Genomic DNA, 100,222 nt, shown 5'->3' on the forward strand with positions numbered 1-100,222 from the left:
TCTCGTTAAACAAATTACTCAACATGGCAAAATTGTATGGTATGTACGTATTGGTCATGGACCACGTATTAGAATCCGCGGTACCTATGGAACGCAAGAGTTTGTTGATAACTACAAAAGCGCACTTGCCGAGTTACAAGGGCTTATACTTCCTAAATCAAAAACCGGTAAACTTGTTGAAGGGTCATTTGCATGGCTGCTTAAACAATACTTTAACAGCTCTAATTGGCNTAAATCAAAAACCGGTAAACTTGTTGAAGGGTCATTTGCATGGCTGCTTAAACAATACTTTAACAGCTCTAATTGGCATAGCTACTCTAATACTACAAAGAAACAAAAAGAATACATTCTTATGAAGATATGCGACTCCATAGGAAATATTCCATACCAAGCAATTGAAAAGAAACATATCATAGCCGGTGTTGAACGGCGCAAAGAAACACCAGCAATGGCTAGAAACTTTCTGAAAGCCCTTAATGGGCTTTTTAATTGGGCAATTGATCAAGGTCTTTTGGAAAACAATCCGACTTTAGGGGTCAAAAAACCTCCTCTTAAAAATAAAAGCGGCTTTCCTGTTTGGACAGAAGAAGATGTTGAGAAATATTATCAAAGATGGTCCCATGGTACCCATGAACGCGTTTGGATTGATGTCCTTTTGTATACGGGCTTACGTCGTGGTGATGCGGTTCGCATTGGCTGGAAAGATGTCAAAGACAATATTATTCATCTCAAAACAGAGAAAAGTAAATTCCAAACAGATGTCTTTCTACCTATTTTACCGGAATTAGCCAAAACGCTTGAAACTGGTCCTATTGGAGTAGAAACATTCATCTGTAGTAAAACTAATCAAAAACTCTCCAAAGAAAGCTTTGGCGATACATTTAGAGACGCTTGTAATGCTGCTGGAATCAAAAAATCAGCACATGGCTTAAGAAAATTAGCAGCAACACGCGCAGCTAACTCTGGTGCAACAGTATCACAACTCAAAGCAATTTTTGGATGGACCGACGACAACATGGCATCTCTTTACACAAAGAGCGCAGATCGCAAAAGGTTAGCTATAGAGGCGATAAAAAAGCTTCAAAAAGATGAGGGATAATGCTATAAAAAACATTAATGGAATCAATAATGATAAATTTCCCCCATATCGCAATAACTCATTTATTTTATTTAAAATTATTGAATTCTGGGTTTAGCAATATCTGTAAATCAAATCGCAATTATTACTGCTCCACCATTATTTGGATTAATCTAAGATTTTACAGAAACTTATTTACTAACATGCTGATTTTAATTATTGTTTTTTCACTTTTCTTAATAAAAAAGTAGGGAAATATAATTGGGGAAAATTATAATGATAAATGGAAAATACTTTTTAGTTGAGCAATGTCGAAAGAGACAAACTTTGAGAGGCTTTAGACCATGTTATTTATGATCCATACGGTGGTATTGAATATTCGGTTGAGTTAAAAAAATAGCATTTTCGCTGCTACCACATAGAATATTGACAATTCTTATGAACCAAAAGGTGTCTATTACCCCTAGACCATATTTAATCTTTGAAAACCTTCCTGTTGATAGACAAATTAATATGTCACCTAATCCTTACAATTTAGATGCGTCTTGTAAAAGTGGCTATATTAGCGAAAATTTAATTATGATGTTTTCTTTATTGATCCGAGAGCCTTATTCAATTAAGTTTGAAGGCGAATATATAGTAAATAACCTAGTTCCTTTAGAGGATAATAAAAAAGATTATACAGAATTAGGATCTGAAGTTGAGTTAGATTTTCATATGAAAATGCTGCACTAAAATTTATAACGGATTTAAATTTATCTCCTAAAGGTGATACTTTTATCTGGTATTCGCAATGGCGTTGATGGCCCGTTAACGAGAATATCTGATGCACGTCTAGCCTTAAAACTTTTAAGTGAGGAGGATTTGAGGAGCTTAAGGGATAATTTATATATAATTAATGTTCCCTATAGATGGAGAAAAAATGGGGTAACTTCTACAAGTAAAGTGCCCCTCGTTCAAGGGGACGGTGAATTCCCAGATATCAGCGCTGTTTTTTATCCAGGCATGTTAGAGCCACAGTCAAAAAAAGCCAAGAAAGCTTCAGATCATTTTTATGAAGCTATTAAGGCTGTATCTTTTGGAATTGATGTACAACCAGGAAGATTATTATACATTGATAACAGAAGGGCCCTACACTCTAGAGATAAATTTTTTGGATCATTTGATCGTTATAAAAATCCAATGCGGTGGATTCAAAGAGTGTTTATGTCTGCAGATTTATGGAATCATAGATATATAGAACAAATAAAAGAAAGAGTATTTAATTTTCAATGTTAATATCCTGATAATGATATGATGTTGAGTATTATTCTGGTTTATATATTGACGATACATCTCATATGTATAGGTTTCTCCCGCATAATCATACCTGATTATAAGCTATGGTGACCTATTGGTTTTCTATGGCTGCATTTGATTTTTGTTATTTTTTCCCTTCCTTTTAAACCGCTAGGGGGATTTTCCTATCAAGCCCCTGAAAGAGCTATTTGGAGTAATTTCATAATGCAAAACCAAAACATAGTAACAAACTTTTCTATTGTTTTCATAGGCATAACGGCTTGCATGGTTGCACCCTTCAAGCACTGTGGCTTTTTTTCTTGCACGATGAAATCATTCATATATGAGACAACATAATTAATTTATAACAGATAATTCAATGTATTATCTAAAAAATGCAACGAAATAGCTATTAATGTGAACATATGAATTAAAAAAACAAACATCGCGTACAAATAAATTCAAACATAATTGTGCACACGACTTATAACATTTTTTAGATGAAAAAATAATAATACACCCCATGTCTTTAAACAAAGAATGAAAATCATAAAATGAGCTCTAAGGATAATAGGAACTCTCCACAAAGAAGAGACAGAGATGAAGACTCCAAAGACTTCATCATCACCATCCTTCACCATTTTGTTAACATATTCATTTTATACAAGAATCTTTCCCTCGGAAGAAATAGCATTTGCAATAGCTTCTTCGCTTGCCTCATCGGGTAATAACATCTCATTATGAGCACATCCCGATGGGATCATAGGAAAACAGTTTTCTAAATGATAAACACGACAATCAAAAAGAACAGGCTTATCACAGTCAATCATCTGCTGAATTTTATCATCAAGTTCATCGGGTTTTGAACAATGAATTCCCACGGCTCCATAAGCTTGTGCCAATTTCACAAAGTCAGGCATAGATTCCGTATAAGAATGAGAAAGACGATTACCATGCAGCAATTGCTGCCACTGGCGGACCATTCCCATATACTGATTATTTAAAATAAAAATTTTCACCGGTGCGTCATGCTGAATAGCTGTTGCAAGCTCTTGAATATTCATCTGAATGGAGGCATCACCAGAAATACACACAACAAGCGCATCAGGATGCGCTATTTGAACACCTATAGCAGCAGGTAAACCATACCCCATCGTTCCAAGACCACCAGAAGTCATCCAATGTTTTGGTTCATCAAAATGATAATACTGCGCTGCCCACATCTGATGCTGCCCGACATCCGTTGTAATATAAGCATTCGCATCTTTGGTAAAAGCATACAGCCGTTCAAGAGCATATTGCGGCATAATGACATCTTTTTTCTCCGCATATGCCAATGAATTACGAGCTTTCCAACGGTTAATTTGCGTCCACCACGCCTCACGGACTTCACTATTAAACGCTGGTTGCTGTATCTTTAAGAGTTGCGTCATATCTCCTAAAACACAAGCCACATCACCAATAATTGGAACTTCTGCTTTTACAATTTTATTGATAGAAGAAGGGTCAATATCAATATGAATAATACGCGCATGAGGTGCAAATGCATCAAGGCGCCCGGTGATACGATCATCAAATCGTGCTCCAACAGCTAACATGACATCACAATCATGCATGGCCATATTAGCCTCATAGGTTCCATGCATTCCAAGCATTCCAAGCCAATTTTTACCGGAAGCAGGATAAGCACCAAGTCCCATTAATGTTGAAGTAATCGGAAAATCCCCCAATTGAACCAAATTACGTAAAAGCTGTATAGCTTTCATCCCCGATGAAATAACACCACCACCAGAATAAATAATAGGGCGTTTTGCCTCAACTAAAAGAGAAACGGCAGATTCAATAGCCTTAGTATTCCCTTTCAACGATGGAAAAGAATGTAAAGACTCCTGAACTTGAGGTGCTCTATAAAATCCTGAAGCAAATTGAACATCCTTAGGAATATCAATCAAAACCGGCCCAGGACGACCTGATTGAGCAAGAAAAAAAGCTTCATGAATAATAGCCGCAAGATCATTGACATTTTTAACCAGCCAATTACGCTTCGTACAAGGCTTTGTAATTCCAACTGTATCAGCCTCTTGAAAAGCATTTGTTCCAATCACCGTTGTTGACACCTGCCCAGAAAAACAAATAAGAGGTATCGAATCCATAAGAGCATCTTGCAAAGGTGTAACAGCATTCGTTGCCCCTGGACCAGAAGTCACAAGCATAACCCCTACCTTCCCTGTGCTGCGTGCATAGCCTTCAGCTGCATGCCCTGCGGCTTGTTCATGGCGCACCAAAATATGCTGGAGTGTATCTTGGTGATAAAGAACATCAAAAATAGGCAAAACAGCCCCACCAGGATAACCAAAAATATGTTCAACGCCTTGATCTATAAGAGCTTGAACCACTATTTCAGCGCCCGACATTATTTTTCCATCTGCACTCTCTTGCTTTCTTGGATCATTTCTCATTTTTCCCACTCACCTACTTTATAGGACAATAAAAAAGCCCCTAACGGAGCCCATAAAAAAAGCCCCCAAAGGAGCCCATTACACAACACATACTGTATGATTACCCCCATTATTCCAACGTATAAAATATATAAAAAATTCCTTGTAGAAAGATTTCTAATTCCATTGATACCATTCGTCAATAAAAAATTATATTTTCTAAAAAATTTCTTTTTCACGAATTATCTTTTATCTTTCGATAAGTTTCTTTGCAAAGCTCTAACTCTTGTATCAAAAAGTAAGCATCCATTCTTCATCAAATTGATTACGAAACCATGTCATTTGTCTTTTTGCATATCTCCTCGTTTGTATTTTTACCGCTTCAAGAGCATTCTCAAAGCTTCTATATCCATCCAAATAAGCCATAAATTCAGGTATACCAATAGCCTTCATTGCTGGTAAAGAAGGGGAAAGTTTAAGTTTTTTCATAGCCACCACTTCTTCTAAAGCTCCTCTTTCAATCATAGAATCCAAGCGTTTATGAATACGTTCATAAAGCAGAGAACGTGGTGGTATGAGAAGAATTTTTTCGGTCAAATTCGGCGCAATGATAGGTGTTGTTTTTTGTTTCTGCCACCAACTGAGCGTCTTACCGGTTGCATCATAAACTTCCAAAGCACGTACAATACGCTGTCTATCGTGCGAAGAAATTTTTTCAGCAACAACAGCATCAATCTGCAACAACTGGCGATAAAGACTTTCAGGTCCCTCTTGATCAAGCAGCAAACGCCACTTCTGCCGCACAACATTTGGAACATGAGGGATTTCCGAAATCCCCTCTAAAAGAGCACGAAAATAAAGTCCTGTCCCACCAACAAAAATAACTGATCTTAAAGAAAAAGTAGCCAATAGCTTCTCGACATCACACAACCATTGCCCTACTGAATAATTCAAAGTAGGACTCACATGACCATAAAGATAATGGGGAACAATCGCGGTATCAGCCTCCCCCGGCCGTGCCGTTAAAATATTTAAAACATCATAAACCTGCATTGAATCAGTATTAATAATGAGAGCATTCTTTTCTTGAGCCATTTGCAAGGCAAGTTCTGACTTCCCACTTGCCGTTGGCCCCGCTATTAATGTAACTGTTCTTTGTGCCATGAATAGCAATTTCTCCCAATCAATAACTTATTGCAACATGCAGACACCCCCAAAGCCTTCCTGTATTTTCTCTCCATTATCATAGAGTAAATACTTCAAACAAAAATACGAACACAAATTCTCTTCAATACAAAGAAAATCCTATGAAACTTATAAAAAAGAAAAAATAGACTTAATAACAACACCAAAGGAATTTCCAAGCATTTTTTGCTATCATAATTCAATAACAAACCACAGCTATAATAATTCTGTCCGTTAAGGCCATTAAAAACATACTCTTTGTCATCATTTATAAAAATAATACTGAACTTAACCTATACAATCAAACAGCTTTATTTTTTCCTATAAAAATAGCATGCTACGCCGGTTTATAATAAGAGCCTCATAAAGCATCATATCAATACCATTTACTTGCGCATCACAAGCAGAGATAAAAATAGACTTAAGAAAGGTGTACCAATATCTCTTATGCAGCATTTCAAAGTCTAGACTGTTACAATATTGAGAACTGAAAAATACTATGATGGCACCAATTTATACTTTGATATCCAGCATAAAGATATGACGATTTCCAATAGATTTTATATTGCACACCCCATGCTCTCTATCATGAAATGAGCTTGAGAAACATTGGACATCACATGCCTGACTTGCAAAATATCCCATTACTAAGGCTAATAAAAAACAAAAAAATAATTTTTTAAGGATCAATCCATTAGGAGCGTTACGAACCGTAACTCTCCATCTGGACGCGCTACAATAAATAGAGCATTTTTGCGTCCAGCTTCACGTAATTTATGAATACGTTTTTTAGCCTCATCAATTGTTGTGATAGAACTCTGATTGATATCAACAATCACTTCACCAACGCGAATACGCTTTTTATCCGCTGCACTATTTTGTGCAACAGATGTCACCACTAGTCCTCGAAGTTTGTCTGAAATTGAATAACGATGACGCAAATCCTCTGTCAGTTCAGATAACGTCATTCCCATAAATTGCATTGTCACGTTTTTCGACAGATCTTGATTTTTTTTATCATCAACTTCTTCTGTATCTTCATTTGGATCTGTTTCAATCAAACGTCCAAGCTTAACTTTTACTGTTGCTTCTTGCCCATTGCGTAAAATAGTAACGTCCACCACTTTTCCTTCTGAACTTTCTGCAACTAAACGCGGCAAATCACGTGCATGCTTAATTTTGGAATTACCAAAGGAAAGAATAACATCTCCAGTTTGTAACTGGCTATTATCTACATTATTTTCTTCCGTCTGTTCTATTTTACCAGCCACCAATGCTCCCACAGCATTGTCCAATTTTAAACTTTTTGCAATATCCTCTGTTACCGGCTGAATACGAATAGCCAACCAACCACGCCTTATTTCTCCAAAATCACGCAATTGATTAATAACAGAAAGAGCCATATCCGATGGAATAGCAAATCCAATACCGATAGATCCTCCCGAAGGTGAAACAATTGCTGTATTAATGCCAATGACTTCACCATTTCTATCAAATAACGGCCCACCAGAATTTCCCCGATTAATTGCTGCATCTGTTTGAATAAAATTATCATAGGGACCAGCATTAAGATCACGGTTACGTGCAGAAATAATACCAACCGTCACACTTCCACCAAAACCATAAGGATTACCAATAGCCATAACCCAGTCACCAATACGTGCTTTTTCTGAGTCACCAAAACGCACAGCTTTTAATTTTTTACTTCCTGCATCGACTTGAAGCAACGCCAAATCAGTTTTGCTATCCTTTCCAAGAAGCTTTGCCTTTAATTTTGTACCATCCGTAAAATTAACTTCAATATCATCAGCATCTACAATAACATGATAATTTGTAACAATAATCCCTTTTTGCGCATCAATCACAAAACCAGACCCTAAAGAACGCACCTTTTGAAATTGACTATCTTTTTGACCATCCTTGGGTGTAAAAAAATCACTGAAATATTCCTCCAGCAATGAATCTTTTGGGATAACGGGTACCGAGGTGTTTGCATCCTGTTCTGTTCCTTCAACAGTCTGCGCCGTGGAAATATTCACAACTGTTTCCAAAAGCTCAGAAGCTAAATCAGGAATAGAAAGCAATGCCTTGCTTGTCTCGGCTCCCCAAGACAAACTCACTGATCCTGATAGAAACAAAGTCACACAAAAAACAACTCTTGTGATAAAAAACTTTAAAAACGTATTTTTACTCACGACACTTCTATCCATGACATGCCTTTAATCAAAGATGCAAAGAGCCCCACTAAATTTATCTACGTAAAACCAGCACGGCTCGATACTCTCTACCACTTTTACCATAAAAGAAAATGGTCACAGATCATTCTTTTCATGCAAAATCTCGTATCTGCAATCCATTATTTTATCTATTCTCTCCCGATTTTGGATCAGTTTTACTGAGGCCAGTATTCATTGTCGGTAAGAATGCTTTATTTGCCTGCGGCGGATTACGAAAATAGAAAAAGAAATCCTCATTTGGAGAAATCACCATCGGTGTTTTCTCTAAATTCTTGTATTGTTCCATCGCCAACCAAAAATCGTAAAAAGACGGATTAGCCTCCCTCGCATTCAATAAAAGACGAATACTTTCAGCTTGACCTTCACCACGGGTAATTTCAGCATCACGCTTTGCAGCTGCTACAATTTCTTCATATTCACGATTAGCTTCTGCCACAATACGATCTCGCTCCTGCTGACCACGAGCCCGGATATTTTCCGCAGCAGCTTCACGTTCAGCTGCCATTTGCCGATAGACATCTTCTGAAACAGCATCAGTCAAATCGGTTTTACGAATACGCACATCAACAATGGCAATACCCAACGAACCTGCATCTACAGAAAATTGCTTCTGTACTTCAGCCATCATCGCGCCTCGTTCATCCGATAAGGCTGCTTTAAATTCTCGCTTACCATAAACAGCACGCAAAGCGTCAATAAACCGTGGTGCAAGGTTTTCACGTGCCGCAATTTGTGGACGCCCAGAAGCAATGCGCTGTAAAAACAACTTAGGATCTGTAATACGGTAAATAAAGAACGCATCCACCTCATAATACGCACCACCACGAACCTGTACAGATTGTGTAGGAACATCGTAACGCAATAACCGATTATCAACAATGATCATCTTATCGATAAAGGGCGCCTTGAAATAGATTCCAGGATTAGATTCTACCTGAACAATTTGTCCAAAACGCTTAATTGCTACTTGTTGACGAGGATAGACGATAAATACGGACATCCACAAAATCATCAAAACAAACACTATAGCACTAAAAACAAACAAAAAGCGAGATTGCTGCATAATTAATCTCCTCCAGAAATACGAGAATCTAAGAGTAACGCAGGACGCGCTGCTGTTGCCTTTACTTTTTCCGATGACTTGCTACGCAACAATTCATTCAAAGGTAAATAAGGCACCGCTGGAGAATTTACCTGATCAAGAACCAGCTTATTTGGTGAAGAAAGAATCCGCCCCATCGTCTCCATATAGAGACGGTAGCGAGCAGCTTCTGGTGAAATCGCAGCCTCTCGAGCTATCGCCTGAAAACGTTCAGCACGCCCTGTTGCCTCTTCAACCATTTGTGCCTTTTCACCTTTTGCGATTTCCCGTGTGCGTGAAGCTTCACCATTTGCTAAACCAATTTTCGTAAAACGCACACGATTCCCCTCTTCAATCATTCTTCCACGTTCCTGCTCCGCCTGCTGAACAGAATTAAACGCAGCAGCAACCTTTGTCGGAGGAGCAGCTTCACTGATAGAAACACGGCTTATTTCGACACCAAGTTGATATTTATCCACAGTCAACTGGATAATCTTTCTAACGTCATTAGCAACTTCTTCTTTCTTGTCACGTAAAACATCATCAACCGGCCGCGAACCAATGACCTCACGCATTGCACTCTCAGCAACTTGGCGGACAGTTCCCTCTTGATCATTCACATTGAATAAAAACTGACTAGGGTATGAAATCCGATAATAAACGGAAAAATTAACATTAACGATATTTTGATCACTCGAAAGCATTAAACCATCACTTTGTTGCGCCTGACCGGGCTTCCCACCAATCGCGATTGTTTTTTCCGTTAAAGGTACTTTCATATAGGTCTCAATTGGCCAAAAATGAAAATGCAACCCATCACCAATAATGCCTTCTTTAGGGATGCCAAAGCGCAACTCTACCGCTTGTTCATTTTGCTGAACAATATAAATTGACTGGTATAGCCAAAAAAACACAATAAGCAGAAGGAATAAAACAGAAAAACTGCTTCTCCCGAATTGTTTAAACTGATCCTGCCCTTTGCGCAAAATTTCATTAAGATTAGGACCATTTTCGCCACCATTACCGCCACCAGAACCAAAGAGATTCTTAGCTGGTGTTTTTTTGTCACCACTGTTTTTATCGCCACTCCACGGGCCACCACCATTTTGATTTGTCCAGGGCATTATCACCTCTTTAACTGATTACCACTACTCGAACACCAACCATTTGCTTGATCTTATAGGGTGTCTCTTACCTCATTACAATACAACTGATAAACCCTTCCACTTCATATTACAAAAAATTATTTCCGCTCATAAACAACAAAACGTGTCGGATGACTATCTTTATCCCCTTTTGGAATATCTTGTGTTTGCACAATAGTCCACTTTTCTTTATCAAAAACAGGAAAAAAACTATCACCTTCTATAGAAGCTAAAACTTCTGTAAGAAATATTTTATCAGCCATATGCAACCCTTGTTGAAAAATTGCACCACCACCAATAATAAAAATTTCCTCTACATCATTTTGAGAAGCAACGCTTGTTGCAAGAGAACAAGCTTGCGATAAAGAGTGAGCAACAACAGCCCCCTCAGCACAAAAGGTACAATCACGCGTAATGACGATATTTGTACGCCCTGGTAAAGGTCTCCTAATAGAATCCCAAGTTTTTCTTCCCATAATAATGGGCTTACGCAACGTCAAAGCTTTAAAGCGTTGCAAATCCGTCGATAAATGCCACGGCATGGCACCTTCACGACCGATAACACCATTTTCTGCAACAGCAGCAATTAAACAAATGGAAATCGTCATATTGCTACCGGCGCTTTAATATGGGGTTGTGCTTCATAATTAAGCAACTCAAAATCCTCAAATTGAAAAGAAAAAAGATCTGTTACCGCTGGATTTATGCGCATACATGGCAAAGCATTTGGTATACGAGACAATTGATATTTTGCCTGTTCAAAATGATTAGAATAAAGATGAGCATCTCCCAGAGTATGAATAAAATCGCCTACTTTAAGACCGCTTACTTGCGCAATCATCATCGTTAGCAATGCGTAGGATGCAATATTGAATGGAACACCTAAGAAAATATCCGCCGAACGCTGATAAAGTTGACAAGATAATTTCCCCTCCGCAATGTAAAATTGAAAAAGACAATGACACGGAGGCAACGCCATTTCCTCTATTAATGCAGGATTCCAAGCTGATACAATCAAGCGACGAGAATCTGGCGTTTCCTTAATCATCGTTAAAAGATTGTTAATTTGATCAATATGGCGTCCATCAGGAGCGGGCCAAGAACGCCACTGATAACCATAAACAGGACCAAGATTTCCCTTTTCATCAGCCCACTCGTCCCAAATTGACACACCATGCTCTTTCAACCAAGCGATATTTGTATCGCCTTTAAGAAACCACAAAAGTTCATAAATAATTGAACGTAAGTGTAGTTTCTTTGTTGTCAACAACGGAAATCCTGCTTGTAAATCAAAACGCATCTGATACCCAAAGATAGATCGCGTTCCAACACCCGTTCGATCTGTCCGATCAATACCCTGATTTAAAACATGAGATAAAAGAGCAAGATATGATTTCATGAGGGTATTATGTCCGATTCTTCTTATTATAGAAAATAAAAACTGTAAAATCCGTACAAACATAATTCAAATCTTTTTCCAAAAACATCTTACACAAGAAATTATCATGATCTAACTAAATTTTTGATGCAAAAGATAAAATACTATAGACAGCTTCTAAAAAAATGACATAAATGAACAAAGATGGATGAACATCAAATAAAGGGATCGACTATGGAAAAACAAGAAGCTTTAAAACCACATGATACAAGAAAACGTATCTGGGCTATCGTGTCCAGTGCATCAGGTAATCTAGTAGAATGGTATGACTTTTATGTTTATTCCTTTACATCTATTTATTTTGCATCACAATTCTTTCCCTCAGATGGCAATGACGTTACGCAACTTTTAAAAGCGGCGGGTGTTTTTGCTATTGGTTTTCTTATGCGCCCAATCGGCGGATGGCTTTTTGGCTTCATTGCCGATCGTTACGGACGCAAACGCTCAATGCTTATCTCTGTTTTTATGATGTGTGGTGGTTCGTTCTTAATCGCCCTACTTCCTACCTATGAAACCATTGGAATGGCAGCAGGAATTCTTTTACTTTTACTCAGAATGCTTCAGGGGCTTTCTGTCGGTGGTGAATATGGTACAACAGCAACTTATATGAGCGAAATCGCCCTCAAAAATCGCCGCGGATTTTTTAGCTCTTTCCAATATACCACACTGATTGGTGGTCAACTTCTCGCCAGTCTCGTTATATTCATTTTAGCGCTTTATCTCACCGAAGATCAGCTAAAAGCGTGGGGCTGGCGTATTCCATTTGCCATTGGTGGATGCGGCGCAATTGTTGCGATTTATCTACGCCGCACACTCCATGAGACAACGACCAAAGAAAGTCGTTCTAGTGCACAAGCTGGTAGTATTAGGGGACTTCTGAGTAACCACCGAAAAGCTTTCTTTCTGGTTATTGGCTTTACAGCTGGAGGATCGCTCACATTCTACACCTATACGACTTACATGCAGAAATATCTGATCACAACCACTGGCTTTGATAAACATACAGCCACAACAATCATGACAGCTGCACTCTTTGTTTTCATGTTACTCCAACCCCTCTTTGGTGCTCTTGCAGATAAAATTGGAACAAGAACTTCACTCCTTATTTGGAGTGTCTTATCTATTATCTTTACCATTCCTGGACTTAATATGATTGGTAGTACCGATAGTACATGGATTGCTTTATCAGTCATTACTGGAATGCTCTGCATTATGAGCTTTTATACATCTATCTCTGGCATTGTAAAATCAGAAATGTTTCCTGCTTCAGTACGAGCAATAGGAGTTGGGCTCTCTTATGCTATTGCCAACGCACTGTTTGGCGGTTCTGCTGAATATGTCGCACTTGGATTAAAAGATCTTGGATATGAATCTGTCTTCTATTTTTATATAACCGGCATGATGATTATTGCATTCATTGCTGTTTTCTTAATGCCAGATGCTCGCAAAAAAGGGTATTTACAAGGAGACGATATTCATTAACCTTTAATGTTAACAAACAAGAATTTTAACAAAAAAGCCCAGAGTACTGGGCTTTTTTTATATTCTTTCCGATAGAAGTTTAAAGCTCACAATTTTTTATCCCTTCAAACACTCTAAAGAAGCAATGTTCCCTCCTGCACACGCCGCTTATAAAAATAAATGGCTTCATATTATTATGTAATAAATACTTCTTTAGCTGAATTTAATTCACTGAAGATAAAAAACGTTTGATTTATTTTAATATTCCCATGCCCACTCAAAATCGAAGAAAAGTGATTATCTTTCAAGATAATTTTATCAATAATAAAGATTACACTCATGATTTTGTTTAATACATTCTTAATGGTACCCCTCATGCAAAACAAATTCTTTCATGAAAATAGAAAATACCATTATATTATGAATTCGCACACTTTTTTGAGAAACATTTCTCAATGCATCCAACTCCATTTCACAACGGCACCCGTGAATGACATAACGTAAAAGCCCCGTAAAATATAAACATGAACATTACTCTCTTTACACTTAATAAAAGTGCAAGCCGCTATCATTATACTTTTGACGAACTCTTAATATTGTACTCCCCCTTAACACTTAAGCTCATTCATAAAAAGTATTTTAACAGATACACCAACCTCGCATGAAATAGTCAATAACATCATTTTACGAAACAACATCAAGCATATAAACTAAAGAGTATCATATCTTCATAAACACTCTGCATATGCAAATAATTCACAATCAAACAAAAAATAATATTTCCTTAAGGATAGTAAAAAGCGTATGATTTACGCAATGTAACAACACCATGAGCCCAAAACACCACTGATAGCTCTAGAAAAAATCTTTATGTTTCCCTAAAAAATTATCATGATACAATGGCGTTTTTATAATGCACATCGTAAATAGCTTTAAAAAGAAGAAAAGTTATAAATCTAAAAGGGGAATACTTCATGAATAATCAAACAACTTTAGATCCACATGATACAAGGAAACGTATTTTTGCTATCATATCCAGCGCATCAGGAAATCTGGTAGAATGGTACGACTTTTATGCTTACTCCTTTGCATCGGTTTATTTTGCATCACAATTTTTTCCTGAAGATGAAGATATTGTTACACAACTGTTAAAAACGGCAGGAATCTTTTTTATTGGCTTTCTTATGCGTCCAATTGGAGCATGGCTCTTTGGATACATTGCGGATCGTTATGGACGTAAACGCTCAATGCTTATTTCTGTTTTTATGATGTGTGGTGGCTCTTTTCTCATTGCCATACTTCCCACTTATAAAACCTTGGGAATAACAGCAGCGTTTCTTCTCCTTTTAGTCCGTATGTTTCAAGGACTTTCCGTTGGCGGTGAATATGGTACAGCAGCAACTTATATGAGCGAAGTTGCACCCAAAAATCGTCGCGGGCTCTTTGCTTCTTTTCAATATGCAACAACGATCTCAGGTCAACTTCTCGCAAGTTTTATAATATTTATTTTAGCCATTTACCTTAACGAGGATCAGTTAAAAGCATGGGGATGGCGTATTCCCTTTGTCATTGGTGGCTTTGGAGCAATCGTTGCAATTTATCTGCGTAGTTTGCTCCATGAAACAACAACCCACAAAAGCCGCTCTGAACAACACGCTGGTAGTCTTAAAGAACTTTTTCGCAATCATAAAAAAGCTTTCTTTTTGGTTGTTGGCTTTACAGCTGGTGGATCTCTCACATTTTATACATACACCACTTATATGCAAAAATATCTGATCACAACCACGGGCTTTGATAAACAAACCGCAACAACGATAATGACTGCCGCCCTCTTTGTTTTTGTGCTACTCCAACCTCTTTTTGGTTCCCTAGCCGATAAAATTGGAGCAAGAGCTTCACTCATTAGTTGGGGGGCATTATCCATTATCTGCACCATTCCTGTACTTAAAATGATCGGTAATGCCCATAATCCATGGACAGCACTCTTAATTATTATTGGAATACTCTGTGTTATGAGTTTTTATACGTCCATTGCTGGTATCATAAAAGCAGAATTGTTCCCTGCTTCAATCCGAGCAATTGGTGTTGGATTTGCTTTTGCCATTGGCAACGCACTCTTTGGCGGTTCTGCTGAATATGTAGCGCTTGGATTAAAAAATATGGGATACGAATCTGTTTTCTTTTTTTACATCGTTGGTATGATGGTCATTGCACTCATCTCTATTCTTCTTATGCCCGATATAGATAAAGGAGGATATCTCAATAAAGACGATAGACTTCATTAAACTTATTTTCTGGATAAAAAAAGCCCAAGAAATTGGGTTTTTTTGATCTCCTCTCCACCCTAATAAAGAACGAAAAGCCCGCCCCGCATTCGTCTTACAAACAACTCAGTTTCTCTTAAATTGTCTATAGTTACTGCCCTCTTTATGTAATTTACTTGATAAGATTCTATAGGCAAGCCCTACCCTAAATATTTATCATGATATCTGAAAAATACCTCATACAGAAAACCTTATCTGAGCCTTACCTCCCCCTCCTAAATAATGATGTGTGGTGATACAACAAGATAAGCAAGGACACAAAAATCCCCTTTTACATTACTTAAGCTTTTTGAAATATTTTCAGTTTTTGGGCTTTCTGCTCATAAAGACCATCTCTTCTATGATCTTCCGGTATGATTCCAATAATTGCATTCTTCTCATAAAGTTTAAGTATCTTGATCTACTTTTCAATGTTCTCTCCCTTTAAATGCAACGTAATAACTTTTTATTCTATAACACAAGTAAAAATCTTAAAACGAATAACAACATAACTCTAATAAATCATCTTAAAGAGTTTCCCTAAGAAATTGTTATAATACCATTGAATTTTTCTGGAAATCATAAACAATTATGTTTAGAAAATATGAACTACAAATCCAAAAGGGGAACAATTCATGAAAAATGAAACAACTTCAGCATCACAGGATGCAAGAAAACGTGTTTTTGCTATTATAGCAAGCGCATCAGGAAATCTCGTAGAATGGTATGATTTTTACGTGTACTCATTTGCATCAATTTATTTTGCATCACAATTCTTTCCCTCCGATGGTGATACGATTACGCCACTGTTAAAAACCGCAGGTGTGTTTTTTATTGGCTTTCTTATGCGCCCTATTGGAGCTTGGTTTTTAGGGTTTGTCGCCGATCGTTATGGACGTAAACGCTCGATGCTTATATCCATTTTTATGATGTGTGGTGGCTCTTTTTTCATCGCCATACTTCCCACCTATGAAACCTTAGGAGTAACATCAGCAATCCTTTTACTTTTAGCTCGGATGATGCAAGGACTTTCAGCAGGTGGTGAATATGGTACAGCAGCCACTTATATGAGCGAAGTTGCCCTCAAAAAACATCGTGGGCTTTTTGCTTCTTTCCAATCTGCCACCCTTATTACAGGTCAACTTCTTGCCAGCTTCATTATATTTATTCTAGCATCTTATCTCTCTGAAGATCAGTTAAAAGCATGGGGATGGCGCATTCCTTTTGTAATTGGTGGTTTCGGGGCAGTGATTGCGATTTATCTGCGTCGTTCTCTCCACGAAACAACCACGAAAGAAAGCCGCTCTCACAAACACTCTGGCAGTCTTAAGGAACTTCTCACCAAGCATACAAAAGCCGTTGTCGTAATTGCATGCTTTGCATCAGGAGGATCACTCACATTTTACACCTTTACGACTTATATGCAAAAATATCTGATCACAACCACCGGCTTTGATAAACATACCGCAACAACGATTATGACAGCTGTACTATTTATTTTCATCCTATTCCAACCCATAGCTGGTATCATAGCCGATAAAATTGGAACAAAAACTTTACTTATCATTTGGAGTGTACTCTCTGTCATCTTTACATTTCCTGGACTCTGGATAATCGGTAATACGCATAGTATATGGGTTGCCTTTTCCGTCATTATTGGCTTGCTCTTCATTATGAGCATGTATACATCCATCTCTGGTGTCGTCAAATCAGCAATGTTTCCCTCTTCAATACGCGCATTAGGCGTTAGCATCTCTCATGCCATTGGCAACGCCTTATTTGGTGGTTCTGCTGAATACGTTGCGCTTGGATTAAAAAAGTACGGTCATGAATCTCTCTTTTATTTTTATATAACCGTCGTGATGATCATGGCATTCATTGCTCTTCTCTTTGTCCCGAGTATGCGTAAAGGAGGCTACCTCCAAGAGGATGAAAAACATTAACCCTTTTTATCAACGAAAAAGCCCAAGAAATTGGGCTTTTTTTATCATTATCACAAATTTAATATTGTTTAAATTTTATGAAGTGCATTAAGTTGCTTAGCAACTAGATAATAAAAAGTCATACGACTTTTTCTACGCTCTCCAGACATCATCTCAGCCACTTTTGAAACAGCCATTTTAGCACTCTTCTCATCGGCTTCTAAAACATCTTGAACCCATTTTTCAACACGTTCTAACTCTTTTGGATCCGATGTAGCAACAAGCGCTGCATCCTGCTTTTTCATCACTAAAGCTAAACGACGGCTAAGTCGTTCTACTGCTGCTTCATCGGGATTTGAATCATATAGTTTAATATCTGCTAAATTATTTGTCATTTTGCATCATCTCCTCTCCAAAAATGAGCGGACTATACTTTACAGCCGCATCATATAGCTCCATAAATAATTAGAGGATTAAAAATATTAACAACCCCCCCTTTTCCTAAGACTGTTCTTCATCTATATTTGGAGGGCTGGTTTACCAGCTATGGTAATAAATGGACGGTGAAATAAACCTATTGGACCCGGGGGCGGTACCCGGCGCCTCCACCAAAATATAAGAAACCAAAATTATATTTTGGTGGGGGCGAAATAGGATCGACAAGGGTGTAAAGATCGCTCTTTTACTCGGCATTGTACCACCGTTATCGGGCTAAATGAGTAGTTGCAAATGACAACTATGCGGAAGCACGTCTCGCCGCTTAAGGTGGTGTGAATGTTTCAATTTAAGTCTTAAACCGTCGCAGGTTTAAGCGGGGTTCGGAGGCACCTGGCAACAGAAGCCTTCACTTTTTTAAATGTTGTTGATTGATCTTTCAGACATTATCAGACATTATTTACCATAGAGTTTCGTATTTATTCGATTTATTGAGGTGCATCGTAGAAAAAATCTGCTAATTTAAAATATATTCTGTCACACAATATCAATACGCCCCATTCTGCTACGTGAAATAAAAGGAATAAACTTCGATGGTTAAAGATCAAATCCGTTACGATATTCTCGTTCAGGATGCGCTTCGTGGAGTTATCCGTAAAGTTTTATCGGAAGTTGCCAAAGCAGGTCTTCCGGGAAATCATCATTTTTTTATAACTTTTTTGACAAATGCCCCAGGCGTTAAAATTTCTCCTCGGCTAAAAAATCGCTATCCCGAGCAAATGACAATCGTCTTACAACATCAATTTAGAGATCTCAGTGTTTCAGAAACAGCTTTCGAAGTAACCCTCTCTTTCAGGGAAATAACCGAAAAGCTCGTGATTCCTTTTACTTCCATTCAGGTCTTTTATGATCCTGTAGCAGCATTTGAAGCAGCATTTGATCTGCCCTCAAATCTGACCTCTGGAGAAAGTGAAAATTCAGAAAATACCTCAACTACGCCTATTACCTTATCAAACAAACAAAAAAAAGAAAATACGCTTACAAAAGAACAAAATCTCAGTACAAATAAAGAACCTTCAAATAACGATGCAAAACAAAATCAAAGTGCTGATGTTGTCTCTTTAGATTCCTTTCGGAAAAAATAATTTTTCTCATGACTGAATTGATTAATCTTCGCCAATTTCGAAAACAAAAAAAACGTACAGAAAAATCTCTTTGTGCTGAGCAAAATCGTTATCGTTTTGGACGAACAAAAACTGAAAAAAATTTTGAGCAGCAAAAATCTTTAAAAATGCAAAAATTTCTTGATCAAAATCGTTTGCGAAACGACGAATAAAGGTGGAAAAATGCACGAAAATAATTCTATCGATTGGTCAAAAGTCATTCCACGAAAGATATCTGTTCGCGTTGATGGACACGCAACAAGCGTCTCTTTAGAACCACCATTTTTAGATATTCTAAAAGATATAGCCCGCAAAAAAGGACAATCTTTAGCCTTTATTATTACCGATATTGATAGCAAAAGACCACAACAAGTAAATCTTTCGGCTTCGTTACGCGTTTATGCCCTTCAAAGCGTTCTCACCCAAAGCCTTTAATGTTTGTGCTTATTTTTTTACGTTCTCTTTCTGTCTGTTCAACTGAAACTGTTGTGACTTTTTAAGAGAAGTTTTTTTAATCTAGAACTTCAATAAAAAAAAGACTACAAAAGAGAGATAATGAGTAATTTTTCTGATCATACCATACCTTTCTTTGAAGAAGATTCCCCTCCAGACCATGATAAGAAGAGCTCTGGTTTTTTCTCCCATACTCTAAAAGAACAAAAATCATATAACACAGACTATTTAGAACAACTCAATCCAGAACAGCAACAAGCTGTTATGAATACTGAGGGACCTCTTTTAGTTCTTGCAGGTGCTGGTACAGGAAAAACACGCGTTTTAACAACCCGTATTTCTCACATTTTACGCTCTGGACTTGCCTCTCCTCAGCAAATACTTGCTGTCACTTTCACCAACAAAGCAGCACGTGAAATGAAAATACGTATTGGTGAACTTATTGGAGAAGTTGTTGAAGGTATGCCTTGGCTTGGAACCTTTCATTCCACTGGAGCTAAAATTTTACGCCGTCACGCAGAGCTTGTTGATTTAAAAAGAAACTTTACTATTCTCGATAGCGATGATGTTCTTCGACTTTTAAAACAACTTATTCAAGCTGAAGGATTAGACGATAAGCGTTGGCCCGCACGAAACCTTGCCATGATGATTGATTCTTGGAAAAATCAAGGACTCTCACCAACACATATCTCAAAAAGTGATGCTCATTCCTTTGGTAATGGCATGGGACGTGAACTTTATCACAGTTATCAAAATCGATTAAAAGATCTTAATGCTTGTGATTTTGGTGACCTTCTACTTCATTCTATCTCTATCTTCCAACATAATCCAGATATCCTTCGCGAATATCATTCTCAATTTCGTTATATTCTCGTCGATGAATATCAAGATACAAATACAGCACAATATCTTTGGCTTCGCCTTTTGGCCCAACATCCTCAAGGTCAACATGTTAATCTTTGTTGTGTTGGCGATGATGATCAATCCATTTATGGATGGCGTGGTGCAAAAGTCGAAAACATATTACGTTTTGAAAAAGATTTTCCTTCTGCTAAAATTATTCGTCTAGAACGCAATTATCGCTCAACATCTCATATTCTCAAAACCGCCTCCCATCTCATTGCGCATAATGAAGAAAGACTGGGAAAAGTCCTTTTTTCTGCTCAAATAAAGAGCGAGGAAGAAAAGGTAAAAATTCATTCAGCATGGGATTCGGCAGAAGAAGCACGAGCAATTGGAGAAGAAATCGAACGCGCACAACAAACCGGTCATGCATTAAATCATATGGCTATATTGGTACGCGCATCATTTCAAATGCGTGAATTTGAAGATCGCTTTGTAACGCTTGGCCTTAATTATCGCGTCATTGGTGGTCCTCGTTTTTATGAGCGAATGGAAATACGTGATGCCATGGCTTATTTACGCGTTGTTGTTCAACCCACTGATGATTTAGCTTTTGAGCGTGTTATTAATACACCGAAACGCGGCATAGGAGATGCAACCCTGCGCATTCTTTATGAGAGTGCACGTGCACGTGCTGTTCCTCTCTTTTCTGCTGCCGCTGACATCATTGAAACAGATGAATTAAAGCCTAAGGCACGCAGTGCGTTACGAAGCCTTATTGAAAACTTCCGCCGCTGGCAAAATATGCTTCAAGACACTCCTCATAGAGAACTTGCCGAGATCGTCCTTGATGATTCTGGTTATACAACCATGTGGTTAGAAGATCGTTCACCAGAGGCTCCTACAAGACTAGAAAATCTTAAAGAAATGATTCGTTCCATGGAACAATTTGAAAATCTTCAAAGTTTTTTGGAACATGTTGCACTCGTTATGGAAACGGAAAATAATGAAAATATGGATGCAGTCAACATCATGACACTTCATTCAGCCAAAGGGCTTGAATTTGAAACAATTTTTCTTCCAGGTTGGGAAGAAGGACTCTTTCCCCACCAGCGCTCATTAGATGAAGGTGGACGTTCAGGATTAGAAGAAGAACGGCGTCTTGCTTACGTAGGTCTAACAAGAGCAAAAAAACATTTGCATATATGGTTTGTATCGAATCGAAGAATTCATGGACTTTGGCAACCTGCTCTTCCCTCCCGTTTTCTAGATGAATTACCAGAAGAACATATAGAAGTTGTAGAAATGGAAACATCCTATGGTGGTTATGGAAAATCTTCCTTTCAACATCACGATTCCTTTTATAGTGACTATGCAACAGCAAGACAAAAGCGTGCACAAAAAAACAAGAATATTGAAGGGAAAGTTATCTCTCAATCGATCTCTCATGCACCTTCAGATTTTTCTGTCAATGATCGGATTTTTCACATAAAATTTGGTTATGGTCATATTACAGCAATAGACGATCATAAATTGACAATAATGTTCGAAAAAGCCGGAGAAAAGCGTGTACTAGACAATTTTGTAAACAAAGCTTAATTACAAGTAAACCACGATCAGTTTTTTCAAGAAACCACTTTATTTTATTCTGAATGTCATTTCCATTTACGAACAAAGGCTTCAATGGGCAAATTTTGCATATCAGGCAATGCGTTGTGAATTTTATCAAGCGGCCAATCCCACCAAGCCATATCTAAAAGGCATTCTATCACATGATTGGGAAAACGCATCCGCAACAGTTTAGCAGGCACCCCAACGACAATCGTATATGGCAAAACATCTTTCGTTATAACAGCGTTCGCGCCAATGATAGCGCCATGACCAATTGTCACCCCAGGCATAATAACCGCACCATATCCAATCCACACATCATGCCCAATAATAACACGTTTTGCACAACGCCTTTCACGAAAACCACTATCTAATGCCATATAACGAAAATATTCGTTTGGACGATAGGTTATTTTATGCGTTGAAACGCGCTCCATAGGATGCTCCAACGCATTCATCCGTACATGAGATGCAATAGAACAAAAACGCCCAATATCGCTATAAATAGCCTCACTATTACGCTCTAAATAAGAAAAATCTCCAACGGTTACATCCCGTAAAATCACCCGCTCATTAATTTCCACATAGCGCCCTAATTTACAACCATGCAGCCGCGCTGTCGTATGGATACGAGGTTTACTTTCATGAAATCGAAGATCTTTCTCAATATTCATACATCTTTCACCAATGTTTCATCAATAGATATGGAAAGACATACCAACCAAACCAATAAAATCAACCGTGAAACAAACATTGCAAAACAAACCTGCCAATGTTACAATTTCTCGATCTATCTAAGAGAGTCAAACTATGAAAAATGTAATACGCATCTTGGGGCTGACAATCATATTTCTTGCAGGTGTTTTTGGTTATGATACGCTGACAAATAAGCCTTTAGGTGATAACTTTACTCTCACTGATTCTAATGGAAAAAATATTACTGAGGCTGATGTTCGAAGCAAGCCTTCAATAATTTTTTTCGGCTTCACTATGTGTCCTGAAAGCTGCCCTACCACACTGATGAATCTTGATCGATGGCTTACAGCCCTTGGTCCTGAAGCTGATAAATTAGGTATATGGTTTGTGACTGTTGATCCTGAACGTGACACACCAAAAGTACTCCATGATTATCTCAGTAATTTTAACAATAAAATTGTTGGCATTAGTGGAGATCCTGATAAAGTTCATAAAATGGTCAATTCTTTCAACATCGTTGCTGAAAAAGTCCCTGAAACAGATGGAAACTATACATATAACCATACAGCAGCAATTTTTTTACTCAAAAAAGGTGGAAAATTAGCTGGCGTTATCCGTTATGACACGAAAGAAAGCGATAACGAATTAAAAGATGAAATCGCCATTGAACGGTTAAAAAAACTCATCTTAAACTAAAAAAAGCCGATCAAAAGAAAGAACAGCATGTCGCAACAAATTCGCCTCTATTATACTGCTTCTAAAAATGAAGCAGAACGGTTCTATACCCTTATAGAAACAGCCTTTGACGAAGAAGGTTATCCTCTTGCTCTTACAGAGATAGATGAACAAAATGCTGTATATGAGCTTTCTCTATATGTCGATCAAGACAATCAAGAGAACGCATTGAAACGTTTTGCCAAAATTCTTTCTATAGATTTTGATAAAATTAATATGGAAGTTTTACCCAACATTGATTGGGTACAAAAAAGCCTAGAAGGACTAAAACCTGTGCAAGCCGGTCCTTTTTTCCTTCATGGAAGTCACAACCGAAACGCCATTCCAGCAAATGTTCTCCCTATTGAAATTGAAGCTAATCAAGCTTTTGGCACCGGACATCATGGAACAACAGCCGGTTGTTTAGAAATGATTGCCAAAGTCATGAAACACGAAAATCCAAAAAATGCCCTTGATCTTGGTACTGGGAGCGGTGTACTAGCCATTGGCATAGCAATGCTCAAACCAATTACTGTGCTTGCATCCGATATTGACCCAATTGCTGTTCAAGTTGCACAACACAATATCGAATTCAATGGTGTCAAGGAATATATTACAGCTATTACAGCAACAGATTTTTCCCATGATGCAATTGCATCACGAACCCCTTTTGATCTCATCGTTGCCAATATCCTTGCTAATCCGCTTATTGAACTTGCGCAAGAAGTGGTAACGGCACTTCAAAAAGGGGGATCACTTATACTCTCTGGAATTCTTGAAGAACAACATGCCCATGTTTTGGAGACTTATATAAAACAAGGACTGAAGCATATCGAAACATACCACCGGCAAGGATGGGTTACGATACACCTGAAATAAAATAAAAGAAAAGGACGTCGTTATGTATCAATCTTTTGAGGCGACAACAAATCCTGCTTATGCAGCAGAACGCATTTCTTGCCTTCGTAAAGAACTCGATCACCTTGGACTCGATGGTTTTCTTGTTCCGCGGTGCGATGAACACCAAGGAGAGTATGTCCCTCCTCATGCTCAACGCCTTAGCTGGTTAACCGGCTTTACTGGATCAGCTGGGATTGCACTGATTTTAAAAAACAAAGCCATCATATTTACAGATGGGCGATATAAGCTCCAAGTTCGCCAACAAACTGATCCTGATATTTTTAATTATGAAGATCTCATAACTTGTCCTCCCTCACAATGGCTTGAAAAAAATGGTCAAAAACTTTCTATTGGCTTTGATCCATGGCTCCACACGATTGCTGCCACCGATGCATTAAAAAACGCATTAGAAATGAAAGCAGGTGGAAAACTTGTAGAAGTTCAACATAATCCCATTGATCTGCTCTGGCATGATCAACCAAAATTACCACAATCTGCCTTATCAATTCACCCTCTCAAATATGCTGGGTGCGATACAGATGAAAAACTCGCTTTGATTTACAAAGATATACAGCAAACTCATGCAAATGCTTTTATTTTTACAGACCCCTCTTCCATTGCATGGACATTCAATATACGGGGCAATGATGTTTCCAACACGCCTTTTTCCCTTTGTTTTGCTCTCATTCCACTTAACAAAACACCAGCTTTATTCATTGACAGCAAAAAACTTGGTGTAGAACAGAAACAATATCTAGAACGTTATGCAAAATTATATGAACCAGAACAGCTTATTCCCAAGATCAAAGAGTATGTTCAAAAAGGGACAGTGTTTGCCTTAGATCCACAGCTAACATGCGAAAAATTACGAACTGTTATTGAAGAAAAAAATAGCTTTTTTATCACACTTACCGATCCTGCTGCTCTACCACGTGCCATTAAAAATGACACAGAACTCAATGGCGCACGCAAAGCGCATCTACGCGATGGTGTTGCCCTAACCCGTTTTTTTTCTTGGTTAGATAAACAAATACCAGGGTCAATAAGTGAAATTTCTGCTGCTCAAAAATTAGAAGAATTTCGCATAAATACAGCAAAAGAAATGGGAGAAAAACTTAAAGATCTTTCTTTTGATACAATTTCAGCAGCAGGAGAAAATGGTGCCATTATTCATTATCGTGTAACAACGCAAACAAATAAACAACTCAAAGCCGGTGAACTTTACCTCGTTGATTCAGGTGGACAATATCGTGATGGCACGACTGATGTCACACGCACCGTAGCAATTGGGAATATTGGAGAAGAAGAAAAACGCTGTTTTACGCTTGTCCTCAAAGGCATGATTGCTCTTTCAACTATCAGATTTCCAAAAGGCACACGAGGACAAGACCTTGATGCTCTTGCACGCATTGCATTGTGGAAAGCTGGTTTTGATTATGCCCATGGCACCGGTCATGGTGTTGGATCTTATCTTTCTGTCCATGAAGGACCGCAAAATATTTCTCGCAAAGGGTGCCAAGAACTCATCTCCGGTATGATTCTTTCAAACGAGCCAGGCTATTACCGCGAAGGCGCTTTTGGTATCCGTCTTGAAAATTTGATGATTGTGAAGCCAGCACAAAAAATTGATGGCGGAGATATAGAAATGCTCTCGTTCGAAACACTCACACATTGCCCCATTGATCGACGGTTAATCCTTCCAGAGCTTTTGACACAAGAAGAACGACAATGGCTCAATGATTACCATGCGCGCGTTTATCAGATGAATGCACCTTACTTAAATGAAGAAGATAAAAAATGGGCAAAAGAAGCAACAATGCCCCTTTAAATGAAGCAACCTATAACTTTTACCCTTTCTACAAAACACTACACCCTTCTCTTTTAAAGAGAGAAGTGCGAATTTACCATCAGCAAACACCAAAAATGCTTCTATGAAATACTTCAAGTTTTTTTGCCGATACGGCAAAAGCCTTCCAAAATTGAAACAGAACGGGATACACTCGCAAAAGATCATGCTTATCAATTATCCTCCACCATCTCCACATGAGTTATAGCCTTATTCTGCTATATAGAAATTTTCATTATATTTTGTAACCCTCCGCGTCGCATTTCTAAAACGCCCATTATAACCAACTTATTACGCCGTTTAGATTCAAAAATTCTGCATATTTATTTACAATTTTTACCTTGCTTCACAATGATAATTTATAAATTTTACTAATAATAACCTTGTATATTCTTCATCATAATAGTTTAAGTTTAATATTTAAGTTCAACGTTAATTATTTTAAATAACGTAATAAATATTAAAATATATGGCGCTCTGTTTTTGCAAAAAACAGCCCCTATTATCCCCCTTTTTGATTTCATCCCCCAAAAAATGTAAGAGAGATAATCATACAAACAGCATACGATCTTCTAGAAAACATCCTCTAAACATTATGTTTCTCAATTAGCTGTAGCCAAGCCTCTTCATCAATAACCTCAACACCTAATTCCTCAGCTTTAGCCAATTTGGAGCCCGCTCCAGGTCCTGCAACAAGAAGATCTGTTTTTTTAGAAAGTGAACCAGATGTTTTAGCCCCTAATCGCTCTGCCAATGCTTTTGCTTCATCGCGTGACATATGCGCCAAAGTTCCTGTAAAAACAATGATCTTCTCCGCTATAGGTGAAGAATCTGCTATGATAGGCTCTTCATCAAGAGGAGTTACTTCTTCAAGCAAAACAGATAAAATCTCACGGTTATGCTCTTCTTGATAAAAATCAACAATTGCGCTCCCTACCTGTGGTCCAATTCCTTCGATATTGGTAAGCTCTATCCAAGCCTCATTTCCTTCTTCATTTTCCTTATCACATGGCATAAATGCTTCCATAGCCGCAGTCTCAAAAGCTGTATAATTTTTATAAGCACGTGCAAGGCGACGTGCATTCACTTCGCCAACATGACGAATCCCCAATGCAAACAAAAAACGGCTCAAAGGAATTTCTCGACGCGCATTAATGGCATCATACAATTTTCGCACTGAAACAGTACCAAAACCTTCCATATTTTCCAAACGTATCAAAGACTTTTCTTGGCGCCGTTGTAAAGTAAAAATATCGGCTGGTGTATGAATACAAAGCGCCTCATCTTGAACATGGAAAAAGAATTCCACTTGTTTTTTCCCAAGTCCTTCAATATCAAAGGCATTGCGTGAAACAAAATGACGAATACGTTCAATCGCTTGTGCAGGACAAATAAGCCCACCGGTGCATCGACGCACGGCTTCTCCCACTTCACGAACAGCATGACTCCCACAAGCTGGACAAAAATGAGGAAAAATAAAAACAGCAGCATCTTTCGGGCGTTTTTCAATGACAATATCAACAATTTGAGGGATCACATCACCAGCGCGTTGTACAATCACGGTATCGCCTACACGGATATCACGCCCTTCACGAATGGGCTCTCCTTTATGACCAATTCCCTTAATATAATCCTCATTATGCAAACTGGCATTGGTCACCACCACCCCACCAACAGTAACAGGTGTAAGGCGTGCAACAGGCGTCAAAGCTCCCGTACGACCGACCTGAATGTCAATATCTTCCAAAAGCGCCATTGCTTTTTCTGCTGGAAATTTATGCGCTATTGCCCAACGCGGCGAACGAGCAACAAACCCCAAACGCTTTTGGAGCATCAAATCATTAACCTTATAAACAATACCATCAATATCATAGCTTAAAGAATGACGGCATTCTTCGATATCGTGATAATAGCAAATAATGTCTTCTACTGTCTTAAAGACTTTTGTTAATGGATTGATAACAAAGCCATACTCTTTTAGCTTTTTCATCATCTCCATTTGACTTTCTGCCAATATTTCACTCACCTCACCACAAGCATAAGCAAAAAATTGAAGTTTTCTGCTAGCAGTTATCCGTGAATCAAGCTGACGGAGAGAACCAGCCGCCGCATTTCGAGGATTGGCAAAGGTTAACTTGCCCTTCTCTTGTTGGCTGATATTTAGTGCTTGGAAATCCTCCCGCCCCATATAAACTTCACCACGCACCTCAATAATATCAGGAAAATCACCTTGCAAAACTTGTGGAATATCAGCAATTGTTCGGGCATTTGCCGTCACATTTTCACCGACAGTTCCATCCCCACGCGTTGCCGCACGCACAAGCTGCCCCTTTTCGTAGCGCAAAGACAAAGATAAACCATCAATTTTTGGCTCCGCTGTTATTTCCAACACTTGTGTTTCTGGAAGCCGTAAAAAACGACGAATACGCTCAACAAATTCAGTAACATCTTCAGAGCTAAACGCATTATCAAGTGAAAGCATAGGCTGTGCATGAACAGATTTTTCAAATTTTTCAGAAATTGGTGCTCCAATTTTATGTGAAGGAGAATCAATACGTATAAGTTCTGGAAAAAGAGCTTCAATTTCTGCATTACGACGACGTAAAGCATCATATTCTGCATCAGAAATTTCAGGCTGATCATCACGATTATAAAGCACATCATGACGTGCAATCTCTTTTGCCAACCACTCTAATTCACGTTCTGCTTCAACAGCTGTGAGATTTTTATCTGCATCTTTGTTCATAAAATCTATTCCAAATTACAAGCGCTGTCACAAGGGCCTCCCACGCCTCCTTATCAAGTGAATCTCAATAAATATAAGCTTTCCAGTATTTTTATCGCTGACTAATTACCTTTATGCGAGAAGCTTTTGAGCCGCTGCACGCGCTTCTTCAGTAATCTGTTCTCCAGCCAACATACGGGCAATTTCTTCTGCACGCTCATGTTCTTTCATTTTATGAATCGCAGTAACAAAGCGTCCTTTATCATGACTCTCAATTTTTGAAATAAGAAAATGACCATGCGCTTTCGATGCAACCTGTGGAGCATGCGTAATAGCGAAAACTTGGACATGTTCTGATAAGCGTTGCAACCGTTGCCCAATAGCCGCTGCAACAGCCCCCCCAACGCCTGTATCAACTTCATCAAAAATCAGCGTCGGTGCTGATCCTCGATCAGATAAAACAACTTTTAATGCCAGCAAAAAACGGGATAATTCACCGCCAGAAGCCACACTAAGCATCGGCCCAGCACGTGTTCCAGGATTTGTCCGCACCCAATATTCAATACGATCACATCCCTCTGCACTCCGCTTTTCCATATCACTTTGCATTTCAACAATAAATTCAGCCCTCTCTAACTTCAATGCCGGCAACTCAGCCATAACACTTTCAGATAAATGCTTTGCTGTCTCCCGACGCTTTATTGTTAAGGCTTGCGCCAATGTATCATAATTTTTCTTTGCCTGCTCTGCCTCATCTTCAAAACGTGTCAATATGGTCTGAGCCTCTTCAAAGTCAGCCAGTTCAGCATCCATTTTATCGCGTAACTGAACCAATTCATCCGCAGAAACTTGATATTTACGAGCAAAACCCCGAAGAGCAAAAAGACGCTCTTCTATCCGTTCCAATTCATCAGGTTCAAAATCTAATGCTCGTATTGCCGTCTCAATACCTTCTTGTGCTGTTGCAAGTGCATGCAATGCCTCATCAATAGATTTCACCACTGGTGCAATAAGTTCTTGCGCCTCAGGAATTTTCCGCTCCAAACGCCTCACCAAATTAGAAAGTACTGGGATTGGTGATTTTTGACCCGTTAAAAGATCATCCGCTTCTTTAATATCTGTCGCTATTTTTTCTAATTTAAGCATATCAGCACGACGAAGAGAAAGAGCTTCCTCTTCACCAACTTTAAAATCAAGCTTTTCAAGCTCTTCTACACACGCACGAAGATAATCAACCTCCCGTACAGCACTCTCTACTTTAAGACGCTGCCGTTGCAAACGCTCCTCAAATTCACGCCATGTGTGATAACACTGACGCAAATTTTCCACTTCATCTTCAAGACCACCAAAGGCATCTAATAATTGGCGATGTGTAGCAACATCAACAAGCGCACGATCATCATGTTGTCCATGGATTTCAACCAGCAAACGGCCAACACTCCGCATCAATGCAACACTAGACACCTGATCATTGATAAAAACACGGCTACGTCCATCACTTGATTGCACACGTCGTAAAATAATATCACCCTCATCATCAAGACCATTCTCACGAATAAGTTGACGTGCAGGATGTGAAACAGACACATCAAAAACAGCTGTGACCTGCCCGCGGTCAGCCCCATGACGCACAAGCGAAGCATCACCCCGCCCCCCTAGAGCAAGTGATAAAGCATCAAGGAGAATAGACTTCCCCGCACCCGTTTCTCCAGTTAAAACCGTCAACCCCGCTGTAAAATGAATATCGAGCGTTTCGATCAAAACAATATTATGAATCGAAAGCTGTACCAACATAGAGAATCAACGTACCCTCTTCTTGTCACCACCTAAAGCATTTGAGATCCAAGAAGATTTATGCTCACGTGGTGATATTTTATTCTTCTGCAAGAGATTATAAGAAAATTTATACCACTCACTTTTGGGATAATTACGTCCTAAAATAGCTGCTGCCGTCTGTGCTTCCGCCGTTAAGCCGAGAGCAAGATTAACCTCAGTCAAGCGGAAAAGCGCTTCTTCAATTTGATTTGTATCAGAATACTCTTCAACCACGGTACGAAACCGTCTACTTGCCGCAAGGTAACGCCGCCCCTCTTCATAATAACGGCCAATCTGCATTTCTTTACCAGCCAGCTGTTCGCGACCAAAACGGATTTTATCCTTAGCATCCTTGACATACTCAGAATTAGGATAACGCTCTATAAGAAGCTGCATAGCAGCAATAGCACGTTTCGTATCACGTTGATCACGTGTAACATCAGGAATCCGACGGAAAGAAGAAAGACCAATAATATAGTACGCATAAGCCGAGTCAGTCGACCCTGGATAAAGAGTAATATAGCGTTGAGCCATACTAATTGAATCATCATACTTTCCGAGTCGATAATTAGTAAAAGCACCCATGACCAAAGATTTACGCCCCCAGTCTGTATAAGCGTACTGTTTTTCAATCTTCAAAAACTTCTTCGATGCATCCCCAAGACGCCCACTTTCAAGGCTAGCAAGCGCCTGATTATAGAGAACATCTGGTGGCTCTATTTTCAAAACATAAGCAGATGGATCAAGGGTATTTTTCTCTTTAAAGAGACATCCCGCTAACATACAGGTGCTTCCTAAAAGTACCACCCCCAATATCTTGCGTACAATGTTAGATTTTCTATATGTCATATTTCCAATGCACACATGAGATTTTTTCATAGTTTTTCCGGCCTCCAGAGAATATCACCTTGTAGCAAAAACAATTTATTAAAGTTTTTATACCATATCACTTTAAAATCCACATAACCAATTTAGCAGTTTAGGTCAATCATCCCCTTAAAAATCAAATAAACGATAAAAAAATCTTGCCAATTTTTTTACTTTTTCTCTAAAAAGCTCTTTTCATAATATGATTCGTCTGCCAAAACAGCCTTCACCAATTGCGCATTAATTCTATGCCCACTACAATAAGAACGAAATAATCCAATAAAAGGTGCCCCAAGCAAAGCAGTATCACCAATCGCATCAAGCATCTTGTGCCGAACACATTCATTCTCCCAATAAGGACCATCGGGATTTAAAATTTTATCATTAAGGTCGATAACAAGAGAATTTTCCAAAGAAGCGCCTCTCGCCTTTCCAGAAAGCCTTAATTCTTCCACGTCTTTGATAAAACCAAAAGTGCGCGCACGTGACAAATCATCCCTAAACCCTCGTGTGGTAAGATCAAAACTGAAATGTTGCTTACCAATAGCAGAAGAAGGAAAAGAGATCGTTATATCAAAACGACGTCCATCGAATGGCAAAAGCTCTGCAACACCATGAGCTCCTTCAACTCGCACCGGCTTTTTTATAATGAAATAAGAACGCAACGCATTTTGCTGTACAATACCAACATCTTCAAAAGCTTGGCAATATAGCCACGCTGAACCATCCAAAATAGGAATCTCATTATGTGACACTTCAATAATAAGATTATCCAAATTATAAGCAGCAATTGCCGCCATCAAATGTTCAATTGTTTCAACCCTTACATCTCCATCTCCAAGTACTGTCGATAATTCAGTTTCTCCTGTTTGCGATGCATGGGCTTGAAATATTTTCTCTGTTCCGTCTAATCCACAACGCTTAAAAACAATACCACACCCAACATCCGCTGGACAAACCTTTACCACTGACAAACAGCCACTATGAACGCCAATCCCCTTAAATGTTACTGCTTTTTTAAGAGTAGACTGATATTTTGGTACTAAATTCATCATATCATTTTATTAAATTGCTTGTACATCTTTTAACAAAATTTATAAAACTATAAAAAATATTCATAGTAAATAATAAAAAAACCGCTTATTGTAAGCGGTTTTTTTTAAAACAAAGTATTTTATCCAAAAAACAGTAATATATTTTACTGTATAATTTTTGTCTGATCATTAAAGAAATAATAAAATTTCTTACTTTACCTCATTTTTCATCAATTAATTTGCCTGACGACGTAAAAATGCTGGTATTTCCAACTGATCTTCTTCACTTATAAAAGTACGCTGATCTTGTGGTACCTGAGGATGCAGCTCACCAGAACGACGTGGAACATAAACAGAAGCATCTTGAGAAAGCGCCTGAGAGTTTTTATTGTAAACATGAGACTCTTTCTGCTGAGACGAGCTAACAGCAGGCTCCAGCCTCGCTTCTGGCTCAGCTTCTTCACGATGTGTCAAGCTCTGTTTCAAACGCTGCCAAAGATTACGAGGACCCTGATCCGTCACAAATGTTCTTTGGCTTTGTCCATGCGCAACAGGAGGAAAATCCTTTAACTCAGGCATACGCATTGGAGCGCGCGCTTGCATTTGTTGCATTTGTTTTGGTTGCACTGGCTTTTCTTTTTGCTTCACAAGCCCTGTCATCTCATCAAGAACATGCGCTGTTGCCTCCATACTCACAGGAGCCGTCATCGCCTGTTGAGAACCACGGCTTACTTGCATACGAGGCACATTGGATCTCTGTTCCTGAACAGCATTTGAACCATACGCAACAGCATTCGAGGCACTTCGTGTCGTCATTGCTTCTGCAGGTTGTGCAAAAATTTGACTTTTGGGACGGAACTGTTCTCCGGTTGATTTACCCTTCTCTATTTCAAGTGATTCGATCACTTCTACCATTGACTCAGAACGCAGAGGCGATGATTGAACATGAAAAGAACTATGTGACGTTCCAGGATCGCTCTTGCGTATTGAAGAAGCAGGCCTTTGAATCTGAGGATGAGAGGACTGAACCACATCACTAACTTCACGATCAATACCGGTGGCAACCACAGAAACACGAATAACACCTTCCAATGACTCATCATCAATAGCGCCAAAGATCACATTCGCATCAGCATCTACTTCTTCACGAATACGATTAGCAGCTTCATCAACCTCAAAGAGAGTCATATCACGACCACCCGTAATAGAAATCAATAAACCACGCGCCCCACGCATAGAGGTATCATCCAACAATGGATTTGCAATAGCAGCTTCAGCCGCAGCCAAAGCACGCCCATCACCAGATGCCTCACCCGTTCCCATCATGGCTCGCCCCATTTCGTGCATAACAGAACGAACATCAGCAAAATCAAGGTTAATCAACCCCTCTTTAATCATCAAATCCGTAATGGAAGCAACACCAGAATAAAGCACTTGGTCAGCCATAGCAAAAGCATCAGCAAACGTTGTCTTATCATTTGCAATACGGAAAAGATTTTGATTGGGAATAACAATCAATGTATCGACAGACTTTTGTAATTCTTCAATACCAGCCTCTGCCGTTTTCATACGGCGTGCACCTTCAAACTGAAACGGCTTTGTCACAACACCAACAGTCAAAATACCTTTTTCACGCGCTGCGCGAGCAACAACGGGAGCAGCTCCTGTTCCAGTTCCTCCCCCCATACCAGCAGTAATGAAAACCATATGAGAGTCTGCAAGATGATCAATAATTTCATCAATACATTCCTCCGCCGCCGCTTGTCCAACTTCCGGTAAAGCACCAGCACCCAAACCTTCTGTCACAGCTGCCCCAAGTTGGATAACACGTTCAGCCTTTGACATAGCCAAAGCCTGTGCATCCGTATTTGCAACAACAAAGTCAACTCCCTGAAGACCAGCATTTATCATATTATTCACGGCATTCCCGCCACCACCTCCAACACCAAAAACGGTAATGCGTGGCTTCAATTCCGCGATATCTGGCCGATGCAGATTAATCGTCATTTTCTTTTCCTTCTCATAAGACACCGCAAGCCAAAGCGATGAAATTTATCCAACTAGACTTAACTAAAAACTCTCACGCAACCACTGACCAACACGCTGAAAATACCCACGCGTGCCCATCGATAAATGATTTCCTGCCGCCTGCATTGTTTTTTCTTCAAAACCCACCAATTGCGGATAAATTAACAACCCAACAGCAGATGTAAACGCCGCCCCTTTTGCAAGAGAAGGAAGCCTCGAAATACCTAAAGGCCGCCCGATACGAACATTTCTTCCTAATATAGTACGTGCCATTTCTGGCAATCCTGTTAACTGGCTTGCTCCCCCAGTCAAAATAACACGTTTACCAATGATGTGACCAAAACCAGAACGATTTAAACAATCACGGACCATTTCTAAAATTTCTTCAACACGCGCACGAATGATACGCCCAAGAACCGCGCGAGGATATTGAGTTTCACGCTGTTCACTCCCAATTTCTGCTACATTAATCATTTGCCGCTCATCAGCACTTGTTAAAAGTGCTGAACCATAAACAACTTTTAAACGTTCCGCCTCTGTTAAAGACATAGAAAATCCGCGCGCAACATCAAGAGTGACATGATGCCCCCCAACAGCAAGAGCATCTGCATGAATAAATTTCCCCTCAAAAAACACTGAAAATGTTGTTGTTCCACCACCAAAATCAATACATGCAGCCCCTAAACGCGCCTCATCATTCATCAAGACAGCAAGACCACTTGCAAAGGGAGTAGCAACCATTGCTTCAACACTCAAATGTGCACGATTAATACAAGTTTCCAAATTACGCAAAGAGGCTGTTTCTGCTGTTACCACATGCACGTCGACACCAAATGTTTCCCCTGCCATGCCAATAGGATCAAAAATTCCTTTATCTCCATCCAATACATAAGAAACTGGAACTGAGTGCATAACATGACGTTCAGCATCAAAGGCTTTACGCGAAACATCTGAAAAGGCCATACGCATATCACGCTTGGTGACTTCACGACCATTCAAATGAACCTTTCCATTAATCAAAGCACTTTGTAATCGACTTGAGGAAAAATTCACAATCACTGAATCCACCACCAAACCCGCCATTTTTTCTGCCGCATCAACAGCCAATCTTATTGATTGTTCTGCTGCAAACATATCCATGACAACACCGGATTTAATACCACGTGAACGCTGCACTCCAAAGCCTAGAATTTCCGTAGAATGTGTACGACCATGTAAATAGTGTGCATGCTTCAAAGGACGCAAACAAGCAATAAGACAAACAATCTTACTTGAACCGACATCAAGTACCGTTAAAAAACGTGTTTTACGCCCCTTCAAATGATGTGATCTGAGTAGCATCATAGGCTTCCTGCCTTTCGCGCTTTTAAAATACGTTCTTCTTCTGCTACAGTAGTATGATAACGCTCCAACGTTTCATCTGATAAAGAAACAGTAATTCGATCAGCAAGACGTAAATCAACACTGAGAATATCGCGAGATAAAAGATCTTGCATTGTACCGGACGAAGAAAGAGAAGAAAGCCTTTCAAGAGCACCATTTTCAGGCAACATAACGCGCATTCCATTATTCAAAACAAGATCCCAACGTCGATCACCTACCCGCACAAAAGCACGAATACGATCATATACTTCCGGATAGACTGACAGCGCTTGAATAAACACTTTAGCAGCATTTTGTGCACCCTGCCCAACCACAAGAGGTAAATCCCGAACAATTTCCCCTTTAAAAGGCACAATGACACGACCTGTATTATCAACAATATCCATTATGCCATCATGTTGCCAAATGGCATAGGGTTCACGCTCCACAATGGAAATGCGCATTCTATTGGGATAAATTTTCTGAACATTAGCCGATTGCACCCAAGCCTGTTTTTCCAAAAGAGAACGTGCTCTTTCAACATCAAAAGTGAATATAGAAGGCGCAACATCAAGTTTTAAAATTTTAAAAATATCCTGCTTTGCCAAGCGCTTATTACCGCTTATATCGACATGAGTGACCACAAAACTACTATCCAATATGATCGTATTTACGATCACAGCCATCTGACCACTTGATGAAAGTCCATAAAAAGCCGTAACAAAGAAAAACCATACAACAGCAAAAGAGCCGAAATGGCGTGGAATATGAATATTGACAAAAACAAACTCAAACATAAACCGGAGAAAACGACGATAAAGACGTGGCAAAGCCGGCACTGAAAGCACCTCCATCGGAACATTTGTTTTATTAACATTCAACGCATACATGATGCGTCCTCCACCATCCATTGAACAATATCGCCGTAAGTACGGCCGCTCGCTTTTGCAATATCAGGAAGAAGAGACGTCGATGTCATACCGGGTTGCGTATTAATTTCAAGCCAAACCAATTCTCCCGTTTTCTCATCAAAACGAAAATCAGAACGGCTAACACCTCGACACCCTATCGCCTGATGGGCTGCTAAAGACATTCTTTGCACACTTTGGTAAATATTTAGTGAAAGTTGTGCAGGACAAATGTGAAGAGAACCACCCGTTTTATATTTCGAGCCATAATCGTAGAATGGAAAGTGTTTATCGGGAAGAATTTCACACACATCCAGCACTTCATTCCCCAAAACAGCACAAGTCAATTCACGACCAGGAATATATTTTTCAATCATCACCTCATCAGCATACCCCCACTCAGCTCCCCCAATACTATGCGGCGGTGCTGCTTCATTTTCCTGGACAATGACAACACCAAAACTTGATCCTTCACACACAGGTTTAATTACATAAGGAGGCTCCATGGGATGCGTTTGTCCCAAAGCAAAGCGGCTCATGATACGAGAAGGAGCAACACAAACCCCAAAATTTTCAACGATAATTTTTGCACGTCCCTTATCCATTGCCAAAGCGGATGCCATCACACCAGAATGGGTATAAGGAATTTTTAAATATTCAAGAATCCCCTGGATCCGGCCATCTTCACCAAATGGACCATGCAATGCATTGAAGGCAATATCGGGCTGCAACTGTTCAAGAACAGAAGCAATATGAGCGTCAACATCCACGCGGCTCACGCGATACCCCTGCATCTCTAGAACATCAGCACACGCCGCCCCCGAAGATAAACTTATAGACCGTTCAGAAGAAAAACCTCCCATTAACACAGCTATATGTTTATCTTTCATAATAAATCACCCTCTTTCGCATACTATATGTAGTCTATATAGAATACATCAGCACCACATACAGGAAAAACAAAGTTTATCCTTGCGAATCAATAACCTAGCATTTTGCATAATGAATCAGACTCAAAAGCCTGATGCAAGAGATTCTTTGTTAATTTATTGATTCTTAATAGAATTTTTTTATTATCTCTTTGAAATGACTCAATTTTTTATTTTCACTTTTTTAGTGAACAATAAATCAATGAAATGGATCAAAAGGAGAAACACTTCGACCACGCTCAAATTGACCAATACGCTCTATTTCCCATTGTAAAAGATGGGCTGAATTTGCAAAAACACGCGCACGCACTGTTTCTCCCAATGCTTCAAGATCATATCCTGTTGCTTGCCCTGTATTAATCATAAAATTACAGTGCATTTCACTCATTTGAGCGCCACCAATCTGTAAACCACGACACCCTGCTTCATCAATCACGCGCCACGCGGATGTATTCTCAGGATTTTTGAAAGTTGACCCCCCTGTTTTTTCGCGAATAGGTTGCACTGTTTCTCTGTGGAGGGCAACTTCATCCATAGCAGCACGAATATCATCTTTATTGCCGAGTCTTCCTTCTAATAAAGCAGCCGTAAAAATAAAATCTTTAGGAATATCACAATGGCGATAGGAATAATGCATATCTTTCACACTCAAGATATGACGTTGCCCTTTACGATCCAGCGCATAGACCTCGACAACACGCGCTGCAGTTTCAACACCATTCGCACCCGCGTTCATTTTGAGAGCTCCTCCAAGACCTCCAGGAATACCATGATAAAAATGAAAACCTGCAATCTCAGCTTCTAAAGCGGCAGCAGCTAAATGTTTATCCGCCGTACCAGCACCAACTAAAAAGCCTTTTGGAGAAACTTGCTTCACTTGCCCAAATTTTTTTGGCGAAAGACGAATCACAACACCAGGAACCCCCCCATCACGCACCAGAAGATTAGAACCAATACCGACAATTGTTACAGGAACAAATTCAGGCAAATTTTGAAGAAAGAGAGCCAAATCTTCTTCATCAACAGGCTGATAAAAAAGCTCTGCCAACCCGCCCGTGCGAAACCACGTTACCTTACGCATCTCAACATTAGGTGTAAGCTTTCCTCTCACGCCACCCAACAGTGGTTGCAATTGCGCCAATAGCGCCTCACCATCAATGTGTTGAAAATTTACCATGACCATCCAATACCGCTAATTGATGAGGCAACGCACAAGCCCATTGTGTGATATTGCCAGCACCAAGAAAAACAACATAATCCTCTGCCTGAGCAAATTTTGAGACAAGAGACACAACATCTTCCAGACTATGTATCAAGCGCACATCACGATGACCCGCCATTTTAATATGCTCTACCAATTCTAGAGAACCAAATCCTACAATAGGCTCTTCACCAGCCGCATAAACGGGCGTAATCAACACTGTATCTGCATCATTAAAACAAGCAGAAAAATCATCAAATAAATGATACAAACGTGAATATCGATGGGGTTGTGCAATCGCAATAACACGCCCTTTTGCACTCTCACGTGCTGCACGCAAAACAGCCTTTATTTCAACAGGATGATGTCCATAATCATCAAATATTTCAATGCCATGCCAACTTCCTGTTCGCGTAAAACGCCGTTTTACTCCGCCAAATTCTGCTAAGCCCCTTTTTATAGCTTCATTTGAAATGCCAAGTTCATGCGCAATAGCAATCGCCGCCGTTGCATTGGCAACATTATGCTGCCCTGCCATGGGCAAAAGCAAATTTTTCAACTCAATCTTTCTTCCTGTTTTGCGTGAGCGAACAAGAACATCAAAATGCGTTTTTTGACCATCCATCGAAAGATTAAGAAAACGAACATCCGCTTGTGGATTTGCACCATAAGTGATCACCCAACGATCATCAATACGGCCCGCCAATGACTGAACCTCTGGATGATCAAGACACAAAACAGCAAAACCATAAAAAGGAACATTTTCTACGAATTGCCGAAAAGCCTCACGCACAGCATCAAAACTTCCATAATGATCCAAATGCTCAGCATCAATATTAGTAATAACAGCAATATCAGCAGGCAGCTTTAAAAATGTACCATCACTTTCATCAGCTTCAACAATCATCCAATCGCCATCTCCTGTACGAGAATTCGTACCATAAGCATTAATAATACCGCCATTAATCACCACTGGATCAAAATGACCAGCATCAAGAAGGGCTGCGACCATTGATGTGGTTGTTGTTTTACCATGTGTACCACCCACTGCAATTGCACGCCGAAACCGCATTAGCTCCGCCAACATTTCTGCACGTCTGACAAGCGGCAAATGTCTTTCCTTTGCAGCAATATACTCAGGATTTGTTTTTTTAACGGCAGTAGAAAAAACAACAACCTCTGCATTCCCTAAGTTTTCAGCACAATGACCTATATGAACGTTAATTCCTTTTTTCCGCAAACGTTCAACATTTGCACTTTCAACTTGATCTGACCCTTGAACTTTATAGCCAAGATTATAAAAAACCTCCGCAATTCCACTCATACCAATCCCCCCGATTCCGATAAAATGGATAACGCCTATATCAAGTGGCATTTTCATTAAAAAGCTCCTCTTTTATATCTGACAACAATCGCCCTGCAATTAAGGACTCAGCCATATCAGCAAGGCAACGGGTTGCATGAGGTTGTCCAACTTTTTTTGCAGCAAGCGCTTGTTTTTCCAATAAATGGGGCGCACAACAAGCGTGCATTAAAAGAGAAAAAAGCTTTTGTGCATTTAAATCTTTTTCTGATACAATTTGCGCACCACCTACACGAGCAAGCAGAGCTGCATTGGCAGCCTGATCATGATCTAAAGCATGGGGATAGGGAACAAGCAAAGCAGGTCTACCAATCACCGCTATCTCACAAACGGACGAAGCCCCAGCGCGCGACAAAATAAAATGAGCATGTGCCATACGTTCAGCCATATCATCAAAGAAAGGAGCAACTTCTGCTTGTACCCCCATATCACGATAGATTTTGATCAACCTTCCTGCTTCACCGCGGACTTGCTGTACAATTCGTAAACGTTTACGGTTCTTATCATCAAATAAAGCAATAGCTTCTGGAACAATATGTGAAAAAGCAGAAGCCCCTTGGCTACCTCCAAAAATCAAAAAATTAAATGGCTTTTCCCCTTCTGAAGAATGATAAGGAATTTTGGCCGCCTTCAACACAGCCTCACGGACAGGATTCCCCGTCAAAAGTATTTTATGAGCATAAGCGCCATTTGGCGACAACAAACCACCAGCAATTGCACGCACAAAAATTGCCAACACCCGATTGGCACGCCCCATAACAGCATTTTGTTCATGAATAAATGTCACACGCCTCGTTAAAGCCGCAATAAAAAGAGGAGGAAAGCTCGGATACCCCCCAAATCCTCCAACAAGAACAGGACGTAATTTATAAAACAACACCAACGATTGCCCCATTCCCTTTAGCAAAGACCAAAACGTCTTTATTAGAGAAAAAGGATGATGTCGTATAAATGTTGCCGATGAAACGATATGAATATGCTCTTCATCAAAGCACCGAACAAAAGGTCGTGCTCTTTCATCTGTTATTAAATGAACATCATATCCACGCTTCCTTAATTCAACAGAAAGGGCTTCAGCAGGAAAAAGATGTCCACCTGTACCACCAGCCACCAAAACAATAACTTTTTTATCATTCATAAGGCGTATCCAAGACAGAAGAGGAAGAAAAAGCTGAAAGGCGTGCTTCTGGCCAACGACGTGTTAAACTGAGCAAAATGCCCATTGAAAACGCAATCGCCACCATCGAAGAACCACCATAAGAAATAAAAGGCAATGTCATGCCTTTGGGAGGAATTAAGTGAAGATTAACAGCCATATTAATAGCTGATTGAAAGCCAATCATCATTGCTATGCCAGTAATACCAAGACGTATAAAGGAATCACGTGTATTCATGGCTATATACAATGAACGCATAACGATAAAGCCAAACAGCATCATAATTAATAAACAAAGAATAATACCATATTCTTCAGCAGCAACGGAAAATACAAAATCTGTATGGCTATCAGGAATGATACGTTTTACTGTGCCCTCCCCAGGACCTTGCCCAAACCAACCACCATTCAAAATAGCCTCACGTCCCACATCCACTTGAAAAGTATCTCCTTCACCTGTCAAAAAACCATTGATCCGCTCGCGCACATGATGCAGAAAAAAATAAGCTAAAATAATTCCTACAACGCCTAAAATAAGAAAGAGAAAAATAATAGTAAGAGGGACACCAGCAATAAAAAACAGCCCCCCCCATGTTGCACTTATTAAAACTGTTTGTCCAATATCAGGCTGCAAAACCAGAAGCACACAACAAATGCCATAAAGTAGAATCGCTAACGTATAACCCAGAATGCCCCTCTTGCGTATCTGTTCCGAAAAAAGCCAAGCGGACATAACCACAAAAGCTGGCTTCATAAACTCTGAAGCCTGTACAGAAAAACCAAATAGTAGAATCCACCTCCTTGCTCCCTTTAATTCTGGACCCAAAAATAAGGTTGCAACCATAAGAGCAAGCGTTACAATGAGCAAAAGAGCACATAAACGACGAATATTAGAAAGCGAAAAAAAAGAAATGGTAACCATCGTAAAAAATGCTGAAATGCTGAAAATGATATGCCACCGAACAAAATAAAAACTATCAGCAATTCCGATTTTTTTTGCAATAATAGGGCTGGCAGCAAAAGACAGCATAATGCCAATTCCCATTAAAATTAAACAAGCTGCAAAGATAGAGCGATCAATCGTCCACCACCAATTAGCAATTGGATCTCTATCTGCACGCGTCACCATGGTATCCACCTTATCCATTTTATAAATTATCTCAAAGTGATATGGTTCCCCAGCCTGTTTAACAAACACTTTAAAAACTAAATTACACAAAAAAAGATTCTGGAGTCTTAACGCAAAAATATTTTTTTATAACTGATGCTTTTTTATTGTAACTGCATCACAAAAGAGACAAATGCCTCGCCTCGCATTTCATAATTTTTAAATTGGTCATAACTTGCACAAGCAGGTGACAAAAGAACCGTCACCTCTTTTTCCTTACAACCCATTGCGTCAACAGCTGCTTCACGCACCGCATTTTTCAAAGTTAAGCTCATAGAAAAGGGAAAAGAAGATCCAATAGTGCGAGCAAATTCTTCCGCCGCGCTCCCAATCAAATAGGCTTTACGAATTTTAGGAAAAAATTCTCTAAGAGACTCTATTCCTCCCTTTTTTGCCTGTCCCCCAACAATCCAAAAAATATCATTAAAGGTGGAAAGCGCAGGAGCTGTTGCATCTGCATTAGTAGCCTTGCTGTCATTGATAAACAAAACCGCCCCCATTTTACGCACCTGCTGCATACGATGATCCAACCCTTTATAACTTGCCAAATGCTTGTTCACAGAAGGATCGGTTATTTTTAAAGCCTGCAACGTTGCTAATGCCATAAGGGCATTTTGCGCATTATGACTCCCACGTAACACCGCCATAGGAGCAAGATCTGCAAGCATATGACGCTGTCCTTGACGAACAGAAAAGAGCTTGGTCCCATCTGCATAAAAACCATTTTCAACAAAATGATCCTTGGAAACTGCCTCAATTTGCTTCCCATCATGAAGTAACTGTTGATATAAAACCCGACAAGCTGCATCATCAACTGAAATGAAAGCCTGAGAAGCCTGAGCAATCAGATGCCTTTTGGTTTGCACATAACAGGCAAAACTCCCATGTCGATCAATATGATCAGGTGTTAAATTCAATAAAAGTCCAATGGTCGGCTGAAGAGAGGGAGTAAGATCAATTTGAAATGATGAACATTCAATCACATAGATACGTTTTTTAACAAATGGCTTAAGCGTCAATATTGCTTTTCCGATATTTCCCCCCATCTGCACATCATAGCCCATTTTTTCCAACAAATGCGCAAGTAAAGCCGTTGTGGTTGACTTGCCATTCGTCCCCGTAATCGCAATGAAAGGAACATCTTGGTCACACAAACCATAATGTTGTAAAAAATGCTGGCGCGCACGAACAAATAATTCAATATCACCGATAATTTCTATATTTTTTTTTCGTGCTTTTTCAACAACCCAATGGGGCTGAGGATAACTTAAAGGAACTCCAGGAGCTACAATCAATGCAACAAATTCTGACCAATCTTCATAACGGAGATCTCGTGTTGGAATATTGTGCCGAAAAGCCATTTGCACGCTTGAAGGACTATCATCCCACGCCACCACTTCTGCGCCACCGCACATCAATGCTTGTGCCGTTGCTAGTCCAGACTGTCCCAATCCAAACAGAGCAACTTTTTGACCTTTATAACACGTAACAGAAATCACATTCTCACCGCAATTTAAGTGTTGAAAGACCTATGAGAGCGAGAACAATCGAAATAATCCAAAAGCGTATCACGACTTGGCTTTCAGTCCAGCCTTTTTTCTCAAAATGATGATGTATCGGTGCCATAAGAAACACGCGTTTTCTTGTTAATTTGAAATAACCAACCTGAATAACGACCGAAAAAGCTTCCACAACAAAAAGCCCACCAATAAGAACCAAAACAATTTCGTGTTTCGTAGCAACCGCAACAGTCCCTAAGAGTCCTCCAAGAGCCAATGAACCAGTATCTCCCATAAAAATAGCTGCAGGTGGTGCATTAAACCATAAAAAACCAAGCCCTGCCCCAACAACAGCTCCCAATAAAACAGCCAATTCACCTGTTCCCGATACATAATGGATTTGGAGATAATCAGCAAAATTCATATTACCAGAAAGATAAGCAATCAGAGCAAAAGATAAAGCTGCAACCATCACAGGAACAATAGCAAGCCCATCGAGTCCATCCGTTAAATTAACCGCATTACCCGTCGCAACAATGACGAAAGCAGAAAAAGGAATAAAAAACCAGCCCAAATTGATAAGATAATCTTTTAAAAAAGGCAAAGCTAATCCAGATGAGCCAATTTTCAAGATGGCAAAAGCCGCAATTGCCGCAACAAAAAACTCCAAGCTTAATCGTGCTTTCCCAGAAAATCCTTTGTCTGTTTGTTTTGTGACCTTAAGATAATCGTCATAAAATCCAATTCCCCCAAAAGAAAGCATAACCAATAGCGATACCCAAAAGTAAATATTCGATAAATTACCCCATAAAAATGCCGATACCACAATGCCGGTTAAAATCATCAATCCACCCATTGTAGGTGTTCCAGCCTTTTTAAAATGTGTTTGAGGACCATCAGCACGAATCGGTTGCCCCTTACCCTGCCGCAATTTAAGAGAAGCAATGATGCTAGGTCCAAACAAAAAGACGATAAGCCCCGAAGTAAGCATAGCCGCTATCGTGCGAAAAGTAATATAACGAAATACATTCACACCTGGAAGCCAATCACTAAACGAAGAAAAAAATAGCATCATGGAACAAAAAAACCTCTTAAAACTATGAAGAAACCGCTTTATAGCGATCAAGCAATGCAGTCACAATATTTGATGAACAAAGGCTATTGGATGATTTAACCATAAGCAGATCCCCAGAAGAAATTTCTGCTAAAAGAAGCGATAAAATTTTCTCAATATTTTCAGCATAATGAACCTTAACACCAGCAGACAAATCACTGACTAAAGATTTCATCGCCTCACCAAATAGAAAAACCGGATTAGCACCAGAAAGACGTATTGGTTTTATTAAATCACGATGAAGCTTTTCACTATACTCCCCTAACTCTAGCATATCTCCTAAAATAGCAATTCGCCGCCCCCCTTTCCCTACAGGTCCTGTAGCAAGAAGCTCAAGTGCAGCACGCATAGAAGCAGGATTTGCATTATAGCTTTCATCAATGAGATAAAATTCACCCCCATTTGATAAAGACAGTCGATAACGAACACCTCGCCCCTTTTGAGAAGAAAAATGGCGAAAAGAAAGAAAAACAGGCTCTAGCTCAACCCCCATAGCATCACAAGCAGCAATAACCCCTAAACTATTTTGCACAATATGGCGTCCTGGAGCACCAATTTGGACCTCCCTATCCCGCCCCCCAATACGCACAATCATAGAAGAACTATCGGTTAGAAGACGTATATCATGCGCTTGATAATCAGCATCTTTAGTCTCACCAAAGCTTAAGATCTTTTTTACACCGCATTTCTTTGCTTTTTGAACGAGATAAGAAAAAAAATCACTATCCGCATTTAAAATGGCAATGCCTTCCTCATCCAATCCTTCAAAAATTTCAGCTTTTGCCTTTGCTATTTCTTCAAGATCCTTGAAAAAACCCATATGTCCTGCACAAATATGCGTAATGAGAGCAACATGCGGACAAACCAGTTTGACCAGAGGGCGAATTTCATCTCTGTGATTCATGCCAATTTCAAAGATACCATAATCACTCTCCACAGGCATCCGCGCTAAAGTGAGTGGAACCCCCCAGCAATTGTTTAAAGAAGCGAGATTCGCATGAACATTCCCAGCCGTTGCAAGTGCTTGTTTCAAAGCTTCTTTTGTCGTTGTTTTTCCCACCGATCCTGTTATCGCGATAATCTTAGCTCTTGAACGTTTGCGTGCAGCTTGTGCAAGTTGTTCTAAGGCTTTCAAAACATCAGGAACGACAATGAGTGGAGCCGATATCTTTTTCATATCCCTCAAACGGTGTTCCGCAACGATAAGAACGCCTGCACCTCGTTCATAAGCTTGCGCAGCAAAATCATGACCATCAAGATGATGCCCTTTAATGCAGAAAAAAACATCCCCTTCCGCAAGAGTACGGCTATCAATGGAAACCCCAGAAAAAGTTTCTGGCAGGCTTCCCATTACAACACCCTTAACTGCAGCAACAAGTGCTTGCTTATCCCATAAAGCTGTCATTTCTTTCGATCCTCTAAAGCTTCTATCGCTTTCAGACGATCTGAAAAAGGATAAGTTGTCTGCCCTATAATTTGGCCATCCTCATGACCTTTTCCAGCAATGATTAATGTATCACCAATTTTCAAAAGCTCCACCGCGTAAGAAATAGCCTCTCCACGATCTGCTATCTCTATTGCTGTTGGCACCGCCTGTAAAATATCCTTGCGTATTTTTTCTGGCATTTCTGTGCGAGGATTATCATCCGTTACAATAACAATGTCCGCTTTATCCGCCGCAATTTTTCCCATCAAAGGTCTTTTCCCTTGATCACGATCTCCTCCACAACCAAAAACAACGATCAAGCGCCCTTGCGTAAAGGGACGAACAGAAAGTAAAACCTGCTCCAAAGCTTCTGGTTTATGGGCATAATCAATGTAAACAAGCGCATTATTTTCTGTCTTTCCCACAAACTCTAACCGCCCAGGTGCCCCCTGCAAAGTTTCAAGCGCAGAAAAAACCTTACGAGGTGAAACGCCCGTTGCAATTGCTAACCCCGCTGCCATAAGCGCATTGGCGACCTGAAAATCTCCAGCTAAAGGCAAATCAAATGTATAAATATTGTTTTCCACACGACACTCAATACACTGTTTTGAGCGTTGATGTTCGACACGATTAATCGTGATAAATTGCCCCTTACGACCAATTGTCAAGACACGGCGGCGCGCTTGTGTAACAACATCAATAACCTTTTGTGAATAAACATCATCAGCAAAAATCAAAGCAGGAGCAGATACAGGCAAAAGTGTATCAAACAACCTCATTTTAGCCCGCAAATAATCCTCTACCCCCGTGTGATAATCCATGTGATCTCGCCCTAAATTGGTAAAGGCACCAGCCGTTAAACGGACTCCATCAAGTCGTCCTTGGTCAAGCCCATGCGAAGAAGCTTCAAGAGCTGCATGAGTCACACCTTCATGAGAAATTTCATAAAGAAGACGGTGCAAGACGACCGGATCAGGTGTTGTGAGAGAACCATAAACATTCCGTTTAGGAGAAACAACACCAACCGTTCCTATACTCGCAGCACAAAATCCAGCATAAGTCCAAATTTGCCGAAGAAAAGAGACAACAGATGTTTTACCACTTGTACCAGTCACAGCAACGACCGTTTCAGGCTGAGAACCGTAAAAACGTGCAGCTGCCAACGCTAAACTATGACGAACATTAGAAACACGTAAAATGGGAACAGATAAATCCTCAAGAACAGCATGATAATCTGTAACGATTGCTCGTGCGCCACGCTTTATCGCATCATCTATATAGTGCCTTCCATCACTTTTTTTTCCTTGAACAGCGACAAAAACATAGCCCGGCAAAACTTGCCGAGAATCCACACTTATTCCTGTTATTTCTATTGAAGAAAGACTTTCATCTTCAACACATTCTGTAAAAACTGTTCCCAACAACATGATAACGCACCTTTATATTCATTTTACCGTTGTTTAACGAAACTTGAATTGCTCTTTTTACTTAAAAGAGGCTCATATTCTTTTTTAAAATCGGGTTTTACACCAAGAAAACTAGCTGTGCGACGAACAATATTAGCAAGCATTGGTCCAGCATTCATTCCCGCTGTTGCTGAACGCTGTCCCTCCTCTGGCTTTGGTTCATCGATAATTGTTAAAACAACATAAGCAGGATCTTCAATAGGAAAAGCAGCAAGAAAACTATTGAAATTTTTTGTTTTAGAATATTTTCCATTTTCAACTTTTTCAGCTGTTCCTGTCTTACCACCTACACGATAGCCTTCTACTTTTGCATTACGTCCAGAACCAATATCACTATTTAATTGATAAAGGTAACGCATATTTTGACTTGTTTTAGCCTGCAAAACCCGTTTTGCATGGTGCAGAGCTTGTTCTTTTGTCCGTTTTAAAAATGTCGGAGCAATTAACCAACCACCATTCATTAAAGCAGCAGCCCCGACAGCTGTTTGCAAGGGTGTTGTTGCCATACCATGCCCAAAAGAAATCGTCATAGAATGTATATCCTTCCAATGATGTGGCACAATAGGGTGGGCAACTTCAGGCAACTCTGTTGTGAGACGATCCAGTAATCCAAGTTTTTGTAAAAAACCACGATGTTTATCAATCCCTATCGCCAATGCCTCTTTAGCAGAACCAATATTAGAAGAATAAATAAAAACCTCCCATAACGTTAAGGGTCGATTTTTTCCATGAAAATCATGAATAGTATACCCACTACTTGCTTTTATTGGCTTTGAAGCATCAATAATACTGTTTAAATGAAAAATATTGGAATCAAGTGCCATGGCGGTCGTAAAACTTTTAATAATTGATCCCATTTCAAAAGCTCCTGCCGTCATCCGATTGAGACGATCACTTTTTAAAGCTTCGATAGGATTTCCAGGATCAAAATCTGGTAGTGATGCCAACGCCAAAACTTCCCCCGTATGTATATTTAAAATAACAGCTCCTGCAGCAATTGCCTTATAACGCTTCATAGCCTGAATAAGTTCATCATGAACAATTGCCTGAACACGCACATCAATCGAAAGCTGAACTTGTTTTAACGATTCTTCCATGGCAAGACCAGCGGCACGCAAAGCACTCAACCCCGCATCATCAATATATTTTTCCATACCTGCAATGCCCTGATTATCAACATTCACCATACCGAGAATATGGGAAGTTACAGGTCCATCAGGATAAAAACGACGAATTTCAGTCCGAAAACCAATTCCTGGTATACCAAGAGCCATAATTTGCGTCTTCTGCATTGGTGTTAACCCCCGCTGTATCCAAGAAAAACTAGATTTTCTTTTTAAGCGCTTATAGGTTTCCTGCCAATTAAGATCAGGCAAAACCGTTGAGAGCAATTCAATTGTTTCATCCACATCAATAATACGTCGTGGCTCAGCAAAAAGTGAATAAGTTTTAATATCTGTTGCCAATAAACGACCATTACGATCAACGATATCAGGCCGTGCCATCAATTGAAGAACTCCAGGCCCTTTTGCTTCTTCAATCTGTCCACCTTCCAACCCATAAGAAATAAGGCAAGCCCCCATGATGCCATATAAAATTAAAAAGCAGAACAACGAAAAAAGCAAACGTGGACGACTAGAATAGGGACGACGAACAGAAACATTATGATTATTCAACGAATTCTTTAAGCGCTTTTTCTTCTGTGAGAATAAAAAAGTCGATTTCATTACTGCGCGCCTTTTTGGACAACACTATTGATCTGAGAAGCCCGATTATTTGTCAAAATATCTTGATTATCTTCCAAGATATTTTGTTTAATCACTTCTTCAATTTGATCATGTACCCGTACCGGAATGTCTTTAAACTCCACGATTTGACGCGGCTGTATAACCTCTAACCCAAGTTCTTTCTGATAACGTTTCGCAAGTTTTTGCATGCGTGAAGGCCTTATCATCACAGCCCACTCAGCATGAAGCAAACTTACCGTATTTTTTGCTGCAGCAATTTCATGCTCAAGATGAAGAACTTCGTTCATTCGCTTTTGAACATCATATTTTACCTTATAAGTAAGTCCTGCCATACAAATCATAATCAACACTAAAATCATATCAAATGTACGAAAAACTGTCATTTTTTGCTGCCTTCAAAACTGGCAATCTCTGCTAAACCAAATAATTTCATATCTGCTGCAAGAGCCTCTGCTTCAGTCCGTACACCAATACGCAACCTCGCAGAACGTGAACGAGGATTTTTCTGTAACTCCTCTTTAGTTGCCGTGATCCCACCTTTAAACAAAGGAAAAAATGTTGCTGGAGCAGCCTTTATTTCTGGCAGATAGCGTGATCTCATACATTCTCCAGAACGAGCCGAAAAAAATCTTTTGACCATACGATCTTCAAGAGAATGAAAACTGACAACCCCCAAACGGCCTCCAGCTTTTAAAACGCGTTCAGCAGCAAATAAACCACATGCCAATTCACCAATTTCATCATTAACATAGATACGAAGAGCCTGAAATACACGTGTTGCCGGATGAATACGATCTCCCGGCTTACGTCCTATCAACGTTTCGATAGCATACGCCAAATCACCTGTACGCAAAAAAGGCTGCACAACACGACGCTTTTCAATCATCCGTGCAATTCGCCCCGCATAACGCTCTTCCCCTAATATCTTAAAAATACGTGCCAAATCCCTTGCTTTTAAATGATTGACAACATCGCTGGCTGTAAAACCAGTCTGAGCCATTCGCATATCCAATGGACCATCTTTTTGAAAAGAAAAACCTCTTTCTGCTTCATCAAGCTGCATTGAAGAAACACCAATATCCAAAATAACTGCATCCACCTTCTCTTCAACGACACGATCGAGCTGTGAAAACGCCATATGGACCAAACGAAGGCGTGGAAAAAATTCTTCAACAAGCGATTGTCCTGCACTGATAGCATGAGGATCACGATCAAGAGCAATCACCTGTGCCCCTGCCTTTAACAAAGCACGCGTATAACCACCAGCACCAAAGGTGCCATCAATCACTTTTGCTCCAACCAATGGCATAAGCCCAGCCAAAACTGGCTGTAACAACACTGGAATATGGCGTTCAGCTCTTTGATCCTGCTTTATCAAAATAATCCGTCTTGAAGTTATGCTGTCTTAAATCAACAGCTCTCTCATAGCAACTGATCTTAGAATAACCTAGCCTTCAACTTTCATATTAATCACAATGAACGAAAAAACTAAAGTTATCCCAAAACAGATCCTAATGCATTATACTTAAAGAAATGTTATAATTTTTTTTAACACCCTTTGCTCAAGTGTCCATTTCAAACACACCGACTCCATAAAAGACCATATATAATTGATCTTATAAAATATCGCGTATCATCATGAAATATCAGTCGGCCTATAAGCCGGGTTCTGTAGAGTAAAGCTTACACTTTACATGGCAACCATTCATCTGGGACGGATGTTACCATCCGCCTCGTGCAACCTACCCGAATGACTCGCCCGGAAATCGGCTGCAAATTAAATTTTGCACGTCATTTCTATTTGGTCTTGCTCCCGGTGGGGTTTACCTTGCCACATTCATTACTGAATGCGCGGTGGGCTCTTACTCCACCCTTTCACCCTTACCTATAAAAATAGGCGGTTTACTTTCTGTGGCACTTTCCCTAGGGTCACCCCTGCCGGGTGTTACCCGGCACCGTCTTTCCATGGAGCCCGGACTTTCCTCACCTGCCGTATTTCAGTATCAGACAAGCGCGGCTGCCCAGCCGACTGACATACTGATTTATAAAACATTTTCTGCTCCGTGAAAATAGCATCTTAAAATATTTTATGACAAACCTCTCTCAACAGATGTTTTTATTTTAATGAAGCCAGATAAGTCTTTACTTTTGCGCAATATTTCGCTGAAATAGAATTCATTTTTTTTGCAGCATGACCTGCGTTATATTTAAGGATTGTACCACACGTACTTCCACCACTGAGTTTATAGGCCCTTGCCAAATAACGCATACCATATTCAAGATTGGTCGCAGGATCGTACAAATCCTGTACAGAACCACTAAAGCCCAACCCTCGTGCCGTAGAGGGTTTAATTTGCATCAAACCTATTTCGCCAGCAGCCCCCTTTATACCTGCCTTATAATTACTTTCAATTTTTACAACAGCATGTGCTAAATTAACGGGAACATTATATTTATTCGCAAGTTTCTGAATAAGAAACTCATAAGGACGAGCAGAAATCTTAGAAGCAACAATCACTGAGGTTTCTCCTGATTCCGCAACATTTAAGACACTATGAGTCCAACTTATATCAAATACAAAAAATACAGCACATGCTGTATTTAACAAGATTTTCAAAAATTGCATTTTCTTTCTCTTCACTCAAACATTCTCAAATTCTAGCCGCAAGTAATTTGCAAATGTATTATACAAAAAAGAAAGCAAAAGAACGTCTTTAAAAAGGAAATAGTAAGACAATTTCAAGCTAAAATTATGAAATAAAAGAATATATCTTTATGCACAAGTCTCAGATTTCTCTATATCATAAAATAAAAAAATAAAAAGACTATAATTAATCTTATAGCGTATCAAATAAAATGATATAATCTATAACTTGCGGCTATCTCTGTTGTATCAATCAATTTTTATATTAAAAAAATAGCATCTGAACTAGATGTAATATTTTTTACATAAGATTATTAATTTTTTTATTGAGATCAATCCCTCAAAGAAAGAGAGACAAGAGCATCTTTTTACCGAAGATGCTCAATATCAAAAAAGGTTCACAAAAAATATAAACCGTTATCAACGCGTCTCTCTGATTAATAAACACCCACTGCACTCTTTATGTCCGATAAAACCTCAAAAAATCACAAAACAAATCCCCCCATCATTGCGCATAAAAAATTCATAAATATACTAAAAACATCATACTCTTTACCAATTCAAAATATTGCAACAGACTTTTAGCTCTCAAGATGTCTCAAAGAAGCTTTTTAATTCCTTTTTAAAAGAGTTTTTATCCACACAAGCCTCTACTTGTGGTATACAAGAAACTGATTTTAATTTTTGCACCATGGATAAATTTAAAATGAGAGGATTTTACAATTCTTAAGATTCTCATTCAATATAAAATGATAAATTATCATTATAAAACAATATACTAAAAAAGTTATATCTGTTTTTATCCCTACAACAAAGCTTAACAATTACTTGTGTCTATTTACTTGTGTCTATTTTTTTTGAAAAATGTTAGAAAACTCAATACCCCCAAAGCCTTTTTAAATAAAAATAGACCTCTCATCTTCATTCAAATATTTTTTCTTTGTCACAGACTATCATCTTATCAGTCTTGCGCCTCATTTTCAGAAATCATACAAGTGGATAAATATCCTAAAATCCGTAGAACAAAAAAGCATATCTCTTAAAAAATTTTTATTTTCTCATATCAAATAAAAAAATAACCGGCATATAAAATGCAGTTAACGTGTTTTATTATAATCAATACTGCTTTTGTCATTGTAGCGATTGATAATGCAATTAACTTGGACCAATACCCTTGATAGACTTTCTATCACTCCTGTAATGATTGCAACATTACCCTTATACTCCAATGCTTACCTTTTGAGAGATAAATTTTGTTAATACCTTACAAATTGATTATCTCCTCGCACTTTTCAAAATTTCACGAAAAGCTCTTTCTCCTTAAAATAAAACCCAAAAGCGCGATTAAAAAAATAGCTAAAAATAAGCATTAGCAACGGAAGGACGAGAAATCGCTTTCGAGAGAGCCATAGCAACAGTTTCACCAGATTTTTGAGCCTGCTCACGACTCTGACCACTTTTAGAAGCAAGCGCAATTACATCACGACGCAGCTGCGCAATAAACAACTCTTGCTGTTGAGGGGTCATTTTAGAAAGATGCTTGATAATATCTGGAAAAGATACGGATAATCTCTCTAATAACTCCGCCTCTGTTACATCAAGCTGCTGAGAAGAAAAAGAAGAGCGACCGGAAAAAAACTGATAAACAGCACTACTTTGAGAAGCAAAAAAGACAGCGCCAGAAATAAAAAATACAAATAAAATAAAAATAATACGATGTGAAAAAGATCCCATTATCTCTTACCTAAAGATCACAGAATACAAACATAGCTTCCTTTTATGATTCTCCTTATAACATGCAACAATGCCTCAATAAAGAAAAATCAAATTATTAAAAATGAATACGCTAACACTATCCGCCCAATAAGACTCGCCCCTCTATGTATTTAGGTACTATAGGCGAAACAATAACAGATCTTACACTTCCCCCCTAATAACACCTTACATTTCCTAAAATAATTACAAAAAGCCTGACTGAGGAAATCCTCAGTCAGGCCAGACAATCTAGGGGATCCACGCGGGGGGGGGGAGGAGGTTCCCCGATTGTCCTCTTACATCAACCACTAAGATAGCCGATGCAATATTCTTGCTATGGAATAAAATTCTTTAAACAACAAGAAATTCTTATCATCTTCTACGCAAAAAAACATAAAAGAATTATAAATTATTTAAAAATGTTTAAATTTAGGCAAAAAAAGTTCAAAATGACCCAATTTGAAGCAATTTTATTTCAAGAAGCTTCAATTAGAATCTACGATCATTATAACTTTTAAATAGTTTCTTTCATAACTCTGATGATCATATTAAAAAACAGTAATTTCTACGTATCCACCCTATAAAAATCAAACTACGTAAAAGTAGAATCACTTTTCCAACAGCAATCACCACAAAAAGAAAAACGTAGATTTTTAAAATCTTACACAAATAACCGTAAAAAATGGAAAATATCTTCTTGCAAGAAAGCTATGAATTATTTAAATTAAAACAATAAATTAGAGAAAATAAAATCTTATCTACCTTTATAAAAAATTTCTGTAAATGATCATTAAAATATTGTTACATCCCTCATGTAACAATCAATGAGGAACTTAAACAGCTTAATCTTATGAGAAAATGAGAACTCTGAAGGTATTTTTTTCGAATCACGCCCCATCGTCATTCCAAATAACGATAAACCATTTTACAATAACCAACAGTCTCTAACGCATTTTAACATAATAAACCGAAATCAATGCAGACATTTTCTCTTAATCTCTATCATTTAAATGATCCCGTAAAATAATACACACAGTAGTTTCTATGCTCAAAAATTTTTATAATCTGTTCTTCTAACGTAAACAATTCATTGATTTACAATCATAACTCATCATTTTACAATTTACATGAGAGATCTCAAGAACGTAAGGTTCCCTTATTTTAAATCTTCGTCTATTGAATTAATGAATAGCCATACTATCGCACATCACAAACAAGAAGAAGCATATGGATAAAAAACATAAAAAGAGTCAAAATATCTTCTATAAACCATTTTAAAGCAAGATCGGCAGTAACATGAGGAACTGAAACATAAAATGATGATGCCCTATCAATTTTACGCTATACCCACGGACTGCGTCATAAGATGAGCGGCAAACATAAAAAGAAAGAAAATACTTTTGGCAAAAACAATGGACTTATTTAATAACCTTCATAACTTCTCATGATAAAGAGATACGAAACTTTAGTGTAATATCACGCTTTTCTTTCCTACTTTCAGCCACAGACTATCCGTAGATCATCGCCGATCTTATTTTTATGAATATAATGCATTGTCTTACCCTTTTACTTTTTCGTCTTTTTAGAGCATCTTTTTGCACCCACACTAAAAGTTCCAAGGCACTCCTTATCTAAAAACCTGTTTTAAAGAGACATTTTAAGATCTATTGGGCACCACCATCTTTGACATTTATGAAGGTATGAGCCTTCACTATATTATATTGTGCGGCATTATATCATATTGCAGCCGCTCTCACATTTAGAAAATGTATGAAAGATGTATTTTCTTTTACAAACGGTATCATTAAGATAAATACCTTCTTTTGTAGCAGACAAACAGACCCTTTCGGATTCTGAAACAGGAAATTTGAAATGAAACAACATTCCTGTATTCAAACCTCTTATTGAGTCTAAAAAAATCAATGATCTTTTAAAATCAATATATTAGCTAATAACATAAATATGATATCAAGAGCACCTTAAATAATGATCCTCATAGGCTTAACTCTATAGAAGATGCTTCATTATACAGCCTACACGCCGCTATAAAACACCAATACTCCCATATAAAAACATAATACAAATGTAAAAAAAAATAGCTTATCAATGATTGAATAAAGTTTTATCTCTACGCTATTTCTTGAGAAAAATCAGAGTATAAAGCACGTTAACAAACGCGATTTATGCAAAATCTACTTGTTTATCTTTGATATCGTCAACCAATAAACGCGGATCACGAGCAAGCCAAAGCGTAGCAATCCCCTCCTCACTGTTTTCATTTTGTATAGGAGTAAGACAAACCGTTTGTTCTAGAACAAGTCCCGCATTTTTAAGCCATTGTTCTATTTGTAAAGCCGAAAATCCAAAACGCATATGCACTTGATCAGAATATGAAGACTCAATTTCATGATAACCAAAATCCACAATCAATAAACGGCCATGAGGACGCAAAACACTTGATATCTCATGAAGGAATATTTCAGGATTTTCAAGAAAATGTAAAACCCAATGAAGAATAACTAAATCAAAAGTTGTATCTCCAACAGACAAGTGAAAAACATTGCTATCAAGCACAACTTGAACCGCATGCGTATAAAGATTAGAAAACAATTTTAAGATAGAGTCTCCACCTCTTCCAATATTCAACATCGTCGGAAATGGTTTATCGCCAATGATTTCAAGTAACGAGTTTTCTACACCATGATCTGCCATATAGGATGACCGTAATACATCCCATTGCAACGCATTTTGTAAGAAATGCTTCTTCCTCGTTTTTTGACGCTGCTTTTTAACATCCTTCAAACGTTCTAAATCATGCGCTAACAACACATCATTCTTTGGTAAAGACGAAAGAATACCCATCACAATGTCTTTACCCCAAAAATCATGACAAAGCTTAAAATAAAGGCTATCCCCCTTCTGATAACGCTCAATCAATCGTGCTTCGTACAATAAACGTAAATATCGTGATATACACGCTTGCGACTGATCAAGAATAAAAATAAAATCAGGAATTGTTAAATCTTCATGATGTAAGAGCCTAAGAACACGTAAATGGCTTACTTCTGCGACCACTTTCAGCAGCACAATCATTGCATCTAAACTTGCACTTTTTTTCATAATTATCCCCTAAACATTCCTATAAACATTTGTTTATAGGAAAAAAAGTCAAGCATACAACGCATATTCTCATCTATTTTGCTCTCTCTATTTTATCATACTATGAAAAAAATAGGCTAATGTAAAAAACGAACAGATCTTATCTCCCTGCTTCTCGTTATAATGAGAATACATTGATTTATAATAATCAATTCATTTTTAACTTGAATAAAAAACCGGAATACCGTAGATTTTTCTCATTTCAAATCTATTCATGATAAATCAATCCAAATCATTCTCTTACAGCTCATAAACGGAGGGGACAGATGGATAAAAATACCTTTTATGCCCACCTAAAAACAAGAACTGCATACTATTGAGAAAAAATAACATGATAATGCCAGCTTGCATTTTTATTAAGTAAAGATGATAATGCTCAATGACCAAGGCATTTGTAGAAGTAATACTATACGCTCCATCCCCTCCTTTTCATTGCAGTTTTACAAAAAATAACCGGTTATATATCATGAGTAAAATAACCCTATTTAGGTCATAATTTCATAAAGTGTCTCTTACTCTTTTCAATGAATAAAAACTCCCACAGAGTACACACACACTTTATTTATGAAATAACAAACGCAATAAAATACACTATTATTCTAACAAAGTTGCGATAAGATAAAAAATTCTAGCGTGTAAGAGGTTTATAATTTGCATGCTTAGGATTAAGAGATTCCGCCCCAAGACGACGAACTTTATCAGCCTCATATTCAGCAAAATTACCTTCAAACCATTCTACATGACCATCACCTTCAAAGGCTAAAATATGTGTTGCCAATCGATCAAGAAACATACGATCATGCGATATGATAACTGCACAACCAGCGAAATTTTCCAATGCATCTTCCAATGCACCCAATGTTTCAGTATCAAGATCATTTGTCGGTTCATCAAGAAGAAGCACATTCCCCCCCTCTTTTAGAAGTTTCGCCAAATGTACGCGATTGCGCTGCCCTCCTGATAAATTTGCCACCTTCTGCTGCTGATCTGCCCCCTTGAAATTAAAAGCCCCGCAATAAGCGCGGCTATTCATCTCATATTTGCCTAATTTAATAATGTCATTTCCACCAGAAATTTCCTCCCAAACAGTTTTATCCCCCACCAAGGAATCGCGACTCTGATCCACATAACTCATGTGAACTGTTTCACCGATACGTATCTGACCTGAATCGGGCTTTTCCTGTCCCGTCAACATTTTAAACAAGGTCGACTTTCCCATACCATTGGCCCCAATAACGCCGACAATGCCACCAGCAGGAAGTTTAAAAGAAAGAGAATCAATCAATACACGTTCACCATAAGCTTTAGAGAGATTATCAACCTCAATAACAACTTGTCCTAATCTTTCTCCAATAGGAATAATGATTTGCGCCTCTCCAGGACGGCGCTCACGTGCTGCTTGAACCAACTCATCATAAGCCTTAATCCGAGCTTTTGACTTTGCTTGTCGCCCTTTTGGACTAGAAGCAATCCATTCTTGCTCACGTGATAAAGCACGTTGACGCGCTGCCTCTTCACGGCCTTCCTGAGCCAAACGCTTGGCTTTAGCCCCCAAATAAGCAGAATAGTTCCCCTCATAAGGAATACCTCTACCGCGATCTAATTCTAAAATCCACCCCGTTACATTGTCGAGAAAATAACGATCATGGGTTATCAAAAGCACAGCCCCAGGATATTCACGTAGATGCCTCTCAAGCCAAGCCGTCGTTTCAGCATCTAAATGGTTTGTCGGTTCATCCAAAAGTAATAAATCAGGTTTTGACAAAAGCAATTTACAAAGTGCAACACGCCGCTTCTCACCACCCGAAAGTTTTGTTACATCCCCATCGGCTGGCGGACAGCCAAGAGCAGCCATAGCCATTTCCACTTGACTTTCTAAATCCCAAAGATTCTGACTGTCAATAATATCCTGAAGCTGTGCGCTTTCATCAGCCGTTTCCTCGCTATAATTCATCATCAATTCGTTATAACGTTCAAGAATTTCCTGTTTATCTGCAACACCTTCCATCACATTACCACGCACATCTTTGCTCGCATCAAGCAAAGGTTCTTGTGGTAGATAACCACAGCGTGCTCCTTCAGAAATCCATGCTTCTCCCGTATATTCCTTATCTAGCCCAGCCATAATACGTAAAATAGTTGACTTCCCTGCACCATTCGGCCCTAAAATACCGATCTTCGCATCTGGATAAAAAGACAAATGAATATTTTCTAGAACTTTTTTATTGCCGTAAGACTTGTTAAGCCCAGCCATATGATAGATAAATTGACGTGCCATAAATTTCTCTTTATATTATGCGATATTAAAGATTAGGATTTTGAAAAAACTGCTTTTGCTTTTTGAAACTGTACAGTAAATAGCACTTACGTCGTATCAAAAGCTTTCGCTTTATATTGGTACATTTTTTCTAATCTCACAAGCCCCAGTATGGTCCTGAATGCAAAAAAACATCCCCCTAAAGAGCAAAAAGCAAATCTTTTTAGCTGTACCTGAAACCTGTTATCAAACATTGCCTCTCTTTTCCATACCAGATATAACATTGTATTTTTATCGTATTAAACCGACTTATCAATGTAATATGATACCACAAAGAAAAGCAATTCTCTATGCGCCTTCTTTTCTCGCTTTATGGGCTTTATATTACGCAGTAAAAAATCCTTCTCTTTTTTCATCGATTTTTTGCTACGGAAAGCAATGGACTTCACCCCTTGCCTTGATATGGCTTAAATTACGTTTACAAAACGACCGCCGCCTTATGGGATCTGACGTCCCAAGCCCAATGATCATGAAAGCTTTGCATCAACACGTAGCAACAAATGACTACAGCGCACTTCCCATTGGTACGTGGTTACAATTCGTAAAAAACTATAAAACCAATTGTAAAAACTTATCCATCCCCCTCTTTTGGCTTGATAATTATAAAAATAATATCAATATCCAGCACATCATTTCAAAACTTCAAGACGACATATAGCTTTTTAAAAATACGATAAAAGCTCATCTCGTATAGGAATATATTTATGGAAAAAAAAGCCTTAATCGTCATTGATGTTCAAAATGACTTCTTACTAGGTGGAGCACTTGCCGTACCTCAAGGTGATGCTATTTTACCCGCCGTCAATAATCTCATAAATCATTTTGACCACGTTATCTTAACCCAAGACTGGCATCCCAAAAACCATTGCAGCTTTGCTTCCTGTTATCCTGAAAAAAAGCCCTATGATACAGTCATTCTTGACTATGGTCCTCAAATACTTTGGCCTGATCATTGCATACGAGGAACACAAGGAGCAGAATTCCATCCATCTCTTAGAGCAGAAAAGGCACAACTTATCCTTAGAAAAGGCTATAATCAAAAAATGGATAGCTATTCTGCTTTTCTTGAAAATGATCAAAAAACACCAACAGGTTTACAAGTTTATCTCAAAGAACATGGTTTTACTAAGCTCATTATGTGTGGCTTAGCAACTGATTTTTGTGTCGGATTCTCTGCTCTTCACGCTATACAATACGGTTTTAAAGTCAGTGTTTCATTAAATGCTTGTGCTGGTATTGATGTAAACGGATCACTAAACACTATGCTTAAAACTATGAACGAAGCAGGGATAGAACTGTTAATGCTCTCCTAAAATATTCTTTTCTCATCTACCATTATAACATTCTGATTTATAATGAATAATTTTTTTTACCTATTTAAGTAAGGAACGAAAATATCGTAAAATTCTCTCATTTCAACCCTATTTCAACACCATTCTCTTAAAACATCACAAATAGGATTGATGTATGAATAAAAATCTTGCAAAAAAAAACAGCCAAAAGGCTTCTTATGAATCATTAAATGCAAGAGCAGTTATGATACTGAAAGCTGGTAAAAAGTATAGCGTAAACTTGCACCTTATATTGAAGTCAAAAAGCCTCTATACGTCAAAAGTTATCCAAAAGATTATACATTATTTCCCTCATGGAGGGGAAATCGTGCAATGATCTCCTCTTTAAAACAAAAACATCAATAAGCAATAACATGGCATTTTTTGCATAAAAGACCTCTTTCTATTCAAAGATATGCGATAAACAAAAGTGTGAAAAAGGAAGAAATCTCCATTACTTAGATACAACATGTTTATCTAATTGACGATGCTTAAAACGAATCGAAGAATATAATGCCATTCCAATAATACAGACTCCCACAAGTCCTGTTAAAACTTCAGGAACCGATATAATCGTTTGCAGATACATAATCACTGCAAGAACTAGAATTGCATAAAAAGCACCATGCTCTAAATAACGATAATGCAATAATGTTCCTGATTCAACCAACATAATTGTCATAGAACGAACGTAAAATGCTCCGATACCAAGACCTATCGCAATAATAAAAAGGTTGTGTGAAAAGGCAAAAGCACCAACCACGCCATCGAAAGAAAAACTAGCATCAAGAACTTCTAAGTAAAGAAACGCCCCTACTCCCCCGTGAGCTACTGTTGTTAAAGTCTTTTGAGGAGTATCCAAGAGATGACCGACAACTTCAACACCGATAAAGGTCAAAAGTCCATAAAGTGCTGCCAATAAAAAAGTTATTTTATTTTCTGCGTCAATCTGAGCTGAAACAAATAAGATCAAAATCAAAACAATTGCAATATCAATTCCAACAAGCGCCCCAAACTTTTGAGCAGATCTCTCTATAACATTAAGCCAATGCACTTCTTTTTCAGAATCAAAAAAATATTTTAAGCCAACCATCATAAGGAAAGTTCCTCCAAAAGCAGCAATCCCCATATGCGCATCGGTTAAAACTTCAGCATATCGATGTGGTTCCCATATCGCTAATTTGACTGCCGCAATTGGATTAATCCCAACAGCAACGACAACCACCAATAATGGAAAAACAATTCTCATCCCAAATACAGCTATCAAAATGCCCCATATAAGAAAACGACGACGCCACAATGGACTCATTCTACTAAGAACACGCGCATTGATAATAGAATTATCAAAAGATAAAGAAATTTCCAAAATTCCTAAAACAAAGCAAATAAAAAAATATTTAAGAAAACCAGTAATGCTTTCCGTTTCAAACCAACCAATAACCCCTCCTAAAAAGACACCAATAATCGTGAAAAAAAAAGCAAACCCAAAATAGCGTAATAGGGACATGATCATTCCTCAAAGTTTATTTTCTACTTCATCTAAGCACACCCAGTACCAATCCAAAGTTTGCATCTCTTTAAAGTTGCATCTATTAATGCAGAGGTGTATAGAATATATATGGTAAAGTTACATGAAAATTCTCTCAAAAAAAGCAAGAGACAAATGTAGCAACAAGGAATTTTGTTTTGAAGTGAATATCAATTGTCAATACAATAAGTGCAAGATTGCTTTCTATCTACACAAATAAAAAAAATAACAAGAAATTAAAGCTATAATATTGACATTATATCATAGAATATTAATACATAGTGTGCTTTTATTATTTAATGATTTATACCATGATGATTTACCGAGGGAGATAATTCGTGGCACGTCCTGAAACTGAATCAAAAACCATATTTGGAAAACGTTTACGTTATGTACGTCTTGCTTTAGGCGATCCATCGCGTGAAACCTTAGCTAAAAGTTTTAGCATGACAAAAAATTCCATTGCTTTTTATGAGCGTGGAGAGAGAGAACCCAATCTTAGTGTCTTACAAACATACCGCACGTTATATGGTGTCAATATTAATTGGCTTTTAACTGGACAAGGAAAAATGTTTGACACCGAATATACAAAAGGTGATTTTGACTGGAATTATTTTATTAAAAAAATCGAGGGACTGGAAGAAACACTTGCCGATAGTGATCGTAACGAAAAACTAAATCAAGAAAAAATCGACAGTTCTTATGAAAAATTGCAGCAATATTTGTCAAGACAAGGTTTATCAAATGGTTTTAACCCTAAAACTACAACCTCTCTTATCGATATGAAAGCTAAAATGGCCAATTCTTATACCCTTAGCTTATTCATTGATTTACTCATTCGAAGCGTATCCCAAAAAGAGGTTATAGCTAATCAATAAACGTCTATTTCAAAAGAAAAAGCAAGAAATGATTAAACACCAGTATGGAAAGAAGTATTTTTTTACTTTATCCGTGCTGGTGAAGTTTTATATAATTTATAAACTTTATTTCTGTAACGACAGAAAAATATTTGCGTTGTAAATGAAAGTATAGTGTCTTTAAATTAAAAAAAATAATTTTATAGTATAAAATTCTCATTCATATCTTATTGACAATAAATTTTTTCTTGTTAAAAGAATAATAGCTCTCATAGAAATTATTTTTTAAGGTCAGAAAATTTAAGGGGAATATATTGACGACTTCCTAGAGAGACATACATTAATGTTTACAAGCGGATTAGTTAAATATTTATCCTGAAAATTATCAGCTATTTTATGAGGTGGGAAGCATGTATTTTGAGGTGTTTCAAGGAGTTCACAATCAATGGTACTGGCGTTTAATCTCAGGAGATGCACAAAAAATTGCTTTTTCTAGTAAAGGTTATCCAACAAAACAAGATATCCTAATCAATATTGAGCAAATAAAAGAAATTACACATAAGGCTCTTATTAGAGAACTACAGTCCTAACGTTCTTTACCATTAAAACAAGCGTTTATTTTGTATAATGGTATGGTAGTTACTTTTGTGATAAATGAAAAGTGATTGATTTGCCCTCAATGAGAGGAAGTTTTTGTATTATTTCTGACACTCACAAAGAACATTCATATTCTTACAGATTATATGTTTATTTTCAATCATACTCAAATCTTTATAGCCTTTATCAAAAAGAAAATCTCTTAAGTTTTGTATTTTTCATAAAAAATAAACGCACATGAAGAGAAGATAAATCATCAATGAGAAATATATTTACTCTACAAGATATTAATATCTTTTACGTTCATATTCCTCTTCTGTATCTGATAATCATAACTGACTTACCCATTTCATCTTCATAAAAAGCAAATATCTCTTTCTTTCTATTATCATGCAATTTTTTATACCTATTAGCTGAAACTATCGTAGCATTTATACCTTACATCTAAAAAGAACGTGCAAAACTGTTTCCAGCAATAATATAAAATTGCTGGATTGTATAGACGCGCTTTTTAATAACTAGCCTACCTATAAACTGGTTTATCATCATAAACTCTTATTTTATGATCAACGACGCTCTGTCTTATAACCTTAAATGTTGTCATAAAATCAGAGTAAACTTGAATATTCTCTTCCAATACAATCTCTCCATCAGCACCATAATTGGCTTCATTAAAGTTTATCTCTCTCGTCATTCCAATCTTCCTAACACATTTCCAAACCCTTTAATGCAAAATATGAATACAATCACTCTTTATCATCTTCAGATTTAAGCATTTTTTTATATTTCTTTTCATTTTTTTCATATTGCTTAATTTGTTTTTTCAGTTTTTCAATTGCTTGGTCGCGTCTTTTAATCACCATACTTTGCTCTCTAATAGCCCTATCTCGTTCTTCAGTCATCTTCATAGAATCTCTTAAAAACTCATGCTTTATTCTTCTAGATTCCTCTTTTAAAATTTTCACTTGACTGCGATAATATAAAGAAAATCGAAATATAACCCCGCTGCACAACAAAACAACAATCATTGCTCCCAATAAAATTTCGTTTACACTCATTTGGATCTCCCTTAATTGTCGCTCAAGTGATCATCTTGACCAATTTGTTTCATCCTCAATCAAAAAAAGAATGCAATAAATCGCATGTTCCAAGTGTGAACAATCACTCTCGGCGTTCTTATTTTCTCCATTAAAGCATTGATAAATGACGCAAACAAATCTCTGAAAGCGGCTAAATCTACACTCACACCAATTATTTGCGACACATTTATTGACACAAAATACAAAAAATAAGGAACGTCAGATAAAACTAACGACGTAATCCAATCATACAAGCCTTGCCCAAATCGTTCCTATCTTCCTTTTTTACGCCATGTGGAATGCGGCTATATATGAAAGTTTTTCATTATTACAAAAATCTTCAGTGTCACAAAGCACAGCATTTCTGTAAAATTTTGCCTTCCCACAAATCTTTACATCACCACAAACTAAAGCATCATTATAAACTCGAGCCTTTCTAAAATCACGAGTATCACCACAAAATTCAATACATTGAGCATTCAAAACTTGATCAAAAAAGACCGCATTAGCATAAACATATGCATCTCCACTCATATTCAAATAACGATAAAGTTCTTATTTTTCATAAACATGCGAACTCTTACGAACAACTAAACAACCATATGTTAATGCATTGTTATCAATAACAATATCATTATAAACACAGACTTCATTATAAACCGCAGCATCATAAAAACACATTCATCCCCATAAGGGCATTGATCGAATGTACAATTCTACCAAACAACCACCTTTGTGGATCAGATTACCTTCCTGTTTAATAAAATATCCAAGATCACTTTTTTGATATTTCCCATTTTTTTTACGCATATATACGATATACCATCTGATAGTGATCTAATTTATTACAATAAAGAAGAAATCAGTATTCTTTATCTATGCAATTTACATTTTTTCTACAGCCATTATCCTATCTCTTAAGGCTCTAAAGCTTCGTTATATTCACACACTACCTCAACGCAGAATTTTTTTTACAAATTCTGATGTTGGGGTATATCTTGATTTATAATGCTGCTACGTATACTATCATAGTGAAATCTCATAAACATACGAGTGTGTATCGCCCTTTCTGGTATACACATTTACTTTTTCACAACCGTGGAACTAAGCAACCATTTTTATTGATTCGAATCTGAAAGTGTATGGGGACATTTTGTTATTAGTTAAAAACAACTCTATATGCTTCCTTAGCGAAGAGCTACACATGGATATTTTCACGCTCCTTGTATCATATATTCTGGATTCGCAACGCAATATTAACGCTATAGCGTAAATATGTAAAGGTCTAAAAATGACAAAGACTGAAAAAGATTGGTTCCAACGCTTAGTTGAATTGATAAAAAGTGACGGACGAACAATGATTGAAATAAGCAGAGCTGCAGGCTGTGGACAAAATTACGTCCAACAAATGATAAATGGAGGCAAGAGGCCTTCTGTAGATAAACTCATGGCTATTTTGAATACACTGGGAAATGCTAGTGCCATATATGTAATAACTGGTTTCAACATCTCCGATGAAGACTTAAAACTCATAACTTTGATTTCGTCTGGAGATAAAAAGAAGATTGAAGCCTTAAATGTTCTGTTGAATGAGCAGAATCTGTAGAATTTTCTACTTTATCCAATATCGCTTGCTTTTGAGACGTCGATAAAGACTCCCATTTCACAATAATATCAGATAAAGTTGTTTCAAATTTTTTATCATTCTTCATAGTCATACTCCATGTAGTCACACTATATAACGCTAAAGCGTTTAAAATATATCTCTACCTTAGAAAAAAATATTTGCAATAGGCAGTATGGAAGCAATTGTGTACAAACTTATTTTACAAAATCAGATGAAGTTCTATTAGTCATGTACCATGGTGAAACAGAAAGCATCACACGATCCAGACCTTCTTATGAAAATTGGTATAATCTATCAAAAACGCGAATAATGTTACGCAGATCTTGCGATTCGGACCAATAAAAACTAATGTGAAAATATCCCTGAAGACACTCCTGAACTCTATATAAGAGAACACGAAAAAGCTTTTTTGAAAAAAATACATCACAATTTATTCTACATAGCACCATCTATGTTTTTTTAACAATATTGCAAAGCGAGAATATAACAATGTTATAGGAATAAATTCTTATAAACAGAGCCACACTACCTAAAACTCTGTAACACATTTACAGGTAACCTCCCCTCTAAACGCACCTTGTAAATACTAATATAAGTCTCTATCATAAGCAAAAATGATACTATCAAAAAAATAAAACGAATCACCACGCACAATCTTTGTACGTAAATTTTATACAGATTTACAACAAGAGAGAAATTCCCTTATGCAAATGAAGAATTATATTTTAAAAGTATGACTTTGAAGAAGAAGTATACTTTTCCAAAAAAACACCCTCCCTGCCAATAATTTTTCATAAGAGAAAAAACTCATAATAAAGATAAAACTCTCTATACGATCAATACGAGAAAAATGTTAGCAATACAAAAAAGTGCTAGGGTTACCGCAATATTGCCAATTCCTTATCAGAGTAAAATCAAAAAAGACATCTGCTCTTCAATAATAATTCGGATCACATGAAAACTCTATAATTTAAACATTAAGCAAAAAATACACAAAAACAGAAAATGGCATTTTAACAAATTTTCCAATATCATAGAAAACATTTCTTACAGAATAATAAAATGCTTATTACAATAGAATCTGGATGATGCAAAGCGATAGAAACAATCACTCAATTGACTTTTCAAAGAACAATTAATAAAATTCTTTTCAAAAAACACGCCACCGTCACTATGAACAATATTTCTCAAGATATTAAATAGAATTCCTTTCTTGGGAAAAAGAAAATAACAACAAATGTTATCATCGTTGCCCCATGATACATATCAATGCCCATAGATCACATTCTCTTATACACTAACCTTTCATCACAATGATGCTATTCGAACGTCTAAAAGACATTAACATCACTTAGAAAAAAGCAAATTTACACTAAATGTTTTTTGAGCCATTTGTTCTGAACAGGTACAATCTTTAAAATTGGTTTTATTGAGGTCTGTTTATTTGCAGAACAAGTATAAATAAACTTATCCAATGAAGCTTTTAGCCTTCTATTTTATGAAGAACACCATATAGAAAAAGTACAAAACAGTATATTAATTAAGAAAGTAAATAGCGACCCATATCAGTTAATTCAAATGCTAAAAGGTTGCAAATGAGAGAACTTCTTTGATGAGACTAAGAAAACATACCATCATATTAAAGCGACTGAGAGAAAAAACTGCAACAAACAACGACCAAAAGCTTCTAAAACAAACAGGAAAATAAATAAAAAACGAAAAAGGTAGAATCTCAAAACTTTTATATAAGCGATCCATTTTTCTATTGTACATTTCCCTATTGGTGGGCCCGGAGGGACTCGAACCCCCAACCAAGCGGTTATGAGCCGCTGGCTCTAACCAATTGAGCTACAGGCCCTAAATAGGTTGTTTCTCTCTAAACTAAAATGCCCTATGATACAAGAGCTGACAAAGATTATAACCCATCTTTTTCTCTTTTCTATTGGTTTTTTTTTCAGTGCTCTAATTTCTTTACAAAAACTCTTAAAAATGAGAGAATAATTAACTGACAAATATAAAGGTATAGATATGATAGAAAAGAAAATTCAACCACTGAAGAGTTCTCTGGTTAAAACAGTTATATTAGCATTTACACTCTTAGCCACATCGTTGACTGTACGTGCTTATGCTGAAGAAAATAAAATGAAAAATGCAACGATTACAGTGACAGCAATCGGAGAAAGTCAAGCAGCACCGGATATGGCCATTATTAATCTAGCCGTTGTTACCTATGACAAAACTGCCCAAAAGGCATTAGCTTCCAATAATCAATCCATCAATGATATTATAAACGCTTTTAAAAACAATGGCATCCAAGCAAATGATTTGCAAACATCAGGCTTATCCATTTATCAGTCGACCTCTGATAAACACCACGAAAAAAAGAATAATGAAAAACTCTATCATGTTTCAAATTCTTTAACCGTGCGCATTCGTGATCTTACCAATGCTGGTAAAATCTTTGATCAAGCGATGACACTAGGTGTTAATTCAGTTAACGGCATTACTTTTACCAACGCAGATACAAAGCCATTTTATCAAGAAGCACGTAAAAAAGCCATTACTGAAGCCATTGAAAAAGCGCAAACGATAGCGCAAGCAGCCGATTTAAAATTAGGAAAAATTATTGAAATCAATGAAAAGGATGATTACTATCACCCAACACCACGTCTCATGAGTAGAGCAGCAGATGTAAGCTACGCAAATACAAATTTTGCAGGTGGTGAATTAAATTATAACGTGAGCGTCACTGTAGTCTTTGCGATCGATTAAGTCACAAACAAGTTGTATAAAAAATCATATTACTGGCCTTCACGTAGAAGACCAGTAATGTGATAAAGATAATCTTCCTCAGATAATAATTCGTCTTCGTAAATCTCTATTTGTCCGCGTGCAGAAATATGCGCTGTATGTACCGTCTGACAATCCCCTGATACCAATGGATGCCACCAATGAAGATCTTTTCCCTCATAAATTAATCTATAAGCACAACTTTCTGGGAGCCAACGCGCTGTTTTAACTGTCGTAATGTCTAGCGATATACAATCTGGTACAATTGATTTACGATGAGCATAATCTCGACACCTGCAGGTTTCCCCATCTAAAAGACGACAAGCAATACTGGTTGCATAAAGGTCACCCGTATCATCGTCCTCAACTTTATGGAGACAACAACAGCCACAGCCATCACAAAGGCTCTCCCACTCAGAAATGGAAATCTCTTCTAATTTTTTTACTTTCCAAAAGGGAAGTTCTCCACTCATAAACTCAGACACACCTTTTTTAATTAAGACGATCTATAAAAAATGAAACGTTTAATTTCTATAATTTTATCTATTTCTGTCTCTTAAAAAGATTCAACTCAATGTATACTTTAAACCATGTTCTTAAAAGCTATCTGAATAAAAAGAGAATATTCAAAAATAGCGCATATAAATGAACATAACCTATTGAAACATCTCTTTGTAAACTTAACGAAGAATAAAATGCGTCACCTAAAATGATAGAAAAATTCCGCAAAGAACATACATTTTTCATCAAAAAGTCCGTATGTTGCAATATAAGTTTATTCCTAACAGATCTCATTTCTTAAAAACGAGCCGCGCTATACGCAAGGTAATGTTTTTATCGTTCATTTCTTGAAAGCCCCCTACTCTCTACTCCATAACCACCCTTTGCCCTATATCTATTCTTTTGAGACAGAGAAGTATAAAGCCCCCAAGCTAAGAAAAACATTAAACATCGAAAACTTTCTAGATTGTTCAAATTCTTCCTATGTTTTTCTCAAGAAAGTATCCAAGTACAACATGAAGCACCTCCCCCCTTCATTAAGAAGAAGGAGGAAGTTATTAAAATGCACACGAATTCTTTTATTTAAGAATCGAGAAAACTGCGCAATTTTCGTGAACGGCTAGGATGTTTTAATTTACGAAGTGCCTTTGCTTCAATCTGACGAATACGCTCTCTTGTAACTGAGAACTGCTGTCCCACTTCTTCCAATGTGTGATCGGTATTCATCCCTATTCCAAAACGCATCCGCAAAACACGTTCTTCTCGTGGTGTTAATGAAGCAAGAACGCGTGTTGTCGTATCTCGCAGATTAGCTTGGATAGCTGCATCAATTGGTAATAACGCATTCCTATCCTCAATAAAATCACCCAAATGGGAATCATCTTCATCACCAACAGGCGTTTCGAGAGAAATAGGTTCTTTTGCAATTTTAAGAACTTTTCGTACTTTTTCTAACGGCATAGAAAGCTTGCTAGATAATTCTTCTGGTGTTGGTTCTCGTCCAATTTCATGGAGAATCTGACGCGAGGTACGAACGATTTTATTAATTGTTTCAATCATATGAACAGGAATACGAATTGTACGTGCCTGATCAGCAATTGAACGTGTAATAGCTTGACGAATCCACCATGTTGCATAAGTTGAAAATTTGTAGCCGCGCCGATATTCAAACTTATCCACAGCCTTCATCAAACCGATATTGCCCTCTTGAATAAGATCAAGAAACTGCAAACCACGATTGGTGTATTTTTTTGCAATTGAAATGACAAGACGCAAATTAGATTCTACCATCTCTTTTTTTGCAATTGTTGATTCGCGTTCACCTTTCTGCACCTGCATAACAATCCGACGAAATTCACCAATCGAAATAGCCGTTTCTTGCGCAAGATTTTGTATTTCACTTCGCAGTTTTTGGATTTCTTTTGCTTCACGCACCGAAAACTCTTTCCAACCAGGTGTAGGCAAAGCAGCAATATAATTCATCCAATCCGCGTCCAATTCACGCCCTTGGTATTCTTTTAAAAAATCCTCATGGCCAATGCCATAGCTATTGGCAATCCGTTTCAGCTTACCTTCATTATGAATCAATCTCTTATTAATGTCATAAAGCTGTTCAACCAAAGCTTCGATACGATTTTGGTTTAAAGAAAGGGATTTTACTGCTTGAATCAACTCACCCTTTAATTGAATATATTTCTTCTTCTGAGAAGATGTAAGAGCCCCCTCTTTACGCTCTGCCAAACTGCTTTCAACATGCTGATCTTGTAATTTTCGTAATTTCACATAGGTTTGAGCAATAAAATCCAATGTTTCCATAACTTGAGGACAAAGTTCATTTTCCATTGCAGCAAGCGATAAGTTAACATCGTCCTCGTCCTCTTCATCATCGTCTTCAATGTTTCTCTCTCCCGCGCTCTCCCCCATATTACGTATACCAGAAGACATTTTTTCTTCTACTGTCTTATCAACTTCACTTCGCTCAATAACAGGAGCCTGCTTTGCTTCTGGACCAGCATAAGTCGTTTCAAGATCAATAATTTCACGAAGAAGAATACGCTGCTCTTTTAACTCGTCACGCCAGATAATAAGAGCCTGGAAAGTCAAAGGACTCTCACAAAGTCCCGCAATCATTGTCTCACGCCCTGCTTCAATACGCTTAGCAATGGCAATTTCGCCTTCCCGCGAAAGAAGCTCAACAGCTCCCATCTCACGCAAATACATACGCACCGGATCATCCGTACGATCTGTTACTTCGCGTTTATTCGTTGTCGTTGCAATTGCGTGGCTAGAGGCTTCTACTAAATCCCCCCCCTCTACCGTAACTTCTTCTTCATAATTTTCAGACTCAACTTCATCCTCATCATCCACAACATTAACCCCCATCTCAGAGAACATCGCCAAGATATCTTCAATTTGTTCGGATGTAACCTCGTCAGAAGGAAGAACTGCATTGAGTTCATCCATTGTTACGTAACCATTTTTTTTGGCAAGTTTAATCATTTTCTTGATGGCATCATCAGAAAAATCAAGAAGAGGACTATCCAAACTCGCTTGGTTTGTTACTTCTGCATTATCTTTCTGTTTAACCTTTGTTGCCATACCATAACTCCACTCGATCACTTCACAGTTTCCATGTAACCATAGTTTCCATGTGACCAGTTTTTTTGTTCTCACTAAAATCTACCAATAGTTACTCATATATACTTCCTGTTAAGAGATTACCATTGGAAAGAATACATTTTGTATACGCCCTGACATCCAGACTAACTTGACATCCAGACAAAAACGCGGGAAAACTCCAGAAGTTTCCCCGACACCTCTCAGCCCTTCTGAGATAATCTCTGCACCCTATCGTAAGAACCAATTTCCCGCTTTTCCTAAAATTTACCCGCTTTTCCTAAAATTTAATTGTCATCTTTATAAAAATGTCACTCCACATAAACTTCCTCATCTAAAATTTAAGTGACTGATTCGCATTAAAAAAGCGAATCATTTTATCGTATCTTGTGTATTCCCGTCTATTTTTTCATCCAACCAACTTCCAAATCCTTCAATTAACGCTTCTGTTGCCTGCATCTGCTCCAGCTCATTTTTTACCTCACGAAGCAGATCAAAAACCTCACTCTTAGGATTTTCTACAAGTTGCTCTTCAATATCCTGTAACCTCTTATGTAGGTGGTGTTCTTGAAGATGCAAGTAGACAGCTTGTTTTAATATAGCACGCGCATCTTCTATAGGGGCTCCACCAGGAATAATACGCATACCAATATTTTGCACAAGATGTTTCATACGCTCTAACAGAGCCTTTTGCCCTCTTTTTTCTAAGAATGCAACCATCGTCTCTTTATCATGAAGCTGTTGGTCCCCAAGAATTTCCAACATAGCTTGATGAAAAATTATCAATTGAGTATTTTTTAATTCTAACTCAGAAAGAATTTCAAAATTTTCATACCACAACTCAGGATAGTAAGCTAAAGTGAGTAAAATCACTGCTTCACGCAAAGGGATAGATTGCGAAGAATTTCGTACTATTTCAGAATTTGCTAACAGAGAAAAGGTTTGATCTTTAAAGGTCCTATTTGGTGAAGATTGACCATATCGCCCTTCCCCCCTTTTTTTCGAAAAAGAGGGACGAAAAAAATCAAAAAGGCGTTTTTTTACATCTTGCAAATAATAACGACGGACATCTTCATCCTTAATCGTAAAAATTTGTTGTTTTAGTTGTTTTTCTAGCGCTGCTCGTGTCTCTGGAATTTCAAAATGCTTTCCATAGGTAGCACGCCACCATAAAAGTTCACTCAAAGGAATAGCTTTTTGCAAAAAAGAAGAAAAAAGCTGTGCTCCACCAGCACAAACAATTTCATCAGGATCTTTCCCTTGTGGCAACAAAACAAAGCGTACACAAACCCCAGCCTTTAAAAGAGGCAACACACGATCAGCAACACGAAAAGCAGCTTTTAAACCAGCATCATCACCATCAAAACACAAAATAGGCTCCTTCCCCATCTGCCATAAAAGCTCAATTTGCGCTTCCGTTAATGCTGTCCCTAAGGGTGCTACAACTCCTTCAAAACCAGCTTTAGTCAATGCAATGACATCCATATACCCCTCAACAACAAGGAGTGAATGAATTTTTTCATCGCCAACAAAGCGACTATTTTTGCGAGCTGCTGCCGCGTTATAAAGTATATTTCCTTTATGAAACAGCACTGTTTCAGGGCTATTGAGATATTTTGCTCGTGTCTCTTTCTCTAATGCACGCCCTCCGAAAGCCACCACACGTCCGCGCAAATCTTCGATAGGAAACATAATGCGATTTCTAAATCGGTCATAAGAATCCGCGCTCTCCTCATGCACTGAGAGAAGCCCACATTCTTCCATTTGCTTTATTGAAATGCCCCGTGCACTCAAAGCTTCTTTCAAAGCTGTACGCCTTACCGGTGCAAAACCAATGCGGAAACGCTCTACAAGCTCTGGTGTAACACCACGTGCATCCAGATAACGACGTGCTTGCGTACCTTCTTTATCGCGTAAATTATATTGGAAAAAATCTGTAGCAATTTTCATCACATCATAAAGGTCAGCTTTTTCCAGTTGACGTTTATGACTTTGTGAATCCAAAATAGGGAGTTTTATTCCCGCAAAATCAGCCAAACGCTCTACACTTTCTGAAAAGTGCAATCCATCAAGCTCACACAAAAAGGTAAAAATATCTCCACTTACACCACAACCAAAACAATAATAGCGCCCTTTATGATCATCACAATGAAAACTTGGCGTTTTTTCACCATGAAATGGACAGCAACACCAAAAGTCTCCCCGTGAAGGCTTACTTTTTCGAGGATCAAAATCCACCCGTTGCCCAATCACTGTTGAAATTGGGAGTCTCGTACGCAGTTCATTAAGGAAATCGGGCGGAAAACGCATTATCTCTCACAGAGTTTGAAATTTCTTTTTTGCATATTTAACGACTTTAGAGCATAATTCCAATACTTCCTCTTAAGCAGTTGTAAAATTTTAAACCCTCAACTGCATATATTTTTAGAAATGGAGAATAAAAAGTGATCGAATTTATTGCTCAATATCCGTGGTTAGAGGCTATTTCTTGGCTTGTTATTCTTACTATAGCTGCCCTTTTAGTGAACTTTCTAGGACGAAAATTACTTATTCACGGAGCAAAAAAACTCTCTTCTTTTCTCCCCAAAAATACAACGATCGATATTAATAATGCTATTCAATACATAGCGGATATCATTTCAGCTTTTATTCTTTCAATTGGTGTTAATTTTATCTCAACATTGCCCGATGCATTTAGCACTGTCATCAGTAATGTTGCCAACGCCTTCATTATCTTCTTTGTCGTCCTGACAATTTCTTCCTGTCTCAATGTCATTAACATCCTTTACGAACAACGACCAACAGCACGACTAAAACCAATAAAAGGTTATATTCAAATTGCTAAAATTGCACTTTTTGCTGTTGCAACAATTTTAATGGTCGCTACATTGATTGACCGTTCCCCTCTTATTCTCTTCTCCGGTCTTGGTGCAATGGCCGCAGTTCTCATGTTAATTTTTCAAGATACGCTTCTTTCTCTCGTTGCCGGTATTCAAATTTCATCCACTGATATGGTTCGTGTTGGGGATTGGATTGAAATCCCCAATCTCGGTGCCGATGGTGATGTTATTGAAATTGCCTTGCATACTGTTAAAGTTCAAAATTTCGACAACACCATCACCTCAGTTCCTATCCGTAAACTTGTGACCGACCCTTTTAAAAATTGGCGTGGAATGCAAGAATCGGGTGGAAGACGCATCAAACGCTCTCTTTTTATTGATCAATCAAGTATCCATTTTCTCACAAAAGAAGAACAAAAATATCTTTCCCGATTTAATTTATTAGAAAATTATTTCACGCAAAAAGTAGCAGAAATTGATCAATGGAATGCTCAATTAGATAAAAATCATGATATCTTAGCCAATACGCGCCGTTTAACCAACATTGGAACTTTTCGTGCTTATGTTTTTGCTTATCTACAACAGCATCTAAACATCAACCCTAATATGACCTATATGGCACGACAATTACCTCCTACAGAAAATGGTTTACCCTTAGAAATCTATTGCTTTACGAACACCACCGTTTGGATCGACTATGAACAAATTCAAGGCGATATCTTTGATCACCTTTATTCCATTCTGCCCTGTTTCGGTCTAAAGGTTTTTCAAAATCCAAGCGGTTATGATTTTAATCAAGTATTAAAAGCAAAAGTGAAATAAAAACAATAAACTTCAATTTATTAATTTGAGGCAACCACATTCACAACAACAAAGAAAGAATAAAGTATCATGAATGGTTCATTGGTACTCCTTCATCTTGCCGGCGCTATTTCTTTACTTCTTTGGGCCACACGCATGGTGCGCACAGGAGTTGAACGCGCTTATGGTGACAGACTTAAATATAAAATGTGCCACGTCGTTTCAAAACCATTGTTTGCCGTAAGTTTTGGACTTTTTACAGCAATGATTTTACAAAGCTCTACAGCAATAACACTCCTCGTTGGCTCTTTCGTTGAATCTGGTTTTGTCTCTGGAGTAGCAGGACTTATGGCTGTACGTGGAGGAGAATTAGGATCAGCAATCGTTGTAAAAATTCTCACCTATGACCTCACTCTTGTTGTACCCTTGTGTCTTTTAATTGGCACTTGTATCTTCATGACAACAGAAAAACGTGAATGGCGTCAAATAGGACGTATTGTCATCGGTATTGGTCTTTTGATTTTATCTTTAGAGATGATAAGTACCGCGACAGAACCTTTACGTGAAAGCGAAATTTTGCCTAGCATCATTCGTTATCTTTCAACCGATCCTATTTCCACTTTTTTGTTGGCTGCTGGCTTAACCTACCTCTTACATTCATCCATTGCAGGAATCATTTTGCTGGTCAATTTTGCCAATTACGATCTTATCCATACGCAACTCTGTGTTGTCATGGTTCTTGGTGTCAACTTTGGCTCTTCTCTTATAGCACCACTTTTAACGCGCAACGCCTCTCCTAATACCCGCCTCGTTCCCTTAGGAAATTTACTCATGCGTGGGGCAGGATCAATCTTTATACTTATCTTATTTCTCTCCTTTCACCCTCCCATCACATGGCTTGGCAATAACGCCCCTACTCAAGTGATCAACGCCCATATCATTTTTAATGTTTTCATTCTCCTTGCTGGAATACCGCTTTCAAAATGGATTTTAAAATTAACCACTCAGATCGTGAATATAAGTGCAAAAAAAATGCAAGCCGACAAAACGCTCAATTTATCTGATCAAACAGCTCTTGATGACAGTGTTCTTGATCGCCCAACTCTCGCCCTCTCGAATGTCATGCGTGAAGTCATTCATATTTGTGATCTTGTAGACATCATGCTAGAAAAAATTATGGGACTTTATGAAAAGCCTGATCCCAATATTATTCGTGAACTCAACCAACTCAACACCATATTGGACAAAAAACATATCGCCATCAAACTTTATCTTGCCCGATTAGCGGGACAAAAATTATCTGACGAAGAAGCTCTTCAAACGCAAGAACTTCTAGGCGCCTGTATAAAATTAGACCAAGCAGGCGATATCATTATTCATAATATGTTGATGCTGGTTAAAAAGAAACAACAAAAAGGTTTACAGTTCAGCAGCGAGAGCTGGAGTGACCTCCTTCGTTTCCACGCCATTGTACTAGCCAACGCGCATATAGCATTTAACGTTCTCGTCTCACGTGATACACACACTGCACACCTATTGGTACAAAAAAAAGATCAGCTACGAAACTTAGAAAAAGAGATGAGTTTAAAACATTTTAAACGTCTGCGTGAAGGGGATCTCAAAAATGTAGAATCATCCAGTCTTCATCTCGACACTGTGCGCGACCTCAAACAAATCAACTCTCTTTTGACCTCAATGATCTACCCCATTTTAGAAGAACAGGGACTTCTTCAAAGTTCTCGTCTACGCAACCCTTCTGAAGAACAAGCAGAAAAAACTTAAACTTTTCAAATAACTTGAATAAAACACACATCACATCGATTATTCAATTTTGAATATGGTCAAGATATTGATTTAGTCAAAATATCTTATTATTCGACAATTTAAATGAGCTTTCTTCATCGTAAGTTTCTTTCATTTAAAATCTATTCATGATGAATTGCTCAAAGTCATTTGCTTGCACATTACAAACAAAGCAGCGTGTAGAATAGAACTCTTGAAGAAAGATGTAAAAATGCCTAACCATCTCAAAGCCAAAACTGTTAAACACATAAAGAATAGGTCAAGAGTATGATAGTTCCAACCTAAACCCGCCTTGTAAAAAGGGAACCGCTTCACAGTAGCAGCAAAACAGAAATACTCTATAAGGAATACAAAACCCCACAAAAATGCAACGTTTATATCAAGATTGGTAGAGGTTCAACCTATACAGCCATGCTATAACGTGTTAACAAAACAGTTTTCATTTCAAACATCATTGATATCAATTGGCAAGCTCCAAACTTTTAAATATCCATTTTACTTATTACTTTAATCACAATTTTTTTTAATTTAAGAGAGAGCTTAAAAAGCTTATAAATACAATTTATGAGTTCTTAAAACATTTTCACTAATATTTTCTTCTTTTATTCATATTTCTCAATTAATTAATTTGTTTATAAATTAAAATGTATTATATAATTTATACTTATTAAGTATTATATATAATATAAATGTGAGTATTATTTTAATATAAAGGAAAGTAATAAATAAAATATCTAAAAGAAATATCCTTTCCACTGGTTAAAAAAGGAATAAACCTTGATTTTTACAAAGTTTACTCTAGTTACAATTTAAATTCAGGCAAAGGAGGGTATCATGGAAAATGCAAACATCGGTTGGATTGCTGCTATTATTATCGGCGGGATTGCAGGTTGGGCAGCACAGTATATTATGAAAAGCCAAACAGGAATATTGTTAAATATTATCTTAGGGATTATTGGCGCTGCGCTAGCAAGCTTTCTTTTTAGTCTTTTAGGTGTAAGTTTTGCTGGTTGGCTTGGCTATCTTATTTCAGGTTTTATAGGAGCCTGTATTCTTATATGGATAGGACAAAAAATTCGATCATAGAGTATTTATTTTTTACACCTTTTGGGATTCAATACAAAACTAGGAAACAACGAGCAGAGTTTAAAATATTCCCCTGTAACTTGTTGTTACCAATTTTGATATGATGGTGAGATGCTTAAGCTGCGATTTTAGGCATACACCATCACCGTATTATAAAAAATGCAGTAAACAACTTTATAACGCACCATTTCATACCTATATAAACTTACGCATATCAGGAGAGATATGTTGCGTTACTTTAACAAAATACGAATTATTTTTGTACCATGTGCGCAAATCCAGCTTATCTCACTGTAATAACAACCCATAAGGTTACAAAAGTCACTAACGATGATTAAAGATTCCACCGTATAATGCTTAACACCTATACACTCTATCAACAATACCCTTTTTACCGAAAAACTCGAAGCGCTTTTTTACATTCTTAAGAAAGAAAAAGAGAAGGTAAGCACAAAATGATAAAGAATTTTTTCTAATCTATAAAATAAAATATTATATAAAATAAATATGAAATAATATTAATGTAAATTTATTATAGAATTACTACATATTATGTTATATGAAGTAATATTTCACAATTTTAATAATATAATATATTTAAACGTTTTAAAAAGTATATTCATTAATATAAAATTATTGATTATAAAGAATACGATCTCCTTTACATCTCAATTCAAAAGATTTGAATATCTCTTCTCTTTCTAAAGTATAAAATAAAGTTTTGTTCCTCTTAAAATTTCCTCTTTATATCATCTTGCATAGATGAATTTTTAGCTCTTCTTTATATGCGTTACAAACGAATTTTAAAGCACGAAACATTTTTCCCATTGCTCTCATGCGATAAAGAAATTTCCGTAATGCATTGTGAAAGCGCCTTGAACAAAACATAATACTTTATTTTGCTTTTTTAAATGAAAATAATCCTATAATATATACTTCCTGCATATCTTCTTTTAAAGACCTTTGCTTTCGATTTTCCCTTTGATATCTTCCTGTTAAAATCTTGCTGCTTTTATACTCCTTGTATTACAATAGAGCTATCTATTTAACCCAACATAACATATGGAATAAGACTTTAGCTGTGGAGTAAAACGATGTCTGATCTTGAAGATTCCATCTTACCACCTCTAAAGTGGTTCTCTGATCAAAATCCTCCAATACCAGAAAATATTCGCGATTGGCTCATGGAATCGGGCTCAATGACGCTTCGATTAAAGAAATATTGTACCTGCCTCCAAGTTCAACCACAACGCGAATGTTTTATTACGCGAGATAAATTAACAGAAGAAGCAGAGCATCTCCCCGAAAATGCGCGTTATTGGCTACGCGAAGTCATATTAATGGGAGATAATAAACCTTGGCTCCTTGGACGCACTGTAATTCCACAAGAAACCCTCCTACACAATCAAGCCTTGATGCATTTGGGAACTGTACCTCTAGGACATTATTTATTTAACAATGACAAATTAACCCGCGATTACATTCATATTGGTCAACAAGGTGCGCTATGGGCACGCCGTTCCCGTTTGCGGTTAACGGGTAAGCCATTGTTGCTAACTGAACTATTTTTAACAGATTCACCACTGTATCCCCACAAATAGAGGTTACTCATTTTATTCTGCATAACTTATAGATTTCATATAGCTTATAAGGGATTTAATCAGAGAAAAGAATTTCAAAATTATCTCAAGAACACATTAAAAACAAAGATTTCTTTTCAAAATATCCTTTTATTTCATAAACTCAGCTTAAAAATGTCTCTCCTAGAAAAAACGTTTTAAAGTTCTGATTTTCTTATCATTAAAACCAGCACTTGAATTAAAAAGATACACACCATATTGATAAAACCATCTACGTTTAAATTTTTTGCTGAATAATCACTACTCTAAAATACGGTAACTCTTTATCAAACAAATGCTTTGAAACAGCAAAAAAGACAATAATACACTCCCCAAAATTGGAAATCTGTATCAATTAGCTTAATCATTCTGTTTTAAAATTTTTAACAGTGCTGACAATAGATCTTTTTAAAAAAGTAAAAACTCTATAATCTTTTTGTTTTTTAATGGTCTAACAGCTTTGAAGAACAGAAAAATATAATACATAAAAGATATTTCATTGCTCTATGAGAGCCCAAAAAGTTTAGTTGATATCAAAAAGTTATTTTTTTGATAATAGTATGTATGTACAAGATAAATGACATTTATCAACATCCTACTGACTTACAAAGGCGACGCACAATAAAAAATATTTTCCAATCCCCTTGAATTAACAAGATCTATTGCAATTTTTGACGAAGACTATTGCACACTTTAGAAAAATTCATTTGCCCCGCATACCGTTCCTTAAGCCATGCCATCACCTTACCGATATCGCGTAATTTTTCTGCCTTTGTTTGTGCCAAAGCTTCACAAAGAACCTGTTCTACTTCCATCTCCTTAAGCTGATAGGGAAGAAATTCACGAATAACTTCTATTTCTGCTTGTCCTCTCTCTGCCAATTCCAAGCAACCAGACTCTTTATAGGCTCGCATCAATTCTTCACGCTGTTTAAGCATTTTAGTGAAAACAGACTGTATCTGCTGATCATCCACTTCTAGCTTCCCTTCATCATAATAAAGAATATCACGATCCCTAACTGCAGCATTCATTAAACGAAGTGTAGCAAGACGCGCACTATCTTGCGCTTTCAAAGCAGCCCTAAGAGCCCCATCAATCTGGTTACGCAACATAAATTTATCCAATTTTTGTTCAAGAAGAAGATGCCTTTTAACCAATCTTTATCCATCTTGCAATGGAGAATAAAAAAATAATTAAGGACTCGATCTTCGAAAAGCTAAAACAAGACTTTACCTCTTCATGGAATGTACTTATACTGCCTATTTCAAGCGAAACGTTACCAGAATAATATACACAGCATCCGCTAAAGGTATGATTTTTGTGTAAAGTTGATCATTATACCTTTCAGAGAATAAATTGTGGATACATACTATGATACAAGCGACTTCACCCAGCCACCCTTGGAGTATCAAAAAACCGACAGCCCTCTTAGTCTTAGCAGATGGAACCGTTATTGAAGGCAAAGGAGCAGGTGCTACAGGTATAGCTGAAGCTGAAGTGTGTTTTAACACCGCCATCACAGGCTATGAAGAAATCCTCACAGACCCGTCATACACACAACAAATCGTTAATTTTACTTTTCCTCATATAGGAAATGTAGGGGCAAATAGCGAAGATATTGAAGATCTCTCTCCTCTCAATTGTCATGGTGCTGTTGGCGCTATTTTCAAAGCAGACATTACACATCCCTCAAATTATCGATCCAATGAAAATCTTCATCAATGGCTTAAAACGCGTAAAATTATTGCACTTTGTGGTATTGATACACGTGCACTCACAATTCTTATTCGTGAAAAAGGTGCACAAAATGCTGTCATTGCACACGATGCTAATGGAAACTTTGATATTCCTTCTTTAAAGAAACGTGCGCAAAAATGGCAAGGTCTCGTCAATCTTGACCTTACGAAAGACGTGACATCTCAATCATCAATGCAATGGAATGAAAAACCATGGAGTTGGAATAAAGGATACGGTACAAACAATGTGCACAATCTTCATATCATTGCAATTGACTACGGTATTAAACGTAATATTCTTCGCCTTATGGCAACACAAAAAGCACGCATTACTGTTGTGCCTGCTCACACAACTGCAAAAGAAATTCTGGCAATGAACCCTGATGGCGTTTTTCTTTCTAATGGACCAGGAGACCCCGCAGCTACGGCTCAATATGCCATTCCAACAATCAAAACATTAATTGATCATAATTTACCAATTTTTGGAATATGTCTTGGTCATCAACTTCTCGCTCTTACGGTTGGTGCAAAGACCGTGAAAATGCACCAAGGACATCATGGTGCCAACCACCCAGTTAAAGACCTTAACACTGGAAAAGTTGAGATTGTATCGATGAATCACGGTTTTGCCGTAGATTCTTCCTCTTTACCACAACATGTTCAAGAAACACATATTTCTCTCTTTGATGGTTCAAACTGTGGTATTCGAATCATTGGAAAACCTGTTTTTTCTGTTCAATATCACCCCGAAGCTTCTCCTGGACCACAAGATAGCCACTACCTCTTTCAGCATTTTAGTGATCTCATTATGAATTATAAAAAAATATCTTAAAATAAAAAGCCTCACCTTTTAACTTCTCTCCTTTAAATTATATCATCTTCCTACGCACAATTATATTATTTTTATACCTACAACTTATTGAATAAATATTCTTATTGATCATTCTAAAACTAAAAAGAGCGCACTGAATAACTTAAATTTTTCTCCCTCCTCTTCTCTTAAGGTCGTATCCATCAAAATCATTGGCTTCTCCCCCCAAGCAAGGTAAGTGTATCGATAAAAACTATTTTTAAAAAGAGTAAAGTGTCTAAACTTCAAATAAGCATTTGATTCACAATACAATTTTAAGCATTCTATTGTGCATGAGAAGCATAACTCCTCCTAAAGAATAAAAAAAAATTAAAGTGTGAGACAATGCAACAAATCTCTACTTTTTAAAAGATATTGCCGTAGATGGTTTTGAAAACTGTAAAGTCGAATAAAAAAGTAATCGCAAAACAGAAAACATCTTTTCAATTTTACAACTTTATATTCTTCCAAAATGAGGTTTTCTTTCGATTCCAGAAGTGATGCCAACAAATATAAGCAATATTTTACTTCCAATTTGCCATATAAAATTTGGAATTGTTCATACAATACTGATACATCTAACTCAGATACGTTTTAATCTTTGTTTTCAATATGCTGCTGCATTAGCACTGGATATTAATTTGCAAGCAATAGAAAAAATACGGACTCCCCCTCTACAAACAATATCACAAAATAAAAAAATTATTTTTACTAAATGAGAAGGATATATCGATATTTTATACAACACTTTGTGAAACAAATATCACAAAAACTTTCTGCCTATAAAATGATACATTTTGTTTATCTTGTGCATTCTTTAGCAAAATAGTACGTACCAGCCCCTCTCAACAAATTAACGTACCCGCAAGGCAAAAATAACTGTCGCAACGACAAGAAGAAAAAAGCCTCCAACAAAAGGAGCACCAGAAAAATAAAACAGTGCATTTTTATCTGTAAAACATTCAAAAAGAAACACATAAAAAACAGAACCAAATGTTAAACTCAACGAAATAACAGATGTCATCGCTCCTTGCAGTTCTCCTTGTACATTTGTAGGTACCTGCGCTGAAGCAATCGCACGTATAGGTGCATGAACAAGATATTCAAGCATTGTACACGCACAAACCATATAAACCATCCACCCCTGCGTCGCGAATGTATAACCCAGCATAGCAACGGAGGCAAACAAAAGCCCCACTATAACAATATGCCAATCACTCCATCGTTTAGAAAAATAAGGCAAAATGAGAGCGACTACAATAAATTGGCCTACCCCAAAAACACTATAGGAGAGTCCAATAGAAAAAGAACTCCAATCATAGCGTTCTTTTGCAATGAAAGCCCAAATGCTTAACCATACAGATTCCGCAAACCAATAAAGAAAAAAGACCAATAACACCCAAAGAACCATCGGGTATTGTTTCAGATGCCAAAAAGCACCTAAGGGATTTGCCCGCTTAATATCAAAAAAGCGCCTATTCCATAAAGAAAGGGTTTCTGGAAGCATAACCCAAGAAAAAATAAAATTAATGAGAGAAAAACCAACAGCAAAATAAAACGGAATACGCGGACCAAACTGACCTAAAAAACCACCTATAAACGATCCTAAAATAAACCCCAATGCGGATGCAATGCCTAACAAACCAAAATTGCGTGTACGGGTTTTATCATCGGATATATCCGCAAGATAAGCTGTACAAGTTGCAAAACTAGCGCCACTTATCCCTGACAAAAGACGTCCGATAAATAACATAGAATAGCTCCATGCTATAGCACATATGAGATTATCAAGAGCAAAGCAGATAATAGAGAGAAGCAAAATAGGACGACGACCATAACGATCTGAGAGATTGCCAATAACAGGAGCAAACAAAAACTGCATCACTGAATAAGCTGCAAGTAATTTTCCTCTTTCTACAAAAGATGTACTGACCTCTTTTCCAGTTAATTGAGAAAAATATTCAGGCAAAACAGGACAAATGATCGCAATACAAAGAATATCTAACAATAAAGTGATGAACACTAAAACGAGCCCACGCTGAACAAATTTCGGATTGAGCATTTGGTCTGGCATAACATACACACTATTTTACGCATACAATGACTCCCCCGCTCTCTTTTAACTCCCTTTTCCTTTTAAAAGTATTCTATACCGTATACTTTTCACATACAAAATAATAACAAAGTAAAAATTTAAGTAAGAGTCAAGATAAAACTATAAAATTACGTTTTAATTGGTATATATTTAATTGCTATCTCATTATCAAAGAATAAAAATTTTTTTGCATTATACGAACAAAATATTTGTGCGACAAACTCATGAACAAAATTTCATGAAACACAAAGTATTTCCAATAGTTTTAGAGACATTATGATGAATTTTATCAGACATCGTTTCCCCCTCTCATCCCACCGTTTTCAGGAATCTCAATTCCATCAGATACGTTAGATATACTATAGTAATTGAAACCTTTTAAAAGATAAGCTCTTAAAAAATTTTCTTACCCTCAGAATATGCTATAAGGTTAAAGCAGCATCACCAGAATAGCTTAACAACGTAAAAAGCTCATCATATTTTTAAAAGTATTTATTTGACAATAATTTTGATTAAAAAATAAGTATATTATAGAGAAAGTTCTTTAATTCTATAATCTTAGAAAATATTCATATCGCTTGCAATTTGTGGAACCTTATTTTATCTTTATATTCATATATACTCTTAATGATTGTATGCTACCATTAAATCTAACGATGATCATGATAAGCATTTAAAAAAATAGCACTTTTAGAAATAGTTCGTCATGAATTTTTAATTCAAAAATGGTGTATAAAATGCGAAAAATATCCCTATTAATTCTCATATTAATGTTGGTAACAGGATGTGATGTTCAGGATTCTGATTCACAAGAGAGTATTTTAGAAAATAAAATAAAAACACAACAAACAACCAACGTAAACCTAGATCCCTATACTCTAAATAAATTAAATACTCTTCTCAAAAAACGTTCAGAAACAAATTATCAGGAAAAAGGGGCACTAATTGACTTTCTTTCTGAAGCTTTTTTAGGGACACCTTACCAAGCAAATATGTTACATGGCTCAGAAAATACACCAGAAAAACTGATTATTGACTTTAGAGGCTTAGATTGCTTCACTTATCTGGATTATGTTGAAGCATTGCGCAAATCAACATCCCAAACAGAATTCATAAATAACGTCATAAAAACGCGTTATATTAACGGTAATGTTGATTTTTTAAATCGGAAACATTTTTTTACGGATTGGGCTTATAGAGAATATAAACTCGCCACTGATATTACCGCTGAAATAAGTCCCCATGCGGTAAAAATAGAAAAATATCTCAACAAAAAAGCTGATGGTGAAAGCTATCTACCTGGGTTGCCAGTTGTGAAACGCACGATAACGTATATTCCAAGTAACTTTATTAATGAGGAGGTGATAGGTCGTTTACAGTCTGGTGATTTCATTGGTATTTATACGAAACTTGCTGGATTGGATGTAACACATGTGGGCTTCTTTATCATGACAGATAAAGGGCCAATGTTAAGAAATGCTTCTTCACGAAAAGAAAACGAAAAAGTCGTTGATTCTCCTTTTATGAATTATGTTGAAAAAACACCAGGAATCATTGTTTTAAGAGCTCTTGAATAACATCATAGCGATATGAAATATCTTCTCTATTCTTAAAATATATACTGTCGTTATTCAGGTAAACATCTAACTTCGTTCAAGCTATACGGATATAATATATTTGTTTACAGTTTTAAGAGAAAAAAGTCGTTTTGATCTAACTTTGTTTATAGGTCTGACAAAATCATTTTTGGAGAAATCACGGATTTGTAATCACTTTTACTGGTTGAAAGATTAAAGACAGAAAAGACTCTATTATAGTATCACGCTTTCCTTTCATATTCTCAACCAAGAGTTATCTTTAGATTACCGCTAATCTGATCTTTACGAATATAACGCAAAAAACACAAACGAACGTTTGTAAAAATAAGTAAAAGTAAAGCCAGATATGTTTGGTGTTGTTTCATAAAGTATTTTATAAAAATTCAATCTACCTCTCTAATTTATTGCATATAAATTTTTGACTTTATAGCATTGTTTTCCTTATAAAGTCTTTGCTTTTTGTTATTGTCTATCAATTAAAATAGCTCTAATGTAGAAGCATATTTATGATTAGGATGCACCAATACTGTACGAGTCCTTGTAAAATTTTGATGCCAGATTGGAATGAAAATATGAAAGCATCAATTAAAACCAGTTTCTATCTTTAGCATCATTCTTTAGTTCAGCTTTGCGATTTTCTACAGCAACGACAATAATATCCTTCAAAGAGTAGAGACATGAGCATTATTTTTTTTCATTCTTTAATGAGTCCCCATCCTTCATGCAATAAAGAACACTCTAAACAGAATCCATTGTATCGATAAAACAATACATTTATTAGCAACAATAATGATGATTAATCTATGATCACAAACTTTAAAACCCTATTCATAACTTTTATATAAAATTTATAATTAAATCTCATTAAACTTATTACGAAGGCTTCACTCCTCTTCGCCCTAAGAGACGAAACATCTACTCCTGAAAGTCTGTAAACAATCCGTTCTCTTAAGTGGATTTAAGCTGCTAACCATTTCATGAGATTCACTTACAAAAGAATACAGCGGTAAGTCGTATTTTGAATATTTACTCCATACTCTAAAAACACTTAATAGATCAAATTTTATATGCCTTATCTCACCACACCTTAAATGACAGTGTTTTAACAAAATAGAATAAATCTTGCCTTAAATACTCTATTTAACCTTGTATACTTGATTGATGCAAAAATAAAATCAACAAAAGAGCATCATCGTATTTTCGAGAGGTATGAATCGCTCCATCATAAAAAAACAGCCCTTATAACATAACAGACAATTTGAAAAAATCTTTTTATATAAAAGGGATCACCGTTGTACCAGGAGGCAATTTTGCCTCATCTTCAGGCTCGACATGAATAGAAATACGCACATTATCAAATTCTTTTTGAAGAACAGCTTCGATTTTATCACAAATTTTATGTGCTTCTCCTACCTGCATTATAGCAGGCACAACCAAATGAAACTCTATAAAAGTAACCCTCCCAGCAACACGCGTCCGCAAATCATGGACCTCAAGCGCACCCGATGCATTTGCAGAAATCAGCTCACGAATCCGCATGCTTTCATTCAATTCAACGCCAACATCCATTAATCCCTGAACAGCATTTCTAATCACCTTCCAGCCCTGTAAGAGAATATTAATGGCAACGATTATCGCTAAAATTGGATCTAAAGCTCCCCATCCTCCGACAAAACCAGCAATCAAACCAATTAAAATTGCAAGCGACGTAAAAACATCAGTTATAAAATGTACTCCATCAGCTTTAAGAGCCGGTGAGCGATGGAGTTTTCCCTGCCCAATAAGAACCATTCCCCACATACAGTTTATGACAGTTGCAATAAGATGAATAGCAAGCCATATTCCAGGCTTCTGCAACAATTTAACGGTAGAAAGAGCTATCCATGCTTCTCTTAAAATAACAATTGCCGCAATAATAATGAGTACCCCTTCAAGAATTGCGGAAAAATATTCCGCTTTATGATGCCCAAAGGGATGATCATGATCTGCTGGCTTCATACTCACTTTAACAGCCCACCATGCTGCTAATGACGCAAGAATATTAACGATTGATTCCAATGCATCAGAATAAAGTGCAACCGAACCTGTGATGTGATATGCCCAATATTTCAAAGCAAAAACAATACACGCAATAAAAATAGAGTATAAAGTTAAGCTTTGTATATTGATTTTTACATCCATGAACCTCATCCTTTTCTTCACGAAATAGGGAATTAATATTTTCAACCATATCATTATACTTTTGGCATAACGACGATCTTTCCTCAATATTACAGAAGCTTCATCATACAATAAACGCCTCAGCTCACCATTATTATCGTAAAAACTGCTCAGTTACACGAACAGCACCAATAAATAAAGAAGAGAGAAAATAATAGAAAGAAGAGTTTTCCCAAGAGCAATCAAACACATAACCTTCATTATTAATCGTTTTCTGAATAACTTAAAGCCATCTCACTTCTCATAAACGAAAAACTTGTTTTTGCTCAAATCTATCATGATCATGCATTATTTTTTAATCTTATGATGTGCATTATAACCCATCTATAAGTCATCTTTGCACCTTAGAAAAAATATCTTAGCACTCTACTGTAACCTTACAGGTCAACTGGACTTTAAAATATGATTTATTAAAAAATTTAGATATAAAAAGAAGAACAATGATTACCCTCAAAAAAAAGAATCTGGGCATTGGGGACCCAGATTCTTTTCCCTTAGAAATTAAGGGCATACAGAGCTTGGGAAATAGCGGGGACCCAAGACACTGCACCCGATACAAGAAAAATATATGATTCCGTATCAGTATTTTTACATTATACCTATGGTTGCATGTTGTCAACATAAATTCTACCATAAGTTTTAAAAAATATTTTTTTGTCTCTTCTTTTTAAATAAAACAAATTCTAACATCTGGAAATCATAAGAAAAAAGCACTAAAAATCTCGCATGCATTTGAATATCATAACAATCAATGAAACAGATGATCCACGCCTAAAAGCCTATCATAATATCCGTGAAAAAGATCTTGTTGGACGGCAACATCAATTTATTGCTGAAGGCAAAGTAACATTGTCCGCATTACTACACTCAAAAGAGTTTTCTGCCATCTCACTGCTCATCGTAGCAAACCGTCTCTCTGGACTTCTACCGCTTTTAGAAAAAACACAGCCCCTATGTCCCATTTATTGCGTTCCACAAAAAGTTATGGATAATATCACCGGCTTCCATGTTCATCGTGGTGTTCTGGGTATTGGTAAACGCAAAATACTGCCATCTTTACAAAGTTTTTTACAACATCTTCCAGAAAAAGCTTTGATTCTTGTTTTATGTGGTATCTCGAATCACGATAATATGGGATCAATTTTTCGTAATGCAGCAGCCTTTGCCAGTAATGGCATTATTGTCGACAAAACCTCATGCGATCCACTGTATCGCAAATCAATAAGAGTGTCTGCCGGCGCTGCTTTAAAAGTACCCTATACGCAAAACGCTGATATAGATGACATTATAGCTGCTCTAAACGATGAAAACTTTCATCTTTATGCACTCTCCCCTTCTGCCTCACACACTCTCAAACAAGCCAACAAAACCAAAAGAATGGCACTTATTTTTGGAACAGAAGGTGATGGCTTACCACCCCATATACTACAACAATCAAACACCTTACGTATTCCCATGACTGACGGTTTTGACAGCCTTAATGTTGCCACAGCCTCAGGTATTGCACTTGCTCATTTTGCCAACTTTGACCACTAAAGATGATAACACTTCAAATTATAGAACATACCTAATGTTGTGTGTTATCTACCAGTCTCCAATAATATTGCCGTTCCCTAGCCTTTGAAAGCATTGATAAAAAACATTTTTACATTTTTTTCATCACTTTCCACACCCTAACCCCACTTATGACGTGCAGAAGATATAATGTTGATGGATTCAATCATAAAACAAATTTTCAATGAGAAAATCTTCCGGAAGTCTCTCATTCAAGTTTAAGGTTAAAAGATATCATTAAATCAATTTACTATGCTTTATAAAGCTGTTGTTTTTAGTTCTGAGGAAACAGAATCTTTTGTTTCGAGATTGCATAAAACGCGCTTCAACATCATTTCAGTATCGGCTGCACGTTCTGAATGTGTTACAAATCCTCCCCCAAGAATACGCGCCTCATGACCATTTCCATCATAAAGAACGCAAGCTTGCCCTGGTGCCACACCATTTTCACATTCCAATAAATCAACGGAAAAAATACCTTCTTTATAATGTAAACGCGCAAGGTGAGGAGGACGCGTTGAACGCACCTTTACAGCCACCTCAATACCTTGAGAAGGAAATTTATCTAACGACTCATCACCAAGCCAATTCACATCACGTAAAAAAAGCTTATGCGTTTCTAACATTTCACGCGGTCCAACAATAACACGTGCATTTTCCACATCGAGATAAACCACATAAAGCGCTTCACCCGTTGACACCCCAATACCACGACGTTGACCAACCGTATAATTAACAATTCCCGAATGTTTACCTAAAATCTTTCCATCAATATGGACAATAACGCCAGGATTAGCTGCTTCTGGACGCAGTTTTGCGATAACATCTGAATATTTTCCTTGTGGAACAAAGCAAATATCCTGACTATCATGCTTATTGGCAACCACAAAGCCCATTTCTGCTGCCATTTCACGAACGCGGGCTTTTGGAAGGTCACCAAGTGGAAAACGCAAATAATCAATCTGTTCTTGTGTCGTTGCAAAGAGAAAATAACTCTGATCACGATCATTATCGAGAGGACGAAAGAGTGCTCGATGCGCTCCGTGGGAACGCGAACGAATATAATGTCCCGTAGCCAAAGCATCTGCTCCCAATTCGCGTGCCGTTGTTAATAAATCAGCAAACTTAACCGTTTGATTACATGCAATACATGGTACTGGGGTCTCTCCATGAGCATAACTTTCTGCAAAAGGATCAATAACAGCTTCGCGAAAGCGCTTTTCATAATCAAGAACATAATGCGGTATTCCTAGTGTTTCTGCAACGCGGCGTGCATCCTCAATATCTTGTCCTGCGCAACACGCCCCCACCCGATGCGTTGCTTCCCCATGATCATAAAGCTGCAACGTAATGCCAATAACATTATACCCTTCCTTTTTCAAAAGACCTGCAACAACCGATGAATCAACCCCCCCCGACATTGCAACAACAATGCGAGAATCCTCAGGTTGTCCTGGTAAATCAAGACTGTTTAAAAACATGTATTCATTCTCTATTTAATGCTCTGTTTAATGGCTAGCCATATGTTGACATTCTGATGCACGCTCTTTAGCACTTTTACACGATTGATTGTCTTTATATTATTTTTTTATCCTTTCCACAACCATAGGCATTACTTTCTTAAAAGCTGCTGCAAACAAAAAAAGAATGATAGAAATAAGGCATAATGGTAATCGTTTAGGAGAAAACCTTTTTTCTCTTTTGAAAAATCCGGTAAAATATTGCAAGAATCTCTTCTACACACTTCAACTTGAGCTTCTTTTTACATACCCAATCACTTTATTAATTTTTTCTTTCAGCGCTTTTAGCTCTTTTTTAAATTTCATGCTCTATAAACGAATCAAGTCCTTGACTAAAGGTAGAGGATACGAATGAGCAACTTGATAAAAACACAAATGAAATATGTTATTGGGCCAGATGGAAGTCCGCTTACAATTGCCGACCTACCGCCGCAAACAACACGGCGCTGGGTGATTCGTCGCAAAGCTGAAGTTGTTGCGGCTGTCAGAGGTGGATTGTTAAGTCTTGACGAAGCGTGCCACCGTTATACTTTGACCGTGGAAGAATTTCTTTCATGGCAAAGTTTAATCGATGAACACGGTTTAGCGGGATTACGAACGACCAAGATTCAACACTACAGGCATTAAGTTGCCATTGATTAATAACATAAAGCAATCTATAAAACAGCCAAACTTGATAAAAGTTTGGCTGTTTTATACTATATCCAAAAGATAAACTTGAAAGAATGGATTTTTCAATAATTGCTTTTATCATCCAGCCATTAAATTAGCCAACCATTGAATTAGATTGAATCAAAATATCCTTATCATCCGCAGCAATCTTCTTTTCTCGTGCTTCCAAAAGCTGTGCACGTTGCAGCTCTGTATTAGCTTCATGGAGAGCAATTTCAGCATTTGTTTTTTGAAGTTCTAAATCACGAATTGAATTGATCAGATTATCACGTCTTTGCCGCGCTGCACGCGCAAAAGCAGAATAAGCAAAATGGTGAACATCATTGTTTCCAGATTTACGTTCTTCATGAGTAATCTGTGCTTCCAACTCTAACACCATTCGTTCAAATTCTGCGATCATCATCTCAAGCTGTGCAATTTCACGGCGCTTTCCACGCACTTGAAACATCCTCAATCGCACCATATTTTCTCGTGACTTCATACTCACTACTCCTTGATTGCGCCAACTCAAAACTCGCATTCACACCCAATAAATATCTTTTAGTTATATATCTATCCGACAAAAACAGTCTATTAACTTGAAATTATAATAATTTTTGCCTTGCATTAAAGCATCTGAAAATACAATCTGCTTTAAAGAGCAATAACTATTTCTTTAACTTTTCCCCCATTATAAACTGAAGAGGTTTAAAGCTCAGTAAATAAACACTGAAATTGTAAAGAAGTAATTTATAAAGCTCTTTTACAAATTTTTTTAAGTTAAAGTTTATAGAAAAAGCCCTCCTTTTTTATTATGTTAAAAAATATAGGATTTTTCTAAAATAATTTTGTAGCCTCTTTCAAAAATAAAAATATTTTGTTAACCACTATCATGGATAGTGGGGAATTTAGTAGTGATTGTTACGCGTACTACTGAAATGTTCATAAACGCTTTGTTATAAGTGTTTGATTTAATGAATTGTTTTTATAACAGTGGTTTTGCTAACTGATATAAAATAGAAATGCTCCTTATGATTCGTGAAGGAGCAAAGTGAGGGATCTAAAATGCGCGTATTATTAATTGAAGATGATAGAGCAGTTACTCAAAGCATTGAGTTGATGTTAAAGTCGGCTAACTTTAATGTTTATATCACTGATCTGGGTGAAGAAGGTATCGATTTAGGAAAACTCTATGATTATGATATCATTTTGCTTGATCTGAATTTGCCTGACATGTCAGGGTATGATGTCTTGCGGACTCTAAGGTTGGCAAAAATAAAAACTCCTGTCCTAATCCTTTCTGGTATGAATGCCATTGAAGATAAGGTTCGTGGTTTTGGCTTTGGAGCAGACGACTATATGACGAAGCCTTTTCATAAGGATGAGCTCATTGCACGTATCCATGCAGTTGTTCGTCGTTCAAAAGGACATGCACAATCGGTTATTGTTACCGGAGATCTCACCGTTAACCTTGACACAAAAACTGTCGAAGTTGCAGGGCGCCCTGTTCACTTAACCGGTAAAGAATACCAAATGTTAGAGCTTCTCTCTTTACGCAAAGGTACCACCCTTACCAAGGAAATGTTTCTCAATCATCTCTATGGTGGAATGGATGAACCAGAACTAAAGATTATCGATGTTTTTATTTGTAAATTGCGGAAAAAATTGGAAGCAGTCTCTTCCAGTGTAAATTACATTGATACAGTTTGGGGACGTGGTTATGTATTACGTGATCCAGTTGAAGAGAACGTACGAAAAACCGCTTAAGCAGTGAACATGCACATTGTAAAATCTCGGAGTGTAGCGGGCCGAGATTTTTTCCAGAGATCTTTTCTCTGTTAAAAGTAGAGAACTCGCACACTAAAAATCTCATATAGAAAGCGCTTAAAGCTTAAGAAGTAACCACACCCAATTTACACATATAACCTTATCGCTCATAAGTTCAATCGAAGCCACTTTTCCCAACACAGCTTAAGCGCTTCTCTCTTATTCAAAGCTTTTTTACACTTTCTAAAACAATACAACCATCACTTTCATCAATATTTATTTTCATCTCTGTCATCTGAGCAAGTAACATTGTGTAATAAAATTGGATGACATGTGCATCAATAAGCTCTTCTTGAACTTCTCCACGAAATAACGCAAGAAAATGAGGGGGTATACGGAGAGTTCTACCGAAAACCTCAAATCGAAAAGAACGTTTATTTTCTTCTTGCAAAATCATAACAACAATTTCACCACCACGAGAAACTGTTGCGTTTGCAATCAATAATAAATTAAGCAAAAGTTTAACTTCATCTTTTTCTAACAATAAAGAAGAAGCTTGCCATTTTAAAGTTGCTTTTTCTTCTTTCATATATTGTTGAGCAACCTGCTCTGCAGTCCGTGTATCTATTTGTCCTCCACTTGCACCAGCAAAACCAAAAGCCAATCGCGCAAATTGTAGACGTACAGCAGCACTCGCAACGGATAAACGCACCAATTGTAAAGCATCTTCTTCAGCTCCTCCTTCATCATAAAGCTCCATTGCATTTTGAATAGCCCCCACAGGTGAAATCAAATCATGGCAAATACGACTACAAAGCAAAGCAGCAAGATCCATAGGCTTCAAAGAAATATCTAACGTCATAATGATTGAAAACTCCTAGATTCAAAAAAACAAACTTTATTTTAAAGAAAAACTCTTAACATCTGATGCATAATAGGAAACATTAACAATCATGCTAAAAAATTCAGAAATAAATTCAAGAATTTAAATAACCTTATATCTTATTTTTTATTTGAATAGAATGAAAATTCTAATATTATCTTTTTGTTTATCACTAATAAAAGGAGAAAACTCCATGGCTCTCTCTCTGCTCAAATACTGGTACAAAAATATTATATCTTTAATCTTCCTTTTATTCATCACCATAAACACTACACAAGCTCGACTAAAACCAATAGAGCAAAACGAACCTCATTATTCACTCCAAGAAATTATTGATTCTGGTCATATTTTTTTTGGAAAAACAGCCAGTGGTCTGGCTGTTGCAATTCAAAATATTTTTTCAAAATACGGTTATCCCAATGCCTATATTTTAGGAGAAGAAGCTTCTGGTGCCTTTTTTGCTGGATTAACCTATGGCGAAGGAATGGTTTTTACCAAAAGCTATGGTCAACATAAAGTTTTTTGGCAAGGTCCCTCAGTAGGATGGGATTTTGGCGGCCAAGGCTCCCGTTTAATGATCTTAGTTTACAATCTTAATGGCATAAATAATTTATGGAGACGCTATGGTGGTATTTCAGGTTCGGCCTATTTAATTGCAGGTGTTGGTTTTCATGTCCTAAAATACCATAATACCTTGTTAATCCCAATACGTACAGGAGTCGGCGCACGCCTTGGTATCAATATAGGATATTTAAAATTAACACATAGACCGACATGGAATCCATTTTAAACGGTTTCTTATTTGAAAAGGGGTATTATGCTTATTCAATCATTTCTTTTTTTTATACTTGGAGTTGCTTTTACTTCCTGGTTACTGGTGCTTTTATCTCCTTTTATTTGGCGTAAAGCCGTTCATTTTGCGTATAAAGATGTTTGTGCGAAAATGCCATTATCACTCGCGGAAATAGAAGCAAATCACGATTTTCTTCGTGCACAACATGCTGTAGAATTAGCAAACAACCAACAAAAGTACGAATTTTTGCAAAAAAAATATGTCCAACAAAAAATACAATTGAGCCAAGTAACAGAACAATTTTATCGGCTATGCCTCCCCACAAAAGATACTCTCACCAAAGAAGCGATAGCAATCAAACAAAATATCGCCACACTACACACTTCCAAAGGAAAGACAAATGATGCGTGAAAAAGTCGCACACTATCAGCAACGCTTACAAAAAATCCAAACTCATGAGCTGGACACGACCGCCAACCACCAATTGCTAGAAGAACTCCGAGAAGAAACAAAAGAACTTGCAGCAACATTGGCAGCTCAAATAGCGCTACAAGAGGGGAATACATCACCCATCAACACATTGATTCAAAAATCCAAAAGCAAAAATGACCTAGCATCACGTATTCGCCAAAAAATAACTTTTCTCTCCAAAAGCCCTGTTAAATAAGTTATCTTTTAAAACACCTTAAATGAAGAGTAAAATCAACAAAGGTTCATTGTAACTTTCATAACCCAAATCCTTTTTACTAAACGTGACTTTTTTGCTAAGCTAAGGACAAAGTTTCTTAGCCCATACCGTTCTGTTAAAAAATATCTTCTTGTCTAGAAGCTTCACTTTCTAATCATATCACCGCTCTAAAGGACAACATTTCATAGGTCCTAGAAAGGAAATAATACCAAAATATTGGCCACACACTCTAACAAAAAATACCTTCTAAGATGGATCACCAATAGAGCTTTGACCATAATTTTAAGGATAAAAACACGCTCTCAAGAGTGATAAAAATCTCTTATTTTTTTGATAATCATATCCTGATCCGTTTGTGTCAAGTAAGGATGCATTGGTAAACTTAAAACACACTCTCCTAAAGACTCTGAAACAGAAAGGGAATCTTTTACATAAGGGAAGTGTTTATAAGCTGGCTGTTGATGTAAAGGAGTTTTATAATAAATCATTGTAGGAATAGAATTTTTTTGTAAAAAATCTTTTAATTTATCCCGTTCTTTTACCTTAATCGTATATTGTGCATAAGCAGAACGAATATTTTCTCCTATTTCTGGAACTGTAACAATATCTCTTAAGCCATTGGAATAGCGTTGAGCAATTTCCACACGCTTTTCCATTTCATCTTCAAAAATCGCAAACTTTTCTAGTAAAATTGCAGCCTGAATGCTATCTAGGCGCGAATTCATACCAATACGTACATTGTCATATTGCGTTTCACCTTTACCATGAAACAAAATAGAGCGTAAAAGTTCTGCAAAATGATCATCATTGGTCATCATAGCGCCTCCATCACCATAACATCCTAATGGTTTTGCAGGATAAAAACTTGTAGCAGCCACATCACCAAAAGCACCACACATAGTATTACCGCTTCTCCCCCCCATAGATTGAGCAGCATCTTCAATTACAAAAAGATTTTCCTTTGCAGCCACTTGAGCAATTTGCACATAGTCAGCAGAAAGTCCAAATAAATCAACGGCAATAATAGCTTTTGGCTTTAGACGTCCCTCTTTTTTTACCATTTCGATAGCGTGAGAAAGTTTTTCAACATCAATATTGAATGTATCAGGTAAAACATCAACAAAAACAGGTTTAGCCCCCACCAAAGCAACCACTTCAGCCGTTGCAGAAAACGTAAAACTAGGACAAAAAACAGCATCCCCTGGACCAATATTTTTAGCCATAAGAGGCATCTTCAAAGCATCTGTTCCATTAGCACATGCAATCACATGTTTAACGCCAAGATATTCTGCCAATTTCTCTTCAAATTCTGTTACTTTTGGCCCCAAAATATACTTACCACTAGCGACTACATGCGCAATTGCAGAATTAATTTTATCTTCAATACGCGCACGCTGCGCCCCAAGGTCGATGAATTGCATATTAACTCCATTGATCATCACAAGAATGCAAAAGCGCTACCTATCTCTTTTATCTATCATAATTGACATCAGCAGCTGTTAAAATCCGTAAAACCGCAATAGCATCATCACCATTTGTACGAGGTGATTGACGCGTTTCAATACAATGAAGGAAATGCCGTAATTCGCAAGTAAGCGGCAAATCTTCACAAACATCAATGTAATTCAGCTCATCCATGCTAAAAGCCCACTCTTGATTTTCTTTCCAAACGGCAAAATGGTGCATTGCCAATTTACGACTCCACGGTTCCATATCATCAAAAACGAGTATAGCCTTTGTTCCAACAACAATTAAACGCCTCTCACGATAAGAACTCAAGCGTGAAGTAAAAAGATGACTACGCACACCATTTGGAAAAATCATATGAATATGAGAAAAATCAGAAATCTGATCAACGACAGCAGCCCCCTCACCGCGAATTTCGGAAGGTTCACATCCTGTCAACGCCAAAATCATTGAGAGATCATGAGGGGCAAGATCCCATAAAGCATCACTGTGTGTGTGAAATTTTCCAAAGCCTAATCTATGAGAATAAATATATCGCACATCTCCCACATCTCCGTTTTTCACCAATTCACACATTTTTTCAAAAGCCGGATGAAAACGTAAAATATGGCCCACCATAAAAACTCGCTCATAGGCCTCAGCCTCCTGAACTTGGCGTTTAGCATCAGAAACATTCAAGGCTATTGGTTTTTCCACCAAAACATCTTTACCATTTTTAACAGCACGGAGCACATTTTGCGTATGCAATTGTGGCGGCAACGCTAATACCAACGCATCAATATCTCGATGAGTAAAAAGATCATCTGGTGTAACAACCTCTACACCATACAGTGTTGCAAAACTAGCAGCACGATCATTATCAATATCAGAAACTGCTGCTAAAGCCCCGAGAGAGTGGAGTGTCCGTATATGATTTTCACCCCAATGACCGCATCCTAAAACCGCTACACGTGGCACCATTTTCATGCCTTACCTTACTTTATCATATGAAAATTACACTTTTACATATCGAGGATAAAATAGAATGACAAGAGAAAAGCTTAAAAACGACGCTTGACATCTTACTATTCTACCCCTTATATCCGCAAAAGATGTAATTATTGACAATTATGATTGCTTATTTTGGCGGAGTAGCTCAGTAGGTTAGAGCAGAGGAATCATAATCCTTGTGTCGGGGGTTCAAATCCCTCCTCCGCTACCATTGCTTTTTTATTGTGTGTAGCTTGCCAGCGGTTTTTATTGTTGTAGCTTGCCTGTAGCTTGCCAGCAGGTTTTGTATATTTTGACACTAGGTTTTGTACCAATTTATTTTTTCTCAAAGAGTTTTTAAGGGGTTCTCAAAGGATCTTCAAAGACCTTTCAAAGGGTATTTAAAGCTCTCTTTAACGCATTTTTCTGCTCCTATTTTTCCAGA

At 37.4% G+C, this 100,222-nt stretch carries 81 protein-coding genes, 2 tRNA genes and 2 other RNA genes; 34 read left to right on the forward strand and 51 right to left on the reverse strand.

Annotated elements, in window-relative coordinates; all coding sequences use genetic code 11:
• The 3 genes from ACFIMG_RS06215 to ACFIMG_RS06225 form a co-directional block, all read left to right on the forward strand.
• A partial coding sequence (locus tag ACFIMG_RS06215) for a tyrosine-type recombinase/integrase (protein WP_375693587.1) occupies positions 1–1,099 on the forward strand: 1,099 nt, incomplete at its 5' end.
• A 417-nt stretch (positions 1,100–1,516) separates the two neighbouring features.
• Positions 1,517–1,813: a hypothetical protein gene (locus tag ACFIMG_RS06220; RefSeq protein WP_375678592.1), complete on the forward strand. Its 297-nt coding sequence runs from the start codon at positions 1,517–1,519 to the stop codon at positions 1,811–1,813.
• A gap of 33 nt (positions 1,814–1,846) precedes the next feature.
• Complete coding sequence (locus tag ACFIMG_RS06225; protein ID WP_375678593.1) at positions 1,847–2,356, forward strand: TauD/TfdA family dioxygenase; 510 nt, start codon at positions 1,847–1,849, stop codon at positions 2,354–2,356.
• Positions 2,357–3,015: 659 nt separating this feature from the next.
• Here the strand turns inward: ACFIMG_RS06225 and ACFIMG_RS06230 are convergent.
• The 7 genes from ACFIMG_RS06230 to ACFIMG_RS06260 all read right to left on the reverse strand — a co-directional run bounded on the left by ACFIMG_RS06230 (position 3,016) and on the right by ACFIMG_RS06260 (position 11,841).
• Positions 3,016–4,815: an acetolactate synthase 3 large subunit gene (locus ACFIMG_RS06230; RefSeq protein WP_375632344.1), complete on the reverse strand. Its 1,800-nt coding sequence runs from the start codon at positions 4,813–4,815 to the stop codon at positions 3,016–3,018.
• Between the two features lie 270 nt (positions 4,816–5,085).
• Entirely contained in the window at positions 5,086–5,958 is an 873-nt protein-coding gene (miaA, locus tag ACFIMG_RS06235; RefSeq protein WP_375678594.1) for a tRNA (adenosine(37)-N6)-dimethylallyltransferase MiaA, read from the reverse strand.
• Between the two features lie 707 nt (positions 5,959–6,665).
• Positions 6,666–8,189: a Do family serine endopeptidase gene (locus ACFIMG_RS06240; RefSeq protein WP_375628863.1), complete on the reverse strand. Its 1,524-nt coding sequence runs from the start codon at positions 8,187–8,189 to the stop codon at positions 6,666–6,668.
• Positions 8,190–8,340: 151 nt separating this feature from the next.
• Positions 8,341–9,279 (reverse strand): protease modulator HflC, encoded by a 939-nt coding sequence (gene hflC, locus ACFIMG_RS06245; protein ID WP_375628861.1) that lies wholly within the window; start codon positions 9,277–9,279, stop codon positions 8,341–8,343.
• A gap of 2 nt (positions 9,280–9,281) precedes the next feature.
• The gene (gene hflK, locus ACFIMG_RS06250) at positions 9,282–10,421 is read right to left on the reverse strand and encodes an FtsH protease activity modulator HflK (protein ID WP_375678596.1); all 1,140 of its coding nucleotides are present in this window, start codon (positions 10,419–10,421) and stop codon (positions 9,282–9,284) included.
• A 119-nt stretch (positions 10,422–10,540) separates the two neighbouring features.
• Positions 10,541–11,050: a dihydrofolate reductase gene (locus ACFIMG_RS06255; protein ID WP_375629938.1), complete on the reverse strand. Its 510-nt coding sequence runs from the start codon at positions 11,048–11,050 to the stop codon at positions 10,541–10,543.
• Entirely contained in the window at positions 11,047–11,841 is a 795-nt protein-coding gene (locus tag ACFIMG_RS06260) for a thymidylate synthase (protein WP_273722957.1), read from the reverse strand. Before ACFIMG_RS06260 ends, ACFIMG_RS06255 begins: the two co-directional genes overlap by 4 nt.
• Before the next feature lie 213 nt (positions 11,842–12,054).
• On the opposite strand from ACFIMG_RS06260, the gene ACFIMG_RS06265 reads away from it, so the two are divergent.
• The 3 genes from ACFIMG_RS06265 to ACFIMG_RS06275 all read left to right on the forward strand — a co-directional run bounded on the left by ACFIMG_RS06265 (position 12,055) and on the right by ACFIMG_RS06275 (position 17,587).
• Entirely contained in the window at positions 12,055–13,362 is a 1,308-nt protein-coding gene (locus ACFIMG_RS06265; RefSeq protein ID WP_375678598.1) for an MFS family transporter, read from the forward strand.
• Between the two features lie 953 nt (positions 13,363–14,315).
• Positions 14,316–15,626, forward strand: a complete 1,311-nt coding sequence (locus ACFIMG_RS06270) for an MFS family transporter (protein WP_375678599.1) — start codon at positions 14,316–14,318, stop codon at positions 15,624–15,626.
• A gap of 653 nt (positions 15,627–16,279) precedes the next feature.
• On the forward strand, positions 16,280–17,587 hold the full coding sequence (locus ACFIMG_RS06275; RefSeq protein ID WP_375632342.1) for an MFS transporter: 1,308 nt from the start codon (positions 16,280–16,282) through the stop codon (positions 17,585–17,587).
• A gap of 68 nt (positions 17,588–17,655) precedes the next feature.
• Here ACFIMG_RS06275 and ACFIMG_RS06280 read toward each other — a convergent pair whose 3' ends face one another.
• On the reverse strand, positions 17,656–17,961 hold the full coding sequence (locus tag ACFIMG_RS06280) for a DUF2853 family protein (RefSeq protein WP_375618238.1): 306 nt from the start codon (positions 17,959–17,961) through the stop codon (positions 17,656–17,658).
• 97 nt (positions 17,962–18,058) lie between these two features.
• On the opposite strand from ACFIMG_RS06280, the gene ssrA reads away from it, so the two are divergent.
• The 5 genes from ssrA (at position 18,059) to ACFIMG_RS06305 (ending at position 22,059) form a co-directional block, all read left to right on the forward strand.
• Positions 18,059–18,415: a transfer-messenger RNA gene (ssrA, locus tag ACFIMG_RS06285) on the forward strand.
• A 179-nt stretch (positions 18,416–18,594) separates the two neighbouring features.
• Complete coding sequence (locus ACFIMG_RS06290) at positions 18,595–19,146, forward strand: SspB family protein (RefSeq protein WP_375612012.1); 552 nt, start codon at positions 18,595–18,597, stop codon at positions 19,144–19,146.
• Between the two features lie 8 nt (positions 19,147–19,154).
• Positions 19,155–19,337, forward strand: coding sequence for a DUF4169 family protein (locus tag ACFIMG_RS06295; RefSeq protein WP_375612011.1), 183 nt, complete (start codon positions 19,155–19,157; stop codon positions 19,335–19,337).
• A 10-nt stretch (positions 19,338–19,347) separates the two neighbouring features.
• A complete protein-coding gene (locus tag ACFIMG_RS06300; protein WP_375612010.1) occupies positions 19,348–19,599 on the forward strand; it encodes a ribbon-helix-helix domain-containing protein in 252 nt (83 codons plus the stop codon).
• Positions 19,600–19,719: 120 nt separating this feature from the next.
• Entirely contained in the window at positions 19,720–22,059 is a 2,340-nt protein-coding gene (locus ACFIMG_RS06305) for an ATP-dependent helicase (protein ID WP_375678600.1), read from the forward strand.
• 56 nt (positions 22,060–22,115) lie between these two features.
• Here the strand turns inward: ACFIMG_RS06305 and ACFIMG_RS06310 are convergent, their stop codons facing one another.
• Positions 22,116–22,745 (reverse strand): DapH/DapD/GlmU-related protein, encoded by a 630-nt coding sequence (locus tag ACFIMG_RS06310; protein WP_375678601.1) that lies wholly within the window; start codon positions 22,743–22,745, stop codon positions 22,116–22,118.
• 136 nt (positions 22,746–22,881) lie between these two features.
• Between ACFIMG_RS06310 and ACFIMG_RS06315 the strand changes: the two genes are divergently transcribed.
• Genes ACFIMG_RS06315 through ACFIMG_RS06325 form a run of 3 tightly spaced genes read left to right on the forward strand, consistent with a single transcriptional unit; the run spans position 22,882 to position 26,209 of the window.
• Positions 22,882–23,463 (forward strand): SCO family protein, encoded by a 582-nt coding sequence (locus ACFIMG_RS06315; RefSeq protein ID WP_375678602.1) that lies wholly within the window; start codon positions 22,882–22,884, stop codon positions 23,461–23,463.
• A 27-nt stretch (positions 23,464–23,490) separates the two neighbouring features.
• Complete coding sequence (locus tag ACFIMG_RS06320; RefSeq protein WP_375678603.1) at positions 23,491–24,360, forward strand: 50S ribosomal protein L11 methyltransferase; 870 nt, start codon at positions 23,491–23,493, stop codon at positions 24,358–24,360.
• A 22-nt stretch (positions 24,361–24,382) separates the two neighbouring features.
• Positions 24,383–26,209 carry an aminopeptidase P family protein gene (locus ACFIMG_RS06325; RefSeq protein ID WP_375678604.1) on the forward strand — a complete coding sequence of 609 codons (1,827 nt, stop codon included), beginning with the start codon at positions 24,383–24,385 and terminating at the stop codon, positions 26,207–26,209.
• Between the two features lie 604 nt (positions 26,210–26,813).
• On the opposite strand, the gene ligA is transcribed toward ACFIMG_RS06325, so the two are convergent.
• The 24 genes from ligA to ettA all read right to left on the reverse strand — a co-directional run bounded on the left by ligA (position 26,814) and on the right by ettA (position 59,872).
• The gene (ligA, locus tag ACFIMG_RS06330; RefSeq protein WP_375678605.1) at positions 26,814–28,973 is read right to left on the reverse strand and encodes an NAD-dependent DNA ligase LigA; all 2,160 of its coding nucleotides are present in this window, start codon (positions 28,971–28,973) and stop codon (positions 26,814–26,816) included.
• A 111-nt stretch (positions 28,974–29,084) separates the two neighbouring features.
• Positions 29,085–30,746: a DNA repair protein RecN gene (gene recN, locus ACFIMG_RS06335; RefSeq protein WP_375678606.1), complete on the reverse strand. Its 1,662-nt coding sequence runs from the start codon at positions 30,744–30,746 to the stop codon at positions 29,085–29,087.
• Positions 30,747–30,752: 6 nt separating this feature from the next.
• A complete protein-coding gene (locus tag ACFIMG_RS06340; protein ID WP_375612003.1) occupies positions 30,753–31,646 on the reverse strand; it encodes an outer membrane protein assembly factor BamD in 894 nt (297 codons plus the stop codon).
• Positions 31,647–31,804: 158 nt separating this feature from the next.
• A complete protein-coding gene (gene lpxC, locus ACFIMG_RS06345) occupies positions 31,805–32,689 on the reverse strand; it encodes a UDP-3-O-acyl-N-acetylglucosamine deacetylase (RefSeq protein WP_375678607.1) in 885 nt (294 codons plus the stop codon).
• A gap of 213 nt (positions 32,690–32,902) precedes the next feature.
• A complete protein-coding gene (ftsZ, locus tag ACFIMG_RS06350) occupies positions 32,903–34,675 on the reverse strand; it encodes a cell division protein FtsZ (protein WP_375678608.1) in 1,773 nt (590 codons plus the stop codon).
• Positions 34,676–34,738: 63 nt separating this feature from the next.
• Positions 34,739–36,040, reverse strand: a complete 1,302-nt coding sequence (gene ftsA / locus ACFIMG_RS06355) for a cell division protein FtsA (protein WP_375613372.1) — start codon at positions 36,038–36,040, stop codon at positions 34,739–34,741.
• Positions 36,037–36,948 (reverse strand): cell division protein FtsQ/DivIB, encoded by a 912-nt coding sequence (locus tag ACFIMG_RS06360; RefSeq protein ID WP_375678609.1) that lies wholly within the window; start codon positions 36,946–36,948, stop codon positions 36,037–36,039. The genes ftsA and ACFIMG_RS06360 overlap by 4 nt, the downstream gene beginning before the upstream one ends.
• Positions 36,936–37,856, reverse strand: a complete 921-nt coding sequence (locus ACFIMG_RS06365) for a D-alanine--D-alanine ligase (RefSeq protein ID WP_375678610.1) — start codon at positions 37,854–37,856, stop codon at positions 36,936–36,938. The genes ACFIMG_RS06360 and ACFIMG_RS06365 overlap by 13 nt, the downstream gene beginning before the upstream one ends.
• A gap of 238 nt (positions 37,857–38,094) precedes the next feature.
• Positions 38,095–39,072, reverse strand: a complete 978-nt coding sequence (gene murB, locus ACFIMG_RS06370) for a UDP-N-acetylmuramate dehydrogenase (protein WP_375634623.1) — start codon at positions 39,070–39,072, stop codon at positions 38,095–38,097.
• Entirely contained in the window at positions 39,050–40,477 is a 1,428-nt protein-coding gene (gene murC, locus ACFIMG_RS06375) for a UDP-N-acetylmuramate--L-alanine ligase (protein WP_375678611.1), read from the reverse strand. The genes murB and murC overlap by 23 nt, the downstream gene beginning before the upstream one ends.
• Positions 40,461–41,597: an undecaprenyldiphospho-muramoylpentapeptide beta-N-acetylglucosaminyltransferase gene (gene murG / locus ACFIMG_RS06380; protein ID WP_375678612.1), complete on the reverse strand. Its 1,137-nt coding sequence runs from the start codon at positions 41,595–41,597 to the stop codon at positions 40,461–40,463. Before murG ends, murC begins: the two co-directional genes overlap by 17 nt.
• On the reverse strand, positions 41,590–42,744 hold the full coding sequence (locus ACFIMG_RS06385; RefSeq protein WP_375678613.1) for an FtsW/RodA/SpoVE family cell cycle protein: 1,155 nt from the start codon (positions 42,742–42,744) through the stop codon (positions 41,590–41,592). The genes murG and ACFIMG_RS06385 overlap by 8 nt, the downstream gene beginning before the upstream one ends.
• 143 nt (positions 42,745–42,887) lie before the next feature.
• Positions 42,888–44,282, reverse strand: a complete 1,395-nt coding sequence (murD, locus tag ACFIMG_RS06390) for a UDP-N-acetylmuramoyl-L-alanine--D-glutamate ligase (protein WP_375678614.1) — start codon at positions 44,280–44,282, stop codon at positions 42,888–42,890.
• A 4-nt stretch (positions 44,283–44,286) separates the two neighbouring features.
• On the reverse strand, positions 44,287–45,357 hold the full coding sequence (gene mraY / locus ACFIMG_RS06395) for a phospho-N-acetylmuramoyl-pentapeptide-transferase (RefSeq protein WP_375678615.1): 1,071 nt from the start codon (positions 45,355–45,357) through the stop codon (positions 44,287–44,289).
• 22 nt (positions 45,358–45,379) lie between these two features.
• The gene (locus ACFIMG_RS06400) at positions 45,380–46,801 is read right to left on the reverse strand and encodes a UDP-N-acetylmuramoylalanyl-D-glutamyl-2,6-diaminopimelate--D-alanyl-D-alanine ligase (protein ID WP_375678616.1); all 1,422 of its coding nucleotides are present in this window, start codon (positions 46,799–46,801) and stop codon (positions 45,380–45,382) included.
• Positions 46,798–48,249, reverse strand: coding sequence for a UDP-N-acetylmuramoyl-L-alanyl-D-glutamate--2,6-diaminopimelate ligase (locus tag ACFIMG_RS06405; protein ID WP_375678617.1), 1,452 nt, complete (start codon positions 48,247–48,249; stop codon positions 46,798–46,800). The genes ACFIMG_RS06400 and ACFIMG_RS06405 overlap by 4 nt, the downstream gene beginning before the upstream one ends.
• A gap of 23 nt (positions 48,250–48,272) precedes the next feature.
• Positions 48,273–50,015, reverse strand: a complete 1,743-nt coding sequence (locus ACFIMG_RS06410; RefSeq protein ID WP_375678618.1) for a peptidoglycan D,D-transpeptidase FtsI family protein — start codon at positions 50,013–50,015, stop codon at positions 48,273–48,275.
• Positions 50,015–50,419: a hypothetical protein gene (locus tag ACFIMG_RS06415; protein ID WP_375611988.1), complete on the reverse strand. Its 405-nt coding sequence runs from the start codon at positions 50,417–50,419 to the stop codon at positions 50,015–50,017. Before ACFIMG_RS06415 ends, ACFIMG_RS06410 begins: the two co-directional genes overlap by 1 nt.
• Positions 50,416–51,414 (reverse strand): 16S rRNA (cytosine(1402)-N(4))-methyltransferase RsmH, encoded by a 999-nt coding sequence (gene rsmH, locus ACFIMG_RS06420; RefSeq protein WP_375678619.1) that lies wholly within the window; start codon positions 51,412–51,414, stop codon positions 50,416–50,418. The genes ACFIMG_RS06415 and rsmH overlap by 4 nt, the downstream gene beginning before the upstream one ends.
• 264 nt (positions 51,415–51,678) lie before the next feature.
• Positions 51,679–52,069, reverse strand: an RNA gene (gene rnpB / locus ACFIMG_RS06425) — RNase P RNA component class A.
• An 83-nt stretch (positions 52,070–52,152) separates the two neighbouring features.
• A complete protein-coding gene (locus ACFIMG_RS06430) occupies positions 52,153–52,662 on the reverse strand; it encodes a lytic transglycosylase domain-containing protein (protein WP_375678620.1) in 510 nt (169 codons plus the stop codon).
• 1,374 nt (positions 52,663–54,036) lie between these two features.
• Complete coding sequence (locus ACFIMG_RS06435; protein ID WP_375678621.1) at positions 54,037–54,414, reverse strand: hypothetical protein; 378 nt, start codon at positions 54,412–54,414, stop codon at positions 54,037–54,039.
• Between the two features lie 2,202 nt (positions 54,415–56,616).
• Positions 56,617–57,555, reverse strand: a complete 939-nt coding sequence (locus tag ACFIMG_RS06440) for an ArsR/SmtB family transcription factor (RefSeq protein WP_375678622.1) — start codon at positions 57,553–57,555, stop codon at positions 56,617–56,619.
• Positions 57,556–58,222: 667 nt separating this feature from the next.
• Positions 58,223–59,872, reverse strand: a complete 1,650-nt coding sequence (gene ettA / locus ACFIMG_RS06445; protein ID WP_375613359.1) for an energy-dependent translational throttle protein EttA — start codon at positions 59,870–59,872, stop codon at positions 58,223–58,225.
• A gap of 160 nt (positions 59,873–60,032) precedes the next feature.
• On the opposite strand from ettA, the gene ACFIMG_RS06450 reads away from it, so the two are divergent.
• From ACFIMG_RS06450 to ACFIMG_RS06460, 3 genes are all read left to right on the forward strand, one after another.
• On the forward strand, positions 60,033–60,569 hold the full coding sequence (locus ACFIMG_RS06450) for a hypothetical protein (protein ID WP_375611982.1): 537 nt from the start codon (positions 60,033–60,035) through the stop codon (positions 60,567–60,569).
• 46 nt (positions 60,570–60,615) lie between these two features.
• Positions 60,616–61,224, forward strand: a complete 609-nt coding sequence (gene pncA, locus ACFIMG_RS06455; RefSeq protein ID WP_375678623.1) for a bifunctional nicotinamidase/pyrazinamidase — start codon at positions 60,616–60,618, stop codon at positions 61,222–61,224.
• 154 nt (positions 61,225–61,378) lie between these two features.
• Positions 61,379–61,579: a hypothetical protein gene (locus ACFIMG_RS06460; protein WP_375678624.1), complete on the forward strand. Its 201-nt coding sequence runs from the start codon at positions 61,379–61,381 to the stop codon at positions 61,577–61,579.
• Between the two features lie 117 nt (positions 61,580–61,696).
• Here the strand turns inward: ACFIMG_RS06460 and ACFIMG_RS06465 are convergent, their stop codons facing one another.
• Positions 61,697–62,749, reverse strand: coding sequence for a DUF475 domain-containing protein (locus tag ACFIMG_RS06465; protein WP_375628804.1), 1,053 nt, complete (start codon positions 62,747–62,749; stop codon positions 61,697–61,699).
• A 359-nt stretch (positions 62,750–63,108) separates the two neighbouring features.
• Here ACFIMG_RS06465 and ACFIMG_RS06470 point away from each other — a divergent pair, with 359 nt between their 5' ends.
• A complete protein-coding gene (locus ACFIMG_RS06470) occupies positions 63,109–63,648 on the forward strand; it encodes a helix-turn-helix domain-containing protein (protein WP_375611979.1) in 540 nt (179 codons plus the stop codon).
• Between the two features lie 389 nt (positions 63,649–64,037).
• Entirely contained in the window at positions 64,038–64,217 is a 180-nt protein-coding gene (locus ACFIMG_RS06475; protein WP_142416545.1) for a DUF1508 domain-containing protein, read from the forward strand.
• A 530-nt stretch (positions 64,218–64,747) separates the two neighbouring features.
• Here ACFIMG_RS06475 and ACFIMG_RS06480 read toward each other — a convergent pair.
• The 4 genes from ACFIMG_RS06480 to ACFIMG_RS06495 all read right to left on the reverse strand — a co-directional run bounded on the left by ACFIMG_RS06480 (position 64,748) and on the right by ACFIMG_RS06495 (position 65,984).
• Positions 64,748–64,918, reverse strand: a complete 171-nt coding sequence (locus tag ACFIMG_RS06480) for a hypothetical protein (protein ID WP_375613355.1) — start codon at positions 64,916–64,918, stop codon at positions 64,748–64,750.
• Between the two features lie 52 nt (positions 64,919–64,970).
• Positions 64,971–65,282 (reverse strand): hypothetical protein, encoded by a 312-nt coding sequence (locus ACFIMG_RS06485; protein WP_375613354.1) that lies wholly within the window; start codon positions 65,280–65,282, stop codon positions 64,971–64,973.
• A gap of 306 nt (positions 65,283–65,588) precedes the next feature.
• Entirely contained in the window at positions 65,589–65,843 is a 255-nt protein-coding gene (locus ACFIMG_RS06490) for a hypothetical protein (protein ID WP_375611976.1), read from the reverse strand.
• Between the two features lie 15 nt (positions 65,844–65,858).
• Positions 65,859–65,984, reverse strand: a complete 126-nt coding sequence (locus ACFIMG_RS06495) for a hypothetical protein (protein ID WP_375613352.1) — start codon at positions 65,982–65,984, stop codon at positions 65,859–65,861.
• 610 nt (positions 65,985–66,594) lie between these two features.
• Between ACFIMG_RS06495 and ACFIMG_RS06500 the strand changes: the two genes are divergently transcribed.
• Positions 66,595–66,909 carry a helix-turn-helix domain-containing protein gene (locus ACFIMG_RS06500; protein ID WP_007347852.1) on the forward strand — a complete coding sequence of 105 codons (315 nt, stop codon included), beginning with the start codon at positions 66,595–66,597 and terminating at the stop codon, positions 66,907–66,909.
• Here the strand turns inward: ACFIMG_RS06500 and ACFIMG_RS06505 are convergent.
• Together ACFIMG_RS06505 and ACFIMG_RS06510 are read right to left on the reverse strand one after the other, a co-directional pair.
• Positions 66,833–67,015 (reverse strand): hypothetical protein, encoded by a 183-nt coding sequence (locus ACFIMG_RS06505; RefSeq protein ID WP_273790801.1) that lies wholly within the window; start codon positions 67,013–67,015, stop codon positions 66,833–66,835. The two genes, ACFIMG_RS06500 and ACFIMG_RS06505, sit on opposite strands and share 77 nt — an antisense overlap.
• A 1,696-nt stretch (positions 67,016–68,711) precedes the next feature.
• Positions 68,712–68,788, reverse strand: a tRNA-Ile gene (locus ACFIMG_RS06510).
• Positions 68,789–68,958: 170 nt separating this feature from the next.
• Between ACFIMG_RS06510 and ACFIMG_RS06515 the strand changes: the two genes are divergently transcribed.
• Positions 68,959–69,702, forward strand: coding sequence for an SIMPL domain-containing protein (locus ACFIMG_RS06515; RefSeq protein ID WP_375613351.1), 744 nt, complete (start codon positions 68,959–68,961; stop codon positions 69,700–69,702).
• 29 nt (positions 69,703–69,731) lie between these two features.
• Here the strand turns inward: ACFIMG_RS06515 and ACFIMG_RS06520 are convergent, their stop codons facing one another.
• The 3 genes from ACFIMG_RS06520 to dnaG all read right to left on the reverse strand — a co-directional run bounded on the left by ACFIMG_RS06520 (position 69,732) and on the right by dnaG (position 75,147).
• Positions 69,732–70,193, reverse strand: coding sequence for a YcgN family cysteine cluster protein (locus ACFIMG_RS06520; RefSeq protein ID WP_375628795.1), 462 nt, complete (start codon positions 70,191–70,193; stop codon positions 69,732–69,734).
• Between the two features lie 610 nt (positions 70,194–70,803).
• Positions 70,804–72,819: an RNA polymerase sigma factor RpoD gene (gene rpoD / locus ACFIMG_RS06525; RefSeq protein ID WP_375611971.1), complete on the reverse strand. Its 2,016-nt coding sequence runs from the start codon at positions 72,817–72,819 to the stop codon at positions 70,804–70,806.
• 390 nt (positions 72,820–73,209) lie between these two features.
• Positions 73,210–75,147, reverse strand: coding sequence for a DNA primase (gene dnaG / locus ACFIMG_RS06530; RefSeq protein ID WP_375678625.1), 1,938 nt, complete (start codon positions 75,145–75,147; stop codon positions 73,210–73,212).
• A 134-nt stretch (positions 75,148–75,281) separates the two neighbouring features.
• Between dnaG and ACFIMG_RS06535 the strand changes: the two genes are divergently transcribed.
• The 4 genes from ACFIMG_RS06535 (at position 75,282) to ubiC (ending at position 80,968) form a co-directional block, all read left to right on the forward strand.
• Positions 75,282–76,499 carry a mechanosensitive ion channel family protein gene (locus ACFIMG_RS06535; RefSeq protein WP_375678626.1) on the forward strand — a complete coding sequence of 406 codons (1,218 nt, stop codon included), beginning with the start codon at positions 75,282–75,284 and terminating at the stop codon, positions 76,497–76,499.
• Positions 76,500–76,568: 69 nt separating this feature from the next.
• Positions 76,569–78,260, forward strand: a complete 1,692-nt coding sequence (locus tag ACFIMG_RS06540; RefSeq protein WP_375678627.1) for a Na/Pi cotransporter family protein — start codon at positions 76,569–76,571, stop codon at positions 78,258–78,260.
• 855 nt (positions 78,261–79,115) lie between these two features.
• A complete protein-coding gene (locus ACFIMG_RS06545; protein WP_375611967.1) occupies positions 79,116–79,367 on the forward strand; it encodes a GlsB/YeaQ/YmgE family stress response membrane protein in 252 nt (83 codons plus the stop codon).
• Between the two features lie 1,094 nt (positions 79,368–80,461).
• Positions 80,462–80,968 (forward strand): chorismate lyase, encoded by a 507-nt coding sequence (ubiC, locus tag ACFIMG_RS06550; RefSeq protein ID WP_375678628.1) that lies wholly within the window; start codon positions 80,462–80,464, stop codon positions 80,966–80,968.
• A gap of 677 nt (positions 80,969–81,645) precedes the next feature.
• Here ubiC and ACFIMG_RS06555 read toward each other — a convergent pair.
• On the reverse strand, positions 81,646–82,143 hold the full coding sequence (locus ACFIMG_RS06555) for a GatB/YqeY domain-containing protein (protein WP_375678630.1): 498 nt from the start codon (positions 82,141–82,143) through the stop codon (positions 81,646–81,648).
• A 214-nt stretch (positions 82,144–82,357) separates the two neighbouring features.
• On the opposite strand from ACFIMG_RS06555, the gene carA reads away from it, so the two are divergent.
• Positions 82,358–83,554: a glutamine-hydrolyzing carbamoyl-phosphate synthase small subunit gene (carA, locus tag ACFIMG_RS06560; RefSeq protein ID WP_375611964.1), complete on the forward strand. Its 1,197-nt coding sequence runs from the start codon at positions 82,358–82,360 to the stop codon at positions 83,552–83,554.
• Positions 83,555–84,425: 871 nt separating this feature from the next.
• On the opposite strand, the gene ACFIMG_RS06565 is transcribed toward carA, so the two are convergent.
• Positions 84,426–85,646: an MFS transporter gene (locus ACFIMG_RS06565; protein WP_375678631.1), complete on the reverse strand. Its 1,221-nt coding sequence runs from the start codon at positions 85,644–85,646 to the stop codon at positions 84,426–84,428.
• 758 nt (positions 85,647–86,404) lie between these two features.
• Between ACFIMG_RS06565 and ACFIMG_RS06570 the strand changes: the two genes are divergently transcribed.
• On the forward strand, positions 86,405–87,244 hold the full coding sequence (locus ACFIMG_RS06570) for a DUF1460 domain-containing protein (protein ID WP_375638346.1): 840 nt from the start codon (positions 86,405–86,407) through the stop codon (positions 87,242–87,244).
• Between the two features lie 1,293 nt (positions 87,245–88,537).
• On the opposite strand, the gene ACFIMG_RS06575 is transcribed toward ACFIMG_RS06570, so the two are convergent.
• The gene (locus tag ACFIMG_RS06575) at positions 88,538–89,446 is read right to left on the reverse strand and encodes a cation diffusion facilitator family transporter (RefSeq protein ID WP_375678632.1); all 909 of its coding nucleotides are present in this window, start codon (positions 89,444–89,446) and stop codon (positions 88,538–88,540) included.
• Positions 89,447–90,211: 765 nt separating this feature from the next.
• On the opposite strand from ACFIMG_RS06575, the gene ACFIMG_RS06580 reads away from it, so the two are divergent.
• The gene (locus ACFIMG_RS06580; RefSeq protein ID WP_375678633.1) at positions 90,212–91,021 is read left to right on the forward strand and encodes a TrmH family RNA methyltransferase; all 810 of its coding nucleotides are present in this window, start codon (positions 90,212–90,214) and stop codon (positions 91,019–91,021) included.
• A 275-nt stretch (positions 91,022–91,296) separates the two neighbouring features.
• Here the strand turns inward: ACFIMG_RS06580 and mnmA are convergent, their stop codons facing one another.
• Positions 91,297–92,520, reverse strand: a complete 1,224-nt coding sequence (gene mnmA / locus ACFIMG_RS06585) for a tRNA 2-thiouridine(34) synthase MnmA (RefSeq protein WP_375678634.1) — start codon at positions 92,518–92,520, stop codon at positions 91,297–91,299.
• A gap of 390 nt (positions 92,521–92,910) precedes the next feature.
• On the opposite strand from mnmA, the gene ACFIMG_RS06590 reads away from it, so the two are divergent.
• Positions 92,911–93,186 (forward strand): DUF1153 domain-containing protein, encoded by a 276-nt coding sequence (locus tag ACFIMG_RS06590; protein WP_273790817.1) that lies wholly within the window; start codon positions 92,911–92,913, stop codon positions 93,184–93,186.
• 139 nt (positions 93,187–93,325) lie between these two features.
• Here ACFIMG_RS06590 and ACFIMG_RS06595 read toward each other — a convergent pair whose 3' ends face one another.
• Positions 93,326–93,712, reverse strand: a complete 387-nt coding sequence (locus ACFIMG_RS06595; RefSeq protein WP_375678635.1) for a flagellar export protein FliJ — start codon at positions 93,710–93,712, stop codon at positions 93,326–93,328.
• A 563-nt stretch (positions 93,713–94,275) separates the two neighbouring features.
• Here ACFIMG_RS06595 and ctrA point away from each other — a divergent pair.
• On the forward strand, positions 94,276–94,977 hold the full coding sequence (ctrA, locus tag ACFIMG_RS06600) for a response regulator transcription factor CtrA (protein WP_273790819.1): 702 nt from the start codon (positions 94,276–94,278) through the stop codon (positions 94,975–94,977).
• Positions 94,978–95,200: 223 nt separating this feature from the next.
• Here the strand turns inward: ctrA and chpT are convergent, their stop codons facing one another.
• On the reverse strand, positions 95,201–95,839 hold the full coding sequence (gene chpT, locus ACFIMG_RS06605) for a histidine phosphotransferase ChpT (RefSeq protein WP_375678636.1): 639 nt from the start codon (positions 95,837–95,839) through the stop codon (positions 95,201–95,203).
• A 214-nt stretch (positions 95,840–96,053) separates the two neighbouring features.
• Between chpT and ACFIMG_RS06610 the strand changes: the two genes are divergently transcribed.
• From ACFIMG_RS06610 to ACFIMG_RS06620, 3 genes are read left to right on the forward strand one after another with little or no spacing between them, the layout of a single operon-like run.
• Complete coding sequence (locus tag ACFIMG_RS06610; protein ID WP_375613340.1) at positions 96,054–96,650, forward strand: DUF1134 domain-containing protein; 597 nt, start codon at positions 96,054–96,056, stop codon at positions 96,648–96,650.
• A gap of 27 nt (positions 96,651–96,677) precedes the next feature.
• Complete coding sequence (locus ACFIMG_RS06615) at positions 96,678–97,064, forward strand: hypothetical protein (RefSeq protein WP_375611956.1); 387 nt, start codon at positions 96,678–96,680, stop codon at positions 97,062–97,064.
• Positions 97,054–97,320 carry a hypothetical protein gene (locus ACFIMG_RS06620; RefSeq protein WP_375611955.1) on the forward strand — a complete coding sequence of 89 codons (267 nt, stop codon included), beginning with the start codon at positions 97,054–97,056 and terminating at the stop codon, positions 97,318–97,320. Before ACFIMG_RS06615 ends, ACFIMG_RS06620 begins: the two co-directional genes overlap by 11 nt.
• Positions 97,321–97,643: 323 nt before the next feature.
• Here ACFIMG_RS06620 and ACFIMG_RS06625 read toward each other — a convergent pair whose 3' ends face one another.
• Together ACFIMG_RS06625 and ACFIMG_RS06630 are read right to left on the reverse strand one after the other, a co-directional pair.
• The gene (locus ACFIMG_RS06625; RefSeq protein ID WP_375611954.1) at positions 97,644–98,762 is read right to left on the reverse strand and encodes a DegT/DnrJ/EryC1/StrS family aminotransferase; all 1,119 of its coding nucleotides are present in this window, start codon (positions 98,760–98,762) and stop codon (positions 97,644–97,646) included.
• A gap of 49 nt (positions 98,763–98,811) precedes the next feature.
• Complete coding sequence (locus tag ACFIMG_RS06630) at positions 98,812–99,768, reverse strand: Gfo/Idh/MocA family protein (protein ID WP_273790823.1); 957 nt, start codon at positions 99,766–99,768, stop codon at positions 98,812–98,814.
• Between the two features lie 164 nt (positions 99,769–99,932).
• Here ACFIMG_RS06630 and ACFIMG_RS06635 point away from each other — a divergent pair.
• Positions 99,933–100,009: transfer RNA gene (locus ACFIMG_RS06635), tRNA-Met, on the forward strand.
• Positions 100,010–100,222 lie beyond the last annotated feature (213 nt).

Source organism: Bartonella sp. AP11XZML (assembly GCF_042196445.1).
Taxonomy (GTDB): Bacteria; Pseudomonadota; Alphaproteobacteria; order Rhizobiales; family Rhizobiaceae; genus Bartonella.

Excerpts from the sequence above, each read along its gene's own strand:
- ACFIMG_RS06220 (WP_375678592.1), top strand. The coding sequence starts at position 1,517 with ATGAACCAAAAGGTGTCTATTACCCCTAGACCATATTTAATCTTTGAA.
- ACFIMG_RS06230 (WP_375632344.1), bottom strand. The coding sequence starts at position 4,815 with ATGAGAAATGATCCAAGAAAGCAAGAGAGTGCAGATGGAAAAATAATG.
- miaA (WP_375678594.1), bottom strand. The coding sequence starts at position 5,958 with ATGGCACAAAGAACAGTTACATTAATAGCGGGGCCAACGGCAAGTGGG.
- ACFIMG_RS06240 (WP_375628863.1), bottom strand. The coding sequence starts at position 8,189 with ATGGATAGAAGTGTCGTGAGTAAAAATACGTTTTTAAAGTTTTTTATC.
- hflC (WP_375628861.1), bottom strand. The coding sequence starts at position 9,279 with ATGCAGCAATCTCGCTTTTTGTTTGTTTTTAGTGCTATAGTGTTTGTT.
- hflK (WP_375678596.1), bottom strand. The coding sequence starts at position 10,421 with ATGCCCTGGACAAATCAAAATGGTGGTGGCCCGTGGAGTGGCGATAAA.
- ACFIMG_RS06255 (WP_375629938.1), bottom strand. The coding sequence starts at position 11,050 with ATGACGATTTCCATTTGTTTAATTGCTGCTGTTGCAGAAAATGGTGTT.
- ACFIMG_RS06260 (WP_273722957.1), bottom strand. The coding sequence starts at position 11,841 with ATGAAATCATATCTTGCTCTTTTATCTCATGTTTTAAATCAGGGTATT.
- ACFIMG_RS06265 (WP_375678598.1), top strand. The coding sequence starts at position 12,055 with ATGGAAAAACAAGAAGCTTTAAAACCACATGATACAAGAAAACGTATC.
- ACFIMG_RS06270 (WP_375678599.1), top strand. The coding sequence starts at position 14,316 with ATGAATAATCAAACAACTTTAGATCCACATGATACAAGGAAACGTATT.
- ACFIMG_RS06275 (WP_375632342.1), top strand. The coding sequence starts at position 16,280 with ATGAAAAATGAAACAACTTCAGCATCACAGGATGCAAGAAAACGTGTT.
- ACFIMG_RS06280 (WP_375618238.1), bottom strand. The coding sequence starts at position 17,961 with ATGACAAATAATTTAGCAGATATTAAACTATATGATTCAAATCCCGAT.
- ACFIMG_RS06290 (WP_375612012.1), top strand. The coding sequence starts at position 18,595 with ATGGTTAAAGATCAAATCCGTTACGATATTCTCGTTCAGGATGCGCTT.
- ACFIMG_RS06295 (WP_375612011.1), top strand. The coding sequence starts at position 19,155 with ATGACTGAATTGATTAATCTTCGCCAATTTCGAAAACAAAAAAAACGT.
- ACFIMG_RS06300 (WP_375612010.1), top strand. The coding sequence starts at position 19,348 with ATGCACGAAAATAATTCTATCGATTGGTCAAAAGTCATTCCACGAAAG.
- ACFIMG_RS06305 (WP_375678600.1), top strand. The coding sequence starts at position 19,720 with ATGAGTAATTTTTCTGATCATACCATACCTTTCTTTGAAGAAGATTCC.
- ACFIMG_RS06310 (WP_375678601.1), bottom strand. The coding sequence starts at position 22,745 with ATGAATATTGAGAAAGATCTTCGATTTCATGAAAGTAAACCTCGTATC.
- ACFIMG_RS06315 (WP_375678602.1), top strand. The coding sequence starts at position 22,882 with ATGAAAAATGTAATACGCATCTTGGGGCTGACAATCATATTTCTTGCA.
- ACFIMG_RS06320 (WP_375678603.1), top strand. The coding sequence starts at position 23,491 with ATGTCGCAACAAATTCGCCTCTATTATACTGCTTCTAAAAATGAAGCA.
- ACFIMG_RS06325 (WP_375678604.1), top strand. The coding sequence starts at position 24,383 with ATGTATCAATCTTTTGAGGCGACAACAAATCCTGCTTATGCAGCAGAA.
- ligA (WP_375678605.1), bottom strand. The coding sequence starts at position 28,973 with ATGAACAAAGATGCAGATAAAAATCTCACAGCTGTTGAAGCAGAACGT.
- recN (WP_375678606.1), bottom strand. The coding sequence starts at position 30,746 with ATGTTGGTACAGCTTTCGATTCATAATATTGTTTTGATCGAAACGCTC.
- ACFIMG_RS06340 (WP_375612003.1), bottom strand. The coding sequence starts at position 31,646 with ATGAAAAAATCTCATGTGTGCATTGGAAATATGACATATAGAAAATCT.
- lpxC (WP_375678607.1), bottom strand. The coding sequence starts at position 32,689 with ATGATGAATTTAGTACCAAAATATCAGTCTACTCTTAAAAAAGCAGTA.
- ftsZ (WP_375678608.1), bottom strand. The coding sequence starts at position 34,675 with ATGACGATTAATCTGCATCGGCCAGATATCGCGGAATTGAAGCCACGC.
- ftsA (WP_375613372.1), bottom strand. The coding sequence starts at position 36,040 with ATGATGCTACTCAGATCACATCATTTGAAGGGGCGTAAAACACGTTTT.
- ACFIMG_RS06360 (WP_375678609.1), bottom strand. The coding sequence starts at position 36,948 with ATGTATGCGTTGAATGTTAATAAAACAAATGTTCCGATGGAGGTGCTT.
- ACFIMG_RS06365 (WP_375678610.1), bottom strand. The coding sequence starts at position 37,856 with ATGAAAGATAAACATATAGCTGTGTTAATGGGAGGTTTTTCTTCTGAA.
- murB (WP_375634623.1), bottom strand. The coding sequence starts at position 39,072 with ATGGTAAATTTTCAACACATTGATGGTGAGGCGCTATTGGCGCAATTG.
- murC (WP_375678611.1), bottom strand. The coding sequence starts at position 40,477 with ATGAAAATGCCACTTGATATAGGCGTTATCCATTTTATCGGAATCGGG.
- murG (WP_375678612.1), bottom strand. The coding sequence starts at position 41,597 with ATGAATGATAAAAAAGTTATTGTTTTGGTGGCTGGTGGTACAGGTGGA.
- ACFIMG_RS06385 (WP_375678613.1), bottom strand. The coding sequence starts at position 42,744 with ATGGTGACGCGTGCAGATAGAGATCCAATTGCTAATTGGTGGTGGACG.
- mraY (WP_375678615.1), bottom strand. The coding sequence starts at position 45,357 with ATGATGCTATTTTTTTCTTCGTTTAGTGATTGGCTTCCAGGTGTGAAT.
- ACFIMG_RS06400 (WP_375678616.1), bottom strand. The coding sequence starts at position 46,801 with ATGACAGCTTTATGGGATAAGCAAGCACTTGTTGCTGCAGTTAAGGGT.
- ACFIMG_RS06405 (WP_375678617.1), bottom strand. The coding sequence starts at position 48,249 with ATGTTGTTGGGAACAGTTTTTACAGAATGTGTTGAAGATGAAAGTCTT.
- ACFIMG_RS06410 (WP_375678618.1), bottom strand. The coding sequence starts at position 50,015 with ATGAAATCGACTTTTTTATTCTCACAGAAGAAAAAGCGCTTAAAGAAT.
- ACFIMG_RS06415 (WP_375611988.1), bottom strand. The coding sequence starts at position 50,419 with ATGACAGTTTTTCGTACATTTGATATGATTTTAGTGTTGATTATGATT.
- ACFIMG_RS06430 (WP_375678620.1), bottom strand. The coding sequence starts at position 52,662 with ATGCAATTTTTGAAAATCTTGTTAAATACAGCATGTGCTGTATTTTTT.
- ACFIMG_RS06435 (WP_375678621.1), bottom strand. The coding sequence starts at position 54,414 with ATGGGATCTTTTTCACATCGTATTATTTTTATTTTATTTGTATTTTTT.
- ACFIMG_RS06440 (WP_375678622.1), bottom strand. The coding sequence starts at position 57,555 with ATGAAAAAAAGTGCAAGTTTAGATGCAATGATTGTGCTGCTGAAAGTG.
- ettA (WP_375613359.1), bottom strand. The coding sequence starts at position 59,872 with ATGGCACGTCAATTTATCTATCATATGGCTGGGCTTAACAAGTCTTAC.
- ACFIMG_RS06450 (WP_375611982.1), top strand. The coding sequence starts at position 60,033 with ATGCAAAAAAACATCCCCCTAAAGAGCAAAAAGCAAATCTTTTTAGCT.
- pncA (WP_375678623.1), top strand. The coding sequence starts at position 60,616 with ATGGAAAAAAAAGCCTTAATCGTCATTGATGTTCAAAATGACTTCTTA.
- ACFIMG_RS06460 (WP_375678624.1), top strand. The coding sequence starts at position 61,379 with ATGAATAAAAATCTTGCAAAAAAAAACAGCCAAAAGGCTTCTTATGAA.
- ACFIMG_RS06465 (WP_375628804.1), bottom strand. The coding sequence starts at position 62,749 with ATGTCCCTATTACGCTATTTTGGGTTTGCTTTTTTTTTCACGATTATT.
- ACFIMG_RS06475 (WP_142416545.1), top strand. The coding sequence starts at position 64,038 with ATGTATTTTGAGGTGTTTCAAGGAGTTCACAATCAATGGTACTGGCGT.
- ACFIMG_RS06480 (WP_375613355.1), bottom strand. The coding sequence starts at position 64,918 with ATGACGAGAGAGATAAACTTTAATGAAGCCAATTATGGTGCTGATGGA.
- ACFIMG_RS06485 (WP_375613354.1), bottom strand. The coding sequence starts at position 65,282 with ATGAGTGTAAACGAAATTTTATTGGGAGCAATGATTGTTGTTTTGTTG.
- ACFIMG_RS06495 (WP_375613352.1), bottom strand. The coding sequence starts at position 65,984 with ATGTGTTTTTATGATGCTGCGGTTTATAATGAAGTCTGTGTTTATAAT.
- ACFIMG_RS06500 (WP_007347852.1), top strand. The coding sequence starts at position 66,595 with ATGACAAAGACTGAAAAAGATTGGTTCCAACGCTTAGTTGAATTGATA.
- ACFIMG_RS06505 (WP_273790801.1), bottom strand. The coding sequence starts at position 67,015 with ATGAAGAATGATAAAAAATTTGAAACAACTTTATCTGATATTATTGTG.
- ACFIMG_RS06515 (WP_375613351.1), top strand. The coding sequence starts at position 68,959 with ATGATAGAAAAGAAAATTCAACCACTGAAGAGTTCTCTGGTTAAAACA.
- ACFIMG_RS06520 (WP_375628795.1), bottom strand. The coding sequence starts at position 70,193 with ATGAGTGGAGAACTTCCCTTTTGGAAAGTAAAAAAATTAGAAGAGATT.
- rpoD (WP_375611971.1), bottom strand. The coding sequence starts at position 72,819 with ATGGCAACAAAGGTTAAACAGAAAGATAATGCAGAAGTAACAAACCAA.
- dnaG (WP_375678625.1), bottom strand. The coding sequence starts at position 75,147 with ATGCGTTTTCCGCCCGATTTCCTTAATGAACTGCGTACGAGACTCCCA.
- ACFIMG_RS06540 (WP_375678627.1), top strand. The coding sequence starts at position 76,569 with ATGAATGGTTCATTGGTACTCCTTCATCTTGCCGGCGCTATTTCTTTA.
- ACFIMG_RS06545 (WP_375611967.1), top strand. The coding sequence starts at position 79,116 with ATGGAAAATGCAAACATCGGTTGGATTGCTGCTATTATTATCGGCGGG.
- ubiC (WP_375678628.1), top strand. The coding sequence starts at position 80,462 with ATGTCTGATCTTGAAGATTCCATCTTACCACCTCTAAAGTGGTTCTCT.
- carA (WP_375611964.1), top strand. The coding sequence starts at position 82,358 with ATGATACAAGCGACTTCACCCAGCCACCCTTGGAGTATCAAAAAACCG.
- ACFIMG_RS06565 (WP_375678631.1), bottom strand. The coding sequence starts at position 85,646 with ATGCCAGACCAAATGCTCAATCCGAAATTTGTTCAGCGTGGGCTCGTT.
- ACFIMG_RS06570 (WP_375638346.1), top strand. The coding sequence starts at position 86,405 with ATGCGAAAAATATCCCTATTAATTCTCATATTAATGTTGGTAACAGGA.
- ACFIMG_RS06575 (WP_375678632.1), bottom strand. The coding sequence starts at position 89,446 with ATGGATGTAAAAATCAATATACAAAGCTTAACTTTATACTCTATTTTT.
- ACFIMG_RS06580 (WP_375678633.1), top strand. The coding sequence starts at position 90,212 with ATGCATTTGAATATCATAACAATCAATGAAACAGATGATCCACGCCTA.
- mnmA (WP_375678634.1), bottom strand. The coding sequence starts at position 92,520 with ATGTTTTTAAACAGTCTTGATTTACCAGGACAACCTGAGGATTCTCGC.
- ACFIMG_RS06590 (WP_273790817.1), top strand. The coding sequence starts at position 92,911 with ATGAGCAACTTGATAAAAACACAAATGAAATATGTTATTGGGCCAGAT.
- ACFIMG_RS06595 (WP_375678635.1), bottom strand. The coding sequence starts at position 93,712 with ATGAAGTCACGAGAAAATATGGTGCGATTGAGGATGTTTCAAGTGCGT.
- ctrA (WP_273790819.1), top strand. The coding sequence starts at position 94,276 with ATGCGCGTATTATTAATTGAAGATGATAGAGCAGTTACTCAAAGCATT.
- chpT (WP_375678636.1), bottom strand. The coding sequence starts at position 95,839 with ATGACGTTAGATATTTCTTTGAAGCCTATGGATCTTGCTGCTTTGCTT.
- ACFIMG_RS06610 (WP_375613340.1), top strand. The coding sequence starts at position 96,054 with ATGGCTCTCTCTCTGCTCAAATACTGGTACAAAAATATTATATCTTTA.
- ACFIMG_RS06615 (WP_375611956.1), top strand. The coding sequence starts at position 96,678 with ATGCTTATTCAATCATTTCTTTTTTTTATACTTGGAGTTGCTTTTACT.
- ACFIMG_RS06620 (WP_375611955.1), top strand. The coding sequence starts at position 97,054 with ATGATGCGTGAAAAAGTCGCACACTATCAGCAACGCTTACAAAAAATC.
- ACFIMG_RS06625 (WP_375611954.1), bottom strand. The coding sequence starts at position 98,762 with ATGCAATTCATCGACCTTGGGGCGCAGCGTGCGCGTATTGAAGATAAA.
- ACFIMG_RS06630 (WP_273790823.1), bottom strand. The coding sequence starts at position 99,768 with ATGGTGCCACGTGTAGCGGTTTTAGGATGCGGTCATTGGGGTGAAAAT.